The organism is Methylobacterium marchantiae, from assembly GCF_042679825.1.
Taxonomy (GTDB): Bacteria; Pseudomonadota; Alphaproteobacteria; order Rhizobiales; family Beijerinckiaceae; genus Methylobacterium; species Methylobacterium marchantiae.
Genome location: NZ_JBHTND010000007.1, coordinates 57,672 through 166,981, shown reverse-complemented (window position 1 = coordinate 166,981; position 109,310 = coordinate 57,672). Strand labels below are relative to the sequence as shown.

The 109,310-nt window shown below is 68.1% G+C and carries 95 protein-coding genes, 1 other RNA gene and 1 pseudogene (1 of these 97 only partly in view); 51 read left to right on the top strand and 46 right to left on the bottom strand.

Translation table 11 applies throughout. The features are described 5' to 3' along the window. The first annotated feature begins 474 nt into the window (after nucleotides 1–474). From ACFQ4G_RS07610 to ACFQ4G_RS07595, 4 genes are all read left to right on the top strand, one after another. Nucleotides 475–1,152: a Crp/Fnr family transcriptional regulator gene (locus tag ACFQ4G_RS07610; protein ID WP_238205010.1), complete on the top strand. Its 678-nt coding sequence runs from the start codon at nucleotides 475–477 to the stop codon at nucleotides 1,150–1,152. Between the two features lie 31 nt (nucleotides 1,153–1,183). Then, the gene (locus tag ACFQ4G_RS07605) at nucleotides 1,184–1,744 is read left to right on the top strand and encodes a FecR domain-containing protein (RefSeq protein WP_238205008.1); all 561 of its coding nucleotides are present in this window, start codon (nucleotides 1,184–1,186) and stop codon (nucleotides 1,742–1,744) included. Then, nucleotides 1,744–3,591 carry a CHASE2 domain-containing protein gene (locus ACFQ4G_RS07600; protein ID WP_238205006.1) on the top strand — a complete coding sequence of 616 codons (1,848 nt, stop codon included), beginning with the start codon at nucleotides 1,744–1,746 and terminating at the stop codon, nucleotides 3,589–3,591. The genes ACFQ4G_RS07605 and ACFQ4G_RS07600 overlap by 1 nt, the downstream gene beginning before the upstream one ends. An 86-nt stretch (nucleotides 3,592–3,677) precedes the next feature. Continuing rightward, nucleotides 3,678–4,592: a calcium-binding protein gene (locus tag ACFQ4G_RS07595; RefSeq protein WP_379040008.1), complete on the top strand. Its 915-nt coding sequence runs from the start codon at nucleotides 3,678–3,680 to the stop codon at nucleotides 4,590–4,592. 71 nt (nucleotides 4,593–4,663) lie between these two features. On the opposite strand, the gene paoC is transcribed toward ACFQ4G_RS07595, so the two are convergent. The 4 genes from paoC to ssrA form a co-directional block, all read right to left on the bottom strand. Beyond that, nucleotides 4,664–6,868 carry an aldehyde oxidoreductase molybdenum-binding subunit PaoC gene (paoC, locus tag ACFQ4G_RS07590; protein ID WP_238205005.1) on the bottom strand — a complete coding sequence of 735 codons (2,205 nt, stop codon included), beginning with the start codon at nucleotides 6,866–6,868 and terminating at the stop codon, nucleotides 4,664–4,666. Between the two features lie 3 nt (nucleotides 6,869–6,871). Then, nucleotides 6,872–7,822, bottom strand: a complete 951-nt coding sequence (locus ACFQ4G_RS07585) for an FAD binding domain-containing protein (RefSeq protein WP_238205004.1) — start codon at nucleotides 7,820–7,822, stop codon at nucleotides 6,872–6,874. Next, a complete protein-coding gene (gene paoA, locus ACFQ4G_RS07580) occupies nucleotides 7,819–8,454 on the bottom strand; it encodes an aldehyde dehydrogenase iron-sulfur subunit PaoA (protein WP_238205003.1) in 636 nt (211 codons plus the stop codon). The genes ACFQ4G_RS07585 and paoA overlap by 4 nt, the downstream gene beginning before the upstream one ends. A 371-nt stretch (nucleotides 8,455–8,825) precedes the next feature. Beyond that, nucleotides 8,826–9,153, bottom strand: a transfer-messenger RNA (tmRNA) gene (gene ssrA / locus ACFQ4G_RS07575). 140 nt (nucleotides 9,154–9,293) lie between these two features. On the opposite strand from ssrA, the gene ACFQ4G_RS07570 reads away from it, so the two are divergent. The 3 genes from ACFQ4G_RS07570 to nrtS all read left to right on the top strand — a co-directional run bounded on the left by ACFQ4G_RS07570 (nucleotide 9,294) and on the right by nrtS (nucleotide 10,822). Then, nucleotides 9,294–9,863, top strand: a complete 570-nt coding sequence (locus ACFQ4G_RS07570) for a peptidase S14 (protein WP_379040012.1) — start codon at nucleotides 9,294–9,296, stop codon at nucleotides 9,861–9,863. Nucleotides 9,864–10,023: 160 nt separating this feature from the next. Continuing rightward, on the top strand, nucleotides 10,024–10,479 hold the full coding sequence (locus ACFQ4G_RS07565; RefSeq protein WP_238205001.1) for a hypothetical protein: 456 nt from the start codon (nucleotides 10,024–10,026) through the stop codon (nucleotides 10,477–10,479). 85 nt (nucleotides 10,480–10,564) lie between these two features. Further along, complete coding sequence (gene nrtS / locus ACFQ4G_RS07560; protein WP_238205000.1) at nucleotides 10,565–10,822, top strand: nitrate/nitrite transporter NrtS; 258 nt, start codon at nucleotides 10,565–10,567, stop codon at nucleotides 10,820–10,822. Between the two features lie 59 nt (nucleotides 10,823–10,881). Here nrtS and ACFQ4G_RS07555 read toward each other — a convergent pair whose 3' ends face one another. Together ACFQ4G_RS07555 and ACFQ4G_RS07550 are read right to left on the bottom strand one after the other, a co-directional pair. Further along, nucleotides 10,882–13,641: a molybdopterin-dependent oxidoreductase gene (locus ACFQ4G_RS07555; RefSeq protein ID WP_238204999.1), complete on the bottom strand. Its 2,760-nt coding sequence runs from the start codon at nucleotides 13,639–13,641 to the stop codon at nucleotides 10,882–10,884. Further along, nucleotides 13,638–14,465, bottom strand: coding sequence for an FAD binding domain-containing protein (locus ACFQ4G_RS07550; protein WP_238204998.1), 828 nt, complete (start codon nucleotides 14,463–14,465; stop codon nucleotides 13,638–13,640). The genes ACFQ4G_RS07555 and ACFQ4G_RS07550 overlap by 4 nt, the downstream gene beginning before the upstream one ends. Before the next feature lie 158 nt (nucleotides 14,466–14,623). Between ACFQ4G_RS07550 and ACFQ4G_RS07545 the strand changes: the two genes are divergently transcribed. Then, nucleotides 14,624–15,577, top strand: coding sequence for a DUF6925 family protein (locus tag ACFQ4G_RS07545; protein ID WP_238204996.1), 954 nt, complete (start codon nucleotides 14,624–14,626; stop codon nucleotides 15,575–15,577). A 42-nt stretch (nucleotides 15,578–15,619) separates the two neighbouring features. Here ACFQ4G_RS07545 and ACFQ4G_RS07540 read toward each other — a convergent pair whose 3' ends face one another. From ACFQ4G_RS07540 to ACFQ4G_RS07525, 4 genes are read right to left on the bottom strand one after another with little or no spacing between them, the layout of a single operon-like run. Then, on the bottom strand, nucleotides 15,620–16,432 hold the full coding sequence (locus ACFQ4G_RS07540) for an alpha/beta hydrolase (protein ID WP_379040004.1): 813 nt from the start codon (nucleotides 16,430–16,432) through the stop codon (nucleotides 15,620–15,622). A gap of 35 nt (nucleotides 16,433–16,467) precedes the next feature. Then, nucleotides 16,468–17,247, bottom strand: a complete 780-nt coding sequence (locus ACFQ4G_RS07535) for an ABC transporter ATP-binding protein (protein WP_238204992.1) — start codon at nucleotides 17,245–17,247, stop codon at nucleotides 16,468–16,470. Then, complete coding sequence (locus ACFQ4G_RS07530; protein WP_238204983.1) at nucleotides 17,240–18,085, bottom strand: ABC transporter permease; 846 nt, start codon at nucleotides 18,083–18,085, stop codon at nucleotides 17,240–17,242. Before ACFQ4G_RS07530 ends, ACFQ4G_RS07535 begins: the two co-directional genes overlap by 8 nt. Next, nucleotides 18,082–19,029, bottom strand: coding sequence for an ABC transporter substrate-binding protein (locus tag ACFQ4G_RS07525; protein WP_238204982.1), 948 nt, complete (start codon nucleotides 19,027–19,029; stop codon nucleotides 18,082–18,084). Before ACFQ4G_RS07525 ends, ACFQ4G_RS07530 begins: the two co-directional genes overlap by 4 nt. Nucleotides 19,030–19,155: 126 nt before the next feature. Between ACFQ4G_RS07525 and ACFQ4G_RS07520 the strand changes: the two genes are divergently transcribed. The 3 genes from ACFQ4G_RS07520 to ACFQ4G_RS07510 all read left to right on the top strand — a co-directional run bounded on the left by ACFQ4G_RS07520 (nucleotide 19,156) and on the right by ACFQ4G_RS07510 (nucleotide 21,891). After that, nucleotides 19,156–20,058: a LysR family transcriptional regulator gene (locus ACFQ4G_RS07520; protein WP_238204980.1), complete on the top strand. Its 903-nt coding sequence runs from the start codon at nucleotides 19,156–19,158 to the stop codon at nucleotides 20,056–20,058. A 241-nt stretch (nucleotides 20,059–20,299) separates the two neighbouring features. Then, nucleotides 20,300–21,046 carry a PIG-L deacetylase family protein gene (locus tag ACFQ4G_RS07515; RefSeq protein WP_238204978.1) on the top strand — a complete coding sequence of 249 codons (747 nt, stop codon included), beginning with the start codon at nucleotides 20,300–20,302 and terminating at the stop codon, nucleotides 21,044–21,046. After that, nucleotides 21,043–21,891 carry a glycosyltransferase family 2 protein gene (locus ACFQ4G_RS07510; protein WP_238204976.1) on the top strand — a complete coding sequence of 283 codons (849 nt, stop codon included), beginning with the start codon at nucleotides 21,043–21,045 and terminating at the stop codon, nucleotides 21,889–21,891. Before ACFQ4G_RS07515 ends, ACFQ4G_RS07510 begins: the two co-directional genes overlap by 4 nt. Nucleotides 21,892–22,085: 194 nt before the next feature. Here the strand turns inward: ACFQ4G_RS07510 and ACFQ4G_RS07505 are convergent, their stop codons facing one another. From ACFQ4G_RS07505 to ACFQ4G_RS07490, 4 genes are all read right to left on the bottom strand, one after another. Beyond that, entirely contained in the window at nucleotides 22,086–23,162 is a 1,077-nt protein-coding gene (locus tag ACFQ4G_RS07505) for a glycosyltransferase (RefSeq protein WP_238204974.1), read from the bottom strand. Continuing rightward, complete coding sequence (locus tag ACFQ4G_RS07500; RefSeq protein ID WP_238204972.1) at nucleotides 23,159–24,274, bottom strand: glycosyltransferase; 1,116 nt, start codon at nucleotides 24,272–24,274, stop codon at nucleotides 23,159–23,161. Before ACFQ4G_RS07500 ends, ACFQ4G_RS07505 begins: the two co-directional genes overlap by 4 nt. Further along, on the bottom strand, nucleotides 24,267–25,376 hold the full coding sequence (locus tag ACFQ4G_RS07495) for a glycosyltransferase family 4 protein (protein WP_238204970.1): 1,110 nt from the start codon (nucleotides 25,374–25,376) through the stop codon (nucleotides 24,267–24,269). Before ACFQ4G_RS07495 ends, ACFQ4G_RS07500 begins: the two co-directional genes overlap by 8 nt. 209 nt (nucleotides 25,377–25,585) lie before the next feature. Next, the gene (locus ACFQ4G_RS07490) at nucleotides 25,586–25,972 is read right to left on the bottom strand and encodes a tautomerase family protein (protein ID WP_238204969.1); all 387 of its coding nucleotides are present in this window, start codon (nucleotides 25,970–25,972) and stop codon (nucleotides 25,586–25,588) included. A gap of 117 nt (nucleotides 25,973–26,089) precedes the next feature. On the opposite strand from ACFQ4G_RS07490, the gene ACFQ4G_RS07485 reads away from it, so the two are divergent. From ACFQ4G_RS07485 to ACFQ4G_RS07465, 5 genes are all read left to right on the top strand, one after another. After that, on the top strand, nucleotides 26,090–27,016 hold the full coding sequence (locus ACFQ4G_RS07485; RefSeq protein WP_379039999.1) for a LysR substrate-binding domain-containing protein: 927 nt from the start codon (nucleotides 26,090–26,092) through the stop codon (nucleotides 27,014–27,016). A 197-nt stretch (nucleotides 27,017–27,213) separates the two neighbouring features. After that, nucleotides 27,214–27,519, top strand: coding sequence for a hypothetical protein (locus ACFQ4G_RS07480; RefSeq protein WP_238204968.1), 306 nt, complete (start codon nucleotides 27,214–27,216; stop codon nucleotides 27,517–27,519). A gap of 315 nt (nucleotides 27,520–27,834) precedes the next feature. Next, nucleotides 27,835–29,337, top strand: a complete 1,503-nt coding sequence (locus tag ACFQ4G_RS07475; RefSeq protein ID WP_238204967.1) for an HWE histidine kinase domain-containing protein — start codon at nucleotides 27,835–27,837, stop codon at nucleotides 29,335–29,337. A gap of 59 nt (nucleotides 29,338–29,396) precedes the next feature. Then, on the top strand, nucleotides 29,397–30,002 hold the full coding sequence (locus tag ACFQ4G_RS07470) for a sulfite oxidase-like oxidoreductase (RefSeq protein ID WP_238204960.1): 606 nt from the start codon (nucleotides 29,397–29,399) through the stop codon (nucleotides 30,000–30,002). After that, a complete protein-coding gene (locus ACFQ4G_RS07465) occupies nucleotides 29,977–30,720 on the top strand; it encodes an FAD-binding oxidoreductase (protein ID WP_379039996.1) in 744 nt (247 codons plus the stop codon). Before ACFQ4G_RS07470 ends, ACFQ4G_RS07465 begins: the two co-directional genes overlap by 26 nt. A 91-nt stretch (nucleotides 30,721–30,811) precedes the next feature. Here the strand turns inward: ACFQ4G_RS07465 and ACFQ4G_RS07460 are convergent, their stop codons facing one another. Beyond that, nucleotides 30,812–31,897 carry an NAD(P)/FAD-dependent oxidoreductase gene (locus ACFQ4G_RS07460; RefSeq protein ID WP_238204958.1) on the bottom strand — a complete coding sequence of 362 codons (1,086 nt, stop codon included), beginning with the start codon at nucleotides 31,895–31,897 and terminating at the stop codon, nucleotides 30,812–30,814. Nucleotides 31,898–31,957: 60 nt separating this feature from the next. After that, complete coding sequence (locus ACFQ4G_RS07455; protein WP_379039994.1) at nucleotides 31,958–33,094, bottom strand: calcium:proton antiporter; 1,137 nt, start codon at nucleotides 33,092–33,094, stop codon at nucleotides 31,958–31,960. A gap of 293 nt (nucleotides 33,095–33,387) precedes the next feature. On the opposite strand from ACFQ4G_RS07455, the gene ACFQ4G_RS07450 reads away from it, so the two are divergent. After that, nucleotides 33,388–35,103 carry a DEAD/DEAH box helicase gene (locus tag ACFQ4G_RS07450; protein ID WP_238204954.1) on the top strand — a complete coding sequence of 572 codons (1,716 nt, stop codon included), beginning with the start codon at nucleotides 33,388–33,390 and terminating at the stop codon, nucleotides 35,101–35,103. Nucleotides 35,104–35,213: 110 nt separating this feature from the next. On the opposite strand, the gene ACFQ4G_RS07445 is transcribed toward ACFQ4G_RS07450, so the two are convergent. After that, on the bottom strand, nucleotides 35,214–35,825 hold the full coding sequence (locus ACFQ4G_RS07445) for a hypothetical protein (RefSeq protein ID WP_238204952.1): 612 nt from the start codon (nucleotides 35,823–35,825) through the stop codon (nucleotides 35,214–35,216). A 192-nt stretch (nucleotides 35,826–36,017) separates the two neighbouring features. After that, nucleotides 36,018–36,950, bottom strand: a complete 933-nt coding sequence (locus ACFQ4G_RS07440) for a hypothetical protein (protein ID WP_238204950.1) — start codon at nucleotides 36,948–36,950, stop codon at nucleotides 36,018–36,020. A gap of 387 nt (nucleotides 36,951–37,337) precedes the next feature. Between ACFQ4G_RS07440 and ACFQ4G_RS07435 the strand changes: the two genes are divergently transcribed. Both ACFQ4G_RS07435 and ACFQ4G_RS07430 read left to right on the top strand, forming a co-directional pair. Then, nucleotides 37,338–38,816 (top strand): ATP-binding protein, encoded by a 1,479-nt coding sequence (locus ACFQ4G_RS07435; RefSeq protein ID WP_238204948.1) that lies wholly within the window; start codon nucleotides 37,338–37,340, stop codon nucleotides 38,814–38,816. Continuing rightward, nucleotides 38,813–39,475 (top strand): response regulator, encoded by a 663-nt coding sequence (locus ACFQ4G_RS07430; RefSeq protein WP_238204946.1) that lies wholly within the window; start codon nucleotides 38,813–38,815, stop codon nucleotides 39,473–39,475. Before ACFQ4G_RS07435 ends, ACFQ4G_RS07430 begins: the two co-directional genes overlap by 4 nt. A 204-nt stretch (nucleotides 39,476–39,679) precedes the next feature. On the opposite strand, the gene ACFQ4G_RS07425 is transcribed toward ACFQ4G_RS07430, so the two are convergent. The 5 genes from ACFQ4G_RS07425 to tsaD are packed head-to-tail and all read right to left on the bottom strand — an operon-like array spanning nucleotide 39,680 to nucleotide 43,572. After that, complete coding sequence (locus ACFQ4G_RS07425) at nucleotides 39,680–40,096, bottom strand: EVE domain-containing protein (protein ID WP_238204944.1); 417 nt, start codon at nucleotides 40,094–40,096, stop codon at nucleotides 39,680–39,682. 51 nt (nucleotides 40,097–40,147) lie between these two features. Beyond that, complete coding sequence (locus ACFQ4G_RS07420) at nucleotides 40,148–40,612, bottom strand: hypothetical protein (RefSeq protein WP_238204942.1); 465 nt, start codon at nucleotides 40,610–40,612, stop codon at nucleotides 40,148–40,150. Next, nucleotides 40,609–41,598, bottom strand: a complete 990-nt coding sequence (locus tag ACFQ4G_RS07415) for an NAD(P)H-dependent glycerol-3-phosphate dehydrogenase (protein WP_238204941.1) — start codon at nucleotides 41,596–41,598, stop codon at nucleotides 40,609–40,611. Before ACFQ4G_RS07415 ends, ACFQ4G_RS07420 begins: the two co-directional genes overlap by 4 nt. Continuing rightward, nucleotides 41,595–42,536, bottom strand: coding sequence for a GNAT family N-acetyltransferase (locus ACFQ4G_RS07410; RefSeq protein ID WP_238204940.1), 942 nt, complete (start codon nucleotides 42,534–42,536; stop codon nucleotides 41,595–41,597). The genes ACFQ4G_RS07415 and ACFQ4G_RS07410 overlap by 4 nt, the downstream gene beginning before the upstream one ends. Beyond that, nucleotides 42,529–43,572, bottom strand: a complete 1,044-nt coding sequence (tsaD, locus tag ACFQ4G_RS07405) for a tRNA (adenosine(37)-N6)-threonylcarbamoyltransferase complex transferase subunit TsaD (protein ID WP_238204935.1) — start codon at nucleotides 43,570–43,572, stop codon at nucleotides 42,529–42,531. Before tsaD ends, ACFQ4G_RS07410 begins: the two co-directional genes overlap by 8 nt. Before the next feature lie 213 nt (nucleotides 43,573–43,785). On the opposite strand from tsaD, the gene ACFQ4G_RS07400 reads away from it, so the two are divergent. The 4 genes from ACFQ4G_RS07400 to ACFQ4G_RS07385 all read left to right on the top strand — a co-directional run bounded on the left by ACFQ4G_RS07400 (nucleotide 43,786) and on the right by ACFQ4G_RS07385 (nucleotide 49,895). After that, nucleotides 43,786–44,493, top strand: coding sequence for a uroporphyrinogen-III synthase (locus ACFQ4G_RS07400; RefSeq protein WP_238204933.1), 708 nt, complete (start codon nucleotides 43,786–43,788; stop codon nucleotides 44,491–44,493). Between the two features lie 387 nt (nucleotides 44,494–44,880). Beyond that, complete coding sequence (locus ACFQ4G_RS07395; protein WP_238204932.1) at nucleotides 44,881–46,938, top strand: hypothetical protein; 2,058 nt, start codon at nucleotides 44,881–44,883, stop codon at nucleotides 46,936–46,938. 138 nt (nucleotides 46,939–47,076) lie between these two features. Further along, complete coding sequence (locus ACFQ4G_RS07390) at nucleotides 47,077–48,657, top strand: heme biosynthesis protein HemY (protein ID WP_238204930.1); 1,581 nt, start codon at nucleotides 47,077–47,079, stop codon at nucleotides 48,655–48,657. A gap of 107 nt (nucleotides 48,658–48,764) precedes the next feature. Next, nucleotides 48,765–49,895, top strand: a complete 1,131-nt coding sequence (locus tag ACFQ4G_RS07385; RefSeq protein ID WP_238204928.1) for a DUF2336 domain-containing protein — start codon at nucleotides 48,765–48,767, stop codon at nucleotides 49,893–49,895. Between the two features lie 135 nt (nucleotides 49,896–50,030). Here ACFQ4G_RS07385 and ACFQ4G_RS07380 read toward each other — a convergent pair whose 3' ends face one another. From ACFQ4G_RS07380 to ACFQ4G_RS07365, 4 genes are all read right to left on the bottom strand, one after another. Beyond that, nucleotides 50,031–50,372 (bottom strand): DUF1491 family protein, encoded by a 342-nt coding sequence (locus ACFQ4G_RS07380; protein ID WP_238204926.1) that lies wholly within the window; start codon nucleotides 50,370–50,372, stop codon nucleotides 50,031–50,033. 252 nt (nucleotides 50,373–50,624) lie between these two features. After that, entirely contained in the window at nucleotides 50,625–51,962 is a 1,338-nt protein-coding gene (locus ACFQ4G_RS07375; protein ID WP_238204924.1) for a diguanylate cyclase domain-containing protein, read from the bottom strand. Nucleotides 51,963–52,346: 384 nt separating this feature from the next. Then, a complete protein-coding gene (locus ACFQ4G_RS07370; RefSeq protein ID WP_238204922.1) occupies nucleotides 52,347–53,093 on the bottom strand; it encodes a peptidoglycan-binding protein in 747 nt (248 codons plus the stop codon). Between the two features lie 119 nt (nucleotides 53,094–53,212). Further along, nucleotides 53,213–55,126, bottom strand: coding sequence for an ATP-binding protein (locus ACFQ4G_RS07365; RefSeq protein ID WP_238204920.1), 1,914 nt, complete (start codon nucleotides 55,124–55,126; stop codon nucleotides 53,213–53,215). Nucleotides 55,127–55,476: 350 nt separating this feature from the next. Here ACFQ4G_RS07365 and ACFQ4G_RS07360 point away from each other — a divergent pair, with 350 nt between their 5' ends. The 3 genes from ACFQ4G_RS07360 (at nucleotide 55,477) to ACFQ4G_RS07350 (ending at nucleotide 57,062) form a co-directional block, all read left to right on the top strand. Next, on the top strand, nucleotides 55,477–55,758 hold the full coding sequence (locus ACFQ4G_RS07360; protein ID WP_238204919.1) for a hypothetical protein: 282 nt from the start codon (nucleotides 55,477–55,479) through the stop codon (nucleotides 55,756–55,758). Between the two features lie 129 nt (nucleotides 55,759–55,887). After that, complete coding sequence (cydB, locus tag ACFQ4G_RS07355; protein WP_238204918.1) at nucleotides 55,888–56,934, top strand: cytochrome d ubiquinol oxidase subunit II; 1,047 nt, start codon at nucleotides 55,888–55,890, stop codon at nucleotides 56,932–56,934. Continuing rightward, nucleotides 56,931–57,062 carry a hypothetical protein gene (locus ACFQ4G_RS07350; protein ID WP_379039986.1) on the top strand — a complete coding sequence of 44 codons (132 nt, stop codon included), beginning with the start codon at nucleotides 56,931–56,933 and terminating at the stop codon, nucleotides 57,060–57,062. Before cydB ends, ACFQ4G_RS07350 begins: the two co-directional genes overlap by 4 nt. A gap of 36 nt (nucleotides 57,063–57,098) precedes the next feature. Here ACFQ4G_RS07350 and glgX read toward each other — a convergent pair whose 3' ends face one another. After that, a complete protein-coding gene (gene glgX, locus ACFQ4G_RS07345; RefSeq protein WP_238204917.1) occupies nucleotides 57,099–59,198 on the bottom strand; it encodes a glycogen debranching protein GlgX in 2,100 nt (699 codons plus the stop codon). A 72-nt stretch (nucleotides 59,199–59,270) separates the two neighbouring features. Continuing rightward, nucleotides 59,271–60,692: an alpha,alpha-trehalose-phosphate synthase (UDP-forming) gene (locus ACFQ4G_RS07340; protein ID WP_238204916.1), complete on the bottom strand. Its 1,422-nt coding sequence runs from the start codon at nucleotides 60,690–60,692 to the stop codon at nucleotides 59,271–59,273. A 419-nt stretch (nucleotides 60,693–61,111) separates the two neighbouring features. On the opposite strand from ACFQ4G_RS07340, the gene ACFQ4G_RS07335 reads away from it, so the two are divergent. The 7 genes from ACFQ4G_RS07335 (at nucleotide 61,112) to ACFQ4G_RS07305 (ending at nucleotide 65,978) form a co-directional block, all read left to right on the top strand. Continuing rightward, entirely contained in the window at nucleotides 61,112–61,615 is a 504-nt protein-coding gene (locus ACFQ4G_RS07335; protein ID WP_238204915.1) for a hypothetical protein, read from the top strand. Nucleotides 61,616–61,626: 11 nt separating this feature from the next. Then, complete coding sequence (locus ACFQ4G_RS07330; RefSeq protein ID WP_238204914.1) at nucleotides 61,627–62,022, top strand: phage holin family protein; 396 nt, start codon at nucleotides 61,627–61,629, stop codon at nucleotides 62,020–62,022. Continuing rightward, complete coding sequence (locus ACFQ4G_RS07325) at nucleotides 62,019–62,408, top strand: DUF3618 domain-containing protein (RefSeq protein WP_238204911.1); 390 nt, start codon at nucleotides 62,019–62,021, stop codon at nucleotides 62,406–62,408. The genes ACFQ4G_RS07330 and ACFQ4G_RS07325 overlap by 4 nt, the downstream gene beginning before the upstream one ends. Before the next feature lie 78 nt (nucleotides 62,409–62,486). Continuing rightward, nucleotides 62,487–63,176 carry a DUF883 family protein gene (locus ACFQ4G_RS07320; protein ID WP_238204909.1) on the top strand — a complete coding sequence of 230 codons (690 nt, stop codon included), beginning with the start codon at nucleotides 62,487–62,489 and terminating at the stop codon, nucleotides 63,174–63,176. Between the two features lie 436 nt (nucleotides 63,177–63,612). Next, nucleotides 63,613–64,362 (top strand): 5-oxoprolinase subunit PxpB, encoded by a 750-nt coding sequence (gene pxpB / locus ACFQ4G_RS07315; RefSeq protein WP_238204907.1) that lies wholly within the window; start codon nucleotides 63,613–63,615, stop codon nucleotides 64,360–64,362. Beyond that, nucleotides 64,359–65,384 (top strand): 5-oxoprolinase subunit C family protein, encoded by a 1,026-nt coding sequence (locus tag ACFQ4G_RS07310; protein ID WP_238204905.1) that lies wholly within the window; start codon nucleotides 64,359–64,361, stop codon nucleotides 65,382–65,384. The genes pxpB and ACFQ4G_RS07310 overlap by 4 nt, the downstream gene beginning before the upstream one ends. A gap of 42 nt (nucleotides 65,385–65,426) precedes the next feature. Then, complete coding sequence (locus ACFQ4G_RS07305) at nucleotides 65,427–65,978, top strand: RBBP9/YdeN family alpha/beta hydrolase (RefSeq protein WP_238204903.1); 552 nt, start codon at nucleotides 65,427–65,429, stop codon at nucleotides 65,976–65,978. A gap of 10 nt (nucleotides 65,979–65,988) precedes the next feature. Here ACFQ4G_RS07305 and ACFQ4G_RS07300 read toward each other — a convergent pair whose 3' ends face one another. From ACFQ4G_RS07300 to ACFQ4G_RS07275, 6 genes are all read right to left on the bottom strand, one after another. Then, nucleotides 65,989–67,020 carry a YcjF family protein gene (locus tag ACFQ4G_RS07300; protein ID WP_238204901.1) on the bottom strand — a complete coding sequence of 344 codons (1,032 nt, stop codon included), beginning with the start codon at nucleotides 67,018–67,020 and terminating at the stop codon, nucleotides 65,989–65,991. 445 nt (nucleotides 67,021–67,465) lie between these two features. Continuing rightward, nucleotides 67,466–68,905, bottom strand: a complete 1,440-nt coding sequence (locus ACFQ4G_RS07295) for a YcjX family GTP-binding protein (RefSeq protein WP_238204899.1) — start codon at nucleotides 68,903–68,905, stop codon at nucleotides 67,466–67,468. Nucleotides 68,906–69,054: 149 nt separating this feature from the next. Beyond that, the gene (locus ACFQ4G_RS07290; RefSeq protein ID WP_238204897.1) at nucleotides 69,055–70,170 is read right to left on the bottom strand and encodes a hypothetical protein; all 1,116 of its coding nucleotides are present in this window, start codon (nucleotides 70,168–70,170) and stop codon (nucleotides 69,055–69,057) included. A 72-nt stretch (nucleotides 70,171–70,242) separates the two neighbouring features. Then, a complete protein-coding gene (locus ACFQ4G_RS07285) occupies nucleotides 70,243–70,764 on the bottom strand; it encodes a SixA phosphatase family protein (protein WP_238204895.1) in 522 nt (173 codons plus the stop codon). 216 nt (nucleotides 70,765–70,980) lie between these two features. After that, on the bottom strand, nucleotides 70,981–71,961 hold the full coding sequence (locus ACFQ4G_RS07280; RefSeq protein WP_238204894.1) for an aldo/keto reductase: 981 nt from the start codon (nucleotides 71,959–71,961) through the stop codon (nucleotides 70,981–70,983). A gap of 250 nt (nucleotides 71,962–72,211) precedes the next feature. Next, nucleotides 72,212–73,063 (bottom strand): AAA family ATPase, encoded by an 852-nt coding sequence (locus ACFQ4G_RS07275; protein ID WP_238204892.1) that lies wholly within the window; start codon nucleotides 73,061–73,063, stop codon nucleotides 72,212–72,214. Between the two features lie 139 nt (nucleotides 73,064–73,202). Between ACFQ4G_RS07275 and ACFQ4G_RS07270 the strand changes: the two genes are divergently transcribed. Together ACFQ4G_RS07270 and ACFQ4G_RS07265 are read left to right on the top strand one after the other, a co-directional pair. Beyond that, on the top strand, nucleotides 73,203–73,505 hold the full coding sequence (locus ACFQ4G_RS07270) for a hypothetical protein (RefSeq protein WP_238204890.1): 303 nt from the start codon (nucleotides 73,203–73,205) through the stop codon (nucleotides 73,503–73,505). Next, a pseudogene (locus ACFQ4G_RS07265) lies at nucleotides 73,502–73,948 on the top strand (PIN domain-containing protein). The gene ACFQ4G_RS07270 and the pseudogene ACFQ4G_RS07265 overlap by 4 nt, the downstream one beginning before the upstream one ends. A 9-nt stretch (nucleotides 73,949–73,957) precedes the next feature. On the opposite strand, the gene ACFQ4G_RS07260 reads toward ACFQ4G_RS07265, so the two are convergent. Beyond that, the gene (locus ACFQ4G_RS07260; RefSeq protein ID WP_238204888.1) at nucleotides 73,958–74,602 is read right to left on the bottom strand and encodes a hypothetical protein; all 645 of its coding nucleotides are present in this window, start codon (nucleotides 74,600–74,602) and stop codon (nucleotides 73,958–73,960) included. Next, a complete protein-coding gene (locus ACFQ4G_RS07255) occupies nucleotides 74,599–75,801 on the bottom strand; it encodes an ATPase (RefSeq protein ID WP_238204886.1) in 1,203 nt (400 codons plus the stop codon). The genes ACFQ4G_RS07260 and ACFQ4G_RS07255 overlap by 4 nt, the downstream gene beginning before the upstream one ends. Before the next feature lie 354 nt (nucleotides 75,802–76,155). Between ACFQ4G_RS07255 and ACFQ4G_RS07250 the strand changes: the two genes are divergently transcribed. After that, nucleotides 76,156–78,009: a cation:proton antiporter domain-containing protein gene (locus ACFQ4G_RS07250; protein ID WP_238204884.1), complete on the top strand. Its 1,854-nt coding sequence runs from the start codon at nucleotides 76,156–76,158 to the stop codon at nucleotides 78,007–78,009. Nucleotides 78,010–78,329: 320 nt separating this feature from the next. On the opposite strand, the gene ACFQ4G_RS07245 is transcribed toward ACFQ4G_RS07250, so the two are convergent. Further along, nucleotides 78,330–78,782 carry a hypothetical protein gene (locus tag ACFQ4G_RS07245; protein WP_238204882.1) on the bottom strand — a complete coding sequence of 151 codons (453 nt, stop codon included), beginning with the start codon at nucleotides 78,780–78,782 and terminating at the stop codon, nucleotides 78,330–78,332. Nucleotides 78,783–79,136: 354 nt separating this feature from the next. Next, on the bottom strand, nucleotides 79,137–80,624 hold the full coding sequence (pdxR, locus tag ACFQ4G_RS07240) for a MocR-like pyridoxine biosynthesis transcription factor PdxR (protein WP_238204880.1): 1,488 nt from the start codon (nucleotides 80,622–80,624) through the stop codon (nucleotides 79,137–79,139). A 241-nt stretch (nucleotides 80,625–80,865) separates the two neighbouring features. Here pdxR and ACFQ4G_RS07235 point away from each other — a divergent pair, with 241 nt between their 5' ends. The 3 genes from ACFQ4G_RS07235 (at nucleotide 80,866) to ACFQ4G_RS07225 (ending at nucleotide 85,014) form a co-directional block, all read left to right on the top strand. Continuing rightward, the gene (locus ACFQ4G_RS07235; RefSeq protein ID WP_238204878.1) at nucleotides 80,866–83,028 is read left to right on the top strand and encodes a molybdopterin-containing oxidoreductase family protein; all 2,163 of its coding nucleotides are present in this window, start codon (nucleotides 80,866–80,868) and stop codon (nucleotides 83,026–83,028) included. A gap of 160 nt (nucleotides 83,029–83,188) precedes the next feature. Next, nucleotides 83,189–83,605, top strand: a complete 417-nt coding sequence (locus tag ACFQ4G_RS07230; protein WP_238204876.1) for an ester cyclase — start codon at nucleotides 83,189–83,191, stop codon at nucleotides 83,603–83,605. Between the two features lie 233 nt (nucleotides 83,606–83,838). Then, nucleotides 83,839–85,014 carry a vWA domain-containing protein gene (locus ACFQ4G_RS07225; RefSeq protein WP_238204874.1) on the top strand — a complete coding sequence of 392 codons (1,176 nt, stop codon included), beginning with the start codon at nucleotides 83,839–83,841 and terminating at the stop codon, nucleotides 85,012–85,014. Nucleotides 85,015–85,215: 201 nt separating this feature from the next. Here the strand turns inward: ACFQ4G_RS07225 and ACFQ4G_RS07220 are convergent, their stop codons facing one another. Continuing rightward, nucleotides 85,216–85,536 carry a 2Fe-2S iron-sulfur cluster-binding protein gene (locus tag ACFQ4G_RS07220; RefSeq protein WP_238204872.1) on the bottom strand — a complete coding sequence of 107 codons (321 nt, stop codon included), beginning with the start codon at nucleotides 85,534–85,536 and terminating at the stop codon, nucleotides 85,216–85,218. Nucleotides 85,537–85,696: 160 nt separating this feature from the next. Beyond that, entirely contained in the window at nucleotides 85,697–86,023 is a 327-nt protein-coding gene (locus tag ACFQ4G_RS07215; protein WP_238204870.1) for an Hpt domain-containing protein, read from the bottom strand. A 292-nt stretch (nucleotides 86,024–86,315) separates the two neighbouring features. Between ACFQ4G_RS07215 and ACFQ4G_RS07210 the strand changes: the two genes are divergently transcribed. Continuing rightward, nucleotides 86,316–93,890 (top strand): apolipoprotein A-IV repeat region-like domain-containing protein, encoded by a 7,575-nt coding sequence (locus ACFQ4G_RS07210; RefSeq protein ID WP_238204868.1) that lies wholly within the window; start codon nucleotides 86,316–86,318, stop codon nucleotides 93,888–93,890. A gap of 52 nt (nucleotides 93,891–93,942) precedes the next feature. Here the strand turns inward: ACFQ4G_RS07210 and ACFQ4G_RS07205 are convergent, their stop codons facing one another. Together ACFQ4G_RS07205 and ACFQ4G_RS07200 are read right to left on the bottom strand one after the other, a co-directional pair. Beyond that, nucleotides 93,943–94,383 carry a DUF1489 family protein gene (locus ACFQ4G_RS07205; protein WP_238204866.1) on the bottom strand — a complete coding sequence of 147 codons (441 nt, stop codon included), beginning with the start codon at nucleotides 94,381–94,383 and terminating at the stop codon, nucleotides 93,943–93,945. A gap of 52 nt (nucleotides 94,384–94,435) precedes the next feature. Beyond that, nucleotides 94,436–95,449 carry a hypothetical protein gene (locus ACFQ4G_RS07200; protein ID WP_238204864.1) on the bottom strand — a complete coding sequence of 338 codons (1,014 nt, stop codon included), beginning with the start codon at nucleotides 95,447–95,449 and terminating at the stop codon, nucleotides 94,436–94,438. A 169-nt stretch (nucleotides 95,450–95,618) separates the two neighbouring features. Between ACFQ4G_RS07200 and ACFQ4G_RS07195 the strand changes: the two genes are divergently transcribed. The 5 genes from ACFQ4G_RS07195 to ACFQ4G_RS07175 all read left to right on the top strand — a co-directional run bounded on the left by ACFQ4G_RS07195 (nucleotide 95,619) and on the right by ACFQ4G_RS07175 (nucleotide 100,734). Beyond that, entirely contained in the window at nucleotides 95,619–96,812 is a 1,194-nt protein-coding gene (locus tag ACFQ4G_RS07195) for an MFS transporter (protein ID WP_238204862.1), read from the top strand. A gap of 87 nt (nucleotides 96,813–96,899) precedes the next feature. After that, nucleotides 96,900–98,048, top strand: coding sequence for an ABC transporter permease (locus ACFQ4G_RS07190; RefSeq protein WP_379039975.1), 1,149 nt, complete (start codon nucleotides 96,900–96,902; stop codon nucleotides 98,046–98,048). 109 nt (nucleotides 98,049–98,157) lie between these two features. Further along, nucleotides 98,158–98,877, top strand: coding sequence for an ABC transporter ATP-binding protein (locus tag ACFQ4G_RS07185; protein ID WP_238205020.1), 720 nt, complete (start codon nucleotides 98,158–98,160; stop codon nucleotides 98,875–98,877). An 86-nt stretch (nucleotides 98,878–98,963) separates the two neighbouring features. After that, nucleotides 98,964–100,046, top strand: coding sequence for an MlaD family protein (locus ACFQ4G_RS07180; RefSeq protein ID WP_238204860.1), 1,083 nt, complete (start codon nucleotides 98,964–98,966; stop codon nucleotides 100,044–100,046). A gap of 109 nt (nucleotides 100,047–100,155) precedes the next feature. Continuing rightward, nucleotides 100,156–100,734, top strand: coding sequence for an ABC-type transport auxiliary lipoprotein family protein (locus ACFQ4G_RS07175; protein WP_238204858.1), 579 nt, complete (start codon nucleotides 100,156–100,158; stop codon nucleotides 100,732–100,734). A 229-nt stretch (nucleotides 100,735–100,963) separates the two neighbouring features. Here the strand turns inward: ACFQ4G_RS07175 and ACFQ4G_RS07170 are convergent, their stop codons facing one another. The 3 genes from ACFQ4G_RS07170 to thiE form a co-directional block, all read right to left on the bottom strand. Continuing rightward, a complete protein-coding gene (locus ACFQ4G_RS07170) occupies nucleotides 100,964–101,593 on the bottom strand; it encodes a helix-turn-helix domain-containing protein (RefSeq protein ID WP_238205018.1) in 630 nt (209 codons plus the stop codon). Nucleotides 101,594–101,699: 106 nt separating this feature from the next. Continuing rightward, nucleotides 101,700–102,506, bottom strand: coding sequence for a bifunctional hydroxymethylpyrimidine kinase/phosphomethylpyrimidine kinase (thiD, locus tag ACFQ4G_RS07165; protein ID WP_238204856.1), 807 nt, complete (start codon nucleotides 102,504–102,506; stop codon nucleotides 101,700–101,702). 102 nt (nucleotides 102,507–102,608) lie between these two features. Beyond that, nucleotides 102,609–103,325, bottom strand: a complete 717-nt coding sequence (gene thiE / locus ACFQ4G_RS07160) for a thiamine phosphate synthase (protein WP_238205016.1) — start codon at nucleotides 103,323–103,325, stop codon at nucleotides 102,609–102,611. 174 nt (nucleotides 103,326–103,499) lie between these two features. Here thiE and ACFQ4G_RS07155 point away from each other — a divergent pair, with 174 nt between their 5' ends. The 6 genes from ACFQ4G_RS07155 to ACFQ4G_RS07130 form a co-directional block, all read left to right on the top strand. Then, the gene (locus tag ACFQ4G_RS07155; RefSeq protein ID WP_238204854.1) at nucleotides 103,500–104,072 is read left to right on the top strand and encodes a sugar O-acetyltransferase; all 573 of its coding nucleotides are present in this window, start codon (nucleotides 103,500–103,502) and stop codon (nucleotides 104,070–104,072) included. 75 nt (nucleotides 104,073–104,147) lie between these two features. Then, nucleotides 104,148–105,149, top strand: coding sequence for an NUDIX hydrolase (locus ACFQ4G_RS07150; RefSeq protein WP_238204852.1), 1,002 nt, complete (start codon nucleotides 104,148–104,150; stop codon nucleotides 105,147–105,149). A 141-nt stretch (nucleotides 105,150–105,290) separates the two neighbouring features. Continuing rightward, complete coding sequence (gene nadA, locus ACFQ4G_RS07145) at nucleotides 105,291–106,301, top strand: quinolinate synthase NadA (RefSeq protein WP_238204850.1); 1,011 nt, start codon at nucleotides 105,291–105,293, stop codon at nucleotides 106,299–106,301. Beyond that, complete coding sequence (locus ACFQ4G_RS07140) at nucleotides 106,298–107,839, top strand: L-aspartate oxidase (protein WP_238204848.1); 1,542 nt, start codon at nucleotides 106,298–106,300, stop codon at nucleotides 107,837–107,839. Before nadA ends, ACFQ4G_RS07140 begins: the two co-directional genes overlap by 4 nt. A 207-nt stretch (nucleotides 107,840–108,046) precedes the next feature. After that, complete coding sequence (gene nadC, locus ACFQ4G_RS07135) at nucleotides 108,047–108,907, top strand: carboxylating nicotinate-nucleotide diphosphorylase (RefSeq protein WP_238204846.1); 861 nt, start codon at nucleotides 108,047–108,049, stop codon at nucleotides 108,905–108,907. Between the two features lie 287 nt (nucleotides 108,908–109,194). Continuing rightward, nucleotides 109,195–109,310 carry the 5' portion of a L,D-transpeptidase gene (locus tag ACFQ4G_RS07130; protein WP_238204845.1) on the top strand. 559 nt of this gene lie beyond the right edge of the window, so 116 of the gene's 675 nt are visible here — the first part of the coding sequence; the start codon lies at nucleotides 109,195–109,197; the stop codon falls past the right edge of the window.

The window sequence follows — 109,310 nt, the reverse complement described above, 5'->3', positions numbered from 1 at the left end:
TGAGGCCGGACAATCCATCCGAAAAGTATCCAGAGACACAAACAACGCCCGCCGAACCGAAGTCCCCGCTGGCCGCCGCCGATGAACAGGCTTCTAGACACACCGACCTGACCCGTCAATGCCAAAATCGCAGAGCTGACGGTTTTTCGCGACAACGACATGACGTAGGACCATGGCAGTACCCGATAACACTCTGCCGGAACGGTCGAATTTCCGACTTTCCGGCCAGGGCGCCAAATCCGCGAGCCCGAGGGAGCGGTCTGGGCAGAGCTGCGGGATGCGCGCGGGATCGGTCCGGCATCGTCGCTTCACGGCGTGCCCGCACGGCATCGACCGATCCGTGCACCGCCTTCGCGGCTCGAGTGATCCGTGTCACAGTCTGACGGCGCCATCGACGTTCACCGATGTGCCGAATGGCGATGCAACGGCGGATGTTTCTCGGCGTGCCGCGAAGCCGGAGATCGGGTCCGACACATGGGCGAGAAGCATGATCTGGCCCGCCTTCTCGCCGTGAACCCGTTCTTCGGAGGCCTCGACGGCGAGACCCTTGACGCCGTCGCGCAACTCTGCGTCACGCGTTCCCTTGCGACCGGCCAGACGCTCTTCGCGAAGGGCGATGCCGGGGACGCGCTCTACGCGGTCCGGCGCGGGCAGGTCCGCATCAGCAACGAGACCGAGGATGGCCGCCGCACCACGCTGAACGTTCTCAGCTCGGGCGACGTCTTCGGAGAGGTCGCCCTGCTCGACGGCCGGCCCCGCACCGCGAGCGCCACCGCCGTCGAACCGACGACGCTCTTCGTCATCCTGCGCCGCGATCTCCTGGCCATGATCGAGCGCCGTCCTTCCGTGGCGGTGCAGTTCATCGAGCTCCTCTGCGCCCGCATCCGCTGGATGAGCCAGCGCACGGAGGAAGCGGCCTTCCTGTCCCTCGAGCAGCGCCTTCTCCGGCGGCTCGTGGCGCTCGCCCAGGATTTCGGCGACGAGATCGTCGTATCCCAGGAGGAACTGGCCCTGTTCGTCGGTTCCACCCGGGAAAGCGTGAACCGGCAGTTGCAGATCTGGAAGCGAGGCGGTCTCCTCCGACTCGGAAGAGGCCGGATCCATGTGCTTGATCCGCAGCGGATGGCCAGGCTGGCCTCTTCCGACACATGACGAACGACCGGGACGGATCGAGGACGACATCATGACACCGACTGGTATCGATCGTCTCCGGCGCGGCGACAACGCCGGAATCGGCCGCCATCTCCGCCTCATCGGCTTGGCGCTCTGCCTGTCGCCGGGAGCGGCGGCGGCGCAGACGAAGGGATGCGATCGCGTCGATTTCAGCGATCCGCCCCGCTCGGTCCTCACCTGTGACAGCGGATTCAGGATCACGGCCGAGAAGGGGGCCGCCTACACGCTGATCGACGACGATCGCGATGGCCGGCCGGACGCCGCCGAGTTGAAGAGCAAAGCGCTGCTCATCGAGTATCCCGCGGCGAAGCGCGGCGGGTTTCAGGTCCGTACGCCCCATGCCATCGCCTCGGTGCGGGGCACCACCTGGATCGTCGATGCGGCACCGGGCGGTTCGGCGGTGTTCGTGCAGAGCGGAAAGGTCCGGGTCGCCAGGACGGGAGAGCCCGTGGGTGCCGTCGCCCTCGGCGCGGGCGACGGGGTCGACGTCGGACCGGCGGGCGGCCCGCTCGCACCGAAATCCTGGCCGCGGGAACGGCGCCTCCACCTCCTGGCCCGTTTCGGCCGCTGATGTGGAGGCGCGTCCCGCCGCATCTCGCCCTCGCTGTCGCGGCGGTGGCATTCTGCTGCGGCTGGAGCCTCTTCCTCGTTCTCCCGCATCTGCGCGGCGAGGCCGCGTCCTTCGACCGGATCGAGGCGGCCCTCACCGATCTGCGATTCTCCATCCTCGGGCCGAGACCGGCGCCCGAGGATGTGGTCGTGATCGCCATCGACGATGCGACCATCGCCGCGGCGGGGGCCTATCCGCTGCCGCGACCCTATATTGCCAGGCTCCTGCGCGCGCTGGCGACCACGGCGCCGAAAGCGGTCGCGGTCGACATCCTGTTCATCGATTCCGGAACGCCGGAAGTCGACACGGAACTCGCGGCGGCGCTGGCCGCCGCGCCCGCGATCCTCGGAATGGCGGCGAGTTTCTCGCGCAGTGGGCCGGAAGCACGGGCGAGCCAGGGCCCGATCACCAACATCCCCGTCGCACAGGCGATCCTGCGACCGGTCCGGCCCTTGCGGCAGGCGGCGCGGCTCGGCCTCGTCAACGTCGCGAGCGACGAGGCCGGAACGCCGCGGCATGTCCCGCTCCTCATCGCGGAAGGACACACGCTCCACCCGGCCCTGTCGCTGAGAGCCGTCGGCGTCGCGACCGCGAGCCAGCCGATCCTGACCGCGGATTCGGTCGTGCTGGCGGGTCGGGAAACGCCCATCGATATCGGTGCCGGGTTGGCCCTGCGATTCTACGGCCCTCAGGGTACGATCCGGACCGTGAGCGCCAAGCGCGTCGTGGACGAGGGCGGCATGGAGAGCCTGCGCGGCAAGCTCCTCTTCATCGGCTCCACGGCGCTCGCCAGCGGCGATACGCTGAGCACGCCGTTCGATCCGGTCCTGCCGGGCGTCGAACTCCTCGCCACGGCAGCGTCCCATCTGCTGCACGGCGACGCCCTGATCCGGACATCGGGCGTGCGCCTCGCCGATGCGGCCATCGCTTTCGCGCTGCCGGTCCTCGTGGTGATCGCGCTGTCCATCGGCCGGGTCGGCCTCGGTGTCGCGGTCGCGGCTCTTCTGGTCGGCGCCTTCGTCCTTTCCGCGATCGTCCTGTTCGCACAGGGCATCTGGCTCGCGATGGCACTCCCTCTGGCGGCCCTCATTGTCCCCCTCGCTCCGTTCCTCGCGGCCCGGCTCTGGCTCGACCGGTACAGCGAACGCCGGCTGACGGCGGCCCGCGACGGGCTGCTACGCTTTCACCCGCCGGCCGTGGCGGCGAGGCTGGCGGCTCGACCGGATTTCCTCGCCGATCCGGTGGAGCAGCGTGCCGCGATCCTCTTCCTCGATCTCTCCGGCTTCACCGGCATGAGCGAGCGGCTCGGTCCCGTTCGGACACGCGCGCTGCTGAAGGAGATGCACGATCTCGTCGAGGACACCGCCACCCGCCGCAACGGCTCGGTGACGAGCTTCATGGGCGACGGGGCGATGATCCTGTTCGGTCTGGCCGAGACCGCGCCCGACGATGCGGCGCGCGCCGTCGAGACGGCCTTCGCCCTCCTCACGGAGTTCGACGAGTGGATCGCACGGCTCTCCGCCGAGACCGGGACGGCGACCGGATTGCGCATCGGTGCCCATGCGGGGCCCGTCGTGATCTCACGGCTCGGAGGTGCCCGTAACCAGCACATCACCGCCACCGGCGACACGGTGAATGTGGCGAGCCGTCTCATGGACATAGCGAAGGCGGAAGGCGTCGCCATCGTCCTGAGCGCGGATCTCGTCGCAGGCCTCTACCTGCCGGAAGCCGGACGGGCGAAGCGGGTCGCCCTGCGCGGGCGGAGCGAGCCGCTCGATGTCATCTGCCTTCACCCCGCGCTTGTGTGATCCTCATCACGGAAGGCCGGCTTCGTCGGGCGCAATCTCCGGTCATGGAGAGCGATCATCGCTCTTCGGACTTCAGGAGGCCCATCATGGCAACGATCCGCGGCGACAAGAACTGGTTCTTCAAGGATGACGAACTCGTCGGCACCACCAGCGCCGACTGGATCTACGGCCTGGACGGCAAGGACGTCCTGTACGGCGGGGCCGGCAGCGACCGGCTGTACGGCGGCAATCACGATGATCTTCTCTATGGATCCAATGGGAACGACACGCTCAGGGGCGATGCCGGGAACGACCGCATGTATGGCGGCGCCGACAACGACACCTTCATCGACATCTACGGCACCGACCTCATGTCGGGCGGCAGCGGGGTCGATCTCGTCGATTACAGCGCCTATTCCGGCCGTGTCCTCGTCGATCTTCAGCGGGGCACCGCGACGCAGGAACAGCAGATCTATCACCTCGATTCCGGCTATCGCTTCCATTTCGTCGATACGGACACTCTCGACAGCATCGAGAACGTCAAGGGCGCCCAGTACGGCGACACCCTGTCGGGCAACAACTCGGCCAATCGTCTCGAAGGCGGGGCCGGGGACGATACGCTGAACGGCCGGGCAGGAAACGACGTGCTGGTCGGGGGCACCGGGACCGATATTCTCACCGGCGGTACCGGCGCCGATACGTTCGTCTTCCACACACAGGCGAATGGGAACAATCCGGACCTGATCACCGATTTCCGGCACGCGGACGACACGATCCACCTGGACGACGCGTTCTTCAGCGCCCTCGGACGCGGCGAGCTCTCGGCCAGCGCCTTCAAGATCACCGACACCTACGATGCCAGCGACCTCGATGCCAGCGACCGGATCGCCGTCTCGACCTGGAACAACCTCGTCTATTACGATGCCGACGGCTCCGGCACGGAATTTCTGCCCGTCGTCGTCACGCGGCTCGATGCGACGGCGGTCGCCTCCATCGAAGCCAACGACTTCTTCGTCGTCTGAGACCCGGAGCCGGACCACGAACTCATCGAGGGCACGTTCGGCACGCGCCCTCGATGATCATCCGAAAGGGTTCAGGCCGCGTCGGGCATCCGGTCGAGGAGCTTGTCGAGGGTGACCGGATAGTCGCGCACGCGAATGCCCGTGGCGTTGTAGACGGCGTTGGCGACTGCCGCGCCGACGCCGCAGATGCCGAGTTCGCCGACGCCCTTGGCCTTCATCGGCGAGGAGATCGGATCGGTCTCGTCGAGGAAGACGACGTCCTGATGCGGGATATCGGCATGGACCGGCACTTCGTAGCCGGCCAGATCGTGGTTGACGAAGAAGCCGCGCTTCGTGTCCACCGCCAGCTCCTCCATCAGCGCCGCGCCGACCCCCATGGTCATGCCGCCGATGACCTGGCTGCGGGCGGATTTCGGGTTGAGGATGCGTCCGGCGGCGCAGACCGCCAGCATCCGCCTCACCCTGATCTCCGCCGTGCTCGCATCGACGCCGACTTCGACGAAATGCGCGCCGAAAGTCGATTGCTGATACTTCTTCGAGAGATCGCCGAACTCGATCGTGTCCTCCGCCACGAGGTCGTCACCCTTCACGGCCTCGGCGAGCGGAACGGACCGATTGCCGGAGCGGACCCGGCCATCCTCGAACACGGCATCGGCCGAGTTGAAGCCGAGTGCCTGCGCCACCGCTTCGCGGAGCTTCACGCAGGCCGCGTAGACACCCGATGTCGAGCTGTTGGCGCCGAACTGCCCGCCCGACCCGGACGAGACCGGAAAATTGGAATCGCCGAGCCTCACCACCACCTTGTCGAGTCCCAGCCCCATCATCTCGGCCGCCGTCTGGCCGATGATGGTGTAGCTGCCGGTGCCGATATCGGTCATGTCGGTCTCGACCGTCACCACGCCGCTCCGGTCGAGCCGAACGCGCGCGCCCGACTTGACGTTCATGTTGTTGCGGAAGGCGGCGGCGACGCCCATGCCGACGAGCCAGCGCCCGTCGCGGACCTGACCGGGCTTGACGATCCGCTTGTCCCATCCGAAGCGCGACGCGCCCTGGCGCAGGCATTCGATGAGGCTGCGCTGGGAAAACGGACGCTCCGGCTTCTCCGGGTCGACTTGCGTGTCGTTGCGGATGCGGAAATCCACCGGATCGAGGCCGAGCTTTTCCGCCATCTCGTCCATGGCGATCTCGAGCACCATCAGGCCGGGCGCCTCGCCGGGGGCACGCATCGAGTTGCCCTCGGGCAGGTCGAGCGTGGATAGCCGCGTCTGGGTCATGCGGTTCGCACCCGCATAGAGCAGGCGCGTCTGCTGCACCGCCGCCTCCGGCTTGCCGCCGGGCAGGTTGCCGGACCAGCTCTCGTGCCCGATCGCCGTGATGGTGCCGTCCGGCGTCGCGCCGAGGCGGATGCGCTGGATCGTGGCCGGCCGGTGCACGGTGTTGTTGAAGGTGAGGGGGCGGGTCAGGGCGACCTTCACCGGGCGATTGGCGGCCCGAGCGCCCAGAGCCGCCATCACGGCCTCCGACCGCAGGAACAGCTTGCCGCCGAACCCGCCGCCGACGAAGGGCGAGACGAGGCGGACCTTCTCCTTCGGCATGCGCAGGGTCAGGGCGAGGTCCCGCGTACCCCAGTCGATCATCTGGTTCGAGGTCCAGACCGTCAGGCTGTCGCCATCCCAGGAGGCGATGGACGCGTGCGGCTCCATCATCGCATGGGCCTGATCGGGCGTGGTGTAGGTGGCGTCGAGCTGGACGGGGGCTGCGGCGAAGGCCCCGTCGAAATCGCCGATGGACGTGTCGGAGGGGGCGCCGGCGAGCTTCTCGGGTTTGCCGGTATCCTTCACCGCCGCCAGATCGAAGGCGCCCTGCGTCTCGGTGTAGTCGACACGGACGAGGGACGCGGCGGCGCGAGCCTGCTCGAACGTCTCGGCCACCACCACGGCCACCGCCTGGTGATAATGCTCGATCTCGGGTCCACCGAGGAGCTTGGCGGCGTTGAGCTTGCCCTTGTCGAGGGGCCCGGCAGTCTCGGCCGTGACGATGGCGAGGACGCCGCGCGCCGCCTTCGCCGCGCTCAGGTCCATCGCCTTGATCCGCCCCTTGGCGATACTCGCGCCGACGACGAAGCCGTAGGCCGCCTTCGATTTCGGATCGTGCCAGTCATAGGCGTAGTGGGCGGTGCCCGTGGTCTTGAACGGACCGTCGATCCGGTCCGTGGCCTTGCCGACGACCTTGAGCTGGTCGATCGGGTTCCGGGTCGCGGGAGTGTCGAACTTCATGGTTCAGGCCCTCGCTTCGGACAGAACGGCGCTGAGCGCGCGCTCCGTGAGCTTCAGCTTGTAGGCGTTGTCGTGGGTCGGCTTCGCCCCGGCGAACAGCCGCTCGGACACGGCCTTGGCGCCCTTCGGCAGCTCCGCCTCGGCGGCCTCGTCACGCCACGGCTTCGGAGCGACGCCGCCGACGGCGATGCGCCCGCTCCCGTCGCGCTGGACGATTCCGGCGATCGAGATCAGCGCGAAAGCGTAGGACGCGCGATCGCGGACCTTGCGGTAGACATGCATCCCCGCGACGGGCTTCGGCAGCGTCACGGCGGTGATGAGTTCGCCCGGCTGCAGGCTCGTCTCGATCTGCGGCGTGTCACCGGGCAGGCGGTGAAAGTCGGCGATCGGGATCGTCCGCGCCGTACCCTTGGCATTCACCGTCTCGACCGTGGCGTCGAGGACGCGCATGGCCACCGCCATGTCGCCGGGATGGGTGGCGATGCAGGCCTCGCTGGCCCCCACCACCGCGAGTTGCCGGCTGATGCCGCCGATGGCCGAGCATCCGCTGCCCGGCTGACGTTTGTTGCAGGGCTGCGCGGTATCGTAGAAATACGGGCACCGGGTGCGCTGAAGCAGGTTGCCGGCCGTCGTCGCCTTGTTGCGAAGCTGGCCTGACGCGCCGGCGAGCAACGCCCGGCTCAACACGCCGTAGCCGCGCCGCACACGAAGGTCGGCGGCGAGATCGGTGTTGCGCACCAGGGCGCCGATGCGCAGCCCCCCCTCCTCCGTCGGCTCGATCTTGTCGAGATCCAGGCCGTTGACGTCGACGAGATGGGTCGGCGTCTCGATCTGCAGCTTCATCAGGTCGAGCAGATTGGTGCCGCCGGCGATGAATTTCGCGCCCGGCACGCGCGCGACCGCCGCGGCGGCCTCTGCGGGTGAAGCGGCGCGCTCGTAGCTGAAGGACTTCATGCCTGCCTCCCCGCGACTTCCGTCATGGCATCGACGATGTTCGAATAGGCGCCGCAGCGACAGATGTTGCCGCTCATGCGCTCGCGGATCTCGTCCGCCGTGACCGCTGCGGTCGCGGTGAGGTCGGCGGTGATGTGGCTCGGGATGCCGGCCTTGATCTCGTCGAGGACGGCGACGCCGGAGCAGATCTGGCCGGGCGTGCAGAATCCGCACTGGTAGCCGTCATGCTTGACGAAGGCCGCCTGCATCGGGTGCAGGTCGCCGGGCTTGCCCAACCCTTCGATCGTCGTGATGGCGTCGCCCTGGTGCATGACCGCGAGGGTCAGGCAGGAATTGATGCGTCGCCCATCGACGATCATCGTACAGGCCCCGCACTGCCCGTGGTCGCAGCCCTTCTTGGCGCCAGTGAGGTGGAGGTGCTCGCGCACGGCGTCGAGGAGGGTCGTGCGGGTATCGAGGTCGATCTCGTGTGCCGTCCCGTTCACCGTGAACGACACCTTGGACATGACCGGCTCGGAGGAAGCCGGGGCGGCGGCCCAACTTGCGGAAGGGCACGCCGTCGCGACGGCGCAGGCGGAGGCGCCCGCCATCAGATCGCGCCGGTTGAGTTCGAGGTCGTCAGGGCCATACATGGCGTTCTCCGAGCCTGTTCCAAAGACGTAGCCATCCATCGGATCGTGTCGCGGAAGTCCCTCGCGAGGCTACGATCAGCCTCCGGCAAACGCTCGATGGCGAAGAACTTTCCCTGCTGGAGCCAAGTAGCGCAGGCCGTTCCGGCAACAACAGCCTGGAAGGGCTCCAAGGAACGCATGTGCGCTCTCGCACCGCCCGCGCGACGTCGATGATGCGGCTAATCTGGTGGAGTCCATGCTGGCGCATCCTGCACGAATGCCGGGCGCCTTAGAGCGGATGGAGAAGAAACGCCGAAAGGTCCTTCACCGGCATTGCCAGGACTGACCACTACGCTTCCGAAGTCATGAAGAAGGGTGGGTCCCGGGGCCGAAGCCCCGGGTTCTGTTTCGACGGTTACCCTACCGCAAGATGCTTACGCCGCGAGGCGGGCATCCATGACAACGTTATCGTTGGCATTTAGAGTTTTGGCCAAATACTTGGAACAGGGGTTGCCTGCGCCAAACCGGTCGAGTCCTTACCGACGCTCTCGCGATCCCTTTACCGCCCAGTCGATCCTATTTCGCCCCCATCAGAAGCGCATCACGATGCGCTTTTGGTGGAGGCGCCGAAGTACTGCCCTCCGGGTCCTGAAACGTTATTACGAACCGGTCATCAAACGCAGGTCGGATATAGGCCCGGCGGGCCCGAAAGTCCAGATCGTCCAATGGTCGGACCGTCGGCGCGCGACGGCGGGAATTTTGCTCGATGGGCGCAACCACGGAACCGCCCGGCACGTCTTGATCCGGCACGAGCCATGCGGGGAGCGCCTCCCGACATTCACTTTGGCCGAGGATCGATGATGGACAACACGCCGCTTTCCGCCCCCGCCTTCAAGGGTCCCGCCATCCTGCTCTCCGGCCCGGTCGATTATGACATGTATCGGGATTTCAGGCGCCAGTTCGACGCCGCCTCCGAGTTGGACCTCGTGGTCGTCGAACTCACGACCCTCGGAGGCGACCCGGAGGTCGCGCGGATGATGGGCGAGGACATCCGCTTTGCTAGCGAGGTCACCCCGGAGCGCCGGTTCGTCTTCCTCGGCAAGGCCGCGATCTACTCGGCCGGCACCACCTTCATGAGCTTCTTCGCCCGCTCCAACCGCTATCTCACCCGCGGCACGCGCCTGATGATCCACGAGCGCAAGATGGCGAAGAAGCTCGAGATCCACGGCCCGCTCACCACCTGCATCGCCACGCTCAAGGCGACGCTGCACGAGATCGAGTGCTCCATCGAGATCCAGAACGAGGGATTCGCCAATCTCGTCATCGGCTCGCAGGTCACCCTCGACGAGGTCATCGAGAAGGCACCCTACAATTGGTACATCGAGGCCGAGGAAGCCAAGAACCTCGGTCTGATCGAGGCGGTTCTCTGACATTTCCTTATGCCGGACGAGGGCGAAGATCGGATGTTTCGGGGCGGACCGACGGCGTTAGATTGTCTTGGGTCAGTTGGAAAAACGACTCGGCAGCGGCATCTCTCGTGCCGCCTTTCTTCTTTGAGTCGAGCGCAAAAAAAGGCGCGCCATCAAACCGATGGTCGCGCCCGAGGTGCATGTTCCGGTCTCAGAAAAGGAACGTCAGCATCATATCTGGGCGTCGGGCATCCGTGGTGGTTGCGTTGCAACACGTGCACAGCAGCAGACCGTCATCGGGTTGTCATGGCAATCCAGATCAAGAAGGGCCTACTCTGCGGCGTCACTCCGACATCGCCCGAGCCTCATTGGTCACGACATGCCTTCGCTCGCTGAAATTGCTTCCACCCTTCGTCTGGTTGCCTCCCCCGGTATCAAGCCGAAGGAGTTGATCGCCGCCGTGCGAGAGAAGCACCCCGAGACCACCAAGAAAGAGATCGTTCGCGCCGCATTCTTCGCTCTGTCGGATGGAAATGACGCAAGCCCAGCGCAGTCGAATGAATTATATGACTTCGCGCTAAAAGAGAGAGGCACCGACGATCATTTAATCACTAAAACGCCTAAGATAAAGAAATGATCGAAGACAGTTCGATAAACTGCGTCACTTAAAATTGTTATGATTGACAGAGCAAAAATCAATACGTTTATAGAAGAGACTGCTGATGATGAGTGAGCCTCATCAAAAAGGTTGGCGCCTGGTTCTGTTTTATGCGGTCAACAATGGCGTGCCGGCACGTTCCTTGAAGGTTGCCGTTGTGGTTGGGACTGTGCTGAATTTGATCAATCAGGGAGATGCACTGTTTGGAGATGCGGCAATAAACTGGACTAAAGTCTTGTTTACTTTTGCAATGCCTTACGCAGTCAGCACATACGGGGCAGTGGCCGCGCAATGGGATGGTCGTCATAAGACCTCGAATTGATCCCCACCCGACACCGAAGCCTGGGATTTCGCACTGAATCATGACTCGACAGGCAGGTCTCAGTTGGATTTCCCGGAGCCGCCGAGAGCATCCATGACCGCGAGGTAGATGCGGTCCGGCGCGAAGGGCGTCGCGGTGAGCCGAGCTCCCGTCGCGTCGCGGATCGCGTTGGCGAGGGCCGGGGCGATGGGGTTGAACGGGCTCTCGCTCATCGACTTCGCACCCAGCGGGCCGACCCTGTCATAGGTATCGGCGAATAGTACGCGGGTCCGCGGCACGTCGGCGAAGGCCGGGATGTGGTAGTTGCGGAAGGTCTGCGTGACGACCTGGCCCTCGTCCTCGATCCGCATGGCCTCGTATAGAGCCGCGCCGATGGCTTGCGCGACGCCTCCCTCGACCTGACCGCGGCACTGCATCGGGTTGATGACGCGCCCGGCATCGGCGGCATGCACGCTGTCGAGGATGCGCACCTCGCCGCTGATCGGATGCACCGCGACGCGGAACCCCTGGACGTTGAAGGCGACGGAACGGGGCGTCCCGTCGGCCCTGGCGCTCCGTTCGATGATCCCCTCCGACACGATCTCGGCGAGGCCGATCTCCCCGGCCGGTGTCGCGATGCCGTCGCGGTGCAGCCGACATTCGGAAGGCTCGCACCCTGCTCTCTCGGCGGCCGCGTCTCGGAGCGCCTGGGCCAAGGCGAGGCAGGCCTTCAGCGTCGCCTGTCCGGCCACCACGATACCCGTGGATCCATAGGCTCCGGTATCGTGGCCGACGCCGTCGGTATCGCCATGGCGGATGGCGATGCGGTCCGGCGTGGTGCCGAGGGCCGAGGCCGCGATCTGCGCATGGACGGTGGTGGTGCCGTTGCCGAACTCGGCGGTGCCGACACTGAGTTCGTAGGTCGCATCCGACCGGAGCGCGATCCGCGCCTCGGCGAAGTGGCCGCGCGGCGGGATCGTGTCGATCATCGCGAGCGCCATGCCCTTGCCGACGAGCCAGTCGGCCGAGGGTGTCTCGGGCGGGCCGAGCTCGTCCAATGCGGATGCCGCGAGGTCGAGGCACTGGTCCAGTCCGTAGCTGCCGTATTCCACGTCATGCGGTTCGAGGCTGTTCGACACCATCGGGTCGCCGGGGCGCACGACGTTGCGGCGGCGCATCTCGAACGGGTCGAGGCCGAGCCCGCGCGCGAGCTCGTCCATGGCCGATTCCACCGCGAAGATGGTCTGGCTCAGGCCGTAGCCGCGGAAAGCGCCGCTCGGCAGGGTGTGGGTATAGACCGCGTAGCCGTCGACGCGCTTGTTGGGGCAGCGATAGACGCCGATCACCTCGTTGCATCCGTGATGGATCACGCCGCCGGCATGGTTGCCGTAGGCGCCGGTATTGGACACGACATCCAGCGCGATCGCCGTCAGCGTCCCGTCGCGGCGGGCGCCGATCTTCACCTTCACCCGCATGGGATGGCGCGTGGTGGTGGCGGTGAACTGCTCCTGGCGGGTCATCTCCCATTTCACCGGGCGCCCCGTGGAGAGCACCGCGAGGGCCACGAGATCCTCGGTCAGCATCTCCTGTTTGCCGCCGAACCCGCCGCCGACCCGGCCGCAGACCACGCGCACCGCATCGCGCTCGAGATCGAACAGGCTCGCCAGCGCATCGCGGGTGAGAAACGGCGTCTGGGTGCTGGAGCGGATGACGAGGCGCCCCGCGTCGTCGCGCCAGCCGACGGCGCCGTGGGTTTCGAGATGGGCGTGCTGCACGCGCTGCGAGTGATAGGCCTCTTCGTGGATGAGGTCGGCCTCGGCGAAGCCCGCCTCGACGTCGCCGACCTCGCCATGCACCTCACCGGCGAGGTTGGGATGCGACCGGCGCGGAGGAGCGTCCTCCCCCGGCCGGTCGGCACCGTCATGCACCAGCGGAGACTCGCGCTGCAGGGCCTCGTCCGGGTCGAACACCGCATCGCGGACCTCGTACTCCACCATCAGCGCCGCGCAGCCGGCCTCGGCCGCGGCCTCGCTCGTCGCCACCACGGCGGCCACGCGCTGGCCAACGAAGCGGACGATGCAATCGAGCACCCGCGTATCCGGGGCATCGTCGAGCGGGTTCTCGTGACGCCCGGTGGAGAAGCGTCTGTCCGGCACGTCCTCGTGGGTGAAGATCGCCACCACGCCCGGCACGGCGAGGGCGCGCGCGCGGTCGATCCGCCGAATGCGGGCATGGGCGTGGGGCGAGCGCAGCACCTTCAGGTGGAGAAGATCGGGCACGGCCAGATCGAGGGTGAAGGCGGCGTTGCCCGACACGATCCCCGGCCCGGCCGGCGCCGGGACGCTGCGTCCGCAATATTCGCCCTCGTCATCGGCCGGACGCTCCACGCGGGCGACGTCCGCGACGGCGTCGCCGATGGCGCCATAGCCGGTGCAGCGGCAGAGGTTGCCCTTCAGGGCGGTGGCGAGATCGCGCTTCTGACCCTGGTCGAGGGCCGCGGCGGTCATGATCATTCCAGGCGTGCAGAACCCGCACTGATAGCCCTGCGCGTCGAGGAAGGCCTCCTGCATCGGATGGAACCGCGCCGGCAGCCCCTCCCCCGGCCCGCATGGGCCGGCGAGCCCTTCGATCGTGGTGACGCTGCGCCCCTCGGCGCGAAAGGCCGGCAGCAGGCAGCTATGCACCGGCTCCCCGTCGAGATGCACCGTGCAGGCGCCGCAATCCCCGGCATCGCAGCCCTTCTTGACCCCGAACCAGCCGAGTTCGCGCAGGAGCGTACGCAGGCATTGGCCCGGTCGCGGGCTCGCATCCTGCTCCTGGCCGTTGACGTGCAGGATCATGCGCGGGTCTCGTCCTCGAACTCGCACCGGATCTCCTCCGCCAGGGCGAAGGTCATGTGCCGGCGCCAATCCGGCGTGCCGTGGACATCGTCGTGATAGAGGGCGGCCGGGATCGCGTCGGCGATGGCGACCGCGAGCGTCGCCGTATCGGGACGGACCGGAAAGGCGAGGCGCAGGGGTCGGCGGGTCGAGGCCGTGATCGTCAGGGCGAAGGCCCCGCTCGGATCGAGGGTGCCGATCAGGAGGGCACCGGAGCGTCCGTTCGGGCTGAGGGAGACCTGGCGGAAGGCGGTCCGGCGCTTCAGCGCGGCTATCGGCAGGTCGATGCGCCGCAGGATTTCCCCCGGCGCCAGCGAAGTGCATTGCGAGCCGAGAACGAGATCGACGATCGGGACGCTGCGCTCGGCGCCGTCCGGCGTCCAGACGAGGCAGGTCCCCTCCATGGCGGTGGCGAGCGCGATCATCGGCGCGGCCGGCAAAGCGAGGCAGATGTTTCCGCCGACCGTGGCCATGTTCCAGATCTTGAAAGAACCGAGCAAGGCCCGGCAGCATTGGCCGAAGAGCGGCGCCGCATTCCAGGCCGCCGGCAGGTCGAGCCGGAACAGTTCCGCGATGGTGCAGGTCGCGGCGATGGAGAGACCGCGCTCGCTCACGTCATGGGGCGGCCAGCCGAGGCGCGAGAGATCGACGAGGCGGCGCAGGCGCGGCTGGGGCTCGGAGAACAGCCACGTCCCGCCGGCCAGCCACGCATCGCCGTCCTGCCAGCCGGACAGGTCGGAGCGGGTCCGCGGCACGGTGACGGCGCCGATCGAGTTCAGGTCCATCGTCGAAATCCATGATCGACCGGGCGTGGCGATCCAGCCCGACCGAAACCAAGACCGAAGGGTCGCGAAACAGGCTAGCGCGTCCGGCCTCGCAGCAAAATCAGTGCCGCCTCGAATCGTGGATCGCATGCGTGCTCGCGCCCCGCTAAACTGTCGCGATGGAGCACGAGACCGAAGCAGGAATCCTGGCGAGCCCGTCTTCGGACAGGCTTCGGGCGTCCGCCGTCTCGGATTTTCTGGCCGACTGCCTCCGCGATCCGTCGACGACGTGGAGTCTCGGCAGTTTCGGCGCCATCGCGGCCTTCCTGCGCGATCCCGAGGAGGAAGCGATACCGCTGCACGACGCCCGTCTCGGGCTCGTCACGCCGCGCGGCGCCATCGCCCTCGATTCGTCCGCCGGTCTGCGTCCCGTCCCCTACGAGACCGGCTTCGCCTCCGACTGGAACCATGCCGTCGCTATGTGCCTGCCGCGGGAATCCTGCGCCATGAACCGGCGGTCCGTCATCACGGAACTCGGGCCGGACCGCGATGCGGCCGGGATCGAGGATCGCGACGGCATCCTGTTCGATCTCGGTCTGAAACTGCTGGCCGTGGATGCCTGCGTCAGGACGCAGGACGCGAGGACGATCGCCCTCCTCCGGGACGCATGCGGACACCCACTGTTCGGCTCCGACGAGACGATTGCTCGGCACCTCGTCGCCGCGAGCCCTCATCGCGTCTTCGCCACCCGGATCGGCCGGATCGAGGTGTTCACGCCCATTCCGCCTGCCACGGGCACGGGCTCGTCGGGGCCGCACAGCCACATCCTGCCGGACATCTTGCGTCTCGGCCGGACCCATGCCGCCACGGCGCCGATCCCGTCCGGCTGGGTGCCCTGCGGTGCCATCCATCCGCCGCATCCCTGCAAGGACATCCGCGGCCGTCGCATCCCGTTCCGGCGCGAGCGACACGATGCGTTCCAGGCTCTGCTCGCACGCTGGGGCGACCCTGATCTGTTCGCGGCGAAGACCGGATCGACCAGGGCAGGACGGGCCGCCGGCCGCCATGCCAGAAGTGCGCGGCGTGCGGCGGAGGCTCAAGCGGGGTATCTGCGCGACACGTCCATCGGCTGATCCGACTTGCTACATCAGCGTAGATCCGAAGGCCTCCGCCTTCTATCTCGCCCCTGCCCGCGCCAACTGCAACGCAAGCGCGGTCAGGGTGCCATCCGGGCGGATCAACTCGTCGAGAATCGAGAAATGGTCGTGGTCGCGCAGTTCGGTGAAGATCGACGCGTTGCCGTGCCGGCGCCAGGCATCCGCGTAATCCGAGGATTGCCGGCGCAGTTCGGGCAGCTCGTTCGCGCCGCAGACGATGGCGAGCGACGTGTCGAGCCGGGGCACGTGCCGGATCGGCGAGAGGGCATCGACCTCCTCTTCCGTCAGGTGCAGCCGGTCGTCGAGACTGGTGCCGCGGATCGGCTCGAGGTCGAACACGCCGCTGATGGCGAGGCCGGCATCCACGTCCGGCCATCCCATGGCCAGGGCCGCGAGATGTCCGCCCGCCGACCAGCCCGAGACGACGAGGCGCCGGTGCGCCCTCCCCTCCTCCCGTCCACGCAGGAAGCGAAGGCCGGCCCGTATCTCGGCGGCGATCTCGGTAAGGCCGGCCTCGGGCGCCAGGGTGTAGCCCATCAGCGCCACGTCGATCCCGTGGGCCAGGGGTCCCTCCGCCATGCAGGCGAAGTCCTGGCGGGAATTGCGCATCCAGTAGCCGCCATGGATGAAGACGAAGAGCGGCGCATCGACCGCGCCGCAACGGAACAGGTCGACGCGGTTCCGCTCGGCCGGTCCATAGGCGAGGTCGAGCTCACGCGGGTGGCGGGCGCGAAGACGAGCGCTCCTGTCCCGCCAGCCCGCCAGCCGTTCCGCACTGTCGGCGACGGCACCGCTGTTGTCGTAGGCCCGGCTCAGAGTCTCGCGATCCATCCGCCGCCAGTCGGCGGGGGGCGACACCGTCGCCGTCATGCCGCCACGGGGGCGTGATGGCTGTGGAGCTGGGCGGAGAGCATGCGCCGCACGTCGTTGAAGGCCGGGCTCGACACGTCCCTGCGCCGGGCGAGGTCGATGCCGTGGATCGCGTCGATCCGGCCGGGGCTCGGCGACATGACCACGACCCGGTCGGCGAGGAAGATCGCTTCCTCGATGGCGTGGGTCACGAACAGCACCGTCAAGCCGGTCCGGCTCCACAGGTCGAGCAGCTCGTCCTGCAGACGCTCGCGGGTCATCGCGTCCAGCGCCCCGAACGGCTCGTCCATGAGGACCACTTCGGCATCGTTCGCCAGCACCCGCGCGATGGCGACCCGTTGCTTCATGCCGCCGGAGAGCTGGTGCGGATAGGCATCGGCGAAACGCTGGAGCCCGACGAGGGCGATGTAGCGCTCCACCGTATCGCGGATCTCGGCCGTCGGCCGTCCGCGCGACTTCGGGCCGAAGCCGATATTGTCGCGCACGGTGAGCCAGGGGAACAGCCCGTAATCCTGGAACACCATGCCCCGGCTCGGGCCGGGGCCGTCGATGGGCTTGCCCCACATCAGCGCCTCGCCGCCCGTGGCGGATTCGAACCCGGCGACGATGCGCAGCAAGGTGGACTTGCCGCAGCCCGAGGCGCCGAGCAGGCAGATGAACTCGCCCTTGGCCACGGTGAGGTTGGCGCCGCTGAGGGCCTGGACGCTGCGGCCCTGGACGGCGAAGGATTTCGACACGCCGCGAATGTCGAGGATCGGCACGGTGGCATCAGCCATGGGACGGACTCCAGGCGAGAAGGCGCTGGCCGATGAGCATCACGGCACGGTCGCAGAGGAAGCCGGCGACGCCGATGACGATCATCCCGCAGATCACGATCTCCGTGCGCGAGAGCTGGCGCGCCTCCATGATGATCGCGCCGAGGCCGGTGGGGACGCCGGTCATCTCGCCGACCACGATCACCACCCAGGCGAAGCCGAGCCCCAGGCGCAGGCCCGTGAAGATCGACGGCAGGGCCGCGGGCAGCACCACGCGGGCGAACTGCGCCGAGCCGCGACAGCCGAGCATCGCAGCGGCCTCGAACAGGCGCGGCTCCACCGAGCGGACCCCGAAGATGGTGTTGACGAGGATCGGGTAGAACGCGCCGAGGAAGACCAGAAAGTAGGCCGAGCGCGGGCCGAGTCCGAACAGGATCATCGCCAGCGGCAGCCAGGCGGTGACCGGCACCGGGCGGAGGATCTGCAGGGTCGGGTCGAGAACCTGACGCGCCAGCGGCACCCGCCCGATGAGCAGTCCGAGCGGCACGGCCGCCAGGGCCGCGAGACCGAAGCCGCCGAAGACGCGGCTGAGCGAGGCGACGAGATGCGTCAGCAGCGTCCCGCTGAACGCGTCGCCGTCCGGCCCGCCCATGGCGAGGTCGACCATCGCCGTCCAGACCTCGGAGGGCGGCGGGATCAGGCTGTAGGGCTTGCCGACCGTGAGCAGGTGCCAGGCGATACCCATCGCGAGGGGCAGCGCCAGCGCGAGCAGGGGCTGGCGCAGTCTGGCGAGGCTCGGCAGCGCGCGGCGCGGCGCGTCCTCCGGCACCGCCGGGGCGGAAACGGCCCGGGCGCTCACGAATCCCTCATCGCGTCGACGAAGCGGGTATCGATGAAGGTCGAGAAGTCGGGCAGGCGCTTGATCTGCTTGGCCGCCAGCATGTGCTCGGAATAGGCTTTCGCCTGCTTCACCTCCGTCTCGCCGAGCTTCCACTTGAACTCGACGTTGGGCACGGACAATTCGATCGCTTCGCGCTTCTGGCCGAGCTTCTGCACCGCCATCGCTACGGTGGCATCGCGGTTGCGCTGCGCGAAATCCGACCCCTTGCGATGAATCTCCAGCATGGTCTTCACCACGTCCGGCCGCTCGGCCAGCGTGTCGCGATGGGCGCCGAACACCATGTTCAGGGAGCCCATCTCGGTCCCGTAGGGATATTCCACGAGGGTGCCGATGCCGGTGGAGAGGCTGACGCCTGGGGCGGGTTCGGCGCCGACATAGGCGTCGACATCGCCGCGCGCGAGGGCGATGTGCATCTCGCTGAAGGAGATGCGCACCGGCGTGATGTCTTTCACGCTCAGTCCCTCCATGCGCATGCGCTCCAGGGCGAAGACCTCCTGGGTCGAGCCTGGCCAGATCGCCACGCGCTTGCCCTTGAGGTCGGCGACCTTCTCGATGCCCGACCCGGTCTTGGCGACGATGGCCATGCCCCGGTTGCAGGTGGAAGCAATGACGACGATGGGCTCGCCCGCAGCGGCCCCCAAAGTGCCGGCGGCGATGCCGAAGGTCCCGAAATCCACCGACTTCGTCACCACCGCGTTCTTGCACTCGGTCGGGCTCTCGAACGGGATCACCTCGACGGTGACGCCGGGCGGCGCGAACTGCGCGTAGAAATACGGCGCGATCGAATGGATCAGCTTCAGCGATCCCATCCGGATCACCGTGGGCGTCTCGGCCCGCAGGGCCGAGGGTCCGACGAGGGCGCCGGCGCCGAGGCCGGCGAGAAAGGTGCGACGACGAATCATCTGTGCCGGCTCCGTTTTGCTGCGAACGGGCCGAGGTTACGGCGGCGGGCCGTTGCAAACGAGTGCTGCTTGGCGACTATGGCGTTGCGATTTTCGCAACACTCCTCACGCGTGGACCCGTCGCGCATGAAGCATCTGCGGACTCTCACCTATGTCTCCGAGGTGGCCCGGCGCGGCTCGATCCGCCGGGCGGCGGAGGCCCTGAACATCACGCCCTCGGCGCTCACCCGCCAGATCCAGGATCTCGAATACGAGCTCGGCACGCCGATCTTCGAGCGACTGGCGCAGGGCATGCGCCTCAACGCGGCCGGAGAGTTGCTGGTGCGCCATATCCGCGATCAGGTCTCCGACATGGAGCGGGTCCGCTCGCAGATCGCCGACCTGTCCGGCGTCCGGCGCGGCCATGTCGCGCTCGCCTGCAGCCAGGCCTTCGTCAACCAGGTGGTGCCCGACGAGGTGAGGGCCTACCGCGCGCGCTTCCCTCAGGTCTCGTTCACGGTCCAGGTGCGCGACCACGCCCAGGCCGTGGCGGCGCTCGCATCCTTCGAGGCCGATCTCGCCCTCGTCCTGCAGCCGCCGCCCTCGGCCGACCTCCACGCCCTGTTCACTTGCCGGCAGGTGCTCTGCATCGTGATGCGGGAATCCCATCCGCTGGCGCAGGAGCAGGGGCCGGTGCGGCTGCGGGAATGCCTCACCCATCCCCTCGCTCTGCCCGACCGGTCGCTGGCGATCCGCCATCATCTCGACGACGCACTGGCACGCCGGGGGACACCCATCCGCCCCGCCGTCGAATCGAGCTCGCTCGAGTTCCTGCGCAACCTCGCCCTGCGCGAGGATGTGGTGAGCCTGCAGGTGCCGAGCGGCATCCCCAACGACCGACGCCTCGTCAGTCGCCCCATCGACGAGCGCGATCTTCCTCCGATGACCCTGATCCTCGGCCAGCTGCGCGGCCGGATGCTGCCCGTCGCCACCGCGAAATTCGCCGACGGGCTCGCCGCCAGCCTGAACGAGCGCTACGGCGCGGCATGATCCGTTCAGGCGGCATTCCGGTTCGGTCTGTAAACTCTGCGCTCTCCACCAAGGACCTCCCAGTCATTCCCCTCATCCTGAGGTGCCGTATCGAAGCGAAGGCCTCGAAGGAGGCATCCAGTTCGCACCGAGATTTCTGGATGCCTCCTTCGAGGCCGCTGCGCGGCACCTCAGGATGAGGGGGACCGGTCGGGAGGAATGGGGCTATGTCGACCGCGTTTTTACCAGGATCTTCTCGTCCATGCATGCCGATGCCTTTCTCGCCGCCGCCGAAACCCTGCCCGTGGCGGATCTCGACGCCCTGACGGAGGGGCGTGGCCTCGTCGTCGTCGCCCCGCATCCGGATGACGAGAGCCTCGGATGCGGTGGCCTCATCGCCGAGGCCTGTGCCCGCGGCCGCGCCGTGCGGCTCGTCATCGTCAGCGACGGTTGCGGCTCGCATACGCATTCGGCGTTGTATCCGCCGCTCCGGCTTCGGGCGCTGCGCGAGGAGGAAACGCTGGAGGCGGTGGCGGCGCTCGGCCTCGCGCCCGCCGACGTCACCTTCCTGCGCCTGCCCGACGCGGGCGTGCCGAGCGCCGGCCCGGTCGCGCAGGCGGCCGCGGAGGCCGTGCTGGCAGCGGTCAGGGAGAGTGATGCCGGCGCGGTCTGCGTGACCTGGGCGCACGATCCCCATTGCGACCATCAGGCCGCCGCCGCCATTGTCCGGCTCGCCCAGCCGCAACTCGGAGCGACGAAGGCCTTCGCCTATCCGGTCTGGGGCTGGACCCTGCCCCAGGGAACCGAAGTCGGGCCGCCGCCTGTCGGATACCGGGTCGATGTCGGCGCCCATGTGGCCGCGAAGGCCAGGGCCGTCGCGGCCCATCGCTCGCAGACCACCGACCTCATTTCCGACGACCCGACCGGCTTTCGCCTCGCTCCGGAGATGATCGCGCGCTTCCTCGGCCCCTACGAGATCTTCGTTGCGATGCCGGCGGACGCGGCATGAGCGCGACGATCATCACCCTGAACAAGGGCCGCGACGCGCATCTCGCACGGCTCCTCGAAGGTCTCGGCCGTGGAACGCCGCCGGCCGAGTGCATCGTCGTCGAGATGGGAGCCGAGCCGGCTCCCCTGGCCGATCACGGTTTTCCCATCCGCCGCATCGTCCTCGCCAGCGAAGGCCTGCCGCTGGCCCGCGCCCGCAATGCCGGTCGCCGGGCCGCCTTCGGCGATCACCTGATCTTCCTCGACGTGGATTGCATCCCCTCGGCGGATCTCGTGAGCCGCCTCGATGCGGATTTGGCGCAGGCCGACGGCCTGGTCTGCTGCGAGGTGAGCTACCTCCCCGCCAGGGCCGTCGACGACGGCTGGACCGAGGCCGGGTTACGCGCGGTGGGTCACACCCATCCGGTTCGGAGCTTCCCGAAATCGGGCCTGGCCCGCACCGACAATCCCGGCCTGTTCTGGTCCCTCGCCTTCGGCGTCCGGGCCGCGACCTTCGACCGGATCGGCGGGTTCGACGAGGCGTTCGACGGCTATGGCGCCGAGGACACCGACCTCGCCTTCCGGGCCGATGCCGCCGGCATCCCGATCCTGTTCAGCGCCGGAGGCCACGCCTACCACCAGTATCACGGCGCCTTCGACCCGCCGCTCCAGCACTTTTCGGACATCGTCCGCAACGCGAGCCGCTTCCATGCCCGCCACGGACTCTGGCCGATGGACGGCTGGCTCGATGCCTTCGCGCGCCTCGGCCTGCTCCCGCCTAGTTGGCGCGAGGACCCGACGATCCTGCGCATGCCGACGGTGGACGAGATGGAAGCGGCTCGGGTGCCGCTGGAACGGCCTTTCTAGGTGTTTGCGCGCAGAACCGGTGGAGACTTCGCTCCTGGACGTCGAAACCAGGGGTATCCCAGCCAACCCACCTCATCCTGAGGTGCCCTTCGCCGCGGCACCTTAGGACGAGGTAAAGCCTTGGGAATAGAACACGAATCGTCTCTCAGAATGAGGAGACGATTTGGAAACACCGAATCGGCAGGCCCGACGCACTAAACCCGTGGCGCGCGGCGCCGCTCGATTCCCTGAATGACGTCCTCGATGATCGCGGCCGTGCGTCCGATGGCGTCGGCCTGGACCAACCCGCCGATCACGGCCGGATCGAGGGCGAGCCCCGCGCGGACGAGGGCCGGCCATTCCGATGCGTCCGGCCATGTGGGGCGGACGATCGCCGCGCCGAGTGCCGCCAGGGCTTCGGCCTTCGCCACCTGCTCGTCGAAGGCGCGGGGTTCCGGCAGGCAGACGAACCGCTTCGCCCGCGTCGCCACCGCCGCGACGACGCCGTCGCCGCCACCGCCGACGATGAGGGCGGCGCGGTCGAGGAACGGGCCGGTATCGGCGACCCAGCCATGGAGATGCAGGTTCGACGGGATCTCGGTGGTCGGTGCCTCCACCGGGCCGAGCACATGCCAGTGCCTCTCGGGCACGGCGCGGGCCGCGGCCGCGAGGTCGGAGGCCGAGCCCCCCGCGCCGCCTCGCCCGTAGATGACCGCGATGGAGCCGTCGTCGGCCGTGCCGGACACCGGGGCATCCGCCAGGAAACCGGCATAGAGCGTCTTCGCCCTCACCCAGTCGGGCGTCCCCGCCGTTTCGATCGCGGGCGGGTTGAAAGCGAGCAGACGTTCCGCCGAGCGGAAAGCTTCGAGATGCGGCGTATCGGTGCGGTTGCCGGCCAGGCGCACCACGAGGGTCGGCACGGACATCAGCCTCGCGAGGAGCGTCACCTCCACCGACACGTCGACGATCAGCAGGGCCGGATCGTTCTCGGCCATCCACGCGGCGAGCAGGCCCATCCGCGCGCGGATGCGGTCGATCCCCACGGGGACGTAATGAAAGCAATCCGGACGGATGGCTTCGCCGTCCCGACCGTCGAAGCCCGAGAGCCGGTCGTCGGGCAGGTCTAGGATCGCCCCGTTGGCGCCCGAGGTATCGATGTCCGACAGCGTGCCGATGAGGGTCACCGGCCGGTCCAGCCTCGCGGCGATGAGGTTCGCGCGCTGCCAGTGACCGGCGCCCTGGTGATGGACGTAATAGCCGACAGGGCGCCGGCTCGACGCGGCGGCGTTCACGCGACGCGCGCCGTGCGCCTGTCGATCAATTGGGCCAGCAGGGCATCGAGCCCCGCGATGGCCTCGTCGAGGGGCACATGCGCCGGTTCGGGCCCGATCTCGCCCACCCTCTCCCCGAGGCGCTCGGCGAAGGCGATGGCGTTGGGACAGGTCGCCGGGTCGATGGCGGCGATGTCCTCCGCCGGGACGCCGAGCGAGCGCAGACCGGCTTCCGGGCCGCCCGGAGCGGTCCAGGCGAGGCGGAACGCGCGCTGGCGCTCGATGACCGCCAGCCAGTGACGGGCGGGAGGCAGGAGATAGGCCTCGGTGCCGGCGACGACGCGGGCACGCCGGGCCATCTCGGTGGCCATCCCGCCGGTGACCCGGCCGGTGCCGCGATCGGAGACCGAGATCGAGACATGGGGGCAATGGCGCACGCGGCCGCCGGCGAGGCGAACCTTGGCGACGAGGGCGTTGTCCTCTCCGCAGGCGAGGGCGGGCAAGCCGCCGACATGGCGGTAGAGCGCGGCACGGAGGGCAAGGCTCGCCGCCACGTGGTCGCCGTGGCGGGGCGCCGGATCGTGGGCCGGCGGGTCGATGGCGTCTTCCAGCGCCCGCACCGCGACCCAGTAGCTCTCGATCCTGCGATGCAGCGCATGGATCTCGGGGCTCCGGCTCTCGCTCTCCTCCGTCTCGATGACGAGACGGCCGCCGACGAGTTCCGCGTTCTCCAGGGCGGCGAGGTTGGCCTGCGCCCAGCCGGGCGCCGCGATGGCGTCGGCGTCGGTGCTGAGGAGTACGCCGTCGCGGATGCCTTCCGCATCGAGCCAGTCGGCGCCGACATCGAGCGCCATGCGGCGGGCCGTGCCCACATGGGCGACCTCGCGGGGCACCGTCGCCTCGATCACGCGAAGATCGAGATGGCGGGTCTCGCCGTTGCGCTCCATCTCGCGGATCAGCGAGACCATCTCGTCGGTGCAGTTGTTGGCGAGGATGACGAGGCGCAGCAGGGCGCCATCGCCGGACCCGATCTGGCGGTCGAGGGAGCGGACGAGGCGGGGAAGGACCTCCGCCTCGTTGCGGGCGGGGACGCAGACGACGGCCCGGCCGAGGGAGTGAGCGGTCTTACGCATTGTCGAGCAGCGTGGCGCGGGCGCCGGCCGGAACCGGGAGCAGGGTGACGGGAGTCGACCAGCGCCGGATCTCGTCGCGATAGAGAGCCTCGTAACGGTCGGTCATGGTGTCGACGTCGAACAGGTGTTCCGCCCGGCGGCGGCAATCGTGCCGGTCGAGGCGGATCGCGCGGGACAAGGCCCGCCCGAGATCCACCGGGTCGTCAGCCTGGGCGAGAACGCCCGAAGTCTCGTCGAGAATGTCGGGAATGGCGCCGCGGGCGAAGGCGGCCACCGGCGTGCCGCAGGCCAGGAACTCGGCGAGGACGAGGCCGAACGGCTCCTCCCAGCGCGGCGTGCACAGGGCCACATGCGCCTCGCCGACGCGGCGGGCGAGATCGGCATGGCCGAGATGACCGAGATAGGTGATGTCGGAACCGAGGCGCGGGGCGATCTCGGCGTCCCAATAGGCGCGGTTGCTCTGCGGTCCGGCGAATTTCAGAGGGATGCCGGCGACGCGCGCCGCATCGATGGCGAGATGCGGGCCCTTCTCGGGTACGAGGCGTCCCATCCAGATCGCATGGGGCTCGCCCTTGGGAGCGGCCGAGTAGGCGAAGGCATCGAGATCGATGCCGTTGCCGATCACCAGCGGCTCGTCGATGAACGGCAGCCACTCGCGCGCCAGGGATTCCGACACGGCAGCGAAGGTCATGTCGTTCGCCCGTGCCTTCACGCCGCGGACGAACGGCTCGAAGGGCGGCGTATGCAACGCCGTCACCATCGGTGCACCGAGGTCGCGCGCCCGCAGTAGCGGCAGGTAATGCAGGCTGTTGTTGTGGATGATGTCGAAATCGCCGCGGGCCACGTCCGCCACCATCGCCTCGTAGGCGACGAGTTCGGCGCGGTCGATCCGCAGGGCGGACGCATCGTCGATGGCGCTGCCGGTCGGGGCGCACACCGCCTTGAGGCATCCGCGCGGGTCGGACCCTTCGGACGCGTAGAGCGTCACTTTATGGCCGCGGGCACGCAACGTGCTCGCGAGCAGATGCGTGTGCATCTCGAGCCCCCCGGAGAAGGGCTGGGCGATGGGATATTTCAGGTGAGCGAGGAGGGCGATCTTCACGGGGCTGCAGACATCACTTCTCGAGTGTCCTACGCCGCGAAAGACGCGGCCGACAGACACTCGGGTGTCTCTACGGTCTCGTTCGACGCGACAGTGAGGCCGGCAAGGGCCTCTCCTCCCCTCATCTAGAGTAGGACAGGTGAACGTCGCCCGAACGATCCGGCGGATATCGCCTTCGTTCGATTCCGTACGGTTCGCGTCGATCGGCTTCAGCGCGCGAGCCGGCGATGCTCCTGCGTCCGCCCGCCATAGCCCCAGGCATCGGCCGCGATCTCGTGGACCACGACGTAGCTCGCCAGCGGCAGCTCGTCGCCGAGCACACGACGCAGCAGGGCGTCGGCCCGTGCGATGAAGTCTGCCTTCTCTCGTCGACTGTTGGTGCCGGCGGTCACCGCCGCCTCGATATGCGCCGCGCAGCTCACCGGCCGGGCGCCCACCTGCCAGGCGGCGGCCGGCACCTCCTCGATCAGGACGGCGGTGAGTTCGACCTTCTTGCCGAGCACCTCCGCCATCAGCGCCGTCACCTCACGGTGCAGGACGCCGACCTGATCCGCTTCCAATGGCCGACCTGCGATCTTCACGTTCACGAACGGCATGGCCGTCTCTCCTGCTCTCGCCATCGCAGACCGATCCGCGATTGACCAAGGCAGGCTAACGACGCAGTTTGGTTTGGAAAATCTCGTAATTCAAAAGCGATCGTTTTGAGAAACTGAATGATGATTCCGGTGAATCTCGATATGGACGTGTTGCGCTCCTTCGTCGTCGGGATCGATCTCGGCAGCTTCGCCAAGGCCGCCGCGCGGCTCGGCCGCTCGCCCTCCGCCATCAGTCTGCAGCTGCGCAAGCTGGAGGATCAGGTCGGGCATGTCCTGGTGCAGAAGCGGGGACGTGGGCTCGTCCTCACCGAGGCGGGCGAGATCCTGTTCGGCTATGCGCGCAGGCTGCTCGACCTGAACGATGCGGCCCTGAGCGCCCTCGGCTCTCCCGCACTCTCCGGATGGGTCCGCGTCGGCCTGCCCCAGGATTTCGCCGAGACCTGGCTTCCGGATACGCTCGGACGCTTCGCGCGCCTGCATCCGGGCGTCAGGGTGGACGTGCATGTGGACCGGAACGCGATTCTGCGCGCGCGTCTCGACGCCGGTGAACTCGACCTCGCGCTTCTCTGGGACGAAGACGGCCGCGAGCAGGACGGCGTCGGCATCGCAACCCTGCCGATGGCCTGGATCGGCCCGCGCGACGGCTTCCCGCGAAGCACGGACGGTCCCCTCCCCCTCGTCCTGTTCGGGTCGCCGTGCATCTTCCGCCACGCGGCCCTCACCGCTCTCGATGCGGCGGGAATTCCCTGGCAGGTCTCATTCAGCAGTCCGGGCCTGACCGGCCTATGGGCGGCCGTCTCGGCAGGCCTCGGCCTGACCCTCCGCACCGCTCACGGCCTGCCGCATACGCTCATGGCTCTCGATCCGGACGAGGCGGGACTGCCGCCACTGCCGTCGCTGTCGCTTCGCCTGTTCAGGGCCGCGACGCAGACCATCCCGGCGGTCGACCGTCTCGCCTCTCTTCTCACCGAGGTCGTGGCCGACAAACTCGCTCCTCTGATTCTGCCGACCGATGCTTTGCTCGGAAGCAAGCTTGAGCGTTAAGAGAGCATATTTCAGTGTTTTTGTGCGTCGCAAAATGATGTGACCAAGCAACATCGCGATGCATCTCGCCTCCGACAAGCTCGGCTCGATCGTTCTTTGGAGATTTGTCCTTTTCCAACCGGGACAATTCAGAAATATCCGGGAACGAATGAAGCCGAGCGGGTGTTGTGGAGGCAGAAACACTTCTGGAGAAACACATGCGACAGATTTCCAAGCTCGTCGGCGCCGGCGCCATCGTGATGCTCAGCTCTGCAATGGCCATTGCCGCCCCGTGCGCGACGGGGTCGACGGCCGGCGCGGATGGGAAGATGGGCGCAAACGACAAGAGCTCGAAGGTCGAGCCGGGCTCCACCGGCAATGTCAGCCCCGGTGCAAAGGCCGAGTCGCCCGGCACCGTCGGCGCCATGAACAATGTCGGTGCCAACAAGGCGACGTCGCCGGACGACGTGGCCAAGCAGCAGGACGGCAAGGCCACCGCCGCGGATGCCGCCAAGGGCTGCTGAGCCTTCCATCCGGAGAAATATTGGACGCCCGCCCTGTTCGACCGTGGCGGGCGTTCCGCGTTCAGGGCTCTCTTGCTTTGCCCAAAACCCGGACGGTCCCGAGATCTGCCGCCCCTCTATGTATGGAAAGATACAGTAGAGGCGCAGTATGCCAGTGATCATTTCGTATCCATTCGGACGGATACATCGCCGTAACGGCTTGCCCAGGTTCGCTCTCAGAGTAAGACGAAGTGATTCCGAACCGGCCCTGACGGATCGATCACATTGGACGTCGAGGCGAGGCATGCGACTTTCGATGCTCCCGAGCGACGCTCGGTGATCCGGACATCCGAACAGGAACGGATCGCGTCGGAAATCGCACGGACGGTGGACGGGCCCGATCCGTTCGCCGCAGCCCTGCGGGCGACGCGGATGCCGATGGTGATTGCCGACCCGAATCTGCCCGACATGCCGATCGTCTTCGTGAACGCCGCGTTCGAGCGTGCCACGGGTTTCTCGCGAGACGAGGTCATCGGCCGGAACTGCCGGTTCCTCCAAGGTCCGAGGACCGATCCCGCCGATGTCGCCCGTATCCGCGAGGCGCTCGACAAGGGCGTTCCGATCGAACTCGAACTGCTGAACCACCGCAAGAACGGCGAGGTCTTCTGGAACCGGCTCCTCATCGCGCCGGTCTTCGATGCGGACGGCAAGGTCGCGTATTTCTTCGCGTCCCAGTTCGACGTCACCCTGGAGAAGGATCGGCTCGTCCGCCTGCAGAACGACCGCGATGCGCTGGAGACCGAGGTCGAGCGCCGTGATCTCGAATTGCGGCGCAGCGAGACCAACCTTCGCTTCGCCCTCGCCGCCGGGCGGCTCGGCTCGTGGACGCTCGACCTCGTCGAGGGGCACCTCGAGACGTCGGATCATTGCCGCATGAATTTCGGCCGCGATCCCGACGTGGCGTTCCGCTACGACGAGTTGCTGAGCATGGTCCATCCGGGCGACCGCGAGCGCATGCAGGCACAGGTACGACGCTCCATCGAACAGAACGTCGATTACGACATCGACTACCGGGTCCTCACACCGTCCGGAGACCTCCGCTGGGTCCATGTCCGAGGCCAGACCTTCTACCGCGCCGACGGGACGCCCCTCAGCATGGCCGGCGTCTCCCTCGACATCACCGAGCGCAAGCATGACGAGGAGCATCGCAGCCTGCTCGCCGGCGAGTTGACCCATCGGGTCAAGAACACCCTCACCCTCGTCCAGTCGATCGTGAGGCAGACCCTGCGCACGGCGCCTTCCCTCGAAGAAGCGGGCGAGGCCCTCGAAGCGCGGCTGGTCTCCCTCGCTGCCGCCAACGACGTCCTGACCGAGGAAGCCTGGGACGGCGCGTCCATCGCCGATATCGCGGAACGGGCCCTGGCGCCGTTCCAGAGCAAGGGGGGCGCGCGTATCGAACTGGAGGGCGGCGAGATCCGGCTGCCGCCGCGCGGGGCGCTGGCACTGGTCATGGCCCTGCACGAACTCGCCACCAACGCGGTGAAGTACGGGGCCCTCTCGAACGATACCGGGCGGGTCCATGTCGCGTGGAGCCTCCTCGACGGCGCCGCGCCGCATCACTTCCGCATCGTCTGGGACGAGACGGGCGGGCCGGCCGTCACGGTGCCGACGCGAAAGGGGTTCGGCTCCCGCCTCATCGAGCGTGCGCTCTCGCAAGAGATCGACGGCACGGCGGAGATCTCGTACCGGCCGGACGGAATCCTGTTCGTGGCCGAGGGCCTCCTGCCGGGGCGGCTGCAGGACGAGGGCGATGGTCCGGCCGGTGCCGGGACCGCTTGACCCGGTCGGGCCGAGGCTCGAAGGAAGGTGGAAGGCTCGGCGCGCGGACGGAGACGGCAATGGCGACACGCGGCTTCACGGGACGACGGCCACCGGAGGCGACGCGGGAGCGGCTTCCGCCCGGCCAGTATCTCGAACAGGACTTTCCCGTACTGCAGATCGGACCGAACCCACGCATCGATCTGGACAGCTGGAGCTTCACCCTGCGCGAGGGCTCACGCCCGCTGAAGAGCTGGAATTGGGAGGAATTCTCCGCCCTCCCCCGCACCGCGTGGCGCGGCGACATCCACTGCGTGACGAAATGGTCGAAGTTCGACACCGGCTGGGAGGGCGTCAGCATCGACGACATCCTGGCTGCCGCAGGCATTTCGGCGCCGACCGAGTTCCTGCTCGCGGAGGGCTATGACGACTACACCACCAACGTGCCGGTGGCCGATCTCGCCGGTCCCAAGGCGATGGTGGCGACCCATTACGAGGGCAAGCCGATCGAGCCCGACCATGGCGGCCCGGCCCGGCTCCTCGTGCCGCATCTGTATTTCTGGAAGAGCGCGAAATGGGTGAAGGGCCTGCGCTTCACCAAGAAGGACGAGGGCGGGTTCTGGGAACTGCGCGGCTATCACATGTACGGCGATCCCTGGCGTGAGCAGCGATTCACCGGTGATTGATCCCGGGGCGCGTCCCCTCCCCTGGCGATCGGCCACGATCGTCGCGATCGCCGCCGTCACGGCACGAGTGAAGAACTTCCGGCTCCGGGTCGCCTTCGACCGGCCCATGCTCGCCGGCCAGCATGTGGATGTGCGGCTCACGGCGCCGGACGGCTATCAGGCCCAGCGCAGCTACTCCATCGCCTCCGCTCCCAACGAGGAGGGATGGATAGACCTGATGATCGAAGGCCTGCCCGACGGCGAGGTCTCCGGATTCTTCGATACGGTGGCGGAGGTCGGCGACACGATCGAATTGCGGGGGCCCATCGGCGGCTCGTTCGTCTGGCGCCCGGAGGATGGCGGGCCGCTGCTCCTCGTCGGCGGCGGATCGGGCGTCGTCCCCCTGCTGTCGATGCTGAGGCACCGCGCGGTGCGGGCGCCGGATGTTCCCGCCCTGCTGCTCTACTCCGCCCGCGATGCCGGCGAGGTCCTGGCCCGTGACGAACTCCTGCAGCGGGCGCGGGACGAGGCAGGCTTCGATCTCATGCTCAACCTCACGCGCGAGACCGGCGGCAGGAGGATCGACGCGGCCCTGATCGCGGAGGCCCTCGAGCGGATCGGCCGACCGCGCCACGCCTATCTGTGCGGCTCCAACGGCTTCGTCGGTCATGCCGCCGACCTCCTCGTGGATGCCGGCCTCGCCCCGGCGACGATCAGGACCGAGCGGTTCGGCGGGTAAACCCTCCATGAGACTCGTCTTCTTCGGATCGCCGCCTGCTTGACGCCAACGAGCGGAAACGGCGCCGAGGAAGAATATCGGCCGAGGGCGGTCACGCTTCCAGCCGGTCCGCCACCTCTTCCGCCAGCGACAGGCCGGAGGTGAGCCCCGGGCTTTCGATCCCGAACAGGTGCACCAGACGGACCAAGCCATGCTCGGCCGGACCGTCGATCCGGAAATCCGCGGCCGGTTCGCCCGGTCCGGTGAGCTTCGGGCGGATACCGGCATAGTCCGGTGTCAGCGCATCGTCGGGAAGGCCCGGCCAGTAGCGGCGGATCGCTTGCGCGAAGACCTGTGCCCGCGCCGGATCGACGCCGTAATCCGGCTCGTCGACCCATTCCACGTCGGGTCCGAAGCGCATGCGTCCGGCGAGATCGAGGGTGAGATGGATGCCGAGGCCGCCCTCTACCGGTGCCGGGTAGATCAACCGCGAGAAGGCCGGCCGGCCGAGACAGCCGAAATAGCTGCCCTTGGCCAGGACCTGACGTGGAATCCGCTCCGCCGGATAGGCCTCGACCCGTCTCGCCACCGCCTGCGCGCCGAGGCCGGCGGCGTTGACGATGGCGTCGAAGGCGAGCGCCTCGCCGGAAACGTCGACCCGCCAGCCCTCGCCATCGCGCCGGATCGCGCCCACTTCGCTGTGGAAGGCGATGGCTCCGCCGGCATCCTCGACGTCGCCCTGAAGCGCCAGCATCAGGGCATGGCTGTCGACGATGCCGGTCTGCGGGGAATGAAGCGCCGCGACGCAGGACAGGTTCGGCTCGAGGGCGCGGGCCTCCCTCCCCTCTAGAAGGGCGAGGTCTTCGACGCCGTTGGCCCGGCCGCGCTCGGCGATGGCCTCCAGCGCAGCCCGCTCGTCCTCGGAGGTCGCGACGATGAGTTTTCCCGGCCGCCCGTGCGGCACGCCGTGGCTCTCGCAGAACGCGTAGAGCATCCGTCGCCCCTGCTTGCAGTGGCGGGCCCGAAGCGAGCCGGCGGGGTAGTACATCCCGCCATGGATCACCTCGGAGCTGCGCGACGACACGCCGGTGCCGATCGCTCCCTCCGCCTCGGCCACTACGACGAAATGTCCGCGCCGGGCCAGCGCCCGCGCCACCGCGAGCCCGACGATTCCCGCTCCTATGACGAGCACGTCCATCGGTGATGAGCCTCAGCAGGTTTCGCGAAAGTGGTCACCGGTTTTGCGTCAGTAACCTGCTCAGGGGCTGAAGATCAGGACGAGGTAGACGAAGAACACGATGAGGTGGACGGCCCCTTCGAGCACGGTGGTCCGCAGGCCGGAGAAGGTGAGCGTGCTCAGGATCAGGGTGACGATGAGCAGCGTCATCTCCGTCGGTGCGAGGCCGAGCACCACGGTCTGCCCGGAGATCAGCCCGACGGCGAGGACCGCCGGGACGGTGAGCCCGATCGTCGAGGTCGCGGCGCCGAGGCAGAGGTTGATGGCACGCTGCAGCTCGTTGCGCGCGATCGCCTTCAGGGCGCTGATGCCCTCGGGCGTGAACACGATGGCGGCGATGAGGACGCCGCCGAGGGCGGTGGGCGCGCCGAGCGCCTCGATACCGTAGTCGAGGATCGCCGCGAGGCTCTTCGACAGGAGGACGATGGGCAGGATGTTGGCGACGAGCAGGACGATGTGCTTCAGCACCGTGAGGCCCTTCACGCTGCCCTTGTCCTGCGTGCCGGTATCGGCCGGAACATCGGCGTTCGACCGCACCATCTGCCCGCCGTCATGGATGAAGAAGCTGCTGTGGCGGCCGGTCTGGATCATCAGGAAGACGCCGTAGAGCGCCACGGTGAACACCGAGAACGCCACGGCCTGCAGGGTGGAGAGCGTGCCGCCGGTGGTGGAGGTGGTGAAGTTCGGAATGATGAGGGCGATGGTGGCGAGCGGGATGATCACCGACAGGAAGGCCGAGGTGCCCTGCAGGTTGTAGGATTGCTGGTGGTGGCGCAGGCCGCCGATCAGCAGGCCGAGGCCGACGATGCCGTTCAGCACGATCATCAGGACCGCGAACATCGTGTCGCGGCCAAGGGTCGGGACCGATTTCGGCGAGAGCATCACCGCCGAGACGAGGGCGACCTCGATGAGGACGATCGAAAGGGTCAGGATCAGCGTGCCCAGGGGCTCGCCGAGCATGTGCGCGAGCTCCTCGGCCTCATGGACCACGCCGAAGGCCGCCCACATGATCACCGAGAACAACCAGGCGAATAGGAAGGCGGCCCAGAGCGGCGAATCGAGGCTCGCCAGCCAACCGGACCCGAAGACGGCGAAGGCGGCGACACTGCCCCAGGCCACCGCGAGCCTCAGGCCCGAACCACTCATCACTGCGCCCATTCCCACCCGCCTCGCGATCGTCCCCGTGACGGCGACCCTTGTGGCATCAGGGGCTTGCGGAGGACAGCCCACGGGATGGACCTTTGTCGGATACACTCAGGTGACGCTCGTACCCGCAGTCGACGCTTGGAAGCATTGCACCATGGGGCGTGGCGCAAGCGCGGCTTTGCGGCTAGAAGCAACCTCTCCGTAACCGAACGAGGCCGGACCCAAGACCGGATGAAGCGACGTCGCCGCTAAGGGCGAGTCGAATCCGCAGGGTTTGCCTTGTCTGCCTGCAAGGCTCCTGCTCCGTGCCCTTTCCTACCCTGCCGGCCCCGCTCGTCCGAGCGCTGGAGGCCCGCAACTACGAAGACCCGACCCCCGTTCAGAGCGCCGTGATCGAGGCGGCGGCCCAGGGGCGAGACCTCCTCGTCTCCGCCCAGACCGGCTCGGGCAAGACCGTCGCCTACGGCCTCGCCTTCGCCGAGACGCTTCTCGGCGATGCCGAGCGGCTGGAGCCGGCCGGCCCGCCCCTGGCTCTCGTCATCGCCCCGACCCGCGAACTCGCGCTCCAGGTCCAGCGCGAGCTCGAATGGCTCTATGCCGAGACCGGCGCCCGCGTGATCGCCTGCGTCGGCGGCATGGATCCGCGCCGCGAGAGCCGGGCCCTGGCCGAGGGCGCCCATATCGTCGTCGGCACGCCGGGCCGCCTGCGCGACCATCTGGAGCGGCGCAACCTCGCCACCCAGAACCTGCGCGTCGCCGTCCTCGACGAGGCCGACGAGATGCTCGATCTCGGCTTCCGCGACGACCTCGAATTCATCCTCTCGGTGACCCCGAAGGAGCGGCGCACGCTTCTATTCTCGGCGACCCTGCCGAAGGCCATCGCCAGCTTGGCCGAGCGCTACCAGAACGACGCCCTGCGCATCGCGGTGAAGGGCCAGGAGCGCGGCCACACCGACATCACCTACCGCGCCGTGCGCGTGGTGCCGCGCGAGATCGAGCACGTGGTGGTCAACACCCTGCGCTACACCGATGCGCCCACCGCCATCGTCTTCTGCAACACCCGCAACGCCGTGCGCCATCTCCAGGCGGTGCTGACCGAGCGCGGCTTCTCGGCGGTCGCGCTCTCCGGCGAACTCGGCCAGGGCGAGCGCAACGCCGCGCTCCAGGCCCTGCGCGACGGCCGCGCCAAGGTCTGCGTCGCCACCGACGTCGCCGCCCGCGGCATCGACCTGCCGACGGTGAGCCTCGTCATCCATGCCGACCTGCCGCACGATGCCGAGGTGCTGCAGCACCGTTCCGGCCGCACCGGGCGCGCCGGTCGCAAGGGCACCAGCGTCCTGCTGATCCCGGCCTCCAAGCGCCGCCGCGCCGAGCAGATGTTCGCCATCGCCAAGATCAACGCCGAATGGGCCGGACCGCCCACGGCGGACGAGATCCGCCGTCTCGACGGCGAACGCATGTGGCAGGACCCGCTCTTCACCGAGACGCCGGCCGAGGAAGACCTCGCCATGGGCGAGGCGCTGCTGGCCCAGCGTACGCCGCAGGAACTCGCTGCCGCGCTCGCCAAGATCTACCGCGCCCGCCTGCCGGAGCCCGAGGACGTCACCGATCCGGGCGCCGGGCCGGAGCGCAAGGAGCGCCGCGTCTACGATCCGGCCGAAACGGCCCGGATCGACGCGGAAGGTCCCTCGGTCTGGTTCCGGCTCAATCTCGGCCGCCGCGACAATGCCGATCCGCGCCGCCTCCTGCCGATGCTGACCCGCCGCGGCAATATCGGCCGCCAGGAGATCGGTGCCATCCGCATCTTCGACCGGGAGACCAAGTTCGAGATCCGGGGCGGCGCCGCATCGCGCTTCGCCGCGACCTTCGCCAAGAACGGCTCACCCGAGATCCAGGTCGAGGCGCTTCTCGGCGGCGAGCCCGAGCGTGAGGCCGAGGGACCGAAGGGCTTCAAGAGCCCGCGTGCCGGACGCCACGAACGCGAAGCCGGCAAGAAGCCGCCGCAGCGCCGTCCGCGCTGAGAGAGACCGCGTCCCTCTCCCCCTTGTGGGGAGGAGAGCCGCGCATCCGGCAAAATGATTGCCTCAATAGCCGCGCGCCGGGGAGATGGGTTGCCGGCGAGACCGCTCCGTCAGTCGAACGATGCCGTGATGAACTGGTCCATCTCGTTCGCGGGCCGATAGGGCGCACGGCGCAGGGTCACGGAGCGCTCGGCGAAATCCAGGTCATCGTCCCGCGCCACCTGGACCTTGCCTTGCGGCGAGACCCGGCTGAACGCGAAGAGCGAGACCGCGAGGTTGTCGAACACGGCTTCGTTGGACCGGAACCGGCCGGGGGTACCGTTCGCCCGCTCGAACAGCCGCAGCACCTCCCGCGCCTTCAGCGAGAAGATCCGTTCGTTCCGAAAATGCGTCTCGGCATGCCGCGCTTCGACCGTCACCCCGTCCAATCGGCCGTCACGGTATTCCAAAAGGATCGGCGTACGGTCCTTCTCGAGGTTCTGCCGGTCCAGGCTCGCCAGATCGGTGGCGGCTTGCCTCATGGCGGAGATGTCGGCCACCGACAGGGATGGACCCAGCTGGGCGATCATGGCGTCCACATCGGCGGCGGCCTCCGCGCCTCGGATGAGCGGCGAGGGCGCACCGTAGACCGGGTCCGCTACGGCCGCGACCTCCTCCGGTGTGAGGCCGAAGAGGAGGCGGCCAATCCCGGTATCGGGTACCACTTCCCAATCGGGATTCACGGTCGTTCCCTTCCGCTCCATCGGATGGGCAAGGGCAGCGGCTGCCGCCAGAAGACACGCCCAGAATGCCAAGCGCAATGGCAGGATTCTCGTCAGGTCGGGCATCCGCCAAGGGATAAGATTTAGGTCTCCGGACGGCTCATGCGGGTCCGCAGCCTCGTTGGCATGGACAGCACAAACCGCAATCGACGATCAGAACTGGTTCGGCAGGTTCTTCACCGCGTTGCCGAGGGCCTCGACGCTCTCGGCGATCTTGCGTCCGGCCGGAGCGAAGGACGGCACCTTGATGCCGAAGACTTCGCTCTGCTCGGGCTCCGGCGCGGCAGGGGCCGCGGCGGGTTCGGCGCTGGCCTCCTGCACGGGCTTGGCGGCAGCGGGGTTGGCGGCAGCGGCCTTGACCGGCTTCGGTTTCGCCACCGCAGCGGTCGGCTTCGGACGCTGGGCGACCGGCTCTGGCGGCAGGGACGCGAACGACGTCTCGGCCGCACGTGCCCGGGTCGTCTGAGACGCACTCGGCGCGATCAGAGCCGCGTTACGGGTCGGGACGATGGCCGAGATCGCGCGAGGCGGCGGTGCGACGCTCACGGGCTCGATCGCCGGCATCGCCTTCGGACGGGCCGCGGCGGGCGCCGCCGGTTGATTCGGTGCCGCCGCCGCCATGGTCGAGATCTTCTCGGCAACGGGCTTCTCGATCATGACGATCGTCTCGACCGCGGGAGCCTTGTCGGCGACCGGCACGGCCGCTTCCTGCACCACCGGCGGCTTCGCGGTCTCTGCGGCCGTTGCCAGTACCGGAACGCCGTCCCGCAGATCGGGCCAGTCCGAGGCACTTGCCTGGGCGCTCTGCGCCTTCTGCATCTGATAGAGGTTCGGCCGCACGACCTGGGGACCGGCGAGGCTGCCCATCGCCGAGTAGGCGGCGACGGACAGGCCGGCGAGGGCGAGGCAGCCGAGTCCGCCGAGAACGATCGGCCGTCCAACGATCTGGCGTCCTAAGCCAGCGGGCTTCGCCGCGGCCTTCACCGGTTTGGCCGGAGCGAGCCGAGCGGGCGCGGGCTGGCCGGACCCGGCATTGCCGGACCCAGCTTGGCGCCTTTCGCTCGGATCGATGGCAACGTGCATCATCGGGCGGATTCTCTAACGATCATCGAAAAAACGTTTGACCGTCACGAAATCGGTACGGCCCGGAGCGATCGCCCTGGCGATGCGCACGAGTCGCCCGCTCCCTGCCGGCGTGTATCGGAGGTGAGAAGGACAATGGGGCATGAAGATGTCCTCACATCCCCGCTCAGTCATGCACGTGTCGTAGCCCACACGAATCTGGATAACGGCGCGGTACTTAACGGTCGGTATCCGGCGACGACTTGAGGTCCGTCCGTAAGACGAGCGCACGACCGAATCTTCGGCGAGCCCATTGCTGCGGATCGCGATCCGCAATCGCGCGCATTCCAAGCCGACGGAATATCGCTACAACCCTGCTCAGCGGCCCGACCCATCCCGGTGCAATTCACGATGAACCTCAACTCAATCGGCTCTTCGGCCGTCGCACCGGCGGCACGTCGCCCGGGCCGCCTGAGCTGGGCCGCCCTCCCCACGCGGGCGAGGCTCGTCGTCCTCGTCCTCGCCATCGACCTCCTCGCCGCCCTGGTCTCGTTCAGCCTGATCGTGATCAACGCCCGCTCGGCGGTGGAGGTGGAGATGCAGGCGGCCCTCGCCAATATCGAGGTGATCGTCTCGGACACGATCGGGCTCGCCCAATCGGCGTCCCCCGCCAGCCTGCTCCGGACTCTCGAATTGCGGGTGCAGGGTCTCCGCCACGTCCGCGTCGCGGTGTTCGACGCGGAAGGCGGCAAGGTAGCCCTGGCGAGCCCGCGCCCTCGCCGCGAGACGCATCTCGCCCCGCGCTGGTTCGGCGTCCTGATCGCACCGACGCCGCAACGCGACGAGTTGCCGATCGTCGCCCAGGACCAGCGGATCGGCACCGCCCTGATCACCACCGAGCCCCTCGACGAGATCGACGAGGTCTGGGGCTACACCGTCTCCCTGTCGCTCGCGAGCCTGTGCCTCAACCTCGGCCTGCTCGGTGCGCTTTACATCGCCTTCGGCCGCGTCCTGGCGCCCCTGACCCAGCTCGCCGACGGCCTGATCCAGCTCGAGCGGCACGATTACACGGTGCGGCTCGATCCGCCCGCCTCGCGCGAGCTCGCGATCATCGCGGAACGCTTCAACAGCGTCGCCGAGGCGCTTGCGGAATCGCGCGCCGCCAACGGCCGCCTCAACCGTCAGCTCCTCACGGCGCAGGATGACGAGCGGCGGCGCACGGCCCTCGAACTCCACGACGAATTCGGTCCGTGCCTGTTCGCGCTCGAAGCGAACGCGGCCTCGGTGACGCGATTGGCCCAGGCGCCGGGGGAACCGGACAGGACGAAGCTCTCCGCCCGCGCCGACGAGATCAGCACCATCGTCGGACAGGTCCAGGGCCTCAACCGCGACCTCCTCAACCGCCTGCGCCCGCACGCTCTCGGGCAGGTGCCCCTCGCCGAATGCCTGAATCTTCTGCTGCGCAATTTCCGCAACCGCCATCCGGGAACCGATTTCCGAGGGACGTTCACGGATCTCGCCCGCGGATACGGCGATCTCGTCGATCTCACGGTGTTCCGCTGCATCCAAGAGAGCATGACCAATGCGGTGCGCCACGGCGACGCGCGCACCGTCACGGCGGAGGTCGGCGAAAGCATCGGCGGCAACGAATTGCGCGTCGTGATCCGCGACGACGGCAGCGGGCTGGCCGCCGAAAGGGCCGCGACGCAACAGGCCGGGCTCGACGGAGGTTATCGTGGCGGAATCGGTTTGTCGGGGATGCGGGAGCGGGTGGAAGCCTTGAGCGGCACATTTCACCTTGACAACGCGGCGCCGGGGACGGTTGTCCGGATAGCGATACCGCTCGATCCCGAGCGGGCCGAGGACACGAGCCCGATCGTTTCCGTATGAACGCGTTGACACCGACATCGACCCAAGCGCCCGTCCTCGTCATCGACGATCATCCGATCGTCCTCCAGGGCTGCCGCCGCGTCCTCGAGGACGCCGGTATCGAGCGGATCGCCGAGGCGACCAGCACGGTCGCCGGCTATCGCCTGTTCTTCCGCCTGCGCCCGTCGATGGTGATCTGCGATCTCACCTTCCAGGGCAGCGGGCTCGCCGGGCTCGATCTCATCCGCCGGATGCGCAGCGCCGCGCCCGGCATCCGCATCCTGGTCTTCAGCATGCACAACGACCCGGTGATCGTCTCGCGGGCGCTGGAGGCCGGGGCGCTGGGCTACGTCCTGAAGGACCACGCCTCGGTGGAGCTGTTCGAGGCGTTCGAGCGGGTCCGCGCCGGCCAAGTCTATCTCGACCGGCGCCTGGCCACCGAAGTCGCGATGCTGCGCACCGACCCGCGCCGCACGCCCGAGGCGCAGCTGACCCCGCGCGAGCAGCAGATCCTCACCCGCCTGGCGCAGGGCAAGTCCTACGGCGCCATCGCGAGCGACCTGTCGGTGAGCTACAAGACCGTGACCAATGCCTGCTCGCAGATGCGCCAGAAGCTCGGCGTACGGACACTCGCCGAACTCATCCACGTGGCGGTGACGCAGGCGCAGCGCCAGGGCTGAGCCGCCCTGAGATCCTGACGCTGCGCGGCTTTTCTGGCTGGGCCCCGGATCGGGTTCCGCTGGCGCTCCACCCGTCCGGGGAAACGGGGGCGGGTTATGCCGGGCCGTCCGTTCTCATGCCGACGCACCCTGTTCCCGGCCGCCCGAAGGGTGAGCCGGGACCCAGCAGAAGAGGCGCCGCGAAAGCGGCTCGTGCCGGGCGGGTCACGCCAGCCCGCCCATCCCGCGCACGATCTCCCATTCCTCCGCCGTCACCGGCTGCACCGACAGACGCGAATTGTTGGCGAGCACCATCGCCTTGAGGCGCGGCTCGGCCTTGATCGCCTCCAGGGTCACCGGGCGCCGGAGGGGTTCGACGGCGCGCAGGTCGACCATGCCGAAGCGGCCGGTGGGGTCGGTGTCGTCCGGGTAGTAGGGCCGGATCACCTCGACGATGCCGACGACGGCCTTGCCCTCGTTGGAATGGTAGAAGAACCCGCGCTCGCCCACCTGCATCGCCATGAGGTTGAGCTTGGCGACGTGGTTGCGCACCCCGTTCCAGGGCGTGCCGTGCTCCCCCGCCTCCACCTGCTGGTCCCAGGACCAGGTCTTCGGTTCGGATTTGTAGAGCCAGTACGCCATCGCTCGCCTCTTTGGATCGAGGCGCATCCTTAGCGCGGGACAGCGTGGCCGTCAGGCGTCGCGAAGCGCCGATCCCCAGTAGCGCAGGCTGTCGGCGTTGACGGGAGACCCGGCATCCTCGTTGCGCTTCGTCACGAAGGCATGGAACGCGGCGGCCTCGTCGGGGCCGAGCAGGCGGCGGGTCGCGGCGAGGATCCGGGTGATGCGCAGATGGTTGTGGTCGTAGGCGCGCAGCCAGCCGTCGGTGCGGGTGTAGAACTCCGTCATCCGCGCGAGGGCGGAGCGCAGCCCTTCCTGAGCAATCGGGTCGGCGCGGATGGCGTCGGCTTCCTCGCTTCCGAGCACCGGCGCTCCCGGGACGGCGCGGCTCGCCTCGGATAAGGGGAAGCACCACTGAACGAAGTCGTGGACGCCCTCGATCCTGGCATCGTCGAAGGCGACGACGTCGGCGAGGGTGCGACGCGCGCCGTCGCGCCCGGTGCCGGCGAGGAAGGCGTGGATTGGCCCCGTGCTCATTCCGCCTCCCGCTTGAGGGGACGGGCGAGGAGACCGGCCACCACGGCATCGACGCTCGCCCCTCCCGAGACGATGGCGGCCACCGCCTCGGCCACCGGCATCTCGACGGCGTTCCTTCGTGCCAGGGCGACGAGGGCCGCGGCGGTGAAGGCGCCCTCGGCGAGCTTGCCGCCGGAGGCCTCCTCCGACGTGGCGCCGGCGCCGAGGCGCTGGCCGAAGGCGAAGTTGCGCGATTGCGGCGAGGAGGCGGTGAGAACGAGATCGCCGAGGCCCGACAGGCCCATCAGGGTCTCGGGGCGTCCGCCATAGGCGCGGGCGAAGCGCATGAGTTCGGCGAAGGCCCGCGCGATGAGGGCCGCGCGCGCGCTCTCGCCGAGGCCGCGCCCCGCGACGATGCCCGACGCGATGGCGAGCACGTTCTTGCCCGCGCCGCCGATCTCGACGCCGCGCACGTCGTCGGTGTGGTAGACGCGCAGGGCCGGCCCCGACAGGGCGGCGGCGAGGCGGGCGGCCAGATCGGCATCCTCGGCCGCCAGAGTCACGGCGGTGGGAAGATTGCGGGCGACGTCCGCCGCGAAACTCGGCCCCGACAGCACAGCGACGGACGCGCCCGGCATCGCCTCGGCGGCGACCGCGCTCATGAAGGCGTCGCTGCCCCGCTCGATCCCCTTGGCGCAGAGAACGATGGCGGCCCGCCGGTCGATAGACGATTTCAGGGTTCCGAGAACCCCGCGCAGCGTCTGGGCCGGCGTGACCAGGAGAACGACCTTCGCGCTGGACAGATCCCGCGGCTCGGCGGTAGCGCGGATGGCGTCGTGCAGCCTCACCCCCGGCAGGTAGCGGGCGTTCTCGCGCGTCTCCTCGATGCGCCGGGCGGCTTCCCCATCGCGCAGCCACAGCGTCACGGGATGTCCCGCCGCCGCCGCCGCATTGGCGAGGGCCGTTCCCCAGGCGCCTCCGCCCACCACTGCAATCGGGTCGCTCATGATCGATGATTCCCTGGCGCCCGATCTCTCGATACGCGATCCCGCGCGGCGGACGGCTCCGGCATAGTCAGCCGATAGAGCACGTGCGGCTGGAGCGGATCGCCCGCCAGCAGGCTCGGATGGAGGAATTCCTCGGAGAACGCCATGTCGAGCCGTTCCATCACCCGCCGCGACGGTGCGTTGCAGGCCGCGGTGAAGGCGACCACCGCCGGCACGAGGCAGCGGCCGGACAGATCGTCGAGGGCGAGCCTCGCGGCGCGCGTGGCGAGGCCGCGCCCCTGAGCCGAACGGGCGAGCCGCCAGCCGATCTCCACGATCGACCCCACCGCCTCTCCGCCCGCGAACGGCATCGGCCGGATCAGCCGCATGGCACCGACGAACCCGACGAAGCCCTCTCCCGGCACCGCGACCGCCCAGGGGCCGAAGCCATCGACCTCGAAGCGCCGGTCGAGGCTGCGGGCCTCGATGAGGCTCTCGCCCCGATCCTTGGTGGAGGGGAAGAACCGCATCACCTCCGGATCGGCGTTGAGGCCGGCGAAGGGCGCGTCGTCCGCCCGGATCCAGCGGCGCAGGAGGAACCCGTCTCCCGTGAGCGAACCCGGTGCGGGCGCGGGCCTTCCGCGACCCTTGAAACCACCCTTGCCACGCCAGACGAGGGAGCGCCGGTTCAGGAGATCGAGATCGGCCTTCGCCGACAGCACCGCCTCACCGAGATCGATGGCGAAGGCGAGCCGCTCCGCCGGCATGTTGGCCCAGGCCGGCGCGGCCACGCTCTCGCGCCAGGGTCCGCCGCAGGCATTGTCGAGAAGGATGCGCGCGAAGCAATGGTCGAGGCGCACAGGCCATTCCGGCCGGGCGCGGGCCGCCTGGGGCAGGCGCCGGTCGACGAGATCGCGCCAGCGCCGCTGCAGACCCTCCGGCGGGACGCCCTCAGGCACTTGCCGCCGCCTCGGCGAAGGGCCAGCGGGCGCGGGCCGGCGCGGTGAGATCGTCGACGAGGCCGAGGCGCAGGCGCTCGATCCCCGCCCAGGCGATCATCGCGCCGTTGTCGCCGCAGAGCGACAGGGGCGGCGCCACGAAAGCGAGCCCGGCCTCGTTGGCCTGTGTCGTCAGGGCGCGGCGGATGGCACCGTTGGCGGCGACGCCGCCCGCCGCCACGAGGGCGGTGGGATGGCCCGCGATGGAGCCGAATTCGCGCAGGGCGACGCGGACCCGGTCCACGACCACGTCGACCACCGCCGCCTGGAAACCCGCGCAGAGATCGGCCACGTCCGCGCTCGACAGCGGGGCCAGCCGTTCGGCCTCGATCCGCAGGGCGGTCTTGAGGCCGGAGAGGGAGAAGTTCGGCTCGCGACGCCCCAGCATCGGCCGCGGCAGGGCGAACCGCTCCGGGTTTCCGGTCTCGGCCATGCGCTCGACCTCCGGGCCGCCGGGGTAGCCGAGGCCGAGGAGTTTCGCGACCTTGTCGAAGGCCTCGCCGATGGCGTCGTCCACGGTGGTGCCGAGGCGGACGTAATCGCCGACGCCCTTCACCGCCACGAGCTGGGTGTGGCCGCCCGAGGCGAGGAGCAGCAGGTAGGGAAAACCGATGCCGTCGGTGAGCCGGGCGGTCAGCGCATGGGCCTCCAGGTGGTTCACCGCGACGAGCGGCTTTCGCGCCACCAGCGACAGCGTCTTGGCCGTGACGAGACCGATCAGGACCCCGCCGATCAGACCGGGACCCGCCGCCACCGCGATCCCGTCCACCTGCGACAGGCTCATACCGGCGCGATCGAGGGCGCGGGCGACGAGCCGGTCGAGCACCTCCACATGGGCGCGGGCCGCGATCTCGGGAACGACGCCGCCATAGGCCGCGTGCTCGGCGATCTGGCTCAGCACTTCGTTGGAGAGAATACGGCCGCGCCCGTCCTCGCCCGGCATCACGACGGACGCGGCCGTCTCGTCGCAGGTCGTTTCGATGCCGAGGACGTTCATGACGGTGCTTTGGATTTCGCTGAAGAGGGATGGGATGTCACGGAAGAGGAATGCCCCACCCTAGCCGGGAGGGGCGGCGGAGGGCAACGACGGCCTGTCTCTCATGGCGGGGATCGCCGCCATCGCGACCAAGGGCGTGTCCATCGAAGCGGCGTCTCACCGAAGCGGCTTGCCTTCGCACGGGCGAGCGGCGATTCCGGTGCGATGGTGGCGATGCGGATATGGATCGCGCGGCCCGAGCCGGGGGCGACGCGCACGGCGGAACGGCTCGTCGCGCTGGGCCACGAGCCCCTGGTGGCGCCGATTCTGGTGGTCGAGGCGACCGATGCGCCTCCGCCGCGAGGCCCGTTCGACGGTCTTCTCGTCACCAGTGCGAACGCGCTTCGGCACGCAGCAGGCTGGGGTCACCTCCACGGGGTTCCCGTCTTCGCCGTCGGGGCGCGGACGGCGGCGCTGGCGCGCCAAAAGGGCTTCGTCTCGGTGAGGACGGCCGAGGGAAACGCCGCGGATCTGGCCGGACTCGTCGTAAGGACGGTCTCGCCGGGCGCCTCGCTGCTGCATGCGGCGGGCGAGGACCGCAAGGCCGAACCGGTTTCGTCGCTGACCGCTGCCGGATTCACGATGACGACCTTCGTCGCCTACGGCGCCCGGCCGCTCGCATGCCTCCCCGACCACGTGGCGAAGGCCTTCGACGGCCCCGACGCGCTCGCCGGCATGCTGCATTACTCCCGCCGGAGCGCCGCGACCGCCCGCGAACTGGCCGAGGCCGCCGGATATGGCGGAGCTTTCGCGGCGCTCAGGCATTACTGCTTGTCGGTGGACGTGGCGGCGCCTCTGGCCGAGGCTGGAATCGCGGCCCATTTCATCGCAGGACAGGCCAACGAGGAATCGCTTCTCGCGGGCTTGAGATCAGGTTTCTGACGAGCGGTCTCGCCGAGGCGGTCGCCGCGGTGCTAGGACGAAACACTACGCTGTGACCGCAGGGCGGCATCCGGAGCGCGAAACGCGCCAGGATTGCGTCAGGCGGCAGACGAAAGTCGGGAAGGGAGCAAGAAGCCCGTGAATCCACCCAGCAGCGACGGCAAAGGCCCGGGAACTTCGTCTGGCGCCAGCGGCCCGAGGCCCGATGCGCCCAAGCCCGACGCAGGCCGGTCGGATGCGATCAGGCCCGCCACGGCAAATCCCGCCGGCACGAATCCCGGCTCGACGAATCCCGTCTCGACGAATGCGGCTCCGGGAAACCCCGCGTCGCCGCCATCCCTGTCCCAGCCGGCCGCGGCCGATGTGCCGAAGCCTGCAACGTCGCCGGTGACGACGGCTCCGAAGCCCGTCGATGCCAAACCGGTCGATACGAAGACCGATGCCGCCAAGCCCGAGCCGGGCAAGGTGGATGCAGGCAAGAGCGAGCCTGCCAAGTTCGATGCGTCCAAGCCCGACGCATCCAAGCCCGACGTCTCGAATACGGATGCTGCCAAATCCGGGCCGCTCAAGTCCGAGCCGTTCAAGTCCGAGCCACCCAAGACGTCGGCATCGTCCTTCGATGCCGGCAAGGCGGGAAGTCTCAAGCCCGACCTGTCGAAGCCCGATCCGTCCAAGCCTGATGTCTCGAAGCCCGCCGGGACCGGTCCGACGGCTTCGAGCCCGACGGGCAGCGGTTCGTCGTCCGCCAGGACCGAACCACCGAAGCCCGGCGCCGCAGCGGGCAACACGCAATCCACGGTTCAGAAGGCGGCCCTCACCGACGGACCCATCATCGACCTGAAGGCGAAGCGGATTCCCGATCCGGCGGAAGCCGCGAAGGCCTCCGCCGCGTCGAGCGCGGCCAAGCCCTCGGGATCGAGCACCTTCACCTCTGAAGCGGACAAGACTTCCACGACGGACAAGACTTCCACGACGGACAAGGCTTCGCCGGCCTCCGACGCGAAGCCGGCCGGGTCGACGACGCCCAAGATCGGTCCCTCCGGTGCCGTGGCCGGCGAGCCCGAGCGCAAGGGCGCGGGCTTCGGCTCGATGGCGGCCGCGGGCTTGATCGGCGGCGTCCTCGGCGCGGGCCTGCTCTTCGCCGTCGAGCGCTCCGGTGCCCTCGGCGGGGTCGAGGACCCGCGTTTCGCCGCCCTCGATCAGAAGATCGCGGCCTTGGCACCGAAGGACGCCCTGTCGGCCCTCGACAAGCGCATCGGCGCCAACGAGGCAGCCTTGAAGCCGCTGCCGGAGGCAATCCGCTCGGCCGATGCCGCCGCCAAGGATGCCCTGCAGAAGGCGGGTGCCGCTCCTGCGGCCGCGTCGACCGACGGGTCCGCTCCCTCAGCGGCGGCGATCCCGCCTGACCTGATCGCCCGTCTCGACGGGCTCGACCAGCGTGTCGCCGCACTTCAGGAAGAGCCGGGCCGCGACCAATCCGGCAATGCCGGGCTGACCGCCATCACGCCCCAGGCGGTCTCCAGCCTCGAGGAGAGACTGAAGGCCGTCGAGGGCAAGGTGGATTCGGCGGCCAAACCCGATTCCGCCAATTCCCTCGCCGCCCAGGTCGCCGCGCTGAAGGGCGACCTCGACACGCGGACCAAGGCGAATTCCGAGGCCGACGAGGCGCTGAGCCAGAAGCTCGCCAGCCTCCAGCAGAGCCTCGATGCGCGGGTCAAGGCCGCCACCGAGGCGGTCCAGGCGGCGACGCAGGCGAGCCAGCGGGCGGTCGATGCCGGCAAGGCGCAGGTGGCGGAAGCCGCCAAGGGCGTCGAGCGCCAGTTCCAGGCCCAGTCCGAGAAGATCGCGGGCCTCGACCAGGCCGTCGCCAGCCGCGCCGATGCCGGAACGGTCCAGGCCGGGATGCGCATCGTGGCGGCGGACCGGATCGTCACGGCGCTCAATACCGGATCGCCCTATGCCGATGCGTTGTCGGCCCTGCGCAGCTTCGAGCCCGGCGATCCGGCCCGTCTGAATGCCGTGGCCGCCTTCGCCGACAAGGGTGCTCCGACGGCCCGCAGCCTCGCGGCCGAGTTCCGTCCCATCGCGGAGCGGATCGCGGCGAGCCGCAGGGCCGCCCAGGCCAAGAACGTCGCCGAGACGGGCGACATCAAGCAGCGGCTGATGAGCATGGCCGAATCCATCGTCCAGGTGCGCAAGGTCGATGCCCCCGCGGCATCCGGCGAGACCGCGACGGACGATGCGGTGCCGAAGGTGCAGGACGCCCTGGACCGCGGCGCCATCGGCGAAGCGGCCAAGGCCTTCGCCGCCCTGCCCGAGGATGCGCGCGCGCAGGCCGGCGAGTTCGGCACCAAGCTCGCCTCGCGGGCCGCGGCGGGCGACGCCGCACGGGGATTGCTCGCCGATGCCTTCAAGGCGCTGCCCTCCACCGGCGCGACGCGGTGAGGGTCATCCTCCCGCCCCGGCCGCCCGGTGTTCCGGGCGGCGATCGTCCGATCGTCGCATGCAGGTGCAGCGCGCCCGCATCCCTTCATGCCCGCGTCGCCTCCCCGGCCGACGCCACCTCCCGGAGTTCGTGATCCCATGTGGCGCGCCCTCGCCTTCCTGGCCCTCCTCGCCATCGCCGCCTTCGGTGCGACGTGGATCGCCGACCGACCCGGCACGGTCACCATCGTCTGGAACGGCTACGAGATCGCCACCAGCCTCGCCATCGCGCTGATCGGCGTCCTCGTCGCGGCCATCGTCATCGGCTTCGTCTGGGCCGTGGTGAAGGGGGTCATCACCCTTCCCGAGACGCTGGTCCGCGGCTCCAAGGAGCGCCGTCGGGCCAAGGGCTTCTCCGCCCTCTCGCGCGGGATGGTGGCCGTCGGCTCGGGCGATCCCCTGGCCGCGCGCCGCCATGCCACCGATGCCGAGCGCCTGCTCGGCGCGGAGCCGCTGGCGCTCCTCCTGAAGGCACAGGCCGCGCAGATCTCCGGCGACCGCGAGGCCGCCGAGCACGCATTCCAGCGCATGGTCAACGATCCCGAGACCCGTGTCCTCGGCCTGCGCGGACTCTTCGTCGAGGCGCGCCGCCGCGAGGACGACGTCGCCGCCCGCGCCTATGCGGCGGAGGCCGCACGCCTCGCCCCCAGCGTCACCTGGGCCAACGAGGCCGTGCTCGAGGCGCAATGCGCCGATGGCGACTGGAGCGGTGCGGTGGAGACGGTGGAGCGCCGCGCCTCCCTCGGCCTCATCGAGAAGGGACTCGCCCGCCGTCAGCGCGCCGTGCTCCTGACCGCCGCCGCCCAGACCCGCGAGGCCGGCGAACCCGAGGCCGCGGCGCAGCGTGCCCTCGACGCCGTCAAGCTCGCACCGGACCTCGTCCCCGCCGCCTGCATCGCCGGCCGTCTCCTCGCCCGCCGCGGCGACCTCAGGAAGGCCGCCAAGATCGTCGAGGCGGCATGGCGCGCCAATCCGCACCCGGATCTCGCCAAGGTCTATCTCGGCCTGCGCGTCGGCGATTCCGTGCGCGATCGCCTCGCTAGGGCGGAAAACCTCGCGAAGATCTCGTCCTGGCATCCCGAAGCCCGCCTCGCCATGGCGCAGGCCGGTCTCGAAGCGCAGGATTTCGGCAAGGCGCGCGAAGCCCTGGTTCCGCTTCTCGCCGACCGCCCGACGGTCCGCACTTGCCTCGCAATGGCGAAGATCGAGGAGGCCGAGCACGGTGCAGGCTCCGGCCGGGCTCGCGAATGGCTGGCGCGCGCCGCCCATGCGCCGCGTGACCCGATGTGGATCGCCGACGGCGTCGCCTCCGAGCGCTGGGCGCCGGTCTCGCCGATCACCGGCCATCTCGACGCCTTCGTCTGGAAGGCGCCGACGGAGCTTCTCGAAGGCCCCTCGGGCGACGATGTCACGGGCGATCTCGACGACCGGGACGATCGCACCCGGCCCGCCCTCGTGGCCGCGGACAGGGACGCCGAGGAAGCCGCCCCGCCACCGGCGGTCGTCGTCGCACAGCCGAAGCCCGCGGAACCCGCATCCGTGAACGACGCCAAGATGGCCGCCAAGCCGAGTACCCCGGTCGCCGGACCGATGGCGAGCGGAGCGGCCACCCCGGTGGTGTTCCCCCCGCCGAAGGGCGCGGACAATGCGGCGGAGAACAAAGCCCGGCTGGTCGGCTGATCCCGCAATGGGGCAGGAAGGGCGGCGCCCCGCCGCCGCCCTTTAAAGGTCGGTTCACGCAAGCTCGCTAAACCTGTGATCAGCGAGTTCTGCGTAAACGAAGTGCCATGTCCCCATCTCTCGACGATGCGCCGGACTTCTCCGGCCTGATCGAACTGTCGCGTCTCGGCGACCTCGATCTGAAACCTGTCATCCTCCGAGTCCAGACGGACCTGTTCCTGACTGCCTCGGTGCTCGACAGGAAGACGGTGGAGGCTTTCGAATCCCTCGCCGGCGGTCTCATTCCCATCGTCGACGAGGAGACGGCCGAGATCGTGGCCCGCAAGCTCGCGCCCTTCCCCGCGACGCCACAGGGCGTCCTCGCCATCCTCGCCGCACGCGGCGGAGAGGTCAGGGACATCGTGATCGCGCTCGCCCCCAGCCTGTCGGCGGTGGTGATCGAGGCCGCCCTCGCGGACGGGTCGGACATCGCCGCGTCCATCGCCCGCCGAGCGGATCTGAGCCGTTCCCTCATCGACGAGATGGCGTCCCGCGACAGCTCCGCCATCGACCTGGCGCTCGCCGAGAACTGGCAGATCAGCCTTCAGGGCAGCACGATCGCCGTGCTCGTCGGCCGCGCGCGGACCACACCCGATCTGGCGCAGGCTCTCCTCGCCCGCCCCGATCTGGCGCCGGGAGACCTCGCTCCGCTGTTCCTGTTCGCCGACGAGGACTTGCGGGACGCGATCGGCCGCGCGGTCGGCTCCAGGGCCGCTCTCCGGCCGTCGCCTCCGTCACCGCGCGAGGCGGGGGCGGTCCTCACCGGCTTCTCCGGCCGGAAGGACGTCGCCGGCTTCGTCGCCGCCCTTGCCGAGATGCTCGGCCTGCAGCGCGGGTTCCTCGCCGCCACACCCGATCCGAGCCGGCGCTACGAGCTTCTCACCCTCGCATTACGTGCCGCCGGGCTGCACGAAGAGGAGGCGGTCTACGTCTTCCTCACGCTCAACGAGACCGTGGCGAAGTCGGTGGACCGGGTCTTCGACCTGGTGAAGCTCTTCCGCACCATCCCGCGCGGCGCCGCCCGCGATCTCCTCGGCGCGATCCTCGACACTCCTCTGCCCGAACGCCTCAACGGCGGCGGCGCCCATCAGCCCTATACGGCGCCCGATGCGGCCCGGCCGCGCATGCCGGCATCCACGGAACGCGCGCCGCTTCGCCCGGCAATGCCGGGCCGGGTCAGGCAGACCGGGACCGCCTGACCGCAGTTTCGCGACCGTGACGATCCATCTTCCCCGGTCGCGGGAAAAGGTGGTTCGCGCCCGCATCGGCAACGGGATCATCCTCCGGCGAAAGACATCGCGACGGGCAGGGTTCTCTCCGCGTCGCCCGCCCCGTCACTCGGCGAGGTCGAGACAATGGCGCCCGGAGCGGTCGTCGATCTCGATGATCCAGAGGTCGTCGTCGAACCGCAATTCCTTGCCGATGCGCTGTTCCACATCGACCGGCGAGGCCTCGCCCATCAACCGGACGAAGCTGCGGTCGGTCGCATCCTCGGTATCGACGAGGGATTGCGGCGCCGGTCCGTAGAGGTCGGCGCTTCCGTCGAGACGATCGATCTTGACGAAGATCGCTCCCGCCTCGGCGGCGCCGCGCCGGCGCTGCACCGCATCGATCCCCTCGACGGCGAGGCGGCGGAGATGGGCGGAGACCCAGAAATCGGAACGCAGGCGAGCCATGGCTGCGCCTATAGCATCGAAAGCCGGGAGCGAGCACCGGCCTGAAGGAGGCAGGGCTTCGAACTCGGGCTATCGGGTTTCGACAGTCCCTGAGCATGCCACACCGTCATTCCGGGCTCGCCTTCGGCGCCCCGGAATGACGGTGTGGGTGTCAGAACCGGCGTGCAGGTTTCCGCAGATGTCGGCGTGAACCCGGATTCGGAGCCCCGCTGAAAGACGGCCGGCAGAGACATCACTCAGAAGCGAAGGCACTCAGAAGCGAAACGTGTTCCGGCCCGCGGCCTTGGCACGATACAGCGCCCGGTCGGCCGCGGACAGCAGGACGTCCGGAGATGTGCCGTCGCGCGGTGCGCGGGCGATGCCGATGCTCAGTCCGACACGGAGTTCCCGGCCGCCATAGGGGATCGGCACGCCGACCGCGGATACGAGGCGCTGGGCGAGCTCGGGCAGTTCCGATTCATCGGCGGTGAGGATGGCTGTGAACTCGTCGCCTCCCAGGCGGGCGACGACATCGCATTGCCTCAGCTCGGCGCGCAGACGGGCCGCACAGGCCTTCAGGACGCTGTCGCCGGCCGCATGGCCCATCGTGTCGTTGATGCCTTTGAAGTTGTCGAGGTCCATGTAGAAGAGCGCGATACTTTCGCCGATGCGGCGCGATCGGTCGAGCGCGGCGTGAAGGCGCTGGCTGAACTGCGTCCGATTTGGCAGGCCCGTCAGAGGATCGAAGGACGCCAGCTGTTCCAGGCGCTCTTCCAGCAGCTTGCGCCGCCCGACGTCGCGAACCGAGACGACGTAGCCGTTCGGTGCCTGCGAATCGGGGTCGCGGCTCAGGCGTAGGGACGCCTCCATCCAGATCCACCCGCCCTCCTTGTGCTGGAGACGAAGTTCGATGACGGCGACGTCGATATGACCGTCGCGCACGCTCTGCATGAACCGCCGGAAGTTCGGGACGTCGTCCGGATGGGCGATGTCGATCGCCTTGCGTCCCACGAGCTCCTCCGGCTCGTATCCGAGCAGCGCCCGGATGGAGGGTGAGACGTAGAGGCGGACACCATCGAGATTGCCGCGAATGATCGTATCGGTGGACATTTCCGCGAGATGGCGAAACTCCGCCTCCCGCTCCGTGGCCTCGCGCACGGCGCGGGCCAGATCGTAGATTTGCCCGGCCATGGCGGCGAGGTCGGTGAGGAGACGGAGTTTCTCGGCCGAGCCGGCTTGCGGACGGGCATCCAGCACGGACAGCCGGCCGATCCGGTCCGGACCGAACGGGGCGCTCGCGAAGAAACCGACGTCCGCGTTCCCGGCGGGCAGCCATCCAGCGAAGGCCTGATCGGTTCGCGTGTCGCCGCACCAGAGCGCGGGCCACTCCCAGTCGGGCCGTCCATCGGCCATTTCGGCCGCGTTCCTCAGTTCGGGGCCGGCGCCGGAACCGAAATCCGTCCAGGTCCGGGACTCGCCGCGGAGACAGACGGAGGCGACCTCCGCATGGAAGAGTGCCCGCGCGATCCGACAGCATTCCGAGAAGTCAGGTGCCGGCAGGATCGTCCTTGCGATGCCGTCTGTCGCTCCGGCCTTTTCGTGTCCCGTCATGTTGCGGATGCCGATCTTTGCGCCACCGATGCACGGTCAACAGCAAATGGACGAATATGCGGTGGTGACGAACAGGTCGGCATCAGTGGATCGGCGTCTGATCCGGCGGTGTGGTGAGACGGTCGGACATCATGCTCGGATTGTCGGCCATTGCCCAAGTGCGACGATCCTTCGGGGCACGCTGCGGCCGGCACGAATCCGTCTTGGATAATCGATGATACTCAAAGACGAAAAGCAGAAAGAAGGCGGCAAGAGCCACCTGAGCCACCGTCTCGATGGAAGTCGGCTTTCCGACAACCGTCGGTATCGATCGCGTATGTCCGTTGGTCCGTTTTCCGCCCGTCACGGATGTCGAGGGGAGGTTCCGACCGCCGGGATTCCCCCCTACCCCTTGGTCGATCCGGCACGCGAGGCGAGTTCGCGCAGGGTGCGGCCGGCGGCGACGCCCTTCACCGGCAGCTTGCGGTCGCGTTCGAACTTCTCGATGGCCGCACGTGTTCCGGGTCCCAGGACGCCATCGGCTTCGAGAGGCCCATAGCCGAGCTTCACCAAGGCCCGCTGCGCCTGCGCCACCGCCGCGTCGGATTTCGGTGTCACCGAGGCGGTGGTCTCACCGGCCTTGATGATCTCGGCGATCACGTCGCGCTTGGTCGTCGGCGCGGCGGCGACGGCGGGCTTGGCCGCCGGCTTGACCGGCTCCGGCACGGATGCGGTCTTCTGCTCCGGAACGGGCTCGGCCTTCGGAACCTCGACCTTGCGCGGGGGCGCCTCGGCGAGCCTGGCCGGCTCCGCGGGCCTGGCCGCCTGCGACTTCGCAGGGGGCGCGTTGCCCGCCGACTTGCCGAGGGTCGGAAAGATCGGGGCCGGATGCGGACCTCCCTGGAAGCCCAGGGCGTTCATCGCCACGGCCGCCACCGCGCCCAGCGCGACGACCGAGCCGATGACCTCGCCCGGCCGGCGCAGGCAGAGACGGCCGAAGCCGCCGATGGCGGAACCCATGGTGCGGAACCAGCCGGACGCGGGCCGCCGGGTCGGGCCGGCAGCGGGCTTCCGGCGCGGAGGAACGCTCTGCGCGCCCCGGGCAGGCACGACGATCTCGCGCTGGTCACGCTTCGGCAGCGGTTCGCGCATGGTCTATCCTTCACAACGCCGATGACGGCCCGGCGAGCCGGACCGAAAATGGGGGTTTGGTTTTCGCGGGAGGCCGCGGCCGGACGAGGCTCCGGTCCGGCACGGCTGTCGGAGAGCGCTCATCCCGCACGCTGCATCGGAATGTAGCGCTCGCTGACCGCCTCGGGCGCGGGATCGAACAGGCCGATCGGACGACGGACCGGCAGGGCCGCTTCGGTCTCGGCCGGCAGGACCGTCGCGCGGCGGATGCCCGTGCGGATCGGGGCCGGCGGAGCGGAGCTCGATCCGCGCCGGCAATCGAGCGGCAGGGTGACGGTGACGGTGGTGCCCTGGCGTTCCGCACTCTCGATCGAGATGCTGCCGCCATGGAGCCCGACGAGCCCCTGGACCACGGAGAGGCCGAGCCCGGTTCCCTCATGCGTCCGCTGGTAGCCGCCGCCCGCCTGGAAGAACGGGGCGCCGACCCGCGGCAGGTCGTCCGCGCCGATGCCGATGCCGCTATCGGCGACCACGATGTCGAGATGCGACGCGCTCTGGCGGAACGAGACCTCGATCCGCCCCCCCGGCGCGGTGAACTTCACCGCATTCGAGAGGAGGTTGATGAGCACCTGACGGCAGGCGCGAGGGTCCGCCGTGATCTCGATGCCGGGCGCCTCGCTGCCGCGGACGAGGGTGATCCCGTTCTGGTCGGCCTTGAGCTGCATCAGGTCGCAACAGGTCCGCACCAGCGAACCGACGTTCATCACCTCCGGGACGTAGTCGAAATTGCCGCTCTGGATGCGCGACATGTCGAGGAGGGCGTTGACCACGTCGAGGAGGTGGCGCCCCGAACTGCCGATGATGTCGGCGTATTCGCGGCTGCGCTCCGGCCCGAGGGTCATCGACCCCTGGCCGGCGAGGACTTCCGAGAACCCGATGATGGCGTTGAGCGGGGTGCGCAGCTCGTGGCTGACGGTGGCGAGGAAACGGCTCTTGAGGTCGTCGGCACGCTCGGCCTCGGCGCGGGCGCGCTCCAGTTCCTCCGCGTGGCGATGATGCTCGGTGACGTCGCGGGTCACGGCGACCACGCTCGATCCCTCGATTCCCGCGAGGCTTCCGACGATGCGGTGGGCCCGCATCTCGGCGAAGATCACCCGGGGCTCGCCTTCGGCGCGCATGGCGGCCGCGTCGAGATGCAGGCGGAACTGGACCGTGGCGGGCTTGCCGCTGGAGGCGACGTCGCTGATCGTCTGAAGCAGGGCCGGACGGTCTCCCACATGGACGCGGTCCAGGAGCCCGTGGCCGCGCAGGCGAACCGAATCGATCCCGACGAAGCGGGCCGAGGATGCGCTCGCGTCGATGACGCGGCCGTTCCGGTCGTGCCAGGTGACGAGGTCGTCGATGGCCGAGAGCAGCATGCGGTCGCGCAGCTCGTTGTCGCGCATGCGGGCGAGCCAGCGGCCCTCGTGGCGCAGATGCTCCAACGCCTGCGCGGCGACATGGCCGATGGCGGTGATGGCGAAGACCGGCATCGCCAGCGAGCGGGACAGGTCGAGAACCGGCAGCGAGATGCTGTCATGCGGCAGGAAGGCGACGATGAGGGCGCCGACCATCGCGATGATCGCGGCGGCGAGGGTCGCGCGGCGCGATCCGGAGACCACGGCCTCCAGGGGGATCGCCACCAGCCAGATCGCGGCGGCGGAATTCACGCCGCCCGACATCAGCGCGAGGCAGACCACGAGACCCGTGAGCCCTGCAGACGACATCGCGTGGGCGATCCAGAGGACACCCGTCCGCGACAGGAACACGGCGGCGAAGACCGGAAGCATCAGGCTGGCGATGGCCAGGACCTCGAGGCCGGTCGGCACGCCGCGCCACAACAGGTAAGGCGGGAGGCCGGCCATCATCACGATCCCGGTGGCCAGACGCGACACCAGGAAGCGCTCGTGCCGGAACCGCACGGCATCGTCATCGATCACCGACTCGTGGACGAGCCCGGCGAGCCGGAGATCGATCGTGGAAGCCAGGCCGCTGTAAATACGCAATACGGACACGCACAGCGCGAAGTGCCTGATCGGCGGCTTCGACGCCCCTTGGCTCGACTTGAACTCGGGCTCGACTTGAACTCGACTGATGCCGAACCTCGCAGACCCGACTTAAGCGAGTGTTGCGCAGACCCCTCCGATTGTTCGGGGATGCTTTCCATAGGGTAACCGGGACGATTTCGATGGCGGACCCTTTCGGGGCAAAGCAACGCCCGTCCACAGGGCTGCGCCAGCAAGAAACAGGACGTTCACCACGCGACCCGATTTCAGGGCTCTCGTGAGAGGGGTTTTACGTTCTCCGCCGAGACTCGGCCGCAATGGTCCGCTCCCGGCCAATCCTGCACCAATCCACGGGTCCCATGTCGTTCATCATTCGTGCCGGTCTGGTGATCGGCGCCCTCTCCTACCTCGCCGCGCATCGCGACGATCCCGCCTCCATGGCACGCCTGTCGGCTCCGCCGGTCCAGCAGGCGGTGTCCGCCGCCTGGGGAGCGCTGCCGGCGGACGCGCGCGAGAAGGCCCTGAGCGACGGCGCCGAAACGATCGTCCGGCAGATGGCCGGATCGGTCGCGGGAGCGTCCCGCGATACCCTGGCGGAGACGGACCGGCGCCCGGCCTGGCGCGGTGCTGATGGCCGCTGAAGACGTCTCCGGCCGGCAGCGAAGTCCCGGCGCGGGAAGACTTCCGGGCGCGGGAAGATTACTGCACCGGCTTCCACTTCATGCTTTAGTCGCCCGGTAGACCGGGTCGCGGGACGGAGAACGTCGTTCATGTTCGGTTTCGGCATGGAATACGAAGGTGCTGCCTTCTGGCTGCCCCTGGTCTGGGCGGGGCTGCTGGCGCTGGCGGTCGCCATGTACGTCGTCATCGACGGGTTCGATCTTGGCGTCGGCATCCTCTTCACCGCCGCGAGCAAGGGCAACTGGCGCGACCGGATGATGATCTCGGTGGCGCCCATCTGGGACGGCAACGAGACGTGGCTCGTCCTCGGCGGCGGTGGCCTGTTCGCGGTGTTCAGCGTCGCCTACGCGATCCTGCTGCCGGCCCTGTACCTGCCGCTGATCCTCATGCTGCTCGCGCTCATCTTCCGCGGCGTGGCCTTCGAGTTCCGGTTCAAGGCCGAGAAATCCCAGTTCCTGTGGGACAACGCCTTCCATTACGGCTCGCTGGTGGCGACCTTCGCGCAGGGCATGGTCCTCGGGGCCTTCGTCCAGGGCTTCACCATCGAGGGACGCGGCTTCACGGGCGGCACGATGAACTGGCTGACGCCGTTCAGCGTCATGACGGGGATCGGCCTCGTCTGCGGCTACGGTCTGCTCGGGGCGACGTGGTGCGTGATGAAGACGTCCGGCGAACTCCAGATCTGGGCCCGGCGCAAGAGCATCCAGTTCCTCCTCGGCACCGTGATCTCCATGACGATCGTCAGCGCCTGGGTGCCGTTCCTCGGCACGCAGATCCAGTGGCGCTGGATCTCCTGGCCCAACATCGCCTTCGTGGCGCCGATCCCCGCCGTGACCGCGATCGTCTGCTGGCAGCTCTACGCGACCCTCAGGATCGGCCGCGAGGTGTCGCCGTTCCTGCTCAGCATCGCCCTGTTCCTGCTCGGCTTCCTCGGCCTCGCGGTGAGCCTGTTCCCCTATATCGTGCCGCCGAAGATGACGATCTGGGAGGCGGCCAACGCCGTCAGCGCGCTGAAATTCGCCCTCGTCGGCTATGCGGTGGTGATGCCGCTGACCCTCGCCTACACGGCCTATGCCTACTGGGTCTTCAGGGGGAAGGTCGCGGAGGACATCGCGACCGGCGGATACGGGCATTGAGCGACCCGAGGCGGGACAAGCCCCGCACGTTCGGGCGCCTGCTGTGGTTCGTCGCCTTCTACGCGACCAGCCTCGTGGCCTTCACCGCGCTGGTCTACCTGATCCGGTTCATCGCCAAGGGCAGCTGAAGCGCGGGTAGACCGGCGGATGGGAGGACGGCCCCCTCAGATCTCGTAGGACGCCGCCTGCCGCGCGCGCAGCACGTAGAGCGCGTACGGATCGAGCCTAAGCCGCGCGCCGGGTGGGAACAGCGCCTGACCGGCCTGGACGGTACCCACCTGCCGGGTCGTGTCGAACACCACCATCCAGGGACCGCCGATCACCGGGGCCAGGGTGAAATCCGTGGCTTCGTCGGCGGCGTTGATGAGGATCAGCAGGCGGTCCGCGCTCGGCAGGTCGTTGCCGATCTGCATGCCGAAGGCCCGCCGATCGCCATCCGCCCAGGCCTCGTCGTCCATCTCCGCGCCGCAGGGCGAGAGCCAGTGCACGTCGCGCAGCGGCCCCTCGCCGATGACGGCGCCGGTGAGGAACGTCAAGCGGCGCAGGGCCGGCTGCTCCCGGCGCAGGCGCGTCAGGTTGGCGACGAAGGCGGTCAGGCCGGGATCGGCATCGGTCCGCCAATCGATCCAGTTGGTGGCATTGTCCTGGGCATAGGCGTTGTTGTTGCCGTCCTGGCTGCGCGAGCGCTCGTCGCCGGCCAGGATCATCGGGACGCCCTGGGCGAGCAAGGTCGTCGCAAGCAGGTTGCGCTTCTGGCGCGCCCTGAGGGCCAGGATCGCGGAATCGTCCGTCGGCCCCTCGACACCGTAATTGCGCGAGAGGTTGTGGCCGTGGCCGTCGCGATTGTCCTCGCCGTTGGCGTGGTTGTGCTTCTGCTCGTAGGAGACGACGTCGGCCAGCGTATAGCCGTCATGGCTCGCCACGTAGTTGATGCTCGCGAGAGGCGACCGGCCGGAGGCCGAGAAGATCTCGCGTGAGCCGGACAAGGCCTGGGTGAGCTTCGGGAGGACGCCGCGGTCGCCCCGCCAGAAGGCGCGGACGCTGTCGCGGAACTGGTCGTTCCACTCGGCCCAGCCGCGCGGATAGGCACCGAGCTGGTAGCCGCCCATGCCGATATCCCAGGGCTCGGCGATCATCTTGGCGCGCGACAGGATCGGGTCCTGGGCGATGGCCTGGAAGAACGCGGCCTTGGCGGTAAAATCGTGCGGCGTGCGGCCGAGGCTGGTGGCGAGATCGAAGCGGAAGCCGGCGACGCCGTAGGCGGTGACCCAGTGGCGCAGCGAGTCGAGGACGAGCTGCATCACCCGCGGATGGTCGAGGTCCAGCGTGTTGCCGCAGCCGGTGCAGTCGATCTCCCGACGGCGGTTCTCCGGGTCGAGCTTGTAATAGCTGGCATTGTCGATGCCGCGGAACGACAGGGTCGGGCCGGTATGATCGGCCTCGCAGGTGTGGTTGTAGACGACGTCGAGGATCACCTCGATCTCCGCCGCGGCGAGTTCCCGGATCGCCGCCTTGAGGCCGCCGATCCCGGCGGCGCCGAGATAGCGCGGCTCCGGCGCGAAGTAGCCCAGGGGCGAGTAGCCCCAGAAATTGACGAGGCCCTTCTCCACCAGGAACCGGTCGTCGGCGAAGGACTGGATCGGCAGGAGCTCGATGGCGGTGACGCCGAGCTTCAGCAGGTGTTCGACGATCGCCGGATGAGCCAGCGCCGCATAGGTGCCGCGCTCCTCCTCGGGGATGTCGGGGTGAAGCTGCGTCAGCGCCTTGACGTGGGCCTCGTAGATCACCGTCTGCCCCAGCGGCCGGCGGATCGGGTGGATCGCGAGATCGGGCAGGTCGGGCGCCGTCACCACCCCGCGCGGCATGAACGCCGCGCTGTCGCGCCGGTCGATCTGGTCCTCGCGCTGGAGCCCTCGGCGGTGACCGTAGAGCGAATCGTGCCAGCGGATGCGGCCCTGGATCTCGCGCGCATAGGGGTCGAGAACGAGCTTCGCTGCGTTGAAGCGGTGGCCGTTGGCCGGGTCCCACGGGCCGTGGACGCGGTAGCCGTAGAGCTGGCCGGGAAAGACGCCGCGCAGGTAGCCGTGCCAGACATCGTCGGTGCGGCAGGGCAGCGAGACGATACGGCTCTCGTGGCGCTCGCCCGGCTCGAACAGGCACAGGTCCACGCCGGTTGCATTCTGGGAGAACAGCGCGAAATTGACGCCGCGGCCGTCGAAATGCGCCCCGAGAGGCCCGGGCACGCCATCGTCGATGCCGATCATGGAGGTCCTTCGCAATACGACGCCCGAGCGAACTCCCCTCCGGCCGGCGAGCGGACGGAAGACGGGAGGTCGCTACTCCGCGGCCGCTGCGGCGCGCGGCGGCTCACGCTCGACGGTGCGGAAGTTCTCCAAATCCGTCAAGAAGTTGCGCGCCCACCAATCGACGTCTTCCCGCGTCATCCGCTCGACCATGGGCTTCCAGCGCTCGATCCGCTCGCCGCGCGGCATGTAGAGGGCGGTGCGGATCGCTTCCGCCACCTCGAACCGGTCGTAGGGGTTCACCAGGAGCGCCTCGGGAAGCTGCCGTGACGCGCCCGCGAATTTCGACAGGACGAGGACGCCGGGATCGTCCGCGGTCTGGGCGACGATGTACTCCTTCGCGACCAGGTTCATGCCGTCGCGCATGGGCGTCACCAGACCGACGCGGGCGGCCCTGTAGAGGCCGGCCAGGACGGGCCGCGGATAGGCCTTGGTGACGTACTGGATCGGTGTCCAGTTGGGTTCGCCGAGGGCGCCGTTGATCTCGCCGACGGTCTCGTTCACCTCGCGGCTGAGTTCCTCGTATTCGGGAACCTCGGTGCGCGATTTCGGCGTGATCTGGAGATAGACGACGTTGCAGCGCTGATCGGGATTCGACGCGAAGAAGCGGTCCACCGCCTCCATCCGCTCGGGAACGCCCTTGGAATAATCGAGCCTGTCGACGCCGATGAGGAGCTTGCGGGTGCGCAGGCCCGCCATGGTCTCGCGAACGGTCTTGTTCGCGCCCGCATTCTCCGCCGCTTCCTTGAAGCCGGCGACGTCGATGCCGATGGGAAAGCTGCGGATGCGCGTGCGGCGCCCGTCGACCATGAGCGAGCCGCCACCGAGCGGGATCGCCCTCAACTCGTCGATCAGATTGCGCGACAGGTTGTGGACGTCGGGGTCGGTCTGGAGGCCGATCAGATCGTAATCGGCGATGCCGCGCAAGAGGTCGCCACTGGCGGGGAGCGTGTTGAACACGTCGGCCGCCGGCCAGGGGATGTGGTGAAAATAGCCGATCGGGTTGGCGATGCCGAGGCCGCGGAGCTCGGAAGCCAGCGGCAGCAGGTGGTAATCGTGCACCCAGATGATGTCGTCGGGCTCGATCAGCTTGGCGAGGGCGCGGGCGAACGTCCGGTTGACGCGCTGGTAGCCGGCGTAATCGGAGCGGGAGAAGGAGCCGAGACCGAGCCGGTAATGCATGATCGGCCACAGCGCGCGATTGGCGAAACCGCTGTAATACTCGCGGTGGTCCTGCGGCGAGAGGTCGACGACCGCGTACTGGACCCGGCCGCGATCGATGAGTTCGGGCTCCTCGGACGGGTCTTCGACGACCTTGCCGCTCCAGCCGAACCAAAGCCCCTCATAGGACGTGAAGGCTTCCTTCACGGCGACCGCCAGACCCCCTGCGGCGACGGATTTCCCGTTTTCCTCGGGGACGGCCACACGATTCGAGACGATGACAAGTCGTGCCACTCAGTGGCCTCCGGTCCTCAGCGTGCGGCGCACCATGGGCGCGCCGGACAGGATAATTCCGACGTTCAACGCACGTAACGCGACCGTGATCCGTCCGGTGCGGTTACGTATGTTCACATTCCTCATCCCCAGCCTAACCGACCGCATCGCCCGCGGCCAGGGTTTCGGCACCGCGAATGTCCGATGCGCAGGGGATGGCCGGGCGCCCACGCCTTCCCGGCCCCCTCGACGCCGAGCTTCGCGGCGATGGCCGGTCCTGCGTGAATGCGGGCCGACAGGCGTGCCGACGCGCTCGATCGGACGAATGCGGCGGCCGGCCGAGGCCCTCATCGCCCGCACCGTGCGCGTCCAACGGAACCGCGTCTGTTGCCATGATGTTGAGGAGCCAAAGGTGACACCGTTCCAACGTCATCAGGAGTATGCCCGTGAACGCAAATCAACCCACAGGGCCGGCATCCGCCGTGAACGATCCCGACATCGGCGGCGCAGCGAGCGCCAGTGGAGACTGGAAGGCTCTGCGCGGAGATGTCGAGGGGATCGCGGACGTGGCCGTCGAGCGTGGTCGCGGCTTCGTCTCGGCAGCGCGCGCGCACGCCACCGATTACGCCGATCGCCGCAAGGCGGATGCCGCGCAGTCGGTCAACGACCTCGCACAGGGCTTGAGGGATTCGAGCAAGTCCTTCGACGACAAGCCCAACATCAAGGCGTTCTTCGACAGTGCCGCCGAGGGGCTGGAGCAGCTCGGAAGCTCGATCGACAACCGCAGCTTCGCCGAGTTCTACGACGATGCCGAAGCCTTCGCCCGCCGGGCGCCCGTGGCGGTCGCGGTCGCGACCTTCGTGACGGGGTTCGTCGTGTCGCGGTTCATCAAGTCGTCGAGCATCGCATCCGACCGCGACGCCCGCGATTCGTTTCGCAGCTAGGCCGGACGATCATGTCGAACGGCCCCCAATCCAGCATCCAGAGCCTCGTCGGCGACGCTCTGCGCGAGACGAGCGACCTCGCGCGCAAGGAAATGGCGCTCTTCCGTAACGAGATGACGAGCAACGTCCGCACGCTCTTCATCGGCCTCGCCCTCATGGTCGGCGCTGGCGTGTTCGGCGTCGTCGCGCTCTTCGTCCTCGTTGACGCCCTGGTGAAGTGGCTCGCGACGGTGGTGCATTCGGAGGCTCTGGCCGCCCTCATCGTCGGCGGCGTCCTTCTCCTCGTCGCCATCGTCTTCGCGCTGATCGGGCGCAGCACCATGTCGCTCTCCACCCTGGCGCCCACCCGCACGACGCGGCAGATGCGCCAGGATGCGCGCGCATTGTCGGAAAGGGTTTCGGGATGAGCGCATCGTTGAACGATCTCGAGAAGGACATCGAGGCGAGCCGCGCCCGCCTCGACCAGACCATCGACCGGATCCAGGACCGGCTCTCGGTCACCAGCATCGTCGACGACATGCTGGGAAACGTCCGCCGCACGCCGCTGAGCGGGGCCTATGACGGGGCACTGGACGCGGTGCGTCGCAACCCCGTTCCCGTTCTCCTCATCGTGGCCGGGATCGGTTGGCTGCTCCACCGCACCGGCAAGGAGAAGAAGACCGTGCCGAACGGGCGTCTCATCGATCCGGACGAGGCCCTGCCCGTGACCCGGACTGCGGCGGCCAAGGTCTACGATCCCGACCGGCCGACCCGGCAGCCGGGGAAGGAACTGGCCGAGGAAACCCAGATCTGAGCCCTCGGGGGCCGATCCGAACGTGACTGACGGGGGCGGCTTCGCCGCTCCATCCCCATCCGACAGGAGTTCGCTTCAATGAGCCACAGCAGCATCCCCGGCGCGCCCAAGGGCTCGCTCACCGACGATATCGCCGTCGCCGCCGGCCTTCCCCACGGCGACGAGTCGACCCGTTCGCTCCACGACGTCTCCGAGCGGACGGGGAACGAAGCGCGCGCGGCCGCCGACCGCCTCCGCGATCGGGCCGGCGACCTCGCGGACGACGCCCAGGCCAAGGCCGAGGGTTACGCCGACCGGGCGAAGGCGGCCGTCGACGACGCGCGCGACACGGTGAAGAGCAAGGCGGAATCGCTTCGTGCACGGGCTTCCGACACGTACGACGACGCGCGTGACTGGGCCGCCGACACCCATCAGTCGAGCCGGCGCCGTATCGGCGAATTCGCCGAGCGCGGCGGCCAGCGCCTCGACCGCGGCAAGACCTCCGTCGAACACTTCGTCAGCGAGAACCCGCTGCTCGTGGGCGTGGTTGGACTGGCGGCGGGGATGCTCCTCGGCGCCCTCCTCCCGAGGACCCGCCGCGAGGACCAGGCCGTGGGCCCATGGGCCGACGAGGTCAGGGGCCAGGGTCTGCGCTATGCCCGCGACTTCGCCGATCGCGGTCGCGAATTCGTGGAGAGCGCCCTCGATCCTGAGAACCTCAACGCCGCGACGCAGCGGGCCGCCGAGCCGTTCCAGCAGCCCGACGTTCCGCCCGCAAGGAAGCATTGAGGGCTCGTTCGAGTCGTTTTTCCAAGAATAGGCCTCATCCTGAGGCGCCACATAATGGCCTCGATGGAGTTCTCCAGAGATCACGCGATCCCTGTGAGGCTTCTTCGAGGCCTTTTTTCGAGCATTGAGGGCGTGTTCGAGTTGTCTTTCCAAGAACAGGCCTCATCCTGAGGTGCCGCGTTGCGGCCTCGAAGGAGCCCTCCAGATACCAAAGCGATCCCTGGAAGGCTCCTTCGAGGCCCTTTGCTGAAGCAAAGGGCACCTCAGGATGAGGTGGTCTGATGGGAAGGTCTACTCCGGCGGCAGGACACGTCGTCGTGCCGTACCCTGAGTTCGGAGCCCTGACCAGCAAGGGGCGGTGCTCGACAGCGCCGCCCCTTCGTGTTGGGACTGGGGCGAGCGTGCGAATCCGGCCCCTAGCCCTTCGGACGAGCCGATGAGCGAGGCCCCGCGACCCGTGTCAGTCCCTCAGCCCCGCCTGCTCTGGTGCGGCGACACCGCCCTCACCGTCGAGTTCGGCGACACGATCGACCCAGTCGCCAATGCGGCGGTTCTCGCCCTCGATCGTCGTGTGCGGGATGCGCGTGTGCCGGGGCTGGTCGAGGCCGTTCCCACCTACCGGTCGCTGACCCTCCATGTCGATCCGTGCGCGATCGACCCTGCCGCGCTCGAAGCCGCGCTTCTCGCGATGATCGACGCGCCCTCCGACGACGCAGCGCCGACCAGGGTCTGGCGCCTGCCCGTCGTCTATGGCGGTGCGTTCGGCATCGATCTCGACGACGTCGCCGCCCATCACGGAATATCCTCCGACGAAGTGGTCGCCCGGCATTCGGCCCCCGATTATCGCGTGGCGATGAACGGCTTCCTGCCGGGCTATGCCTATCTCTCCGGCCTCGATCCGAGTCTCGCTTTGTCGCGCCGCGAAAGTCCCAGACCGGTGACGCCGGCCGGCACCATCTCCATCGGCGGCGTGCAGGCCCTGGTGGCGAGCATCGCGGCACCGAGCGGGTGGCACCTTCTCGGCCGCACTCCCGTGCGCGCGTTCCTGCCCGGACGCGATCCGGTCTTCCTCTTCGAACCCGGTGACACGATCCGCTTCTGTCCCATCGAAGCCGAGCGCTGGAATGAGATGGATCGGGCGGCGCAGGCCGGCGAGCGCATCGCCGAATGCGAGACGGCGCGATGACGGGCAGGCTCGCGATCAGGCGCTGCAGCGGCGCCTTGAGCCTCCAGGATGGCGGCAGGACAGGCTACCAGCGCTACGGGCTGTCCGGCTCCGGTGCCATGGATCCCCTCGCCATGGCGGCCGCCAATGCCCTCGTCGGCAATCCCCCCGGAGCGGCGGCCCTGGAACTCGGTCTCGGCGGCGGCCGCTTCGTCGTGGAGGCGGGCAGCGCGTGGCTCGCCACCGCCGGGGCGCCCTGCACGGTTCGGATCGATGGCGTGCCGATCGCCGGCCATCGCACGGTGTCCCTGCCGGACGGCGCCGAACTGGCCATCGATCCGCCGCGCGAAGGGACCTTCGTCTACCTCGCCGTGGCCGGCGGCTTCCGGGCAGAGCCCCTGCTCGGCAGCGTCTCCCTCCACCTTCGGGCCGGGATCGGCGGCGCCGGCGGCCGTCTCTTCCAGGCGGGAGACGGCCTGGATTTCGTCGTCTCGGAGGGCCCGGCTCCGGGCGACCGGACCATCGACGCGGTCGCCCTCGACCGGGACGCGCCGATCCGCGTGATGCTCGGCCCCCAGGCCGACAGGTTCGCGAAAGCCGGGATCGACACGCTCCTCGGCGCGACCTTCACGGTGTCGCATCGTGCCGACCGGATGGGGTACCAGCTCGAAGGGCCCGCCATCGCCCATGGCGAGGCCGGCTACAACATCGTCTCGGACGCCACCGTGGCCGGATCGATCCAGGTGCCGGGCCATGGGAGGCCCATAGTCCTGATGGCCGACCGCCAGACCACCGGCGGCTATCCGAAGATCGCGACCGTCGTCTCGGCGGACCTGCGCCGCCTCGCCCAGCGCCGTCCGGGAGAGGCGGTGCGGTTCGAGGCGGTGGACCTAGCCAGGGCGCGGGAGGCCGCTTTACGGCGAGCGCACGATCTCGCGGACCTGCCCACCCGATTACGTCCCCTGGGCGGCATCGATGTCGAGCGGCTGCTCGGCGCCAACCTCGCCGGCCAGGCCGTGGACGCCCTGCGCGATTCCACGTGAGGCCGTCTCGACGGCGCGCGAGGGAGCCGCTATCCGGGCAGGATGAAGCTCGCCGATTGCGACATCCTCATCCTCCCCGGCTATGCGGGCTCGGAAGACGGCCACTGGCAGGCCGGCTGGGCCAATCGGATGGTCAATGCCCGCATCGTCGAGCAGGACGACTGGCACCATCCCGATGCCGCCGCGTGGCGCGCCCGCATCGTCGAGGCGGTGGAAGCGGCGACGCGTCCGGTCATCCTCATCGCCCACAGCCTCGGCGTCGTCGCCTCGGTGCAGGCGGCGCCCGCCTTCCCCGAGGGCAGGGTCAGGGGCGCGCTTCTCGTGGCCTTCCCGGATGTCGAGCGCACGCCGAACCTGCCGGCCTCCGTGACCGCCTTCGCACCGGTGCCGCGCGATCCCCTGTCCTTCCCGTCCCTGCTGGTGGCGAGCCGCAACGACCCGTATTGCGCCTATGATCGCGCCGAGGATTTCGCCTATTCCTGGGGCTCGGCCCTGGTCGATGCGGGCGAATCCGGCCACATCAACGTGGCGAGCGGCCACGGGCCGTGGCCCGAAGGGCTGATGCGTCTGGCGGGCTTCCTGAAGGGGCTCTGACCGGAGCCGCTCACTCCTTTGTCCCGTCACCCATCGGCTTCAGCAGCTCGCCGGCGACGTCCGACAGCCGCGGCGGCTCCTCGCGGACGAAGGGGAGCGGGCGGCAGACGGCGAGGGCGGCCAGCCCGAAGCGGGCGGTCATCAGCCCGTTGAGCACGCCCTCCCCGAGCTTGGCCGAGACCCGCGCGGCGATCCCGAGGCCGAGCACCTGCTGGATCATGCTCTCGCCCACGGCCATGCCGCCGGTGACGGTGAGATGCGCGAAGGCGGCGCGGGCGAGCCGCAGGAAGCCGAGGAATCCGGGACGCCCGCCATAAATCGTCGCGATCCGGCGCAGGAGCCGCACGGCGGCGAAGACCACGAAGGCCACGTCGACGATGGCGCGCGGGCTCAAAGCCGTCACGGCCGAGACCTGCTTCGCCGCAGAGGCGATGGCGTTGCGCGCCTGCCGGTCGAGGGGTTCGAGGAGTTCGTGTTCGGCGAGACCGATGCGGTCCTCGACGTCGAGGATGGTGTCGCCCAGAGCCGCCAGCCGCTGCCGCCCGGCGGCGAGCCCGGTCCGCGTGGCGTAGAGCGCGCTGAGCTCGGCCACCACCGCCTGCGCCCCGGTATGGTCGCGGGTGGCGATGGCCTCGACCGCCTTCGCCCGCAATTTCTCGATCCGGCGCTCGCGCCAGATGCCGGCGAGTTCTCGCATCACGAGGGCGAGGAAGGCGATGGCCGCGACGGCGAGCAAGGCCAGGGCGACCCCGCCGAGCCAGGGAGCCGCCGAGAACAGGTCGGCGATCATCCGCTCCAGCGACAGGCCGATCCCCAGAGAAACGAGGCCGCCGAGCGCCAGCATCAGCAGCGACAGCCACGGCGCCCGCGATTTCGGCGCCACCGGCACCGCGACGCCGTCCGCCGCCTCGACGATCTCGAACGGCTCCTCGACGATCCTGACCGCGTTCGGCGGCACCGGCGGCGGGACGATGCCCTCCATGCTCTCCGCCGGCTCGGCGGTGGGGATGCGGAAGGCGCGGGGACGGTTCGGAGAGGTCATGGGCGGACCTTGTCTGAGGTGGAGCAGGCAAACCACGGAACCGCCTCGTTCCGATCCACCCACCTCATCCTGAGGTGCCGAAGCGAAGCGAAGGCCTCGAAGGAGCCCTCCAGTTCGCCCAGCGGAGCCTGGAACCCTCCTTCGAGGCCGCTGGCGCGGCACCTCAGGATGAGGTCGGCGGGTGGGATGGGATGATGGACGGTGGCGCTTGGTCCGGGGGGTGCGGCAGGTGGCTGGGACCGCAATGCACGGACTCGATCCGAGCAAGAGCGGGCAAGTCGCAGGACCACCTTATTCCCATCCACCCACCTCATCCTGAGGTGCCGAAGCGCAGCGAAGGCCTCGAAGGAGCCCTCCAGTTCGCGCGGGGGATTCTGGAGCCCTCCTTCGAGGCCGCTGGCGCGGTGCCTCAGGATGAGGTCGGCGGAATGACGAACGGCGGCTCTCATGTCAGCTTGTCGCCGATGAGGAACTGCATCGCCCGGTCGAGGCGGATCTGCGGCAGGTGGCCGGGGCGGCCATGGGCGTCGGGCCTGACCAGCGGAGGGCGGAAACGGGGGAAGCGGAGCGAGCCGGGGGCCACCGCGCCTTCGAGCACGGCCTCCGGACGGGTCGGCAATTCGCCGGGGAACACCGCCGCCTCGCTCAGTCCGTCGAAGACCTCGTCGCCGACATGCTCGCCCGCCTCCGGCGTGCCCGAGACCGCCCGCAGGGTCAGGCCGCCATCGTGGACGGTGGTCTCCCTCGTGGCGCGCACGGAGGCCAGGGCCACGGTGCCGACACGGGCGCCGGCCGCCTCGGTCCGGCGCATGGCGCGGGAGACGAGGAGGCGCAGCAGCGCCTCCAGCCGGTCGTGGCTGGTCTGGTGGAGGTGGTCGGCCTTGGTGGCGGCGAACATGATGCGGTCCGCCCTCGGGGCGAAGAGACGCGACAGGATGGTGTTGCGGCCGATGCGGAAGCTGAGGAGCACGGTGTCGAGCGCTTCCTCCAGCTCGGCCAGGGCGGCCGGCCCGGCATCGACGGCGGCGAGCACGTCCACCAGGACGATCTGCCGGTCCACCCGCTGGAAATGGTTGCGGAAGAACGGCTCGACCACCTTGGCCTTGTAGGCCTCGAAGCGCCGTTCCATCAGCCCGGCGAGGCTGTCCGAGGGGATCGCCTCCGGCAGAGCGTCGAGGGGCGCGAAGGTGAGGGCCGGCGAACCGGCGAGGTCGCCCGGCATCAGGAAACGGCCGGGGGGCGTCGTCGCCACCGATTCCGGTCCGGCCCGAAGCGCCGTGAGATAGGCGGTGAAGGCCACGCTCGCCCGCTCGGCCACCACCTCGTCGAGGGGGCCGGCCGGGTCGAGGTCCTTCAGCACCGCGAGCCAGGGTGCCGCGATCGCGGCGCGCCCGGTCCGGCGCGTACCCGCGATGGTGGCGCGCGACCAATCGGCATAGCTCTGCTCGATCAGGGCGAGGTCGAGGAGCCATTCGCCGGGATAATCCACGACGTCGAGCATCAGCGTGCCGGGGCCGGAGCGCCAGCCGCCCTTGCGCTCGTACTCGATGGCCAGCCGGAACTGGCTGATCCTGTCGGTCGATCGCGGCCACAGCCGCTGTTCGGTCAGGGCCGCGAAATGATCCTCGTAGGGAAAGCGCGGCACGTCGTCGTCGGGTTGCGGCACCAACCGCGCCCGGCGCAACCGGCCTTCATGGGCCGGCGCGAAGGCCGGCAGCGCATGGGTCTCCACGAGATGGTGGATCAGCGCCGTGGTGAACACCGTCTTGCCCGACCGCGCGAGGCCGGTGACGCCGAGCCTCAGGGTCGGCTGGATCAGAAGATCGCTGGATGCCTCGGCGAAGGCCTGGATCGCGGAGCCCGCACGCGAGGCGAAGCTGGTCATGAAGCGGTGTTCTCGTTTGGCAGGAAGCGACGTGCAGGAATCGACTTGCAGGAATCGATTTGCAGGACCGACGTGGTGGCCGTGCAGCGAATGTCCCGCTGAGGTGGCGGCGCGTCATGAGGAACGCAAGGAGACGATGCTCCACCGGCTCACCGGGCCGAGAGGGTGGCGGGGGGCGTCAGCCGTCCGATCGCGGCATCGACCAGAGCCGGCCCCGCCCGCAACGCACCGAGTTCGACCGCCGACATGGCGAGCATGACGGGGGCGAGATTGGGCAAAGGCTGTCCATCCGCTCCGAAGAGCGCGAGGTCGTCCTCGATCGTCAGGCCGACACTGCCGGCGATGCGCGTCGCGTAATTGCGGATGCGCGTCTCATCGTTGCCGCAGAAGGGCGCCGGAGCGGTGAGATCGAGGAGGGACATGCCCGGCAGACCGGCGGCGATCGACGGCAAGGCCGCCGATTCCGCCGCGAACCGGTCGGCGAGGGTCAATGTGGAGGATGTCGCCAGGATATCGGCCGGGTTCGTCGCGACCCTCGCGATCGGCCGCGATACGGACGATCCGGCGACACCCGACGGAGCGGTCGCCTGCGCGACCCGGACGGGTCTGGGTTTGGTCGCCGCGCCCATCCTGGCGAGCGGCGACCAGGGCTGGATCCGCAACGGACCGCCCCGTGCGACCGGCTTCCGCCTCGGCGCCCCTCCCCGCGCGTGCCGGGCGAGGTAGCGGGCCCGCAACGTCCGGCCGAGGCCGAGGGGCGCGAGGCCACCGGACACGGTCTTCGCCGAGACCGGCCCACCGGCGACGCGGCATTCGGCCGGCGCCCATCGGCGGACGATGGCGAGGGCGGTCCGGCGCCCGAACTCGCGGTAATAGCGCCGCAACAATTGCGCCGCTGCGTCGGCGCCATCGGCCGCGGTGGCAAAACCGGTATGGCCTTCCGCATCGCGGCCGATCTCGCCCTGCCAGCGCGCGCTCTTGATGCACCAGTAATTGTTGAGCTTGACGCAGCGGGCGACGAAAGCGGGCTCGCTGGTGGCATAGCGCGCCACCAGGGCGAGCGACACGGGTCTCAGGGCCGTTCCCGCCTCCGCGCGCCAGTTCGAGACCGCGCGATCCCCCGGCACGAATTCGGGAGCCGGCTGGCCCTCCGGCGTGCCCGTCCATGCGACGCGGGTCCTCGTCCAGCCGGACGAGACCGTGTGGAGGCCCCGGTCGATCTGCGGAATCAGGAGGGTGAGGGTCAGGAGGGCGGTCGCGATCACGGGATCAATGCCGAGAGGTCGTGGCTCAACGCAAGCGCGGCGGGACCGATCCCTCCAGCGACGGTTCCGCCTTCATGCCGCGTCGTCGCGATCCAGGCCCTTGGGCGTCACGAAGCGTTCCAGGCGTCCGGAGCCGGGACGCAGATCGGCCCAGGCGCCGTCGAAATCGATGACAGCGAGGGCCGCAGTCGGAAACTCCTGGGACAGCCGCGCCCGCGCCGTCCTGTCCGCGGCACCGACGAGGTCGAGGGCGACGTTCTGGATGCCGGGATTGTGCCCGATCAGGAGCAGGCTCGCGGCATCGTCGCCGGTGGCGCGCATGACCTTCAGGAGCGCGCTCTCCGGTGCCTCGTAGATCGTCTCGACGATTTCGGCTTTTGGGTTGCCGAGCGCATCCGAGATGGCGTCCCAGGTCGAGCGGGTCCTGAGCGACGGAGACACGACGACCCGGTCGGGCCGCAGGCCCTGCGCCGCGAGGTAGGCGCCCATCTGCGGCGCGGCCTGGAATCCCCGAGGATTCAGCGGGCGGTCGATGTCCCGAACACCCGGCGAGCGGTCGGACTTGGCGTGGCGCAGGAGCATCAGGCGAGGCATGGCGCGCAATCCTTGATATCGGCGATTCCCGACGAGGTCCGGGTCTGCGGGGCCGACGTGATCGATTGCGGCACGGGACGCAAGATGCAGCATTCCTCCGTTCCCGGTCGGCGCCTCCTTCGCGATGACGCAGATGCTCGTGGTCATCGCCGTCCTCGCGCGCCGCTTCCGGCTGGCTTCGGGCAGGCCGGTAGGGCCCTGCGGCGCTGAGCCGCCCTACTGGAAGCCGACCACTGGATGCGGCGTGTAGAGGGATTCGAGGGCCGAGATCTCGTCCGCGGTCAGGGCCAGATCGAGGGCCGCCACGGCGTCCGTCAGATGCGCGGGCTTCGAGGCGCCGATGATCGGCGAGGTCACGATCGGCTTCTGGATCACCCAGGCGAGCGCCACCTGCGCCCGCGAGACGCCGCGAGACGCGGCGATCTCCGCCACCTTGGCGACGATGGCCCGGTCCGCCTCCACCGTCGCATCGTAGAGCCGCTTGCCGACCTCGTCGGAATCCTGGCGCGCGCTCGTCTCGTCCCAATCGCGGGTCAGGCGGCCGCGAGCCAGGGGGCTCCAGGGAAGCACTCCGATCCCCTGGTCGGCGCAGAGCGGCAGCATCTCGCGCTCCTCCTCGCGGTGGAGCAGGTTGTAATGGTCCTGCATCGTCGCGAACCGGGTCCAGCCGTGGAGGTCGGCGGTGAACAGGGCCTTGGCGAATTGCCAGGCGAACATCGACGACGCGCCGATGCTGCGGGCCTTGCCGGCCTTCACCACGTCGTGCAGCGCCTCCATCGTCACCTCGATCGGCGTCCCGTAATCCCAGCGATGGATCTGGAAGAGATCGACGTAATCGGTGCCGAGGCGCTTCAGGCTCGCATCGATCGAGGCGAAGATCGCCTTGCGCGAGAGGCCGCCGGCATTGGGCTGGTCCTTCAGCGGGTAGTAGCACTTGGTGGCGAGCACGATGGCGTCGCGGTCGGCGAAATCCTTCAGCGCCCGTCCGACGATCTCCTCGCTGGTCCCGTCCGAATAGTAGTTCGCCGTGTCGAAGAAATTGATGCCGAGGTCGAGCGCCTGGCGGATCAGCGGCCGGCTCTCGTCCTCCCGCATCGTCCAGGGATGGGGGCCGCGCTCGGGAATGCCGTAGGTCATGCAGCCGAGGCAGAGCGGCGAGACGTCGATACCGGTCCGGCCGAGTTTCTTCATCTTCATGAGACTTCATCCTCCGACGACATGCTGGCCCGAGACGAGCCGGCCCTCGCTGACCCCAAGGCCCGGTCTTGATGGCGGCGCCCTGTTTCCCGTCCCCGCGTCATCCCGGGGCCGCGTCACGGAGCCCAGGATCCGGAAACGCAGGTCCGGCTCGTTCCAGGCATCGTCGGCGGCTCTGGATCCCGGGCTCGCCTCCGGCGCCCCGGGACAACGGCGCGGTTCGATACCCGTCAGCGACCGAAGCTCTGTTTTACCCCCCACGTCCCTCCCGACGCATCATGAAGGCCAGCTTCTCGAACAGGCTCACATCCTGCTCGTTCTTGAGGAGCGCGCCGTGCAGCGGCGGGATCAGCTTGCGGCCGTCGCGCTCGCGCAGGGTCTCCGGCGTGACATCCTCGGAGACGAGGAGCTTGAGCCAGTCGAGCAGTTCCGACGTCGAGGGCTTCTTCTTCAGACCGGGCACCTCCCGCGTCTCGAGGAAGACCCGCAGGGCCTCCTCGACGAGGCGATGCTTGATGCCGGGATAGTGCACCGCGACGATGGCCTTCAGCGTCTCCGCGTCCGGGAACTTGATGTAGTGGAAGAAGCAGCGGCGCAGGAACGCGTCCGGCAGTTCCTTCTCGTTGTTCGAGGTGATGATGACGATGGGGCGACGGGCCGCCTTCACCGTCTCGCCGGTCTCGTAGACGTGGAACTCCATCCGGTCGAGCTCGGTCAGGAGATCGTTGGGGAACTCGATATCGGCCTTGTCGATCTCGTCGATGAGCAGGACCGGCCGCTCGGGATGGGTGAAGGCCTCCCACAGCTTGCCCCGGCGGATGTAGTTGCCGATGTCGGACACCCGCGGGTCGCCGAGCTGGCTGTCGCGCAGGCGCGAGACCGCATCGTATTCGTAGAGCCCCTGCTGCGCCTTGGTGGTGGACTTGACGTTCCAGGTGAGGAGCGGCGCGCCGAGCCCCTTGGCGATCTCCTCCGCCAGCACGGTCTTGCCGGTTCCGGGCTCACCCTTCACCAGCAGCGGCCGCTCCAGCACGATCGCCGCATTGACGGCGGTGGTGAGGTCCGAGGTCGCGACGTAATCGGCGGTGCCGGTGAAGCGCATGAGGCGTCCGTCCGTGCGGGGGGTTGCGGGGCCAACGGCCCAGTACGGCACCATCACCGTTCTTGGCCGCCGTTCTAGCCGTTTCTTGCCGGTGTCGATCCGACCGGATATATGACCGGCTATACGGCGGAGGCGAGCCATGGACAACACGTCGCAGAAGCGAGCGCTCAGCGCCTATCGGCTCCGACTGACGCAGCGCGGCATAGCACGCTTCGAAGTGGTGGCGAGGGAAACCGACCGCCCGCTGATCCGTTCCATCGCCAGTCGGCTGACGGAGGACGGGCCGGACGCCGCCCGCATCCGCACTGCCCTCACCGACGCGCTCCAAGGTTCGCCTGAAAAGACGGGCGGTATTCTCGCAGCCCTGCGCAGGTCTCCGCTGGTGGGGTCGGATCTGGAGCTGAATCGCGACAAGGGAGCGGGGCGCGGGATCGACCTGTGACCCGCTATCTTCTCGACACCAACGTCATCAGCGACATCGTCAAGCCGACGCCTTCCACCTTGCTGACGGCCTGGCTGGCGGATCGACCGGATTCCGACCTTTTCATTGCCTCCCTCACGGTGGCGGAGATCCGAAGGGGCATTCTGGAGATGCCCAGCGGCCGCAAGCGAGACGATCTGGAAGCGTAGTTTTCCGGCAAGGACGGACCCGTCGCCCTGTTCGCGGGCCGAATTCTGTCCTTCGACGGCGACGCGGCGCTCGTGTGGGCGAGGCTGATGGCGGAGGGGCGGCGGGCCGGCCGTCCCCGCTCCGCCCTCGACATGATCATCGCGGCGATCGCGCAGGTGAACGACTGCGTCGTGGTCACCGCGAACGAGCGGGATTTCATCGGTCTGACGGTCATCAACCCCACGCGGCAGGCACCGGAGGATCGACCGGCCTGAACAGGCGACTCACAGAGCCTTCCCGTCGCTCCACACGCAGTTCGAGGCCAGGATCGCGAGGTTGACGTCGGATTTCTGCGGCTGGGGCAGCACCTTGCCGTCCATGGCGAGGTCGATCTTCATCTCCACCTGGCCCTTGGCCTCGTTGGTCCGTCGGGAGAAGTAGCAATATTGCTGGAACGGCGCCTCCTCGTTGGCGCGGAAGTTCCAGCCGGTGACGATTTGGCCGTCCATGTAGGGCACCTGCTTGAACACCGTGAAGGTGGTGTTCACCGTGGCCTTCGAGGCCGGCGCCGCGTCCTTGCCGAGCTGGGCCTGCGTCGGCGCGGGCGAGGACCGGACGGGGCCGCCTTCGAGCTTGAGCACGTTGTCGGTGAGCGTCACCTCGCCCTTGGTCTTCAGGGTCACGTCGGCGAGCGCCGTCTGCATGGCGGCCGCGATCTTCTCGGCCGCCGAGTCGAACTGGTTCATGTAGGCGTAGCCGTAGGAGGCGGCGCCGATGCCGATGCCGGCCAGCGCCGCGAAGGCGCCCGCCCCGATCGCCCGGAACAAGAAGGCGCGCGCGGCGATGATCCGCGCCTCGGCCCGCAGGCGCCCGTTGACGCTCTGGGCCAGGACGACGTTCTCCGGCGTCCCCGATGCGTGGAGGCTCATGCACCGACTCCCGCGCTGGCGGCCGGCGGCGTGTTGGTGTTGGGCGCCGAGCGGCGATCCATCGGGATCACCGCGCCCGTGGCCGTCACGTCACGCACGGGTTTGGGCGGCGCCAGCCCCATCTCCTCGCGCAGGGACTCGGTGATGGAATCAAGCATGTAGGGCGTCGCCTCCAGGTTCACGGCCGCGCCGAGATCGTCCTCGTCCATGAAGGTCTTGCGCACCGAGACCGCGCAGAGCGCCAGGATGGTGGAGGCGAAGGCGGCGCAGAGGGCGGGCACGAACACGAAGATGCGCAGGAAGGCGTGGACCTGCGCGTCGGTCACGTCGATCGGGTCGACGCCGTAGACCATGGCGGTGAAGGAGTGGAGCTGCGAGCGGTTCACCGAGTTCCGGTAGACCTGCTCGGCATCGGCGACCTTGCGCTCGGCCGCACCGCGATCGAGTTCGGCGCGGGCGTTGCGCGCCTCTTCGAGGGACTTCGTCACCACCGCCCGGTCGGCGCCGGCCTTGCCGACGCTGGCGTTCAGGGTCGCGGTGCGCGGGTCGGTGACGCATTTCAGGTTGGAATAGCGCTGGCCCTTGCTGTTGGTGCCGTAGACGCGCTCGCAGCGCTGGGCCGGCAGGGCCGAGAGCTGGCTCGCATTCTCGGCGGCGCGCTTCTCGATCTGGTCGAGCTCGGTGGTGTATTGCGCGACCCGGGCATCCGCGGCGGCGATCCGGCCGTCGATGGTCGAACGGTCGGCCTGGGCGTCCTTGAGGGCGGTCTTGGCCTTGGCCGCGTCCATCAGACGGGGATGGAACATCATCTCGCCGAGCTGCGACACCGATTTCGTGGTGACGCCGGCGGCGAAGACGATGCCAACGATGGCCAGCGCCCGGATGAAGTAGGAGCGCTGCGTGCGGGCCAGGATGCCCAGCGGCACGCGGCAGAGTTCCACCGCGGCATAGACCAGCGGCGCCAGCAGCATGAAGTAGAAGGCCTTGTCGTCGCCGTCGCTGTAGACGCCCGCGAACAGCCACGCGCCCCAGAGCGAGGCGCCGATGACCATGAACTCCACCAGATAGGCGATGGCGACGTAGCCCCACTTGATCCGGTAGCCCTTTTCCAGATGACGCTCGTGGGTCCAGCGTTCGGATTCGCGGATCCAGTCGCGGCGCTCGCGCTGAACATCCCGGTTGGGGGCCGACTTTCGCATGAGGCACTCGTGTCTTCAGAAACGCGACGAACGAAGAAGTATCGGGACGAAAGCCGGGTCTTAACGGATCGTTAAGTTCGGCCATATGCGGCCATTGTGCCGTTTTTGCGCCAACGCAACCGCAGCGCAAAAACAGGGCTCCGGATCGGCCACCGGGATGCATGGCTCGGGCGTCCCGGAGGCGAAATCCGCATGGACCGGCGAAAAGCCGGTTGCTCATATGGCACATGGGCTTGCATGGTCTCAGCGCTGCCGGCGAGTCCCCCGGATTCCCGCAGCCGGAGTTCCCTGTGCAGAACTTCGGCCGAGCCGGCCGGCCCTCGCACGTATTCCTTCGGGAGACCGCCAAGCTCGATGACGGACGTTCACGCCGGATCCTACAAGGAAGCGATCATCTTTCTCGTCACCGCAGGCGTGGTGGTGCCGCTGTTCCATCGGCTGCGCATCAGCCCGGTTCTGGGCTTCATCGGTGCGGGCGCGCTTCTCGGACCCTTCGGCCTCGGACGGCTCGCGGACACGATCCCCTGGCTCTCGATCTTCACCATCGGCAACCGGTCCGAGATCGCGCATCTGGCCGAGTTCGGCGTGATCTTCCTCATGTTCATGATCGGCGTCGAGCTGTCGTGGGAGCGCCTGCGCACCCTGCGCCGCCTCGTCTTCGGGCTCGGATCGACGCAGGTTGTCGCCTCCTCCCTCGTCATCGGCGCGATCCTGTTCGCCCTCGAAGTGCCGCTGGCCGCCTCGGTCATCGTGGGTCTCGCCCTCGCTCTCTCCTCCACCGCCGTGGTGCTGCCGGTGCTCGCCGAGCAGAAGCGGCTCAACACGCCGGCGGGCCGCGCGAGCTTCGCGGTGCTCCTGTTCCAGGATCTCGCCGTCGCGCCGATGCTGTTCGCCATCGCCGTGCTCGGCCGCAGCGACGGCGCGAATGTCGGAGGCGCGCTGGCCATCGCCCTCGGGCAGGCCGCCATCGCCCTCGTCCTCATCGTGGTCGCGGGCCGCCTCGCCCTGCGCCCCCTGTTCCAGCTCGTCGCCCGGACCCGCTCGCCGGAGCTGTTCATGGCCGCCTGCCTCCTCGTCATCGTCGCGACCGCCCTCACGGCGGCGGCGAGCGGCCTCTCGATGACGCTCGGCGCCTTCGTGGCGGGGCTGCTCCTGGCCGAGACCGAGTATCGCCGGGCGATCGAGGCGACGATCGATCCGTTCAAGGGCCTGCTGCTCGGCGTCTTCTTCGTGTCGGTGGGCATGAACCTCGACCCGGCCCAGCTCATGGCGGCGCCGAAGACGATCCTCGGCCTGTCGATCGGGCTGATCCTGATCAAGGGCGCGGTGATCCTGGTCGCGGCCCGGTTCCTGCGCATCTCGCGCGGCGTCGCCCTGGAGGCGGCCCTCCTCCTCGGCCCTGGCGGCGAATTCGCCTTCGTCCTCATCGGCGGTGCCATCGCTGGCGGGCTCGTACCGGACGGTCTCGGACAGGCGGCCCTGATCGTCACCACGGTGACGATGATCGCCATCCCGGGGCTGGCGAGCCTCGCCCGCCGCCTGGGCAAGCGGATGTCCCGCTCCAATCTCGGTCGCGCCCGCGCCGAGCCGGTGCCGGACAAGCAGCAGAACCGCGTCATCATCGCAGGCTACGGCCGTGTCGGCCGTCAGGTCGGCGAGATGCTCGCCCGCCACAAGATCCCGTATCTCGCCCTCGATGCCGACGCGGCCCGCGTCTCGGAGCATCGCCGCCTCGGCAACCCGGTCTATTTCGGCGATTCCTCCAACCCGGAGCTGCTGCGACGCTGCGACATCGCCAATGCCCGCGCCCTCGTCGTCACCCTCGACAATCCGCGCGCCGTGGAAGCCGTGGTGGAAGCGGCCCGCGCGGAGCGGCGCGACATCACCATCGTCGCCCGCGCCCGCGATGCCCGCCACGCCACGGCCCTCTACGAGATGGGCGTCGACGATGCCGTCCCGGAGACGATCGAAGCCTCCCTGCAGCTGTCCGAAGCCGTGCTCGTCGATGTCGGCGTCCCCATGGGGCTGGTCATCGCCTCGATCCACGAACGGCGCGACGAGTACCGCGCCATGCTCAAGCGCAAGGAGACGGAAGTACGCCCCGCCTTCCGGGCCCGGCGGACCGTGGGCAAGAACGTCGAGACGGGGAAAGGTGTCGACGCCAGGGACGCGCCTGCGAAGGAAGAGCCGTCAGCGAAGAGCGCGTGATAGGCAGGTTTCCGGCGGCCTCGGACCGATCTCTTCGGCACATCGATACGTATAGTTTTAGACGAAACCTGTCGTACGACTCTTCCACACGTGGATAACTGTCGACAACGATCGGATTCCATTCGCACGCATGACGAATGCTATTGAGAACGTCGAATCCTGCGATACTCTGATTGCGTTACGTCGACGAACTTATCGGGATCGCTGGCCAATGGTCGCCGGTTCGACCTGGGACGGGTGGCGCACCCTCTGGCGCCTGCTGCGCGGATGGCTGGCCGATCTGGCGAGGTCGCCGGGTTTCCCGTCCGTCTCGAGCGCGGTCAGAACAGGCGGCCCTGTCCGTGATCGGGCATCGTCGGGGTCGGCTTGTCCGCAGGCGGAGGAGGTTCGGCGGCCGGGGCACGGGGGCGGGCCGGTGCACGGATCTTCGGCTCGAAGCCGGGCGCGAAGCTGCAGCGATAGACGATCTCGTCGGGCGGCCCGACGCCGGTATTGAGCGGCACCGCCAGGGTATCGCCGGAATAGCGCCAGTGTCGCGTTCCCTTGTCCCAGTAGAGCCACACGGTCGTCGGATGGCCCTTGACGGCGAAGACCGCCGCCTTCTTGGAGATCGCCTGGACGGTACGGGGCTCGTACATGCCCTTTTCGCGATAGGCCTCCTGAAACGAGGCGGGCTGGCGCTCGATGAAGGTGTTCCGCACGATCTGAATCGTCGCGCCCGGCTTCGCGAGAAACCGCTTGAAATCACTCAAGGAGCGCAAGACGAGCGCCATCACGTCCACCCTTACTCTGCCAAATACACCGGCCCTGACTTGACGATCACTCTGGCTCTCAGCTGTTTGATTCCAATGACAATGTTGGAGGGGTGACGAACACAGTTGCGGTGGATATCAACAGAAAACCGGACTTATACCCAGCTTCGTCGCCGACGAACGACCGGATCGGGCCGCATGTCCCGGTGAATTCAAGATTTTATCCGTTATCCGGCTCACGAAACCGCAGGTGCGAACTCCGCCTCCGGTGCGGCCGCCAGTGATCCAAATCTGACGGATGGGACCCGGGCCCTGGGTCCAGTCGCGACCCGACTACGCCGCAGACGCCATTTCGATGGGTGGTCTGAAGCAGACCTAGACCGTGCCTTCGCCCCGGTCCGCGTTCCCAAGCAAGATCCGCCGCAACTCGCCGATCGCGGTCTCGATCTGCATCTCTGTGAGCGACGAGTAACCGAAGACCAGCATGTCGTCCCGTGCCCCGGGGTCGAAATCGTAGGCGGCCCCGCTCGAAAGGGCGTAGACCCCGATGCCCTGCCCGCGTGCGAGGGACTGGATCTGCCGGGCTGGCGGAAAGCCGGGCGGGAGGCGCCAGACCAGATGCAGGCCACTCTCGCCGCCGAGGACGACGGCCCCGTCGAACGTCTTGCGTAGCGCCCCGACGAGGCAGTCCCGACGCGCCTTGTAGACCTGCCTCAGCCGGCGCAGGTGCCGGTCGAAATGCCCCTCGTCGATGAAGGCGGCGAGCGCGGCCTGCTCGAGCCAGGCCTGGCCGTTGCTCATCCGTGCTTTCAGCATCCGCGCCTCGTCCCAGAACAGGCGCGGGACCGTGGCGAAGCCGATGCGCAGGCCGGCGCCCACGGACTTCGAAAACGTCCCGACGTAGAAGACGCGCCGGCCTCCGTCGAGACCGGCCAGGGCCGTCAGCGGCGGCCCGTCATACCGGAAGTCGCTGTCGTAATCGTCCTCGACGATGTAGCTGTCGGTCTCCTCCGCCCATCGCAGCAGGGCCAGGCGCCGCGTCAACGGCATGGTGGCCCCGGTGGGGAACTGGTGCGAGGGCGTGACGTAGAGCAGGCTGCCCTTGGACGTCGGCAGGAGGTCCGTTTGCAGCCCCTCGCCGTCGACCGGCACCGGATGGATCTCCAGGCCGGCGTTCCGGAAGATCAGCGAGGCTCCGAGGTAGCAGGGGTTCTCGATGCAGAGTTGCCGGGTATGTCCCTTCAGCAGGTTGAACACGAGGTTGAGGGCGTCCTGCCCGCCCGTGGTCACGATGACCTGATCCTCGGTCACCGCCACCGCTCGGGCGCGCCGTAGATGCGTGCTGATGGCGGCGCGCAAATCCGGGAGGCCGGCCGGATCGCAGTAATCGGTGAGGTAAGCCGTCTCCCTTACCAGGAGCCGCGTCACGATCCGTCGCCAGATGGCCAGCGGGAACCCGGCCGGATCGGACCGCCCGACCCAGAAGTCGAGTTCGGGCCGGTCGCCGCCCCCGCCGGGCGAGCCCGCGAAGCAGAGCAGGGGCTCGCTCGAAACGTCCGGGACAGGGCCGTTCGTGAAGGACCGACTTCCCTGTTGGATCAGCAGGAGACTGTCCGGCGAGATCGGCTCGACGAACAGGCCTGCGGTGCCGCGCGCCCTGACGTAGCCCTCAGCCGCTAGTCGTTCGTAGGCCAGCATCACCGTGTTGCGGGACACGCGCAGTCGCTCCGCCAGCAGGCGGCTCGGAGGCAGAGCCATGCCGGCCTTGATCTGCCCGTCCAGGATGATCTCTCGAACTTGATCGAACACCTGCGCCTGGAGCGGCTTCTCGGATTTGGGGTCCAGCGTGAGCGTCAGTTCCACAGGGTCCATCCTGCCCGAGAGCGGCCATTCGCCGGAGCGCACCGCGCCCAGGCCGCCGCGATCCGGGCCGTGAGGACACGTTCACGATCCGCGACAAAACGGTTGGTACCATGGCTCAGCACTCCTTTGGCCCTTCCACCGGGCCAAAATTTGGAATTGTTTGCACTTGAGTGCATTCTGCTGGCGTACCGGGCCGGCCCACTAGGAACAATAAAGTGGGACGCTCGGCCGTGGAGGAAACATGAACGAGATCGTCAAGCCGGATTCCCTGATCGTCGCCGAGGCCGAGAGCCTGACCGAAACCTTCTTCGGCGGCTGCCCGCACGACTGTCCCGACACCTGCTCGATGATCTTCGAGGTCAAGGGCGGGGAGCTGCTCGGCGTGCGCGGTAACCCGGACCACCCGATGACCCGCGGCGGTCTCTGCGTGAAGCTGAAGGACTACGAGAAGCGCCACTATCACCCGGACCGGCTGCTCTACCCGATGAAGCGCGTCGGTCCGAAAGGCTCCAAGCAGTTCGAGCGCATCACTTGGGACGAGGCGCTGGACACCATCGTCACGCGCTGGAAGGCGATCATCGATCAGTACGGGCCCGAAGCCATCGCGCCCTACAGCTACCTCGGCAACCAGGGCCTCGTGCATGGGCTGAACGGCGGCGACGCCTTCTTCAACCGCATGGGCGCCACGGTGACCGAGCGCACGTTCTGCGGCGAGGGCTCGTGCACGGCCTGGCTGCTCACCGTCGGCCCGACCGCCGGGCTCGACCCGGACAGCTATATCCACTCCAAGTATATCGTCATCTGGGCCTGCAACTCGGTCAGCACGAACCTGCACCACTGGGCCATCGTGAAGGACGCGCAAAAGAAGGGTGCCAAGGTCGTCGTCATCGACACCTACGCCTCGCGCACCGCCAAGGCGGCCGACTGGCACATCGCGCCGAAGCCAGGCACCGACGGGGCGCTGGCCATGGCGCTGATCAACTCGATCATCGAGCAGGGGCTCGTCGACCAGGACTACGTCGACAACTACACGGTCGGCTTCGAAGAGCTGAAGGAGCGTGCCAGCACTCGTACGCCGGAATGGGCCGCCGGGATCACCGGCGTCCCGGCCGAGGACATCCGCAAGCTCGCCCGCGAGATGGCGACCGAGCAGCCGGTCGGCATCCGCATGGGCGTCGCGCTGGAGCGGCACTATGGCGGCGGCCAGACCATCAGGGCGGTGTCGTCCATCCCGGCGCTCACAGGCGCCTGGCGCCATGTCGGTGGCGGCGTCACGCAGTTCGGGGTCTGGGAGCATCCCTACAAGTTCGACGTGATGTGCCGGCCCGACCTGATCCCCGAGGGCACCCGCGTCATCAGCAACCTTCAGATCGGACGGGCCCTCACCGGCGAGCTGAAGCTCGATCCGCCGATCATGTCGATGATGTGCTGGAATTCGAACCCGGTCACCCAGGCGCCGGAGACCGACAAGATCGTCGAAGGGCTGATGCGCGAGGACCTGTTCATGGTCTCGGCCGAGCACTTCCTCTCGGACACCGCCTCCTACGCCGACATCGTGCTCCCGGCCACGATGGGCGCCGAGATGGAGGACATGATCCTCTCGTGGGGCCACCTCTACCTGACCTACAACACCAAGTGTGCGGATGCGCCCGGCGAGGCGATCCCGAACAACGAGATCTTCCGCCAGCTCGCCGCCCGCCTCGGCTTCGAGGAAGAGAACTTCAAATGGACCGACACGGAGTGCCTTGAGCACTACGTCGACTGGAACGCGCCGGCCTGCGAGGGCATCGACCTCCAGTACATGCGCGAGCACGGCTTCGCCCGGCTGAAGGTCGGCACGCCGGACGACCGCGCGCCCCATCGCGAGGGCAACTTCCCGACGCCGACCGGCAAGTGCATGTTCATGGTCGAGGGCGCCACGAACTTCGTCGCGCCGCCGTTCCGGCAGATGTACGAGGGCTTCCAGCCCGGCGAGGCGCTCGATCCGCTGCCCGACTACCTCGGGCCCCGCGAGTCCCACACCAACGACCCGGAACTGGCCAAGCGCTTCCCGCTCAACATCGTCTCGCCGAAAAGCCACTACTTCCTGAACTCCTGCTACGCCAACATGGAGGACAAGCAGAAGGGCCAGGGCGAGCAGTTCGTGATGATCAGTCAAGCCGACGCCGATGCGCGCGGCATCCGGGATGGCGACCGGGTGCAGGTCGCCAACGACCGCGGCGCTTTCAAGGGCGTGGCGCGCATCACCGAGGACGTGAAGGCGGGCATCGTGGTCGCGACGCTCGGCTACTGGCGCCAGCTCAACGAGGGCACGGTCAACAGCATCTCGTCGGGCGCCTTCACCGACATGGGCCACGCCCCGTCGTTCTCGGACAACCTCGTCGAGGTCGCCCGGGCGAATTAGCCGAACGATGATCAACGCAGGCGTCCTTCCGGGGAGGCCTGCGTCTACGGTCTTGCTCCGTTCGATGGAGTCTCACGAGGCGAGCCTTTATGCGGCATGCCCCCGGACGGGCATCCGCGACAGGCGGCGTCCGAAGCGACGATAAGGGAATGACCCCGACATGAGCGACATCGCCAGGGTTGCGAAGGCCTTCTTCGACGCCTGCGAGACGGGTGGTGGCTGGGAGGCTTGCGAGCGCTACTGCACCCCTGACGCGACCTTCGCGGCCCAGGCCGACGCCTTGGCCGGCATCACCTCGCTACGGGACTATACGGAGTGGATGAAGGGGCTTCTGACCTTCGTCCCCGACGGTCGGTACGAGGTGAAATCCTTCGCCACGGACGAGGAGCGCCGGAACGTCGCGGCTTACGGCATCTTCCGCGGAACCCATACCGGGGAAGGCGGTCCGTGCCCGCCGACGGGCAAGAGCACGTCGATTGACTACGTCTACGTCATGCAGTTCGAGGGCGACAGGATCGTCGGGATGACGAAGATCTGGAACGACGCCCAGGCCGTAAGGGAGCTTGGTTGGGGATAGTCCTCAAAGTGGCATGCCTCGTCTTCCAACGAGCGGTGTGACGAGACCGCCAACCGTTGGCGCTCCAGCCGCGTCAGCGAGCGGCGGCTTTCCTTGTGGCTGGTTCCGTGAGCGGAGGGACCGAAAACCACCCAAATCGGTCGTTCGGGGCGATGCCAAACGCAGGATTTCGACCACTGGACCCTTCGTGAACGGCCTTGACCCGGAGGCCCGGTTCGCGCGTTCTCTGCCCCATGCTGCTGCATTTCTTCACGGCCCTGCGCGAGGCCAAGCTCCCCGTCACGTTGCGCGAGCACCTCACGCTCCTCGATGCCCTGGACCGGGACCTCGCCGACAAGCGCGTCGAGGAGTTCTATCTCCTCGCCCGCACGGCCCTGGTGAAGGACGAGCGTCATCTCGACCGGTTCGACCGGGTGTTCGGCACCGTGTTCAAGGGCTTCGAGACCCTCGGCGAGGCCGCGGAGCCGCAGGCGATCCCCGAGGAATGGCTGCGCAAGCTCGCCGAGAAGTACCTCACCGATGCCGAGAAGGCGGACCTGACGGCACTCGGCTGGGACAAGCTGTTCGAGACCCTGAAGCAGCGCCTCGCCGAGCAGAAGGAACGCCATCAGGGCGGCAACAAATGGATCGGGACCGGGGGCACCTCACCCTTCGGCGCCTACGGCTACAATCCGGAGGGCATCCGCATCGGCCAGGACGGCAACCGCAACTTCCGCGCGGTGAAGGTCTGGGACAAGCGCGAGTTCAAGGATCTGGACGACGGCGTCGAGCTCGGCACGCGCAACATGCGGGTGGCCCTGCGCCGCCTGCGCCGTTTCGCCCGCTCGGGTGCCGCCGACGAGCTCGATCTCGACGGGACCATCCGCGAGACCGCCAGCAAGGGCTATCTCGACGTCCGCCTCCGCCCCGAGCGGCGCAACGCCGTGAAGGTCCTGCTCTTCCTCGATGTCGGCGGATCGATGGACTGGCATGTGGGGCTGGCCGAGGAGCTGTTCTCGGCGGCGCGGGCCGAGTTCAAGCATTTCGAGCATTTCTACTTCCACAACTGCCCCTACGAGCGTGTCTGGAAGGAGAACCGCCGTCGTCACGACAAGGCGATCCCGCTCCTCGACGTGCTGCGCACCTACCCGCCCGATTACTGCGTCGTCTTCGTCGGCGACGCCTCCATGAGCCCTTACGAGATCGCCATGCAGGGCGGCTCGGTGGAGCATTGGAACGAGGAGCCGGGTCAGGTCTGGCTGGAGCGGGTGCTGGAGCGGTTTCCGAAATCGGTCTGGCTCAACCCGGTTCCGGCCGAGCACTGGGCCTATACCCAGTCGATCGGCATGGTCCGCAGGATCGTGTCGGACAGGATGTTCCCGCTGAACATCGAGGGGATCGACGGGGCGATGCGGGCCCTGGTGCGGTGAGGCCGGCGCCGCTTGAAAACGGCGGACCGGCTCCCTCAAACGCGGAATGAACCTCCCGACGACGGTGGCTGTCCGCGATCCGGTCGATGAGGCCCTCCGATCCGGTATCCAAACGCCCCGGAATCCGGCACTGAAGAGGCTCGCGATCGGGTCAAAAACGAGCTCGGACCGGCCTCGCAGAGAGCCTCGATCGGCGCCCGTTCACCCCTGGCGGGCGGGCGTGATGACCGTGAGACCGTCGAGTTCGGGCTTGATCCTGATCTGGCAGCACAGGCGCGAGGTGGCGCGCACGTCGGAGGCGAAATCGAGCATGTCCTGCTCCATCGGCTCGGCCGGGCCGACGGCATCGACCCATTCGGCATCGACATAGACGTGGCAGGTGGCGCAGGCGCAGGCGCCTCCGCATTCCGCGTCGATCCCCGGCACGTTGTTGCGGATCGCCGCCTCCATCACGGTCGATCCTACGTCGCCTTCCACGGTCCTGGCCGTTCCGGCATGGTCGACGTAGGTGATCTTGGGCATCGAAGACTCCAGGCTCGTACAACACGTCTGTGGCCGGTTGTGCAGCGCGCGACTGCCTTGAAGGCGCAGACCATCGAATGCAAGCGGCACCGACGCCGACGCTCGACATTCCTGCGCTTACGTCGCAAACGCCGAGCCGTTCCCTCTGCAGGATGGGAGATCAGGCAAGTGCGTCGATTTCCGCCAGGGTCGCATTCACCGCGTCGGCGAGATCGGCGAGCACCATCGCCGGGATACCGTCGCTCCCCCGCAATCCGTCCTCGATCGCGGCGCTGAGTTCGGCGACCCGCGCCGCGCCGATACCGAGAGCCGATCCCTTCAACGTATGGGCAAGATCGGCACGCTCGCATCGATCGAGACCAGTATCGACGATCCCCGGAAGCAGCCGGCGGCATTGAGCCTCGAAGAGACTGAGCAATTCGCGGGCGAGTTCGTCGTCGCCGAAAGTCTGTTCGGCGAGGTACGCGTGATCGATCAACCGGGACACTCGTCTCTTCGCCTTAACCGAGCCTCATGATCGGGCGTCGTTCCGCTGGTCTATCCACAGGTGCGGCCGAGATCGTTCGCATCCGTTTAAGCCTTGGGGCATCATGCATAAACCCGACGGGATGAACCCGGCCGCAGGCTTGGTAACCATTCCGTTAAGGTTTTTTGGACGGTTCGACCCACTCGGGTATCCGGGTCTCGCGCCGAGGTCTAAACTTCCTTGGTAAATTGGTAAAAATGTCGTCGATCACCGGATGCGGCCGGCTTCGACGACCTGCGTGACGAGGCGTTGGATGGCCACGGAAAAGAAGCTCAAGGACCCGGCCGAGGCGGCTCTTTCCGCCATCGAGCAGGCCCTCAACCTGGACTTCCCCTCGACCCAGGCGACGGATCCGCGTGTAGAGCCGCGGCTTCCGGATGTGGGCGACGGTGATCCTCTGAACGAGCAGAGCGGTCGCCTCGCTCCCCCGCGCCTCGACCTCGACCAGCCGCTCGCCTCCGATCTGCCGCCGCCGGACCGCAACCGGCCGCGGCGGGAAGGCGGATTGCTGCCGCCGGACCGCTCGATGGTGGCCAATGACGACCGCCAGAACATCGGCATCCTGCAGCAGACCCTGCGCGTGCGGCCGTCCGGCAAGCCTTATATCTTCGCTGCACTCGCCGCCGCCCTGTGGTTCGGTGCCCTCCTCGCTCTCGCCTGGAACCAGTCGGGCGGCGAGTTGAGGGCCTTCATCGCAGGGATGACCGCGTTGCAGGCCGCCGTCGGCGCGACCGCCATCGTCGGCCCGATCGTCCTGTTCGCGATCATGGCGATGCTCGCGGTCCGTGCGCAGGAAATGCGTCTCGTCGCACGTGCCGTGGGTGAAGTGGCGATCCGGCTCGCAGAGCCGGAGAACTTCTCGACCGATGCCGTCCTCACCATGTCGCAGACCGTCCGCCGCGAGGTCGCGGCCGTGGGCGACGGCGTCGAGCGGGCGCTGGCCCGTGCCGGCGAGCTGGAGACCCTGGTGCGGGGTGAGATCGCGACCCTGGAGCGCGCCTATTCCGACAACGAGATCCGCATCCGCTCGCTCGTCGACGAGCTCGTCGCCCAGCGCGAGTCGATCGTCGCCAATGCCGAGCGCGTCCGCGGTGCGATCACAGGCTCCCATCAGAACCTGACCCAGGAGCTCGACGGCGCCGCAGAGCGCATCGTCGCCGCGGTGACCGGCGCTGGCGAACGGGTGACCGGCGCCCTCGATGCACGCGGCGAGGCCATCACTTCGGCGCTCGGCAATCGTGGCGATGCCATCACGGCGGCCCTGGGCGAGGCAGGAGACCGTGTTGTCGGGCTCGTGACCGATCGAGGGGACGACCTGGTCCAGCGCCTCGCCAGCACCAGCGATGGGGTTCGCAGCAGCCTCACCGAGGTCGGCAACGCACTGACGCAATCGCTGGAGAGCCGCGCTGCGGACGTGACCATCGCCTTCGAGCGGACCGGCGGGATGCTCACCGCTACCCTCGCCGAGAATGCCGGCCAAGTGGCGCGCACCCTCGCCCAGACCGGGATGGAGGTGATCGAGACCCTCAACCGTCAGGGCAGCGAGGTCCGTCAGACTTTCGAGGAATCGGCACGCGGACTCGAGAGCGTGTTCCTCGCCCGAGGCAACGAACTCACCACGAACTTCTCGAATACCGGCGGTGAGATCACCGCACGCTTCGCCGAAACAGGCACCGCCCTGCGCGAGCATTTCGCGGCGACGGGCGCCGCGCTCACCGAAGATATCGCCAATCGCGGCACGGCCCTGCGCAGCGAGATCGAGGCCGCCGGCAGCGGCGTTTCCGAAGCGATCGAGGCCCGCACCCGCGAGGCGCAGGCCGGTCTGGCCCTGGCCTCCGCTGGCATCGTCGAGACGTTCGCCGCCCGCACCGGCGCCCTGCGCGACGATCTCGTTCGCTCGATCGAAGGAGCCGGCATGGGAGTCGACGAACGGGCCGGTGTCCTGGTCGAGCGCATCGATGGCGTATCCGCCCGGCTGCACGAGACCCTGACCGTCCAGGGCGGCTCGCTCGAGAGCAGCCTGAACTCGGCCGGCGAGCGTATCGGCAACCTCGTGACCCTTCGCGCACAGGAAGCCGCGAGCGCCATGGATGGCGCGCTGGCCTCGCTCGGGACCAATTTCGAGACCAGGGCCCAGGGCACGGTGGACAACCTCCGCGGCACCGTGGCGAGCCTCAACGGCGAAATCGACGCCCGCTCGGCCGAAGCCGCAGCCGCGATTCGCAACGGTGCCGAGGACACGGCTGCCGTCGTCAACGCCAGCATCCGCCGCCTGAACAAGGCCGGTGAGCAGGTGGGCAGCCTTGTTACCAAGCAGGTTGAGGACGCGACCCTCACCCTCACCGGTGCCTTCGGCGTCCTCGGCAGCACATTCGAGTCCCGCTCCGGCGGTGCAATCGACAGCCTGCGTGCCGTCCTCGACGCCCTCGCCAACGAGATCGGCTCCCGTACCAGCGAAGCCGCGGACGTCTTCCGCCGTAGTGCGGAGGAGACCACCGTGGCTCTCGGCGCCAGCACGGCAGAAGCGACTCAGGCGTTCCGCCGCTCCTCTGCAAGCGCCACCGGCGAGCTCGAAGCCCGCACGGTCGAGGCGGTTCAGATCTTCGAACGCCGGCTCGCCGCCACTTCCGGCGAACTCGCCACCCGTACTGAAGAAGCCGCCCGGTTCCTGCAACAGGCGGCCAGCGGCCTCAGCGGCGAGGTCGGCGGGCGTGCGCAGGAAGCGATGGAGGCACTGCGCCGAACTCTCGCAGAGATCGACGAGACCCTGGCTGACCGCGCCACCGAGGCGACGGGCTCCATCGCTCGCGCAGCCGAGAATGTCGGCGGCGAACTCACCGCCCGGATCAGGGACGTCGAGGCTTCCTTCGGCACCCATAGCCGCGGCCTGACCGACCTGATCACTACCCATGCCGATGAGGCGCATGGCCAACTCGCCAATACCGGCCGTGAGATCGTACTGGCGGTCACCGCCCAGAGCGCGCGCGTCAACGATGCCCTCGCCCAGAGCGGCGCGAACTTCGCCGAGACGACCGAGAGCCGTGCCAGAGCCATCGACACAGTGCTCAGCGATCGCCTCGCCGCCCTCCAGGAGACGATCGCGCGGGGAGACATTCTCGCCGACCGCATCGCACGCGATACATCGAGCCTGAGCGAGACCGTTTCCAGTCAGCTCCAAGAGATGGATCGCGTCATCACGGTCCAGGGCAAGGCGGTGGCCGAGACCATCGTCGAGCGCACCCGCGAAGCCCGCGAGACCGTGGAGAGCCAGCTCGGCGCCCTCGAGGAGCGTTCCCTGAAGCGCAGCGCCGAAATCGGCGAGACCTTCACCCACTTGGTGAACCAGATCGACGGGCAGCTCGGCTCACGTGCAACGGCCCTCAACGAGGCCCTGATCCTGCGCACCGGCGAGATGGCGAGGGTCATGGTCGAAGGCAGCCGCGATCTCGTACAGACCCTGGATACCCGGGCCGACGGTATGGCTCAGGACATCGCCGCCCGCAGCCTCAGCCTGGGCGACGCCCTGGGCAGTCGTTCTGCCGAGATCGCCGAGCGCTTGGAGCATCAGGCCATCGACCTGTCGCGTCGCCTCGACGAGGGGGTCGGCCGCTTCGACACCGGCGTGATCGGGCGCCTCGACGCAATCGCCGCGGCGCTGGAGGAGCGGAGCCGCCTCATCGACGAAACCTTCGGTGCGCAGGCCTTCGAGGCCATCCGCCTCATCGAGAGCCGCACCCGGGCCGTGGACGAGGATCTCGCCAATCGCACCCGCGAGCTCGTCGAGATGATCGAGAGCAGGACGAGCCATGCCAACGAGGCGCTCGCTGGGCAGGCCGAGGCCATCCGTGCATCGTTCTCGAACCGCGCGGAAGCCCTGGCCTCGCTCATCGACGAGCGCACGGCGGCGATGGGCCAGGAGCTCGACGAGAAGGGGCGTATCGTCTTCGGCGCCCTCGGTACCCGCATCACCGAGCTCGCGCATCTGTTCGATCGCGGCGGCTCCTCGCTGGCCGAGCTTCTGGAGCAGCGCGGCGACACCGTCATCACCCGCCTGCGCGAGATCGTCGCCGATGCCGACCGGCTGCTGGGAGAAGGCGAAGGCCGTCTCGGCTCCACGCTCCAGCAGCGGACCACCGACATCAGCAGCCTGCTCGACGAGGGCGTGCGTACCGTCCATCAGCTCCTCGATAACCGGACCAACGAGATCCGGACCATGCTGGACGATCACTCGCAGGTTCTCACCAATAGCTTCGACGATCGGCTCGCGCCCCTTCATGAATCGCTGGACCAGCGCGGGCGTACTTTCGTCGATACGATCGAAGCCAGCCTGGGCGGTGCCGCCGGGGCGGTAGAAGCCCGTACGCGTGATCTCGTCGCCCTGTTCGATCAGCGGATCGGGGTTCTCGACGAACTCGTGGATGGACGCGGCGCCAAGATCGCGGAAGCAGTCGAGACCCGGACCCATGGTCTGCGGACATTGTTCGACGACGTCCTCACCGCCCTCGACGGACTGGTGAACAGCCGCGCCGAAGCTCTCACCGACCGAGTCGATGCGCGTACCCATGCCATGGGTACTCTGTTCGACGAGCGCTTGCGCGCCCTCGACCAATTGGTCGAGAACCGCGCGGCAGAGTTCATCCGCACCATTGACACCAAGGGCACAGCCCTGACTCAAAACGTTGATGACCGCGCAGGCGCGATGACCGCGTTGTTCGACGACCGCCTGCAGGCCCTCGACTCCCTCGTCGCAAATCGTTCGGCCGAGTTTGTCCGGACCCTGGACACGCAGGGCTCTGTTCTCACCCGTTCCGTCGATGCGGGAACGGCCATGCTCACGACCCTCTTCGACGAGCGCCTGCGCGCCCTCGATCACCTGGTCGCGAACCGGACGGCGGAACTCGCTCACACCGTCGACGACAAAGGCGGGGCCCTTACCCGGTCGCTCGAAGAGCAGACAGGCTCGCTACGCACGCTCTTCGACGAACGCCTCGAGACCCTCGACGCCCTCGTGGACAACCAAGGGCTGTCGCTGACGCAATCTGTCGATGCCCGTACCCAGGCCATCGCTGCGGTATTCGACGAGCGCCTTCGCGCACTCGACGAGCTCGTAGACCACCGCACGTCCGAGTTCGCCCGAACCATCGACAACCAGGGCCTGTCGCTGACGCAGTCGGTGGATGCCCGCACCCAGGCCATCGCAGCCCTGTTCGACGAATGCCTGCGGGCGCTCGATCAGTTGGTGGAAGGTCGCGGGGCGGCGTTCGCCAAAACCATCGACAACCAGAGCGCCGCCCTGACCCAGGCGGTTGACGCCCGCAGCGAGGCCTTCACGAACCGGATCGACAGCCGGATGAAGGTGTTCGCATCCCTCGTCGCCTCGCGCGGCGACGACCTCGCCAACGCCTTCGACGACCGCCAGGACGCCTATGCGGCACTGGTAGACGAGCGCAGTGCGACCATGCTGGCCGCCTTCGACGAGCGGGTCGACCGCCATGCCGCCCTCGCCCAGGTCCATGCCGATGCCCTCGCCGCGGCGCTCGACCAGCGCAACGAAGCCGTCGCCGCCCTCATCGACGGTCGCAATCAGGACATGGTCGCCGGCTTCGACCGCCGGTCGACGGCCCTGGCCACGCTGATCGAGGCGCGAGGGCAGTCCCTGGCACGCCGTCTCGCCGAGAGCGCGGAGACCATTACCCGTGCGATAGAGGAACGCGGTGGATCGATCGTGGACACGATCGACGGTCGGGGCAACCTCGTCGTCGAAGCGTTGGCGACGCATTCCGAGCGCCTTCGCGAGATCGTCGAAGGGCCGGCCTCCCAACTCGCGGTGTCGCTCGGTGAGCGCGGCCAGGAGATAGAGCGCATCCTCAACGAGAGCGGTACACCACTCGCGGAGACCCTTCGCGAGAGGGTTCGTGATCTTGCCGAACAGTCGGACGCATCCCGCAACGCATTGCTCGCAGCCATCGATGGCGGCGCATCCCGTGCGTTGGCGACGCTCGACGAAGCGAACGATCGGCTCCGCAGTGAACTCGGTGGCGTTCTCCATCGGGTAGAAGTGGCCAACGCGGCCCTTCGCGAACTCGTCAGCGATGCCGGCGAGAATCTCGGTGCCATCGAACAGGCCCTGTCGGGCCGGGTCGAACAGGTGCAGGAGACGCTATCTGCCATCAGCGGCGAGACCGAGCGCGCCAGCAGGAGCGTGGCCGAACAGGTCGAACGGCTCAAGGCAGTGGCCGAGGGAGCCTTGCACGACGCTGTCGACCTCGCCACGACGCTGGACGCCCGTGGAACCTCGCTCGCCGAGATCACGCGTGCTCATTCCGGCACGCTCACCGATGCGGCCGGCTCGCTCGAATCCGTCGAGACGCGCTTGGTCGATCTGCTCGCCGGCCGCGACAAGGCCGTCGAAGAAGTCTTGACGCGCATCGAGGCACGCTCCGGCATCCTGGAAGAGCAAACCGCTCGCTTCGGCACACTTATGGCCGAGACTCTTCGGTCCGCCGAGGAGCGTGCGCGCGGCATCGCCTTGAACCTGTCCGAGGCGGCGCAGAGTGCCGGTGCCAGTGTGAGTGGGGCGTTCGAGAGCCTGCGCAAGGATGCCGGCAGCGAGGGCGAGCGGACCGCCGCCGCCGTGCGGGCAGCGATCTCCGGAGCATCCGAACAGATGATGACCGTGTTCGAGAGTGCGGCTGGGCGCTTCGGCGACTCGGTTGCCGGGATGCGGGAAATGGCGGCGGAGATCCGTCGCGAACTCGAAGCGACGCGGGCGGACCTACAACGCGGCGTGCTGGAGCTTCCCCGCGAGACCGAGGAAGCCACCAGCGAAATGCGCCGGGTCGTGTCCGACCAGATCAAGGCGCTGAACGAACTGTCTTCGCTCGTGTCGCGGTCGCGACGCGGAATCGACGTTGCCGAATCCGCCGAAGGTCACCCGGTGCCGGTCGCTCCGCCGCAGGTTGCGCCCGCTCCTCTCCAGCCCAGGGCCGACGCGTCGGCCACCAAACCTCAGGAAGCACGGGTAGCGGCGAACCGCTCTCTTCAGCCCAAATCGGCAGAGACCGATACAGCCGGGACGGCGATACGCGGCAATGCCCCCGAGAAGGCTCGCGAGGAGAAGGCCCCCGAACCTCGCGTGCCCCAGCAGATGAGCATCGTCTCAGCTCCGGCAGCCACGAGCCGGGTGGGAAACCAGCCTGCCTTGCGTCCCGGCGAGACCGCTCGCATCCCCGCCCCGGCCGGGCGTGACGGACGTGACAATCGTGGCTGGCTTTCGGATCTCCTGACTCGCGCCTCCCTCGACGACGAGGCGGATGGATCAGATCAGGCGAATGCCCCCGGGCGTCCCGAACAGGCCAAGTCGGCTCCGGCCAGATCCGAGCAAGTGAAACCGGAGCAAGGGAAACCGGCGCAGGGGAAACTTGAGCAGGCCAAGCCGGGGACTGCCAAGGCCGACCAGAGCAAGGCTGCCGTCGAGCGGAGCCGGACCGCCCTCGAGACGATCTCCACCGACATCGCCAAGATGATCGACCATCAGACAGCCGTGGAGTTGTGGGAGCGCTACCGGCGTGGTGAGCCTAACCTGTTCGATCGCCGCCTCTACACGACGCAGGGTCGGCAGACGTTCGAGGAGATCCGCCGGCGTTACGCGGCCGATGCCGAGTTCCGGCGGACGGTGGATCGGTATGTCGGCGAGTTCGAGCGCCTGCTCGGCGAAGTCTCTAAGAACGATCGCGACTCGCGGCGGGCCGATGCCTATCTCACCTCGGAAACGGGCAAGGTCTACACGATGCTCGCCCATGCGAGCGGCCGCTTCGAGGGCGCCTGAGATCAGATCGGCGGGGCGGCAAATGCCGCTCCGCCGATCCATCGTTACGAATTCAGATGAGGCCTAGGACGGAGAGTTCGCGGCGCAGTGCTTCGGGCATGTCGGCGAGGCCATCGGCGCGGCGCATGTCGAGATCGGCCGGCGCGGACCTCACGGTGAGATAGCGCCAGCCCTGGAATGGCCGGCAGGGGCGCGGATTGACCGGCACAACGACGGGGTCGAGTACGAGACGGCAGCGGCCGATTCCGTCCGTATCCGTGAACGATTCGATGGCCGTAATGGCCTGGCGGCAGCACAGCGTCCCCTTGATGACCCAGAAGATCGAGCCCTGGCCTGCAATGGCCGACGCACGCTTCGGCACCATACGCGTCACGTGGAATGTGGACGGATCGCGGCCGGCCTGCAGCGCATCGTCCCGGTGTCGAGCGATGCGCTGTTCGAGATCCTCGATCGTCGCGGGACCGACGCAGAGCTTCAGAAGGTGAAGGGCCATGACGGCCCTTTTATCAGCGTCGGCGACGATGCGCGCGGTTCATTCGTCCGGTTCAGGAGAACAGCGCGAGTTTCTCCTCCTCGCTGAGGCCGTCGATATCGGCGAAGGCCGTGGCGATGTCGGTCTTTTCAGGCACAGTGGATGTCGGCTCGGTCTCCTTTCCGCGCCTCTCATCCCCGTGGGCGTCGGCCTGGGCGGATTCTTCGCTGTCCTCGTCGGCGAGCGGCTCCACGAAGGCAGGCTCTTCGGAGATCGCGCGCTCAGACACGGCCTCCTCCGTCGCGTCGGACGATGCGGTATCCACGAACAGCACTTCGTCGTGCATGCTCTCCGAAGGCGGAAGCGGCGGCATTGCCGGCCTGATCTCGATCCGGTCGACATCCATGTCGATGAACCGATCCACATCGGACTGATCGAGATCCTGAGCAACGTTCGACACGGTCGAGCCGGGAGCCGGCGGGATCGGTTCCACCTCGCCGCCCCAGATCGAGATCATCGCCGCGAGACGCTCCTCGAGATATCGCAGGGTATGGATGATGCGGGCCGTGCGCTGCGCCGTGAGATCCTGGAACGAGCAAGCGGTATAGATTTCCGTGGCACGGCGGTCGAGCACGTCGCAGATCGCCGCATCGGTGCCGGATTCGCGCAGGGTCCAGGCGGTCTCTTGAACCTCTTCCGCGGCGCCGAGAATATCGGACGTGGCGCGCTCGGTGGAGCGGACGATGGCGTCGAGGGCCACGGAAGCGATGCCCAGACGGCTGTGATCCTGGTCGACGGTACTGATCGCGGCGATCTCGGCCTTGGTGCGGGCGATGGCATGGGCCATGTCCATCAGGTCACCACGCATCCGACCGACACGCTCGCTCTCCCGATCCGAAGGACGATCGGCCGTCACGACGCTTTCGAGGCGCGAGATCGCACCGAGCAGGACGTCCGTATCGGCGCTGCGATTGCGCCGGGCATATTCGGCGAGGAACCACCGGCCGCGCTCGCTCTCGCTCATGGCCGCTTCGATACGGTCGTACTCCGACTCATCGATGGTTGTGAGCGAACGCATAACCGACATGAAACTCGTGTCCTTGAGGATGCCCGCGCTGTTGCGCGACGCCGCGGGGACCAGCGACCTCAGATTGACACGGCGGCTTTAACGCCGGCTTTACGGGTGAATTTTCGTAGGCGACCCGCAACGCCTCGTCCAATGGCCGCTGCGCACCCTCAACCGAGCGATTTTATCGTTGTCACATCCCCCTCGGACGGAGCCGAACGCGACGCGCCTATCGCTGCTCTACGCAGTGGTCTTCGTCGAGATCGGCATCGCCATGCCGTTCATGCCGGTCTGGCTCAATGCCCTGGGGCTCGACGCGCGGATCATCGGCGCCCTATTGGCGCTGCCCATCGCCATGAAGATCATCGCGACGGCCCCCCTCGTCGGGCTGATCGATCGGGGCGTGGCAGCCCGCCGTCTCCTCCTCATCGGCAGCCTGGCGGTGGCGGCCACCTACGCGCTGATGCCGGCGGGCGCCGCGATCGGCTGGCCGATCCTCGCTCTGCTCGTCGCCGTGAACGCCGCGGCCGGTGCCCCGCTCGTGCCGACCATCGATTACCTCACTCTCGCCGCCGTCCGGCAGAGCAGCCGCCTCGACTACGCTCGAATCCGCATGGCCGGGTCCATCGGCTTCCTGATCGCGAGCCTGCTCGGAGGGGCGGCTCTCAGCGCCATGGGCGAACGCCTCGCTGTGCCAATCCTGCTGACCGGCCTCGCCCTCGTCGCCGCAGCCACCATCTTCGTGAGTCCGGTGGAAGCTCGAGTGCCCCGGCCGCGTAGAGAGCCCGGCCTACGCCCGCGCCTGCCCCGTGTGCTCTGGCTCTGTATCGGCGCGCAGGCGACGATCCAGGCGAGCCATGCGGCGACCTACGCCTTCGGCAGCATTCATTGGCAGGCCAACGGCATCTCACCTTCCTGGATCGGAATCCTCTGGGCGACGGGCGTCGCCGCCGAGATCGTCTTCTTCGCAACCGTCAGCCGCTGGCCCGCGACGTGGCGCACGCCGTTCCGACTCATCGCCCTCGGCGCCGTCGCGTCACTGGTACGCGTGGTCGGGCTGTCCCAGGTCGGAGGCGATCTCGTTCCGGCCTTGATGCTGCAGTTGCTGCACGCGTTCAGCTTCGGCGCGACGCAACTCGGCGCGATGACGGCGATCTCGGCTTTCGCGCCGGACGGCGCCCGGGGCCGCGCCCAGGGCATGTCGAGCGCCGTCAACGCCTTCGCGTCTGCGAGCGCCACGATCCTCTGCGGTGTCGCCTATCAGGCTGGCGGAGGTAGCCTCGCCTTTGCGCTCATGGCGCCGCTGGCTCTGTCCGGCCTGTGCCTGGTGACACTTTCCACGCGCGTAGCCTTCGCACAGCCCTTCACACCGCCACGTTTGTGAGTCAGCACTCCGCTAGCGGGTGAGGGTCTTGACCACTCCGTAACCTTGATCTGCGTTTTCTCAGGCACGAACCGGGAGTAGCGCTTCGTGCGAAACGCGGAAGCCAAGACGAATTCCGACGCTGCCGACGCCGTCTTCCTCGGCGATGACGGCCGCGTCGCCTTGAGCGGACGCTGGACCGCCGATCAGGGCTCGTCGGTGGAACATGCGGCGGCCCGCATCGCCAGCAACGCTGGCGGCACGCCGATCCTCGTCGATCTCTCCAACGTCGTGCGCCTCGATACGCTCGGCGCCTGGGTGCTCGAACGGACCCGCGGCGAGATCGAGGCCGCCGGCGGCCGCCTCGCCTATGCCGGCACTACGCCCGAGCACCGCATCCTCCTCGGCGAGATGAAGCTGCGCGACGAGAGCTATGTCGGCAAACCGAAGCGCGGCCGCGTCATCGGCTTCCTGCACGATTTGGGCGTCCGGGTGGTCGGAGCAAAGTCCGATCTCGTCAGCGGCCTCGCCTTCCTGGGAGAGGTGGTGACGGCGTGCATCCGGGTCGCTTCCCGTCCCAGCACCTTCCGCGGCACCGCGCTGGTCAACCAGCTCGAACACGTCGCCTTCCGCGGCGTGCCGATCATCATGCTGATCTCTTTCCTGGTGGGCGGCATCGTCGCTCAGCAGGGCATCTTCCAGTTGCAACGCTTCGGCGCGCAGAGCTTCGTCGTCAATCTCATCGGCCTGCTGATCCTGCGCGAACTCGGCGTCCTCCTGACCTCGATCATGGTGGCAGGACGCTCCGGTTCGGCCTTCACCGCCGAGATCGGCTCCATGCGCATGCGCGAGGAGGTGGATGCCCTGCGGGTGATGGGCTTAGACCCGATCGAGATCCTCATCGTCCCGCGCATTCTGGCTCTGGTGATCGGCCTTCCGATACTCGCCTTCCTGGCCTCGCTCGCTGCGCTCGCGGGCGGAGGTCTCACCGCTTCGCTCTATGGCGGCATGACCGTCGATGCATTCCTGGCGAGGCTCCAGGCCGCGGTTTCGTTCCACCATGTCGCCGTAGGGCTGATCAAAGCGCCGTTCATGGCGCTCATCATCGGAATCATCGCCACGATCGAAGGCTTCGCGGTCGAAGGATCGGCAGAATCCCTCGGGCGCCACGTCACGGCCTCAGTCGTGAAGTCTATCTTCATGGTCATCGTCCTTGATGGACTTTTCGCCGTATTCTTCGCGGCCATCGATTTCTGATCCCGTGAATCACATATCTCCGCCTCCAGCGCCGCTCGACCGCGCCCCGCCTCGCGATGTCATCATCGGCGTACGCGATCTCGTGGTCGGTTTCGGCGACAAGATCGTGATGAAAGGGCTCAACCTCGACATCTATCGCGGCGAGATTCTCGGCTTCGTCGGCCCTTCCGGACAAGGCAAGTCGGTGCTGACGCGGACGATCCTTGGCCTCGTGCCGAAGCGCTCTGGCACGATCGAGGTGTTCGGCGAGGATGTCGATGCCATGACCATGGCCCGCCGCCGAAAGATCGAACAGCGCTGGGGCGTGCTGTTCCAGCAGGGCGCGCTGTTCTCGGCCCTGACCGTCAAGCAGAACATCCAGATGCCGATGCGCGAGCACCTAAACCTGTCCGAGCGCCTGCTCGACGAGTTCGCGCGCCTCAAGATCGAGATGGTCGGCCTGAAGCCCGATGCCGCCGACAAGCTACCTTCGGAACTGTCGGGCGGCATGATCAAGCGCGCGGCGCTCGCCCGCTCCCTCGCCCTCGATCCCGAAATTCTCTTTCTCGACGAGCCGACCTCGGGCCTCGATCCGATCGGTGCCGGCGAGTTCGACGAACTCGTGGCTACGCTGAAACAGACGCTCGGCCTCACCGTCTTCATGGTGACCCATGATCTCGACAGTCTCTACACCGCCTGCGACCGCATCGCGGCGCTCGGCGACGGACAGATCATTGCGCAGGGGCCGATCGACGCCATGCTGGCGAGCGACCATCCCTGGCTGCGGTCGTATTTCCACGGCAAGCGGGCCCGCGCCATCGTCACGAACACGGCGAGCGCTCATGCCTGAACCGAAATTCCCCCTGGTCCCGGCCTACGCCTTGCGTGCTGTGGCGCACCGCGCGGGCGATGCCCATCCGGAGTATGGCTGAACCGATGGAGACTCGTGCGAACTACGCCCTCGTCGGCGCCTTCACCCTCGCGGTCGTGGTGGCCGCCTTCGGCTTCGTGTTCTGGCTCCAGGGCGGATCGCGCAGTCAGGTCCGCCAAGGCGTGCGCATCGTCTTTTCCGGCAGCGTCGGTGGCCTCGCCAAGGGCTCGACCGTGGCCTTCAACGGCATCAAGGTCGGTGAGGTGATGGATGTGCGCCTGCTTCCGCAGGATCCGCGCCGCGTCGTCGCCATGGTGGAAGTGGACCGGACGACGCCCCTTCGCGCCGACACCCGCGCCCGCCTAGATTCGGCGATGCTCACCGGCGTATCGACGATATCGCTTTCGGGTGGCAACGCGGATTCACCGCCCCTGCCCCCGGGTTCCGGTGACCAGACACCGACGATCTTCGCTGACAGTTCCGACATCCAAGACATGATGGCGGCCGCCAAACAGATCGCCCAGCGGGCCGACGATATGCTCCAGCGCCTCGACAAGCTGGTCGCTGGCAACGAAGGCGCCATCACCCGGACACTCGCCAACGTCGAATCCTTCTCCAAGACTCTCAACGATGCCGGTCCGGCGGTCAGCGCGTTGGTAAAGGCCGTCGACGGGCAAAAGCTCAACCGCGTGATCGACAATGCCGAGCGCTTCTCGGCGGCGCTCAACACGGCGAGCCCCGATATCGAGGGCGCGGTGAAGGACGCCCGCTCACTCGCAGGCAAGCTCAACGCCTCCGCCGATCGAGTCGACAATGTGCTCAAGGGCGCAGAAAACTTCCTCGGCTCCGCCTCCGGCCAGGCTGGGAGCAGCACTTTCGCCGAAGTCCGCGACGCAGCGATCTCGGTACGTGACGCAGGCAAGGCCTTCCGCACGCTGTCCGAGAATCTCGACAAGCGCACTTCCACCATCGCGTCGAGCTTCAACCGACTCAGCGGCACCGGGAGGCGCGAGGTCGAGGCCCTATCCTCGGATGGACAGCGCACGTTGAACACCCTGAACCGGACGGTGAAGAGCCTCGAACGCGATCCGTCGCAGGTCATCTTCGGCGGCAAGCCTTCGTTGCCGGAATACAACGGTGGCCGCTGAACCTCGGCGGATCAGGCCGTAGGTGTCAGGCGACACGGCACGAAAACCGCTTTGCGGTAGTTTACGGTTGCGCTTCGTGCCGCACTGCAAAGGTTTCCAGGCCCACCGGATGACGTTTCGCTCGAATATCCTCGCGCTCGCCTGCATCTCCGCTTTCCTCGGCGGCTGCGGCGGCGGTGCACCCATGACCTTCGATCTCGCCGCTCTGCCGAGCTCCGGCCGGCCGAGCGTGGCCGCACGGTCGATTTCCGTAGCGGAGCCCGTCGGTCTCCAGCCGTTCGAGCAGGATCGCATCATCGTTCGCCAGAATGGCGGTGCCCTCTCGTTCCTAGGCGGCGGCCAATGGGCCGACCGCCTTCCGCGTCTGGTCCAGACGCGGTTGATTCAGAGTCTGGAGAATTCCGGCCGTCTGAAATCCGTGAGCCGGCCCGGCGACAAGATCGTCTCCGATTACGCTCTGATCAGTGAAATCCGCGCCTTCGACATCGCATCGGGCTCGGGCGAGGCAGTGGTGGATATTTCCGCCAAACTGATCACTGACGGCACCGGGAAGGTCGTGGCCGCACGCATCTTCACCGCGAGGGTGCCGGTGGCGAAAGTGGAGGCCGGCAACGCTGCTGCGAGCCTCGATGCCGCGCTCAGCGTCGTGCTCGCCGACATCGTTCGCTGGGTGAATTCCGGGCGCTGACGGGCCGCGTTCAGGAAAAGGGTGACAAGGACGGAGATGTGCCGGTTATCCTCATTTGGGGAGGCATGTTGCCATTCGGCGATGGAGCGTCATCGCCTGGTAAGCCAGCGCAGGCCTTGGTCAGCCTGCCTACGATGATATTCCTGGCCGACAGGTCTGCCGATCGTATCGATACCCTGTCCGCGCACGAGAGTAGCAACACCACTCCCGTCCTGCGGAAGCGGACCGCTCATTCCATCACGGCGGCTTTCATGATCACGACCATGATCGCCTTGGCGGGCTCCGTGCCGACGCAGCGCACGGTGTGCGGCCGGTCGCAGCGGTAGCGCAGGGTCTCTCCCATCCGTGCCCGCTGGAACGTGCCGGCGACTTCGACTTCGAGCGTCCCCTCGGTGACGGTGAGGGATTCTACCGATCCGCGTTGGTGAGGGTCGGAATCGAGTACGCCTCCCGGGTCGGCGGTGACTTCGTACCACTGCAGCCATTCCACCGTCTTGATCCAGCCGACGATGGCGAGACGGACCTTGCCGTCGTCGGAGAGCAGGATCGGCGTATCGGCGCGCGAGGTCTTCTCGATGAAGGGTTCCTCGTCGCTTGTGGCGAGAACCCGCTCGATCGACACATCGAGAGCCTGGCTCAGGCGCCAGATCGTCGCCAGCGTCGGGTTGGTTTCGTTGCGCTCGATCTGGCTGATGATCGACTTCGCGACACCGGATTGTTCGGCGAGTTCGGAGAGCGAGAGATTGTAGGCCTTGCGCAGGCGCTGAATGGTCTTACCGAGCTGCCCGGACAGGACCTGCGCCCCGTTCAGGATATCCCGCTGTCGTCCACGTTCGGGCGTCGTCGCCTGATCTTGCATTGTCCCGGGACCCATCGCCTCGTTCCGTACATCGAACGATCGTGCGGTACTTCAAACGCAATCACGTCCCGGATGCAAGGCGAACACGGCCGACTTCCCTACCGTTTCAATGCCAAAGGGCGTGGAAATGATGGACCGGACCGTTCCCCTGTCCAACCGACACGGAACCTGCTGCGGCGATGGATGCGGTCACGTAGCGCTTGGCCTGTGCCACGGCATCGATGAGCGAGAGGCCGCGTGCGAGCCCCGCGGCTACGGCCGAGGACAGCGTGCAGCCGGTGCCGTGAGTGCTCTTCGTATCGATGCGCGGCGATGCGAAGCGCCGCATCGTACCGTCGGCACTCATGAGGTGATCGACGCTCTCATTGCCCTCCGCGTGGCCTCCCTTGATGAGAACGGCGCGGGCTCCCATCGCGAGAAGCTTCCGTCCCTGGACTACGGCAGCGTTCTCGCTCGTCGCAACGACGGCATCGAGCAGTGTGGCCGCCTCGGGCAGGTTCGGTGTCACCAGATCGGCCAGAGGGAGAAGGTGGCGGCGCAGGGCGTCGACCGCCTCGTCGGAGATGAGACGGTCGCCGCTCGTCGCCACCATGACGGGGTCGAGCACGATCGGGATGCGGGAGGCATGGCGGGCAAGGCCTGCGGCCACCGCCTCGATTACGGCGGGCTGGGAGAGCATGCCGATTTTCACCGCCTTCACGGCAAGGTCCGAGAACACGCTGTCGATCTGGGCAGCGATGAAATCCGCCGGCACGTCGTGGATGCCCTGGACCCCGAGGGTGTTCTGTGCCGTCAGCGCCGTGATGACACTGGCACCATAGACCTTGAGGGCCGCGAAGGTCTTCAGGTCGGCCTGAATGCCGGCTCCGCCGCTGGAATCGGAGCCAGCAATGGTCACAGCGATGGGGGTCATGGCAATCTTTGTCCTTCTCGTCGTGCCAATCCTAGAGCATCGGCCCCAACGGGGAAATCCAGCTCGGTTGAAAATGATTTTAGAACAGAGACTTAGAGAATTTTATCGAAGAGCCCCCGGTGCCCGTGCCGCGCCACTCGCGCCCCTCGCAACGAGGGCAGAATCCACCCGATGGCGCAGGTCGCTCGCCCGTCCTTCCACTGAATCGTCGGAAAATAGAGCTGAGATCACTGCGATGCCGTCGGCGCCCGCAGCGATGACGGCGGCGGCATTGCTTCCGTCGATGCCGGCGATCGCGCCCACCGGAAATTCGGTGCCGCGGGCGAGGCGAGCCCTGAAGGCGATGCGGCCGAAACCGTCGAGCCCCACCGGCGGGTCCGGGTTGTCCTTGCTGGTGGTCGCAAACACGCCGCCGATGCAGGCATAATCCACGGGAAGGCGATAGAGTTCGTCCGCCTGCGCCCCGGTCTTCAAGGTCAGGCCGATGATCGCTCGCGGCCCGAGGATGCGTCGTGCCTCGGCTGGGTGCAGGTCGGCCTGTCCGAGATGGACACCTTCGGCTTCCGCCGCCAGCGCCAGATCGCAGCGATCGTTGACGACGAGCGGTACCCCCGTCCCGGCGATGGCTTCCCGGATGGCACGAATGCGTGCCAGCGCCTCGCGCGCATTCACGATCGACTTCTCGCGATACTGCAGCAGGGTGCAGCCGCCGGAGACGGCCTCGGCCGCCATGTCGGCGAGATCCGCGCCGTCATCCCCGCAGACGTCAACGTCGAGGATGCCGTAGAGCCGCAGGTCGACCGGCACGGTCGAGCCCATGGCAGTGTCGCGTCCAATCACGTTCATCCTCCGATATGTTGAAGCGGCTGCATCCTAAGGCGGGAGGCAGCGCAGCGAAAAGTGGATCCGCCTGGTATCGTCATACGTCCTCATGCCTTGCAGCCTGCCTGTCCGCCGGCCTACTCCCCGTATCCACGACACACGGAGATCGGCATGACGGCGAAAGCGGAGCGCAGTCCGAAGCAGAAGATGATCGCGGGTGATCTCTACCATCCCGACGATGCCGAATTGGCTGCCGACCTGCGCACCTGCCAGGTCTGGCTCGCGCGCTACAACGCGATGCTGGGGCGTCCCGCTGACGAGCGCCGGGTGGTCCTGCGCGAGATCTTTGCAGCGGTCGGCGACCAGGCTGTGATCCGGCCGCCCTTCCACTGCGATTACGGATTCAACATCAGCATCGGCGCCAACGTCTTCCTGAACTTCAACTGCCTCATCCTCGATTGCACCACGGTGACGATCGGCGACCGGACGCAGATCGGTCCGGGCGTCCAGATCCTTACGGCGGACCATCCCCGCGAGGCGGAGGCACGCGAAGCCGGAATGGAATTCGCACGGCCCATCGCCATCGGTCGCAATGTCTGGATCGGCGGCGGCGCGCTGATCCTGCCCGGCGTTACGGTGGGTGACCATGCGATCATCGGTGCCGGTGCCGTCGTCACCCGCGACGTGGCTCCCGGCGCGACCGTTGTCGGCAACCCGGCGCGGCCGGTATCCAGAAAGGCGTGAGGCGGCGCGCCCGCGGCGCGTTGATTCCCACGCACAATCTGCCATGACGGCCAAAGCGTGGACTGAGGGGGGCAAGTGACGAGGGGGCAGGACGGGCTTGCGGCTGGGGAGCCGAATGCGCTTCCCAATCCGTCTGCGGTCGGACTCGTCGCCGTCATCGTCGCGGCGACGGACGGCGAGCCACGCGCCCTCACGGTCCAGGTCGCGGGCCAAGCGGCCGGGCGCGAAACCGGATTGCCGGCCGGCCCGCTGGTTCCCGAGCATCCCACCCTCGAACGCGGCCTACGCGCCTGGGTCGAGCGCCAGACGCAAGCGCGCCTCGGCTATGTCGAGCAACTCTACACCTTTGGTGACCGCGACCGTCAGGGCGACGATTCGGGCGGTCTCCACTCGCTTTCCGTCGCCTACCTCGCCCTTGTGCGAGAGATGCGCTCGGCGGGTCTCGCCGAGGCATCGTGGCGCAACTGGTACGCCTTTCTCCCCTGGGAAGATTGGCGCGCGGGCCGGCCGACCGCGCTGGACGAGATCGAAGCCGCGCTTCTGGCCTGGGCCGGCGGCACTCCGGACCCCAAACTCAGGCGCCGCCGCGAAGACAGGCTTGGTCTGACCTTCGGCCTCGGCGGCGGAGCCTGGAACGAGGAGCGCGTGCTCGAGCGCTACGAACTCCTGTTCGAGGCCGGCCTGATTCCAGAGGCTCACGGACAGACGGGCGAAGCAGGCTCGACGGATATCGCGACAACCGGCCAGCCCATGGGCTTCGACCATCGCAGGGTCTTGGCCACGGCGATCGGACGCCTGCGCGGCAAGATCAAGTATCGCCCGGTGGTGTTCGAGCTGATGCCGCCGACCTTCACGCTGTTCCAGCTGCAACGCACCGTGGAAGCTTTGTCCGGCGCCAACCTCCACAAACAGAACTTCCGCCGCCTCGTCGCCCAGCAGGGTCTCGTGGAGGAGACCGAAGAAGTCACCAGTGGCACCGCCGGACGCCCTGCCCGCCTCGTCCGTTTCCGGCGGGAAGTTCTTCTCGAACGTCCTGCTCCCGGCTTCAGGCTCACACCGTCACGGCGCTCCTCCTAGCCGTCATCAGCCTGGAACGGCTCAAGAATTTTTGCATCGCAAAATGAATATGCTCAGCCTCAGCATATCTAGACAAGCGATCCTCTCGCGCCTACCTTAGTCGGCACAATGCTCAGATTGAGCATAAATGAGGACGCGTCCATGGCGGCGACCAGTCTCCCGATCGGCCGGGCTTCGATCCTGCCCCTGCCACATATCTACGACCGCGTGAGCCGGCATATTCCGGCCATCGAGTGGCCCGCACTGGCCGACGACGTGGCGGCAATCCTGGAGCTGAAGAAGACCCGGAACGCGGTGATCCTCGCCCATAACTATCAGGCGCCGGAGATCTTCCACACAGTGTCCGACATCGTCGGCGACAGCCTGGCGCTCGCCCGCGAGGCGATCAACGTGGATGCCGACGTGATAGTGCTCGCCGGCGTTCATTTCATGGCGGAGACGGCCAAGCTCCTCAATCCGGGCAAGACCGTTTTGATTCCCGACATGCGGGCCGGGTGTTCCCTGGCTGACTCGATCACCGCCGCCGACGTGCGCGGGCTGCGCGAAAAGTATCCCGGTGTTCCGATCGTGACCTACGTCAACACATCCGCTGCGGTGAAGGCGGAATCGGACGTGTGCTGCACCTCCGGCAACGCCGTCGACGTGGTGCGCTCCCTCAATGCGCCGCGCGTCCTGATGATCCCCGACGAGTTCCTGGCTCAGAACGTCCAGGTGCTCGTGCCGGAGGTCGAGATCCTCACCTGGGCCGGCCATTGCGAGGTGCACGAGCAATTCACCCCGGCCGATATCCGCGAGGTCCGCGAGAGCTATCCCGGCGTCACCGTCATCGCGCATCCGGAATGCCCGCCGGACGTAGTGGCGGAAGCGGACTTCTCCGGCTCGACCGCGATGATGATGAACTTCGTCACGCAGAAGCGCCCGCGGCAGGTGGTGCTGGTGACCGAATGCTCGATGGGCGACAACATCGCTCAGGCCAACCCGGATATCGAGTTCATCAAGCCCTGCAACCTGTGCCCGCACATGAAGCGGATGTCTTTGAAGAACATCCGCCATGCTTTGGAGACCCTCACCCATGAGGTGACGGTAGAGCCCGAGCTCGCCGGGCGAGCCCGCGCGGCGGTGGAACGCATGCTGGCGGTGCGTCCGCGATGAACGCGCACTCCCCCCTCTCCTTCTCGGCTCTCGGCTCCGACCGCGTGATCGTAGTCGGAGCCGGCGTCGCCGGCCTCGCTACGGCGCTTCGACTCAGCCCGCGTCCCGTGACGCTCATCACCGCTTCGCCCCTTGGAAGCGGCACCGCGACGGGCTGGGCGCAGGGCGGCATCGCGGCCGCCATGGCCGAGGACGACGAGGCGGCACTTCATGCGGCCGATACCGAGGCCGCTGGAGCCGGGCTCACCGATCCTGTCGTCGCAGCCCGCGTGGCCCAAGCCGGCCCCGGACTCATCGAATGGCTCGTCGGCCTCGGCGCCCCCTTCGACCGCGATGCCGCGGGCGTCCTGGCGCTCGGGCTCGAAGCGGCGCATTCCCGACGCCGTATTGTTCGGGCCGGCGGCGACTCCACCGGCCGCGTGGTGCTCGACACGTTGCTGAAAGCGGCGGCGGCGACGCCGTCCATAGAGATGCTTGTCGCGACCGTGCGCGGTCTTTCACAAGACGAGCACGGCGCAGTCGCCGGCATCGTCTGCGAACGCGACGGCGACACGGTCCACATCGCCGCGCGGGCCGTCGTCCTCGCCACAGGCGGGATCGGTGCCCTCTACGCCTCGACCACCAACCCGCGCGGCGCCACCGGCCGCGGCCTCGCCCTCGCGGCACGTGCTGGGGCCATCTTGCGCGACATGGAATTCGTGCAGTTTCACCCGACCGCCATTTCGGTGGGGCTCGATCCGATGCCGCTCGCCACCGAGGCCCTGCGCGGCGAAGGTGCACGGCTGATCGACACCGACGGTGCTCCGGTGATGGCGGGCATCGCTGGCGGCGATCTCGCTCCCCGTGACGTGGTCGCCCGTGCGATCTTCCAGGCTAGGAGTCGTGGCACCGACGTCTTCCTCGACTGCCGCGGCGCTCTCGGTGCGCGCATGCAGAGCCGGTTTCCCACGGTCGCGGGCCTCTGCGCCGCGTCCGGCATCGATCCGCAGCGCCAGCCGATACCTGTCCGGCCGGCGGCGCATTACCATATGGGCGGCATCAAGGTGGATGGCTTCGGCGCCAGTACCGTGCCCGGCCTGTTCGCCTGCGGCGAGGTCGCCTCGACCGGCCTGCACGGCGCGAACCGTCTCGCCAGCAACTCGCTCCTGGAAGCCATGGCCTTCGCGCCCTGGATCGCCGAGGGCATCTCCTCGATCCCTGCGCCTGGCCCTGCGGTTTTCGCCGAACCGCGCCAGCAGATCGCGGACGAGATCGCGCCGATCCGGCAGGTCATGGAGACCCGAGTCGGCGTTGTGCGCGAGGCGGATGGCCTCACCGAAGCCCTGCGCCGCCTGGCTCCGGCAGCCCGGCGCGGATCGGACGCGGCGCTCACCGGATTGGTGGTCGCGAGTTCGGCTCTGTCCCGCATCGAGAGTCGTGGGTCCCATTGGCGCAGCGATCATCCGGACCAGACACCGGTCCGTCACAGCGCGGTCACGCTGGCCGATGTCTGGCGGATGACGGAAGCGGCGGCCGCAGGAATTCCGGCAGGCACCTGAACCAGAATACCTGGACCGTCCAGGGACGGTCCAGCCCGCACCTGTCTTCCTGAGGCGGCTCGTGCAAGCGGGCTTCGAAGGAATGTTCCAGAACCCGTCGTGCAAGGCCGTAAGCCTCCTTCGAGGCCCGCGCCGCTCCGCCAACCCAGGATGGAGTCCGTGGCGGGACGAACGGATCCACCCAATCGATCACCTCGTGAGCGACCCATGAGCGATACCGTCCTCGTCTCCCTCCCCCGCCTGCTGGTCGAGCCGATCGTGCGCGCGGCGCTGCTGGAAGATCTCGGCCGGGCCGGTGACATCACCACCGATGCGATCGTGCCGGCGGATGCCCGCCTGTCGGGTGTGATCGCAGCGCGCCAGGACGGTGTGATCTCCGGCGTCGACGCGGCGGTGATCGCCTTCGGGCTGATCGACCCAGCCGTGTCGGTCATCGTCGAACGCAGCGACGGCGCGCGGGTCTCTCCTGGCGACGTGGTGATCCGCCTCGACGGCCCGGCACGTGCCATCCTCACCGCTGAGCGGGTGGCGCTGAACATTCTCTGTCGGATGTCGGGCGTGGCCACGGCCACCGCCGGTCTCGTCGAGGCGGCTCGCCCACACGGCAAGGCCAGGATCGTCTGCACCCGCAAGACCACGCCGGGCCTGCGGTCGCTGGAGAAGCATGCCGTGCGCGCCGGAGGCGGCTCCAACCACCGCTACGGCCTCGACGACGCCGTCCTGATCAAGGACAACCACGTGGCGGTTGCCGGTGGCATCGTTCCGGCGATCGAACGGGCGCGGGCCTATTCGGGCCATCTCGTGAAGATCGAGATCGAAGTCGACACGCTCGATCAACTCGCGGAAGCATTGTCGGTCCGCGCCGATGCCGTGCTCCTCGACAATATGAGCCCCGATCAATTGCGCGAGGCCGTTCGGATGATCGATGGGCGCGCCATCGCCGAGGCCTCGGGCCGGATCAACCGCGACACGGTCGGTGCCATCGCGGCCTCGGGCGTCGACCTGATCTCCAGCGGCTGGATCACTCACAGTGCGCCGATCATCGATCTCGGCCTCGACGCGATCTGACGCCAGGCGTCGAACCGCCAACTCGCCGCGGAGCCACCGATCCGTCTGCGCCGTATCTCGATTTGGTTCCCATGCTGTGGTCCGGCGGAAGTTATAATCCTTCCGATACGGCTAAGCCGCCACACTGTTGCCACGGAGTCACGACGTTGCCGCAACCGTTGCGTCATCACGAATTCAGCTTGGCTTTGAAGCGGTAGCGTTTACGTCTTGGCTATCGGGAAACGGTATCCTGCGTTGCGTTACCGACCGTGTTTCCTCATATTTTCGCCTGCCTTCGAGAGGCTTTGATGCGCCGTATCTCTCCCGCCCTGTCCGGGCTTGTCTGCATGGTTGGTGCCTGGGCATCCCCAGCCGCTGCCTACGAGATCGACCCTCTTACCCGCCAGCCTCTCGACAACGCGTT

Bases quoted from the DNA above. Each gene is read 5' to 3' on its own strand.
- ACFQ4G_RS07275 (WP_238204892.1), bottom strand. From the start codon at position 73,063: ATGCGCTTCACCGGCACCGCCGATTACGTCGCGACCTCGGACCTCACC.
- glgX (WP_238204917.1), bottom strand. From the start codon at position 59,198: ATGATCGGCATCGACGATGGCGTGCCCGGGCCTCTCGGGGCGCATTTC.
- ACFQ4G_RS07175 (WP_238204858.1), top strand. From the start codon at position 100,156: ATGACGTTTCGCTCGAATATCCTCGCGCTCGCCTGCATCTCCGCTTTC.
- ACFQ4G_RS07210 (WP_238204868.1), top strand. From the start codon at position 86,316: ATGGCCACGGAAAAGAAGCTCAAGGACCCGGCCGAGGCGGCTCTTTCC.
- ACFQ4G_RS07455 (WP_379039994.1), bottom strand. From the start codon at position 33,094: ATGGGCGCAGTGATGAGTGGTTCGGGCCTGAGGCTCGCGGTGGCCTGG.
- nadA (WP_238204850.1), top strand. From the start codon at position 105,291: ATGGCGGCGACCAGTCTCCCGATCGGCCGGGCTTCGATCCTGCCCCTG.
- ACFQ4G_RS07400 (WP_238204933.1), top strand. From the start codon at position 43,786: ATGCGGATATGGATCGCGCGGCCCGAGCCGGGGGCGACGCGCACGGCG.
- ACFQ4G_RS07375 (WP_238204924.1), bottom strand. From the start codon at position 51,962: ATGACGGGACACGAAAAGGCCGGAGCGACAGACGGCATCGCAAGGACG.
- ACFQ4G_RS07230 (WP_238204876.1), top strand. From the start codon at position 83,189: ATGAGCGACATCGCCAGGGTTGCGAAGGCCTTCTTCGACGCCTGCGAG.
- ACFQ4G_RS07595 (WP_379040008.1), top strand. From the start codon at position 3,678: ATGGCAACGATCCGCGGCGACAAGAACTGGTTCTTCAAGGATGACGAA.
- nadC (WP_238204846.1), top strand. From the start codon at position 108,047: ATGAGCGATACCGTCCTCGTCTCCCTCCCCCGCCTGCTGGTCGAGCCG.
- ACFQ4G_RS07480 (WP_238204968.1), top strand. From the start codon at position 27,214: ATGCGACAGATTTCCAAGCTCGTCGGCGCCGGCGCCATCGTGATGCTC.
- ACFQ4G_RS07440 (WP_238204950.1), bottom strand. From the start codon at position 36,950: ATGATGCACGTTGCCATCGATCCGAGCGAAAGGCGCCAAGCTGGGTCC.
- tsaD (WP_238204935.1), bottom strand. From the start codon at position 43,572: ATGAACGTCCTCGGCATCGAAACGACCTGCGACGAGACGGCCGCGTCC.
- ACFQ4G_RS07155 (WP_238204854.1), top strand. From the start codon at position 103,500: ATGACGGCGAAAGCGGAGCGCAGTCCGAAGCAGAAGATGATCGCGGGT.
- ACFQ4G_RS07490 (WP_238204969.1), bottom strand. From the start codon at position 25,972: ATGCCGTTCGTGAACGTGAAGATCGCAGGTCGGCCATTGGAAGCGGAT.
- ACFQ4G_RS07435 (WP_238204948.1), top strand. From the start codon at position 37,338: ATGAACCTCAACTCAATCGGCTCTTCGGCCGTCGCACCGGCGGCACGT.
- ACFQ4G_RS07285 (WP_238204895.1), bottom strand. From the start codon at position 70,764: ATGCCTCGCCTGATGCTCCTGCGCCACGCCAAGTCCGACCGCTCGCCG.
- ACFQ4G_RS07335 (WP_238204915.1), top strand. From the start codon at position 61,112: ATGCCCGTGAACGCAAATCAACCCACAGGGCCGGCATCCGCCGTGAAC.
- ACFQ4G_RS07525 (WP_238204982.1), bottom strand. From the start codon at position 19,029: ATGATTCGTCGTCGCACCTTTCTCGCCGGCCTCGGCGCCGGCGCCCTC.
- ACFQ4G_RS07500 (WP_238204972.1), bottom strand. From the start codon at position 24,274: ATGCGTAAGACCGCTCACTCCCTCGGCCGGGCCGTCGTCTGCGTCCCC.
- ACFQ4G_RS07270 (WP_238204890.1), top strand. From the start codon at position 73,203: ATGGACAACACGTCGCAGAAGCGAGCGCTCAGCGCCTATCGGCTCCGA.
- nrtS (WP_238205000.1), top strand. From the start codon at position 10,565: ATGATGAGTGAGCCTCATCAAAAAGGTTGGCGCCTGGTTCTGTTTTAT.
- ACFQ4G_RS07205 (WP_238204866.1), bottom strand. From the start codon at position 94,383: ATGGCCCTTCACCTTCTGAAGCTCTGCGTCGGTCCCGCGACGATCGAG.
- ACFQ4G_RS07320 (WP_238204909.1), top strand. From the start codon at position 62,487: ATGAGCCACAGCAGCATCCCCGGCGCGCCCAAGGGCTCGCTCACCGAC.
- ACFQ4G_RS07185 (WP_238205020.1), top strand. From the start codon at position 98,158: ATGAAAGGGCTCAACCTCGACATCTATCGCGGCGAGATTCTCGGCTTC.
- ACFQ4G_RS07460 (WP_238204958.1), bottom strand. From the start codon at position 31,897: ATGGACGTGCTCGTCATAGGAGCGGGAATCGTCGGGCTCGCGGTGGCG.
- ACFQ4G_RS07310 (WP_238204905.1), top strand. From the start codon at position 64,359: ATGACGGGCAGGCTCGCGATCAGGCGCTGCAGCGGCGCCTTGAGCCTC.
- ACFQ4G_RS07535 (WP_238204992.1), bottom strand. From the start codon at position 17,247: ATGGCTGATGCCACCGTGCCGATCCTCGACATTCGCGGCGTGTCGAAA.
- ACFQ4G_RS07170 (WP_238205018.1), bottom strand. From the start codon at position 101,593: ATGCAAGATCAGGCGACGACGCCCGAACGTGGACGACAGCGGGATATC.
- ACFQ4G_RS07585 (WP_238205004.1), bottom strand. From the start codon at position 7,822: ATGAAGTCCTTCAGCTACGAGCGCGCCGCTTCACCCGCAGAGGCCGCC.
- ACFQ4G_RS07570 (WP_379040012.1), top strand. From the start codon at position 9,294: ATGGACAACACGCCGCTTTCCGCCCCCGCCTTCAAGGGTCCCGCCATC.
- ACFQ4G_RS07235 (WP_238204878.1), top strand. From the start codon at position 80,866: ATGAACGAGATCGTCAAGCCGGATTCCCTGATCGTCGCCGAGGCCGAG.
- ACFQ4G_RS07565 (WP_238205001.1), top strand. From the start codon at position 10,024: ATGGTCGCGCCCGAGGTGCATGTTCCGGTCTCAGAAAAGGAACGTCAG.
- ACFQ4G_RS07280 (WP_238204894.1), bottom strand. From the start codon at position 71,961: ATGAAGATGAAGAAACTCGGCCGGACCGGTATCGACGTCTCGCCGCTC.
- ACFQ4G_RS07250 (WP_238204884.1), top strand. From the start codon at position 76,156: ATGACGGACGTTCACGCCGGATCCTACAAGGAAGCGATCATCTTTCTC.
- ACFQ4G_RS07360 (WP_238204919.1), top strand. From the start codon at position 55,477: ATGTCGTTCATCATTCGTGCCGGTCTGGTGATCGGCGCCCTCTCCTAC.
- ACFQ4G_RS07385 (WP_238204928.1), top strand. From the start codon at position 48,765: ATGTCCCCATCTCTCGACGATGCGCCGGACTTCTCCGGCCTGATCGAA.
- ACFQ4G_RS07415 (WP_238204941.1), bottom strand. From the start codon at position 41,598: ATGAGCGACCCGATTGCAGTGGTGGGCGGAGGCGCCTGGGGAACGGCC.
- ACFQ4G_RS07470 (WP_238204960.1), top strand. From the start codon at position 29,397: ATGGCGACACGCGGCTTCACGGGACGACGGCCACCGGAGGCGACGCGG.
- ACFQ4G_RS07305 (WP_238204903.1), top strand. From the start codon at position 65,427: ATGAAGCTCGCCGATTGCGACATCCTCATCCTCCCCGGCTATGCGGGC.
- ACFQ4G_RS07220 (WP_238204872.1), bottom strand. From the start codon at position 85,536: ATGCCCAAGATCACCTACGTCGACCATGCCGGAACGGCCAGGACCGTG.
- thiD (WP_238204856.1), bottom strand. From the start codon at position 102,506: ATGACCCCCATCGCTGTGACCATTGCTGGCTCCGATTCCAGCGGCGGA.
- ACFQ4G_RS07485 (WP_379039999.1), top strand. From the start codon at position 26,090: ATGATGATTCCGGTGAATCTCGATATGGACGTGTTGCGCTCCTTCGTC.
- ACFQ4G_RS07390 (WP_238204930.1), top strand. From the start codon at position 47,077: ATGTGGCGCGCCCTCGCCTTCCTGGCCCTCCTCGCCATCGCCGCCTTC.
- ACFQ4G_RS07255 (WP_238204886.1), bottom strand. From the start codon at position 75,801: ATGCGAAAGTCGGCCCCCAACCGGGATGTTCAGCGCGAGCGCCGCGAC.
- ACFQ4G_RS07330 (WP_238204914.1), top strand. From the start codon at position 61,627: ATGTCGAACGGCCCCCAATCCAGCATCCAGAGCCTCGTCGGCGACGCT.
- paoC (WP_238205005.1), bottom strand. From the start codon at position 6,868: ATGAAGTTCGACACTCCCGCGACCCGGAACCCGATCGACCAGCTCAAG.
- ACFQ4G_RS07295 (WP_238204899.1), bottom strand. From the start codon at position 68,905: ATGACCAGCTTCGCCTCGCGTGCGGGCTCCGCGATCCAGGCCTTCGCC.
- thiE (WP_238205016.1), bottom strand. From the start codon at position 103,325: ATGGGCTCGACCGTGCCGGTCGACCTGCGGCTCTACGGCATCCTCGAC.
- ACFQ4G_RS07200 (WP_238204864.1), bottom strand. From the start codon at position 95,449: ATGTCGGTTATGCGTTCGCTCACAACCATCGATGAGTCGGAGTACGAC.
- ACFQ4G_RS07510 (WP_238204976.1), top strand. From the start codon at position 21,043: ATGAGCGCGACGATCATCACCCTGAACAAGGGCCGCGACGCGCATCTC.
- ACFQ4G_RS07425 (WP_238204944.1), bottom strand. From the start codon at position 40,096: ATGGCGTACTGGCTCTACAAATCCGAACCGAAGACCTGGTCCTGGGAC.
- pxpB (WP_238204907.1), top strand. From the start codon at position 63,613: ATGAGCGAGGCCCCGCGACCCGTGTCAGTCCCTCAGCCCCGCCTGCTC.
- ACFQ4G_RS07550 (WP_238204998.1), bottom strand. From the start codon at position 14,465: ATGGACCTGAACTCGATCGGCGCCGTCACCGTGCCGCGGACCCGCTCC.
- ACFQ4G_RS07380 (WP_238204926.1), bottom strand. From the start codon at position 50,372: ATGGCTCGCCTGCGTTCCGATTTCTGGGTCTCCGCCCATCTCCGCCGC.
- ACFQ4G_RS07370 (WP_238204922.1), bottom strand. From the start codon at position 53,093: ATGCGCGAACCGCTGCCGAAGCGTGACCAGCGCGAGATCGTCGTGCCT.
- ACFQ4G_RS07540 (WP_379040004.1), bottom strand. From the start codon at position 16,432: ATGGATCGCGAGACTCTGAGCCGGGCCTACGACAACAGCGGTGCCGTC.
- ACFQ4G_RS07515 (WP_238204978.1), top strand. From the start codon at position 20,300: ATGCATGCCGATGCCTTTCTCGCCGCCGCCGAAACCCTGCCCGTGGCG.
- ACFQ4G_RS07600 (WP_238205006.1), top strand. From the start codon at position 1,744: ATGTGGAGGCGCGTCCCGCCGCATCTCGCCCTCGCTGTCGCGGCGGTG.
- ACFQ4G_RS07430 (WP_238204946.1), top strand. From the start codon at position 38,813: ATGAACGCGTTGACACCGACATCGACCCAAGCGCCCGTCCTCGTCATC.
- paoA (WP_238205003.1), bottom strand. From the start codon at position 8,454: ATGTATGGCCCTGACGACCTCGAACTCAACCGGCGCGATCTGATGGCG.
- ACFQ4G_RS07140 (WP_238204848.1), top strand. From the start codon at position 106,298: ATGAACGCGCACTCCCCCCTCTCCTTCTCGGCTCTCGGCTCCGACCGC.
- cydB (WP_238204918.1), top strand. From the start codon at position 55,888: ATGTTCGGTTTCGGCATGGAATACGAAGGTGCTGCCTTCTGGCTGCCC.
- ACFQ4G_RS07420 (WP_238204942.1), bottom strand. From the start codon at position 40,612: ATGAGCACGGGGCCAATCCACGCCTTCCTCGCCGGCACCGGGCGCGAC.
- ACFQ4G_RS07555 (WP_238204999.1), bottom strand. From the start codon at position 13,641: ATGATCCTGCACGTCAACGGCCAGGAGCAGGATGCGAGCCCGCGACCG.
- ACFQ4G_RS07180 (WP_238204860.1), top strand. From the start codon at position 98,964: ATGGAGACTCGTGCGAACTACGCCCTCGTCGGCGCCTTCACCCTCGCG.
- ACFQ4G_RS07225 (WP_238204874.1), top strand. From the start codon at position 83,839: ATGCTGCTGCATTTCTTCACGGCCCTGCGCGAGGCCAAGCTCCCCGTC.
- ACFQ4G_RS07610 (WP_238205010.1), top strand. From the start codon at position 475: ATGGGCGAGAAGCATGATCTGGCCCGCCTTCTCGCCGTGAACCCGTTC.
- ACFQ4G_RS07300 (WP_238204901.1), bottom strand. From the start codon at position 67,020: ATGACCTCTCCGAACCGTCCCCGCGCCTTCCGCATCCCCACCGCCGAG.
- ACFQ4G_RS07325 (WP_238204911.1), top strand. From the start codon at position 62,019: ATGAGCGCATCGTTGAACGATCTCGAGAAGGACATCGAGGCGAGCCGC.
- ACFQ4G_RS07520 (WP_238204980.1), top strand. From the start codon at position 19,156: ATGAAGCATCTGCGGACTCTCACCTATGTCTCCGAGGTGGCCCGGCGC.
- ACFQ4G_RS07605 (WP_238205008.1), top strand. From the start codon at position 1,184: ATGACACCGACTGGTATCGATCGTCTCCGGCGCGGCGACAACGCCGGA.
- ACFQ4G_RS07545 (WP_238204996.1), top strand. From the start codon at position 14,624: ATGGAGCACGAGACCGAAGCAGGAATCCTGGCGAGCCCGTCTTCGGAC.
- ACFQ4G_RS07245 (WP_238204882.1), bottom strand. From the start codon at position 78,782: ATGGCGCTCGTCTTGCGCTCCTTGAGTGATTTCAAGCGGTTTCTCGCG.
- ACFQ4G_RS07260 (WP_238204888.1), bottom strand. From the start codon at position 74,602: ATGAGCCTCCACGCATCGGGGACGCCGGAGAACGTCGTCCTGGCCCAG.